This window comes from Streptomyces mashuensis (assembly GCF_014654785.1).
Lineage (GTDB): Bacteria > Actinomycetota > Actinomycetes > Streptomycetales > Streptomycetaceae > Streptomyces > Streptomyces mashuensis.
In genome coordinates this window covers 55,682-167,784 of the sequence record NZ_BNBD01000010.1, presented here as the reverse complement: position 1 = coordinate 167,784, position 112,103 = coordinate 55,682, and the positions used below count along the sequence as shown (strand labels likewise).

Below are 112,103 nucleotides of genomic sequence, written 5' to 3'. Positions count from 1 at the left end.
CGCCGAGGAGGAGGCGGAGGAGGAGGCCGAGGAGGCCCCCGCTGCGGCACCCGCCCCCGCGGCCGAGGGCTGACGGCTCAGCGCACCGCCTTCCCGGCCGGGAACAGCCGGGCCGCCGTGACGCGGTGCCGGTGGACGAGGATGTCGGTGGCGTCCGCGAGGGCGACCTTGCGCGGCGGGTCGGGGTAGGCGGTGCCGAACTCCCGGCTCGGCCGCGCCGTCCCGGCCCAGGAGCGGGCCGGCTCCGGTACGGTGCGCAGGTCCACGACGTAGTCCGGGGCACCGGCGCGCTCGCCGGCCCGGTCCAGGGTGCGCTCGTTGGTGCCGGGTTCCGCCGGCCCGACCGTGCGGGCCTCCACCTTGGTGCCGGCCGCGTCGGTCGTGGCGTTGAACGAGCCGGCGCCGAAGGTCTGGCGGACGCTGACGTACGAGCGGCCGAGCAGGTCGCGCAGGAAGGCGCCCTGCACGCGCGGGTAGCGCGGGTCGGTGCTGCTGTACGAGACGTGCCCGTTGTGCGCGGAGAGCAGGATCTTGGAGCCGGTGGTCCGCTGCCACCAGGCGACGTTGACGGCCATCTGCTCGTCGCGGTGGCGCATGGCGCGGGTGACGCCGGTCTCGTCCTCCAGGTCGAAGGCGTACTCGTCGGCCGTCTGGGAGATCGTCCGGGCGTGCTGCACCGCCCAGGCGCGGGCGTCGCGGTCGCCGTCCTCGGGCAGGGCCTGCAGGAGGCCGAGCGCCTCGCGGGCCCGCGCGGCGAGTTCGCGGCGCTCGGCGGGCGGCCGGTGCAGGAGGGCGGTCATCCGGTCCGCGGCGCCGGTGCCGGGGGCGGGGCGCAGCCCGCGGTAGAGAGCGGTGACGCGGGGCAGCAGGCCGGGGTGGTGGGCGCGCAGGTAGCCGGTCACGCCGTCGAAGGACTGGGGGCCGGCGTTGCCGATGTCGTCGCCCATGAAGCGCAGGGCGCGGGTGTGGTGGGTGTTCCAGTTGCGCATCCACTGGACGAGGTCCAGGTACTCCTGGGTGTTCCAGAAGGCGTAGTCGCGCTGGAACTCCTCGGCCATGATCTGCTCCGGGTCGCCCTCGCCCCGCGTCACGTAGGCGTCGAGGCGCAGGCCGGTGGTCCAGGGGACCTCCAGGGCGAAGGTGGAGAAGCCCTTCTCCTCCACGAGGTGGCGCAGCAGGCGGTGCTTGCCGGTGAAGAACTCGTGGGAGCTGTGGGTGGCCTCGCCGACGCCGACGACGGTGGCGTCGCCCACCATCGCGCCCAGCGGCCGCAGGTCGTCGAGGTCGCCCGCGGGGTCGGCGGTGCGCAGGGGGTGGGCGGCGCCGGCGAGGGCGGTGACGGGGTCGTCGCCGGTGCCGGGGTGCGGGGCGACGGCGGCGAGCGCTCCGGTGCACAGCAGGAGGACGAGGGAGAGGACGGTGCGGCGGGTGCGGGGTCGGTGGGGGCGCCGGGTGTCTGCCATGCCCTCAGCCTCGCGGTACCGACCGGAGCGTGACCATCCGTTCTGGTGGAGTCCTGGGGGTGGGGCAAACCCCCCGGCCGGCGTCAGTCGTGGGGCACGACGGCCACGGGGCAGGGCGCGTGGTGGATGCACGCCTGTGCCACCGCGCCGAGCCGTGGTACGAGGGCGGGCCGGTGCCGCCGGCGCCCGACGACCACCAGGGCGGCGTCCTCGGCGGCGTGCACCACGGCCTTGGCCGGGCTCTCCGGGCGGACGACGTGGGCGACGTCGACCCCGGGGTGGAGCTGCCGCCGGCGGCGCAGCAGCTCGGTCAGTTCGCGGTCGGCGTCGTCGGCGATCTCCCGGGCGATGTCGGGGTCGACGCCCCAGGGCGCGTACGCCTGGACGGGCAGGGGGCTGCCGTGCACGAGGCGCAGCGGCACGCCGCGTGCGGCGGCCGTGGCGAAGGCGAAGTCGAGGAGTCCGGGGCAGGGGCGGTCGAGGCTGATGCCGGCCACGACGCAGCCCCCGCCCGTGCGATCGTCGCTCGGGGTGTCGCTCCGTACGAGCACCACGGGGCACTCGCCCCGGCCGGCGACGTGCAGGCCGGTGTCGCCGAGGAAGAAGCTCTGCAGCCGGTCGAGGCCGCGGGAGCCGAGGACCAGGGCCGTGGACCGGCCGGCGGCGGCGAGCAGGGCGTCCGCGGGTTCCTCCGCCACCAGGTCCCCGGTGACCTCCAGGCCGGGGAAGCGGTCGAGGACCTCGGTGCGGGCGGCGTCCAGGATGCGACGGGCCCAGTGGTCGCGGTCCTTCTCGGGCGGTGTGCCGGCCGGCGCGGGCACGTGGAGGACCCAGGCGTGCAGCAGGCGCAGGCCCAGGCCGCGGCGCCGGGCCTCGGCCGCGGCCCAGTGCGCGGCGGCCAGGCTCGCGGGCGAGCCGTCGAGTCCGGCGGTGAGCGGCGCCGCCGGGGGATCCATGGTCACGGTCTGTCACCGCCTCCGGTGCGGGTCCTTCCCTTCCAGTGTCGGCCCCCGCGCGGGCGTTGCCGGGCACCGGCCGGCGGCGCAGGGTGGAGGCGGGGCCCGGACGGCCGGGGTACGGGCGGAGGTGGACGCGATGGCGGTGGAGCAGTCCGTGGTCACCGAGGCGTGGGCGGTGGAGCGTCCCGCGCCGGCCGCGCGGGGGCCGCTGCGCCGGGTGCGGCGGGCGGTGGGGCCGCCGGGGCCGGACGGCCTGCTGCTGGAGGTGGGGGCCTGCGGGGTGTGCCGTACGGACCTGCACCTGGCGGAGGGCGACCTGCCGCCGCGGGCGCCCGGCCGGGTGCCGGGCCACGAGATCGTCGGCCGGGTGCTGGCGGTGGGCGCGGCGGTGCGGGGGTTCGCCCCGGGCGACCGGGCGGGCGTCGCGTGGCTGGCGTGGACCTGCGGCACGTGCCGGTACTGCCGGGCCGGGCGCGAGAACCTGTGCCCGGCCGCGCGCTGGACCGGCTGGGACGTGGACGGCGGCTACGCGCGGCACGTGGTGGCCGACGCCCGGTACGCCTACCGGCTGCCGGAGGGGCCGCCGGACGAGGAGCTGGCGCCGCTGCTGTGCGCGGGGCTGATCGGCTACCGGGCGCTGGAGCGCGCGGAGCTGCCGCCGGGCGGCCGGCTCGGCGTCTACGGCTACGGGGCCTCCGCGCACCTCACGGCGCAGCTGGCGCTGGCGCGGGGCGCGACGGTGCACGTGCTGACGCGGTCGGCGGCGGCCCGGCGGCTGGCGCTCGAGCTGGGCGCGGCGTCGGCGCGGGACGCCGCGGAGGGCCCGCCGGAGCCGCTGGACGCGGCGATCCTGTTCGCCCCGGCGGGCGACCTGGTGCCGGTGGCCCTGGCGGCGCTGGACCGGGGCGGCACGCTGGCGGTGGCGGGCATCCACCTGACGGACGTCCCGCCGCTGGACTACGACCGCCACCTGTTCCGGGAGCGGACGCTGCGCAGTGTCACGGCCAACACCCGGGCCGACGGCCGGGCGTACCTGGCGGAGGTGGCCCGGCACCCGCCCGTGGTGCATGTGCGGCGCTACCCCTTCGAGGCGGCGGACGCCGCCCTGGCGGACCTGGCCGCCGGGCGGGTGACGGGCGTGGCGGTGCTGCTGGCCGGCCCGGGGTCCGGTCAGGTGCCGGGCTTGCGGCCGTAGACGTAGACGTTGTCGCCGTTCTTCAGCATCGACCAGTACGCCTTGGCGTCGCCGCGGCGCATGTTGACGCAGCCGTGGGAGCCGGGCGGCGACCAGACGCTGCCGTCGATGGAGTGGAACGCCTGCCCGCCGTCGAAGAACTGGCTGTAGGGCATGCGGACCTTGTAGAGCGTCGACCAGTGGTCGATGCTGCGCCAGTAGATCTTCTTGAGGCCGGTGCGGGTCTCGTAGCCGTCGCGGCCCGAGCGTATGGGCACGGGCCCGAGCTTCAGGCTCTTGCCGTCCTGGATCCAGCTCAGCTGCCGGGTGAGGTCGACGCAGGCTATGCGGCCCTTGTTGACGGGGCACGCGCCGGAGGCGTTGGGGTTGCTGCCGGCCTCGCGCTGGCGGGTCATCAGTTCCATCACGCCCCACGTCACCGAGCCGGCGTAGCCGGCGGCGGGGGTGATGCCGTGGGTGAGCTGGAAGTCGCGGATGGCCCGGCAGTCGGCGGGCGACTGCTTGCCGTCGGCCGTTCTGCCGAGGAAGCGTTCGACGTTCTTCTGCTGGGGGCCGGTGCCGGCGGTGCACGCCGCCGTGGCCGCCTGCGCGGTGCCCGCGCCCAGCGCCACGGTGAGCGGCACGGCCAGGGCGGCGGCGCCGAGCACGGCGCCGGTGCGGCGCCCGATCGTCCGTGAACTTGTCATGAACGATATGACCAACGAGGGGGCCGTCCGGTTGCGCTCCGGTGACGGCCGGACACACCGTCACCGAGCCGTCCGAAAGCCGTGGGACCTGCGGCTACCCGTGTTGCTGAATTGGCGTCAGTCCTGGCGTGGCCACTAGGATTCAGCGGTTTCGACAACGAGGAAGGGCGCCGTACATGGGCACCAAGTTCATTGAGGTGGACGCATCCCGCAAGGGTGAGCCGGGCGTGGAGGAGGGCGTCAAGACGATCGAGGTCGGCGGTCAGACGATCACGGCGCCGATCTACGTCCAGCGCATCGACTTCGATGACCTCGACCCCGAGGTGACCGAGGGTCTGACCACGGTGAAGTTCGCGGTCACAGTGACGGAGGAGATCGAGGAGCTGACGGGCGAGGTGGACGAGGATGGTTCGCCCCGCACCGAGCTGAAGGAGGTCCAGGTGCCCAAGTGGCTGGAGGTGGACCTGGGCAAGGAGTCCCTGGAGCAGTACGAGAAGGTCATGGCGCCCTTCTTCGCCGCTGCCCGGGAGACCGAGGCCCCGGTCGTGCCCGCGCCGCGCAAGCGCCGGAAGAAGTAGCTCCACCCGGCCGGGCCCCGGCCCGGCCGTCTCCCGTCATCAGGTCCCGTCACCAGGTCCGGCGGCTCCGGTGACCAGGTCTCACCACCAGGTGAGGGCCGACAGCAGGCCGATGCCGGCCACCGTCCAGGCGACGTAGTCGCCGACGTGGCCGGAGTGCAGGCGGCGCAGGGGGCCCGTCCAGCCGCCGGACGGCAGCAGGCGGCGCACCGCCGGCACGGCCAGGGCCACGGCGAGGGCCGCCGAGAGCAGGCCGAGGGCCACGCCCGGTCCCGTCCACCACTCCCCCTCGGCCGCCGGGGTGCTGTGGTGGGCGTCCAGCACGGCCGCCAGGTAGCCGGCGTGGTCGCCGAAGGCCGCCGCGGCCGTGGCCGTTCCTTCGGCCAGGCCCGGGATCGTGCCCACCGCGAGCGCGCCGGCCAGCAGCAGCACGGCGACGGTGATCATCGGTGCGGGCAGCCACCGCAGGAGGCCGCCGGTCTCGGGCTTCTCCTCGTCGCCCGCCGTCTCCTGCCGGCCGGGGCGCTCCTCCGGTACGGGACCGGCGCCGAGGAAGACGCCTGCCGCCACCCGCAGCACCGCGCCGCCGGTGACCGCCGAGACGGGCACGAACAGCAGCGGCAGCCAGTCCGCCTGCTCCTCCACCAGGGCCTTGCCCAGGGCCGTGCCGAACGGGGGCAGCCCGGCCAGGGCCAGCCCGCCGAGGGCGAACAGCAGCCCGAGGCGCCACGCGCCCCGTCCCCTGCCGTGCAGCTGGTGTTCGTCGACGCTGCCGTACCGGTCGAGCAGGATGCCGGTGACGGCGAACAGCGCCGCCTTGGTGCCGGCGTGGCCCAGCACGTACAGGCAGACCCCGGCCGTGGCGCCGTCGCTCATCAGGGCGAGGCCGGTGAGGAAGAGGCCGGTGTGGGCGACGGTGGAGAAGGCGAGCAGCCGTTTGAGGTGCCGTTGCTGCCAGCACATCACGGCCCCGGTCAGCGCGCTCGCCACGCCCAGGACGAGGAGGGTGCGGCGGAAGTGGGCGGCGGGGATGCCGCCGGGGCCGGCGAAGACGGTGGTGTGGACGCGGGCGACGCCGTAGACGCCCAGCTCGACCATGACGCCGGACAGCAGCATGGACACCGGCGTGGGCGCGACCGTGTGCGCGTCGGGCAGCCAGAAGTGGAAGGGCACGGCGGCGGCCTTGACCAGCAGCCCGGTGACCAGGAGCACGAAGGCGCCGGTGACCAGGGCGTCGGGGCCGCCGGCGGCGTCGAGCCGGCGGCCGGTCTGGGCCATGCCGAGTTCGCCGGTGCGCGCGTACAGCAGGCCGATGCCCAGCAGGGAGGCGTAGCCGCCGAGGGAGTTGAGGAAGCCGAAGGTGAGCGCGCCCTGCACCGGGCGGGGTTCCTCGACGCGGTAGCCGGTGAGGGCGTAGCCGACGGCGCCCATCAGCTCGAAGAAGACGAACGCGTCGAAGAGGTCGCCGGTGAGCGCGAAGCCGCACATGCCGGCCTGGAAGAGCAGGACGAGGGCGGGGAACGCTCCGGCGTGGCCGCGCGGCGGCTCCTCGAAGTAGCGCCAGGAGTAGGCGAGGACGGCGACGACCAGCAGGGAGGTCAGCGCGGCCAGGCCCAGGCCGACGCGGTCGCCGACCAGCACGATGCCGACGCCGGCGCCGTGGTGCGGCCGCCAGTCGCCGGCCCAGGTCACGGCGGTGCCGTGGGTGAGGACGAGGGCGCCCACGGCGAGCGCGGCCGAGCCGGCGGCGCAGGCGCAGCCCGCGGTCTCGGCGACGGCCCGGCGCACGTGCCGGCCCAGGGCCACCAGCAGGGCGGCGCCCAGCAGCGGCACGGCCACGATCAGCGGGAGCAGCCGTACCACGCCGTCAGCCCTTCAGTTCGGAGAGTTCGTCGGGGTCGACGGTGCCGTGCCCCTTGTCGACCTGGACGACCAGGGCGAGGAGCAGGGCGGTGACCGTGGCGCCGACGACGATGTCGGTCAGGGCGAGGGCCTGGACGACGGGGTCGACGACGGGGACGGAGGTGGGGACGTCGGAGAAGACGGGGGCGGTGGCGCCGCGGCGGTAGCCGACGGCCAGCAGCAGGACGTAGGTGGAGGACTGGGTGACGGACAGGCAGCCGACGGCGTGCACGAGGTTGCGGCTGGTGGCCATGCCGTAGACGCCGGCGAGGAAGAGCCAGGCGGCGGTGGCGTACGGCAGGGCGGCGAGCGGGCCCGTCACCGGTGGGCCTTCCGGTTGTCGGTGATCTCGATGGCCTGGTCGAGGAAGTGGGCGAGCAGCACGACGACGGCGGAGGCGACCTCCAGGCCCACGGCGGCGTTGAGCAGGGGGACGGTGCCGCCGGAGGCCATGGTGTTGAAGGTGCCGTGCGGCAGGACGTTGGCGAGGTAGGCGGAGCCGGCGAGCAGGCCGGCCCCGCCGAGGAGGACGTAGGCGGCCTCGCCGCTGCCGTCGACGAGCTCGAACAGGCCGAGGGGGCGGATGCGTTCGAGCGCGCGGTAGTCGGCGCCGACGTAGAGGAGGTGCAGGGCGGTGGCGATGACCACGCCGCCCTGGAAGCCCCCGCCGGGGCTGAGCTGGCCGTGGGCGACGATGTAGAGGCCGATGAGGAGGGTGACGGGGAGCAGGCCGGCGCCGTAGCGGCGCAGGGCGGCGGGGACGCGCTCGGGGCGGGGGCGGACGCGGTGCTCGTCGCGGGTCTGCCGGAGCAGGACGACGGTGCCGAGGACGGAGCCGAAGAGGATGCTCTCCTCGCCCAGGGTGTCCAGGGCGCGCTGGTCGAAGTTGACGGACGAGATGGTGTTGGCGGTCTGCTGCCGGAGGGAGGCGGCGACGGCGCGGGCGCCGTAGGGGTGCTGGTCGCCGCCGAAGCGCGGCAGGCCGGTGCCGGCGGCCACCATCAGGGCGGCGGTGCCGGCCAGCCCGGCGGCCAGCGCCCAGCGGCGCACCCGGCCGGTCATCCGTCCCGCTTCCGCCGGCGCCGGACCTTGCGCACCGTCAGCAGGATCATCAGCGGGGTCACGGCGGCGCCGACGCCGAGCTGGGACAGGCCGACGTCGGGGGCCTGGAGCACGGTGAAGAGCAGGGCGAGGCCGAGGCCGAGGAGGGAGAGGACGACGGCCTGGCGGGCGGGGTCGCGGGTGAGGACGGCGGCGCCGGCGGCGGCCGCGACGAACAGCAGGGTGAGGGTGACGAGGGCCGTGTCAGCCATGGCGCAGCGCCCGGGTGGTGACGGTGGCGCCGAGGCCCAGCAGCACGCCGATGACGAGCAGCTTGGCCATGGCCCGGCCGGGCCCGGTGGCCACGCACAGCGGCAGGACGGTCGCCGGGGTGGCGACGAGGGTCACCGGGGTGAGCAGCCGGGCGCCGGGCGGGCCCCCCTCGGGTTCGTCGTGGAGCTCCTCGGCGAGCAGGCGGACGAAGACGAGGGTGCCGGCCGGGCCGAGCACGCAGGTCACCAGCGCCAGGTCGACGTAGGAGGGGCGGCCGTAGCCCTGGGCGAGCAGCAGGAAGTCCAGGCAGAGGAGGAGGGTGGCCATGTTCTGGGCGGCCACGCGCCGCCCGGCCGTGCCGCGGGAGCCGGCCCACAGGCAGGGGCCGAGGCCGCCGGCGGTGAGGACGGCGGCGGCCACCAGCCAGCCGTTCACCGGCCGGCCACTGCCCGGCGGGCGCCATGGGCGGCGCAGGCGGCGGGCACCGCGCAGGCGGCGCCCACGGTCAGGTCGAGGGGTTCGGGGGTGGAGATGAACACCGTCCACAGCAGGGTGAGCCCGGCCCACCACGCGAGGACCTCCGCGGCCGTGGCCGCCGTGCCGCGCAGCACCTCGTGCACCTTCGCCTCCAGTCGCCCGTGAGAGCCCGGAACGCCCCGAGTATCGGTGATGTCCGCCGGGCGGAGGAAGAGGCGGAGGGCGCGTGTCGGCCGGCGGGCGGGGCGGAGCCGGGGACGAAAGGGGAGGTTTCAGCGCGGGGGCGGGGGGTTACCCGTCGTGTCTGAGCACGGCAGACCGGGCGGACCCTCCGAGCGACAGGTGAGAAGACGGCATGAGTGAGAAGGTTTCCGACCACCTCCTGGCGCGGCTGCGCGAATGGGGCGTGGAGCGGGTCTTCGGCTATCCGGGTGACGGCATCAACGGGCTGCTGGCCGCCTGGGAGCGGGCCGGTGACCAGCCCCGGTTCATCCAGGCCCGGCACGAGGAGATGGCGGCGTTCGAGGCCGTGGGCTACGCCAAGTTCAGCGGCCGGCTGGGGGTGTGCGCGGCGACCTCCGGGCCCGGCGCGATCCACCTGCTCAACGGCCTGTACGACGCGAAGCTGGACCACGTGCCGGTGCTGGCGATCGTGGGCCAGACGGCGCGGTCGGCGATGGGCGGCTCGTACCAGCAGGAAGTGGACCTGCACACCCTCTTCAAGGACGTCGCCTCGGCGTTCGTGGAGACGGTGACCGTGCCGGAGCAGCTGCCGAACGTGCTGGACCGGGCGGTGCGCACCGCGTACGCGCGGCGGGCCCCCACCGCCGTCATCGTCCACGCCGACGTGCAGGAGCTCGACTGGTCGCCGCCGCCGCACGCGTTCAAGATGGTGCCGTCCAGCATCGACCGCAGCGGCTGGCAGGCGGTGCCCTCGGAGGACTCCCTGGAGCGCGCCGCGGAGATCCTCAACGCGGGACAGAAGGTCGCGCTGCTGGTGGGCCAGGGCGCCCGCGGGGCGCGGCAGGAGGTCGAGCAGGTCGCCGAGGTGCTGGGCGCCGGGGTGGCCAAGGCGCTGCTGGGCGTGGACGTGCTCAGCGACGAGCTGCCGTACGTCACGGGCGCGATCGGGCTGCTGGGCACCCGCCCGTCGTACGAGCTGATGCGCGACTGCGACACCCTGCTGACGATCGGCTCGAACTTCCCGTACTCGCAGTTCCTGCCGGAGTTCGGGCAGGCCCGGGCCGTGCAGATCGAGATCGACCCGCACTTCGCGGGCCTGCGCTACCCCTACGAGGTCAACCTCATCGGTGATGCGCGGGCCACGCTGCTGCGGCTGATGCCGATGCTGAAGCGGAAGGACAAGCGGGGCTGGCAGAGCCAGGTGGTCTCCAACGTGGAGCGGTGGAAGGAGGTCATGGCGCGCCGCGCGGCGGTGTCGGCGGACCCCGTCAACCCCGAGCACGTGGCGCACGCCCTGTCCCCGCTGCTGCCCGACAACGCCATCCTCACCTCCGACTCGGGGTCGGTGGCCAACTGGTACGCCCGGCACATCGCCATGCGCGGCACGATGCGCGGCTCGCTGTCGGGCACGCTGGCCACGATGGGCTGCGGCGTGCCGTACGCGATCGGGGCGAAGTTCGCCCACCCCGAGCGGCCGGTGGTGGCGCTGGTGGGCGACGGGGCCATGCAGATGAACGGGCTGGCCGAGCTCATCACGATCGCCAAGTACCGGCACCAGTGGGAGGACCCGCGGCTGGTGGTGGGCGTGTGGAACAACCACGACCTGAACCAGGTGACGTGGGAGATGCGGGCGATGAGCGGCTCGCCGCAGTTCCTGCCCTCGCAGCAGCTGCCGGACGTGGACTACGCGGGCTTCGCCCGGTCGCTGGGCCTGCACGGGGTGCGGGTGGAGAAGCCGGACGAGGTCGCGGACGCGTGGCGGGAGGCGCTGGCGGCGAAGGGCCCGGCGGTGGTGGAGTTCGTCACCGACCCGGCCGTGCCGCCGATCCCGCCGCACGCCGACTGGAGCCAGATCGAGGCGACCGCCGCGTCCATCGTCAAGGGCGACACCGACCGGGCCGCCATGGTGCGGCAGGGCATCAAGGCCAAGATCCAGGAGTTCCTGCCGGGCCGCGGCAGGAAGCCGGGGTCCGGCGGCGACGCGGCGGGGAGGCACGGGCGGTGATGCGGGCGCGGGCGCGGGGGCGGCGCGGGCGCCGGGCGGCGGCCCGCGCGGCGTACGACGTCCGGTACGGCCGGCTCCAGCGGTCGCTGTCGCTGCTGACGGCCGCCGGGTCGGCGGTGACGGCCGCCGAGATCTTCCTGGAGCACGACCGGGCCGGGTTCGGCAACCGGGTGATGTGGTGGCCGGTGCTGCTCGGCCCGGTCGGCACGGCAGCCGGCGTGGCGGGGTGGCGCAGCGAGCGGTCGGCCCGGACGTGGCTGCCGCTGGCGTCGGCGGCCATCGTGGCCAACGGGCTCCAGGGCACGTACCTGCACGTGCGCGGCATCGCGCAGAAGCCGGGCGGCTGGCGCATGGCGCGCTACAACGTCGAGCTGGGGCCGCCGCTGTTCGCGCCGCTGCTGATGAGCATGGTCGGCGGCATGGGCCTGCTGGCCAGCGTGCTGCGGCGGGAGCGGTGAGGGAACCGGTGACGGGGACGGTGGGGTCATGGGGCGGATGAGGGCGTGGCCCGGGAAGGGCGCAGGCGCGGTGGGCCGGGCGGGCACCTGGGACCCGGTGACGGCCGGTGTGGTGCTGGCCCGGCTGGGGCCGCGGCACGAACCCGCGCTGCGCTTCTTCACCCCGCGCGAGGAGGCCGTGGCCGAGGCGCTGCTGGACCACGTCCTGGCCCGCTCCCCCGACGACCCGCCGGTGCCCGTGCTCACCGTCATCGACGACCGGCTGGCCACCGGCGAGTACGACGGCTGGCACTTCGCGGACCTGCCGCAGGACGCCGAGGCGTGGCGGCGGTCGCTGGCCGGCCTGGACGAGGACGCGCGGCTGCGGCACGACGGGCGGGGCTTCCCCGAGTCGGGGTACGGCGAACGGGACCGGCTGCTGCGGCACGTGCTCCAGCTGGGGTCCGGTGACTGGTACGGCATGCCGGCCGGGCACGTGTGGAAGCTGTGGACCCGCTACGCCTGCGAGGCGTACTACGCCCATCCGCACGCCTGGGACGAGATCGGTTTCGGCGGGCCCGCCTACCCGCGCGGCTACCTGCGGCTGGGGCGGGGGCTGCGCGAGCCGTGGGAGGAGCCGAGGTGAGCGGGCGGGCCGCGGCGCGGACCCTGTGGGAGTCGGCCCGCCCGCAGGGCGACGTACGCCGCCGCAACGCCTCGGCGTGGCTGCCGCACGTGACCGAGCTCAAGCGGGACATGCGGCGCTTCGCCGACTCCGACGAGGTCGACATGGTGGTGGTGGGCTGCGGTGCCGGCGGCGCCACCTTCACGCAGCGGCTGGCGCACGCCGGGTGGAAGGTGGTGTGCCTGGAGGCCGGCCCGTTCTGGGACCCGCAGAAGGACTGGGTCAGCGACGAGTGGGGCTCGCACCACCTGTACTGGAACGAGCCGCGCGTCGTGGGCGGCTCGCACCCGGTGCCCATGGGGTCGAACAACTCGGGCCGCGGGGTGGGCGGTTCGATGGTGCACTTCGCGGGCTTCGCGCCGCGCCTGCACCCGTCCGACTTCCGCGTGCGCTCGGGGGACGGCGTGGCGGCCGACTGGCCCCTGTCCTACGCGCAGCTGCGGCCGTACTACCAGCGGCTGGAGCGGGAGCTGCCGGTGGCCGGCCAGTACTGGCCGTGGGGCGACCCGCACCCGTACCCGCACCCGCCGCACCCGGTGAGCGGCAACGGCGAGGTGATGCTGGACGGCTGCGCGAAGCTGGGCATCGAGGCGCGGGTGGGCCCGGTGGCCATCGCCAACGGCCGTTTCGGCAACCGCCCGCACTGCATCTACCGGGGGTTCTGTCTCCAGGGCTGCAAGGTGGACGCCAAGGCGTCGCCGCTGATCACGCACGTGCCGGACGCGATCGCGCACGGCGCCGAGATCCGGGCCGACGCGATGGTCACCCGGATCGAGACGGACCGCGAGGGCCGCCGCGTCACCGGCGTGCGGTATGTGCGCGGGGGCCGGGAGTACGTGCAGCGGGCCGCGGCGGTGGCGGTGGCGGGCTACTCCATCGAGACGCCCCGGCTGCTGCTCAACTCCACGAGCCGCCGCTTCCCCGACGGGCTGTGCAACGACCACGACCTGGTGGGCCGGTACGTGATGGTGCAGGGCGCCCCGCAGACCGCCGGCCGGTTCGCGGAGGAGATCCGCATGTACAAGGCGCCGCCCCCGGAGGTGAGCACCGAGGAGTTCTACGAGACCGACCCCGCGAAGCCGTACGTGCGGGGCTTCTCGGTGCAGACCGTCTCCCCGCTGCCCATCATGTGGGCGGAGCACGTGGCCGAACAGGGCCACTGGGGCCCGGACCTGCGCAAGCGGATGACCGACTACACCCACTGGGCCACCCTCGGTGCCCTGTGCGAGTTCCTGCCGCAGGCGGAGAACCGGGTGACGCTCGCGGAGGAGACCGACCGGCACGGGCTGCCCGTGGCGCGCTTCGACCACAGCCAGTGCGCCAACGACGGACAGCTGATGGAGGCGTCGCGGAAGGTGATGGAGGAGATCCTGCGCGCCGCCGGGGCGACCGAGCTGATGACGGTGGAGCGGTACGCGCACCTGGTCGGCGGCTGCCGCATGGGCCGTACGGCCGAGGAGGGCGTGGTCGACGCGGACCTGCGGTCCTTCGCCGTCCCCAACCTGTTCATCACGGACGGCAGTGTGCTGCCGACCCAGGGCAGCGCCAACCCGGCGCTCACCATCATGGCGCTGGCCGACCGGGCCGCGTGCCGGCTGGCCGGGAAGGAGCCGCGATGAGCAGCGCCGACGGCACCGTCGAGGCCCTCGATGCGCGGGCCTACACCTTTCCCACCGACGCGCCCGAGGCCGACGGCACGCTGGCCTGGGACGCGACGACGCTGGTGCTGGCCGAGGCCCGCGCCGCCGGCCGGGCGGGGCTGGGCTGGACGTACGCGCCGGCCGACGCCGCCCACGTCGTCACCGGCCTGCTGCGCGACCAGGTCACCGGGCGCCCCGCCCTGGACATCGCCGGCGCGCACGAGGCGATGGTGCGCGCGGTGCGCAACGCGGGCCGGCAGGGCCTGGTGGCGTGCGCGCTGTCGGCGGTGGACCTCGCGCTGTGGGACCTCAAGGCCCGGCTGCTGGAGCTGCCGCTGGTGCGGCTGATCGGCGCGGTGACCGACGAGGTGCCGGTGTACGGCTCGGGCGGCTTCACCACGTACCACGACACGCATATGACGGCGCAGCTCAACGGGTGGGTGCACGGGCACGGCATCCCCCGCGTCAAGATCAAGATCGGCGAGTCGTGGGGCCGATCGGTGCCGCGCGACCTGGAACGCGTGCGGCACGCCCGGAAGACGGTGGGCCCGGACGCCGAGCTGTACGTGGACGCCAACGGCGCCTACACCCGCAAGCAGGCGGTGCGCGTGGCGCAGGCGCTGGCGGAGCTGGGCGTGGGCTGGTTCGAGGAGCCGGTCTCCTCGGACGACCTCCAGGGGCTGGCGCTGGTGCGGGACCTGAGCGCGTGCGACGTGGCGGCGGGCGAGTACGGCTACGACCTGGCGTACTTCGCCCGCATGGCGCCGGCGGTGGACTGCCTCCAGGCGGACGCCACGCGCTGCGGCGGGCTGACGGGGTGGCTGCGGGCGGCGGCGGTGGCGCAGGCGCACGGTCTGGAGGTGTCCGGGCACTGCGCGCCGCACGCGCACGCGCACGCCGCCGCGTGCGTGCCCAATCTGCGGCACCTGGAGTGGTTCCACGACCACGTGCGCATCGAGAGGACGTGGTTCACCGGCGGCCTGGACCCCACGGGCGGCAGCGTGCGGCCGGGCGCCGACGGGGCGCCGGGGCACGGCATGGCGTTCCGGACGGAGGAGGCGGCGGCGTACCGCGTCGTGTGAGTCGTGTGACGAGCCGCCGTACGAGCCGTGTGACGAGACGAGGAGCTTTCGACGACATGAGCGTGGACGTGCAGGACGCCACCACCCGGTACCTGATGTACGGGGTGCTGCCGGGCTGGTTCGTGCCGGGCCTCGCCGACTGGGCGATGCACCGGCGCACCCGGATCGAGGAGACCGCGGGCACGCGGGAGTCGCTCATCCACTGCCTGATGATGACGGAGGTGGGCGTCCCCATCGCCCTGACGCTGGTGTGCGAGGTCAATCCGCTGCTGCTGGCCGTGCAGCTGGGCTCGACGGCCGCGCACGAGGCGACGGCGCTGTGGGACGTGCGGACGGCGGTGCGCAGCGGCCGCGAGGTCAAGCCGGTCGAGCAGCACATCCACAGCTTCCTGGAGACGCTGCCGTTCGCCGCCCTGGCGTCGCTGATGTGCCTGCACCCGAAGCAGGTGCGGTCGCTGCTGCGCGGTGGCCGGGGCGACCGCACGGCCTGGCGGCTGGTGCCGCGGCGGCACCCGCTGCCGCGCTCGTACCTGGCGGGCATCGCCGTGGGGGTGGCGGCCTTCGTGGCGCTGCCCTACGCGGAGGAGCTGCTGCGGTGCGTCCGCGTGTCGTGGGGCCGCCGGCGCGGCCGTGGTGCGGCCCCTGATTCCGCCCCCTCCGAACCCCTCTGAAGAAAGGTTTCAGCTGTGACTTCCCCGAAGAACTCCCCGAAGACTCCCCCGCTGAAGGTCGCGTTCCTCGTGGCGCCGGAGGGCGTCGAGCAGGTCGAACTCACCGAACCCTGGCAGGCGGTGAAGGACGCCTGCGGCACGCCGCACCTGGTGTCCACCCGGCCGGGCCACGTCCAGGCGTTCCACCACCTGGACAAGGGCGACACGTTCCCCGTGGACGCGGTGGTCGCCGACGTGCGCGCCGAGGAGTACGACGCGCTGGTGCTGCCGGGCGGCGTGGCCAACCCCGACTTCCTGCGCATGGACGAGCGGGCCGTGGGCTTCGTCCGGGACTTCTTCGTGGCGGGCCGGCCGGTGGCCGCGATCTGTCACGCGCCGTGGACGCTGGTGGAGGCCGACGTGGTGCGCGGCCGCACCCTGACGTCCTGGCCCAGCCTGCGCACCGACGTGCAGAACGCGGGCGGGCACTGGGTGGACGAGCAGGTCAAGGTGTGCACGGCCGGCCCCAACACCCTGGTGACGAGCCGCAAGCCGGACGACCTGAAGGCCTTCTGCGCGGCGTTCACCGAGGAGTTCGGCCGGGCGGCCGCCGGCGACGGGAGCTGACCGGCTGTTCCGCCGGCCGGCAGGCCGTGCCCTTCCCCCGCCCGGACCGGTTGAGCAGGGCGGCGGCCCCTTTTCCGCATGTCAGCTTTCCGTACCGGCTATCCGTACGGGCCGCCGTGGGGAGGAGGGTTCGTGGGAGGAGACGGGGTGGGGACGCGCCCGCAGATGACGCGGGCGGAGTGGCTCGCGTCCCGGCCGCGGATCGTGGTGGCGGCGTCGTCGCTGGTGCACGACGCGGACCACCGCATCCTGCTGCTGCACGCGTCGTGGAAGGACGAGTGGCAGCTGCCCGGCGGCACGCACGACGACGGCGAGGACCTGTGGCACACCGCCGTGCGCGAGACGTACGAGGAGACGGGCCTGGCCATGCCGCCACGGCCCCGGCTGCTGACGGTCGACTGGACGACGGACCCCGACGGGGTCGCGGAGTGCTGGGCGCTGTTCCAGGGGCCGCTCGTCGGCCGTGAACCGCCGGTGGCGCTGTCGCACGAGCACGACCGGTGGAGGATGCTCACGCTCGACGAATGGGCGCCCCTGCTGCCGGAGCACCAGGTGCGCGTCCTGGCGGTCGCCCTCGACATGCTGCGCCACGGCGGCTGCACGTACCTGCGCGAGGGCGAACCCGTCGGCTGAGGGCCGCCCATGCGTGTGGCCCTGCCCCGTCCCGGGCCGTTTCGGCGCCGGTCGCGGCGCCGGCCGTGATAGTCGTCGCCCAAGGGCGCGGCACGGGCTCGACCCGGTGACGCGCCGCCGGGTGCGGCGTGAGGGAGACGGTGTGGCCGGGGCACCGGGCGTGTCCGTTCCGTTCGACAACGGGTTCCTCGCGTACGGCGCGGCGCACCCGGGGACGCAGATGGCCATCGGCGTGGCGGCCCTGTGCGCCGGTGACGTCCCGAGCCGTGCGGAGCTGGGCCTCCTGCTGGAGGCGGCGGCCTCCGCCTGCCCGGAGCTGGCCGGGCCGGGCGGCGGCGCCGTCTTCCGGCCCGGGCGGCACCTCTTCGAGTCCCGGGCCCCGGAGGGCTCGGGCACCGCGGGGCTGTACGCCGCGCTGGACGCGGTCGCCAACGAGCCGCTGCCGGGCGTGATGTGGGGCGTGTGGCTCGTCCACGGGCACGCGCCCGGCGAGTTCGCCGTCGTCCTGCGCGGTCACCACGCGCACTTCGACGGCCTGCTCATCGCCCAGCTGTGCGAGCTCGTGGTGGGAGCGCGCCCGGCCGCCGTACGCCCCGCCCCGACGGCCCCGCCACGGCCGCGCCCCGGGGCCGTCGTACGGGACGTCGCCGCCGTGCTGCGCGGCCTGCGGGACACCGCCCGGCCGGTGGCCGCCGCGGGCACGACGGAGGGCCGGGTGCGCCAGGTGTGCGCGGCCACCGGCCTGGAGGGGATGCGCCGCGTCGCCGCCGTCCACGGGGGCACCGTCAACGACGTGCACCTGGCGGCCCTGGCCGGTGCGCTGGCCGCCTGGGAGACCGGCCCACGGTGGCACGGCGACCCGCGCCCCGTCCGCGCCAAGGTGCCGCTCGGCCTGCGCCGGCCCGGCACGGCGGAGCGGCTGGGCACCCGTATCAGCGCCGGCTGGCTCACCCTGCCCTGCGACACGGCCGACCCGGTGGAGCGGCTGCGCCGCGTCGCCGCCGACAGCGGGCGGCTGCGGGCCCGCCTCACCGATCCCGGCACGGGGGCGCTGATGCGGGCGCTGTCACCACGGATGCGGCGCCTGGTGCTGGACGCCGACAACCACCCGCGCCGCACCAGCCTGGTGGCCACCCACGTCCCCGGCCCCGCCCGCCCGCTGTCCGTGGCGGGCCGGGACGTCACGGGCATCGTCCCGCTGATGTTCCTGGCCTCCGGCCAGCGCCTGTCGGTGTGCCTGGCCACGTACGCCGGCACCGCGTACTTCTCGGTGACGGCGGACACCGGCGTCACCGGCCTGGACCGGCTGCCCGGCTGCTGGCTGGCGGAGATCGGCCGGCTCGCCACGGTGTCCGGCCGCCCCGGCCGGACACCGCGTCAGGGCTGACGGCCCAGCCGCGCCAGGAGCCGCTCCCAGGCGTCCGCGCCGGGGGGCGGCTTCCGGGGCTCGGCGAACAGGCCCGTGCCGGACAGGTCGGCGGCGTACGGCTCCATCTCGCGGGCCGTGAAGGCGATGAGGGACTGCGGCGGGCGGTCGTCGGCGCCGATGGCGCGGGCGAGGTCCCAGGAGTGGACCACCAGGTCGGCGATCATCTGCGAGCAGTAGGCGCGGGCGGGCGTGGGGCCGTACGAGAGCTCCACCGTGCGGTCCAGCGCGCCGGGCGCGGCGAACGCGTCGCGGGCGGCCGCGGCGGCCTTGTCCCAGGCCGCCTTGGGCCGGCTGCCGAGCCGGTCGCCGTCGAAGGCGTCGCCCACCTCGTCGATCGACCGTCCCTCCAGCAGCGGCGGCACCCACATCTGCTCGACGACGAGGTGGTTGACCAGCTCCCGCACGTTCCAGTCGGTGCACGGCGTGGGCTGCTGCCACTGCCGGGCGCCGACGGCGTGCACGCGCTCGCCGAACAGGTCCAGTGCCTCCGCGTGGCGTTCGAGGACGTTGCCGTCAGCGGCCATGCGGTCTCCCGTGATGGTCCATGCGGCCGCGGATCACGGCGGCCGCGGCGGCCACGGCCGCCCCGGCGGCCACGCCCGCGCGGTGCCGGGACAGCCACGGCTGGGTGCCGTGGGCGTGGGCCTGGTAGCCGAACTCGCCGTGCGCGCCGAAGTCGCGGCCGCCGTCGCCGTCGACGGCGTGCCACAGGTTGACCGGCGGGAGGTCCCGCTCGCGCTCGGGGCGCTGCTGCGCGTCGAAGCCGGTGCGGGCCAGGTAGCGGTCGAGCAGGCCCGGCACGACGGCATTGGCCAGGAGCGTGGCGACCGTGCTGCCGCCGACCCAGTACTCGCGGCGGCGCGGGTGGGCGGCGGCGTGCACGATGGCCCGCGCCGCGACCTCGGGCTCGTACACGGGGGCCACCGGCCGGGGGCGGCGCGGCAGCCGGTTGAGGACCCAGTCGAACTGGGGGGTGTTGACGGCGGGCAGCTGCACCATCGTGGTGCGCACCTTGCTGCGCAGGTGCAGCAGCTCGCAGCGCAGCGACTCGTTCATGCCCTGGATGGCGTGCTTGGCGCCGCAGTAGGCCGACTGGAGGGGGATGCCGCGGTACGCCAGCGCCGAGCCGACCTGCACGATCGTGCCGTGGTCGCGCGGCAGCATGCGGGTCAGGGCGGCCCGGGTGCCGTAGGCGTAGCCCAGATAGGTGACCTCGGTGACGCGCCGGAACTCCTCGGGCTCGATCTCGACGAAGGGCGCGAAGACGCCGCTGAAGGCGTTGTTGATCCAGACGTCGACGGGGCCGAGGATCTCCTCGATCCGGTCGGCGGCCGCGGTGACGGCGTGCGGGTCGGCCATGTCCACGGACAGCGGCAGCGCCCGGCCGCCGCGGCTCTCGACCTCCTCCGCGGCCGCCTCCAGCCCGGCCTCGCCGCGGGCGAGCAGCGCCACGCACGCGCCGCGCGCCGCGAAGGCGCGGGCGGTGGCGCGTCCGACGCCGCCGCTGGCTCCGGTGACGACCACCACGGAGGGTTCGTTCCTGTTCATCACCGCCGCCGGGTACCCGTCCCGGCCCCCGGCAAACCTCCGCGCAGCCCCACCGCCAGCAGCAGGAACCACACGCCCACCAGGGTGAGGTGGGCGCGCTGCGGTACGCCGTGCCAGCCGGGGTGGCCCAGCAGGGCGCCCACCGTCGCCAGGGCGGTGGCCAGCGCGCTGCCCAGCACCCACGGCCCCCACCGGCGCACCGGCCCCGGCGGGCGGGCCGCCGCGTCGAGGCCCACGGTGAGCAGGAGCATCGACGCGAAGAGGGCCAGGTGGACGAAGGCGCTGGTGGTGGTGTGCCAGGGGTTGACGGCCTCGCAGGGGTGCTCGACCGAGGGGGCGCAGCGCATGGGCACGACGACGTCGGCCACGGAGGACACGCCGAACCCGACGAGCGACCACCAGCCGGCTCTGGCCCAGCGGTTGGCGGGCCGGCGCAGGGCGAGCAGCGCGCCGGCCACCACCAGGGCCGCGGCCAGCACCTCCACGGCGCCGAAGAGGACATGGAAGGGCTGGTCGGCGGCGTAGAGCTCGCTGACGTAGGAGTGCCGGGGGTCCAGGCCGGTGGGCAGGAAGAGGGCGAGCAGCCAGTCGTTGTAGACCACCGCGGCGGCGGTCAGCAGGGCCACCGCCCACCGCGTCGCGGTGCGGCCCGGCGCGCCGGGAGCCGTCGGGCCGTGCCGCCGGGAACGGACGGTGGCGGGGCCGGCCGACGGGCGGGCGGGCGCGGCGGGGATGTCACGCATCGGCCGTGCCCTGATGGCGGCCGGCCTGCTGCGGCGCGTAGGCCGGGCTGGGCGGGGACGGCGGGGTGGTGGGCGGCGTGGTGGGGCTGGGGCTGGGGTTCGGCTTGGTGGGGGTGGTCGGCGCGGGCGTCGGGGTCGTGCCGGAGGGGGCGCTGGGCGCGCTGTGGCCGGGAGCGGGGGTGGCGGGCGGCTTGGTGGTGGGCAGCGGGTTGCTGGGTGTGGCCACGGGGCGGTCCTTCTCGCCGTGGGTGCCCACCGGCCGTTCGAACCAGTCGCCGCTCTGGAAGTCGTAGAGGACGAAGGCGTCCAGCTCGGAGTCGGCCTGGGTGACCACGACGACGTCGGCGTCGCGGTACGCCGGCCAGGTGTCGCCCTTCTTCTTGGGGCTCTCCTTGGCCGCGGTCGAGGCCTCGCTCAGCGGGTTGCCGCCGGCGCAGCGCACCCGCGGCAGGCCGGTGCGGTCGGCGAGCACGACGGTGCCGGCCTGGAGGACGGCCTGGAAGCCGGTGATGTCGCCGTTGCGGTAGCCGTGGTCGGTGACGTGGGTGTCGGCGCGCAGCTGAACGGGGGTCAGGCCGCGCAGGAAGCCGTCGAGCTCGCCGGGCTGGGTCTTCAGGGCCCGGGCGAAGGCGTCCCGTTTCTCCTGGCTGCCGGTCAGGTGACTCATGAGGCCGTCGAGGTCGCAGCCCGCCTGGTGGAGGACGCCGCCGTAGATGCCGCGGGTCGAGCCCGTGACCGTGCGGCTGCCGGCCGGCACGGCGGGGGTGACCGTGGTGTCGGCGGTGGAGGCGGAGGGGGTGAAGGGGTCCTGGCCGGGCGCGGTCGCGGACTGGAGGTAGATCTCGCCGTAGCCGCCTCCGGCCATGCGGAGGAAGACGACGGCGAGGGCCGCGGCCACGACGACCGCGGCGGCGACGAGGGCGGTGCGCGACCGCCACCAGGGGCGCCGGGCGGGCGGCCCACCCCCCTCGTCGCCCGTGGGCGGCGCGGGCGGGGGCGGTGGAGGCGGCGGCGGGGGCGGCTCGGTGGGGCCGGAGGGGCGCGGGGGCTGCGGGCCGGCCTGGTCGCCGGTGACCGTGGGCTGGTCCCCTCCGCGGGGTTCGGGGGGCGGCTCGGGGCCGCGCCCGGAGAGCGGGCCGGACGGAGGGCCGGTGGGACGGTTACCTGACGGCGGCTCGGACGACACGGCCCTTCTCCTGGATCGACGGGTATTTCCTGTTACCGCCCCTGCGCCCCATTCTGTGCAGCGCACCCACGAGGCTCGCAAGCGGGCGTACGGGTCATCCGCACGCCCTCTGCCTGGTTCCGCGGGTTCCCGCGCCGGTGGCGCTCACTCCCCGCCGTTCCCTCACTGTTCCGCCACCGTTCCCCCACCGGCCCTCACGAACGGGTGACGGCGCGGCACCCGGTCTACCGTGGTCGCGTGAACCGGCCCCCACCGCCCCGACCGGCACCGGCGCCCGCGCCCCCCGCCCGGGGCGCGGCCGGTGAGCTGCGCGCCTGGGCGGACGCGCTGGTCGCCGTGGCGGCCGGCTGCGTCGCCATGTTCGCCGTCGCGGCGGCCGGCCTGTGGGCGGCCGGGGCCCGCGCGCTGCCGGCCGGCGCGTTCCCCGCGGTGCTGGCGGCCACCCTGGTGGCGGCCGTGGGCGGCACCCTCGAACTCTCCGGGGACGTGGGGTTCCTCGGCGGTTCGGCGGCGACGCTGGAGGTCGTGCCGCTGTCGGTCACCGTGGCCGGCGCGCTGGCCACGGGCGTCGTCTTCCTGCTGCCGCTGCGTCACCGCGCCGTGGCCGGCGGCGGGGAGCTGCTGGCCCGGGCCGCCCGGACGGCGGTGGTGTGGCTGGTGGCGCTGGCGTTCATCGCGGGCGCCGCCCGGTTCTCCTTCCGGGTGCGGGTGGGGCAGGACTTCCTCGACGAGCTGGGCGCCGCCCTGGACATCACCCCGACGGTCGGCTTCCACGCGCCCCTCGGGTCGGCCCTGGGCCACGGGGCACTGTGGCTGCTGGGCGTTCTGGTCGTGGCCGTCGCCGTCTCCCGCGGCACCCCGCTCCCCCGGCGGCTGCTGCGGCTCCAGGGCGCGCTCCGGCCGCCGGCCTTCGCCATGGTCGTGGTGCTGCTGGGGTACGTGGTGCTGGGGCTGGTCATCGGGCTGGTGACGGCGTTCACGCACGACGACCCGTCCCGGACGGCGGCGATCCTGCTGCTGGGCCTGCCCAACCTGGCGTGGATGGCCTTCGGCGTGGGGCTGGGCGGTGCCTGGGAGGGCCGGGTGCCCGGCGACATCGGGCTGCCGGTGCCGCACGCCCTGGCGGCGGTGCTGCGGGGCAACGGCCGCGGTACATCGACGGTGGACCTGGCGGCGCTGTCGGAGCAGGACGGCAGGGCCTGGGTGCTGGCCGCGGTCGCGGGCCTGGCGCTGCTGACGGCCGGGCTGCTGACCGCGTTCCGCTCACCGGCCGGCACCCCGGCCTGGCGCGTGGCGGTGCGCCTGGGCGTGGTGGCGGCCCTGACGCTGCTCGTCGTCGGGCTCGCCACCGAGGTCTCGGCGCGCTACGGGCTGGCGGTGCTAGGCCTGGGCGATCTGACGGACTTCGGCGGCGAGGTGCGGCTGTGGGCCCACCTGGGCCGGCTGGTGGGCCTCGGCCTGCTGTGGGGCCTGGTGGCGGGCTTCACCGGCGGGCTGTGCGCCAAGGCGGCCGCGGGCCGCAGACTCGGCAGGGCGGAGGCCGCGGACGGGCAGGGGCCGGGCGCGGGCGGGTGGTGAGCGTCCGTACGCCGTCAGCTCTGCCAGCCGCCGGTCCGCCGCGTCGGGTCCCGTTCCGGGAAGGCCGGCGCAGCCCACGCCGGCGGCGCCGGGGGCGGGCCGTACGGGGTCCCGGTGCCGGCCGGGCCACCGGAAGGCGGCCGGGGCGCACCGGTGGGGGTGTCGCCGGTCGGGGTGGCGGCACGGCGCAGGGCCGACACGAACTCCAGGCAGCTGTCGAAGCGCTCCTCGGGGCTCTTCGCCAGGGCCCGGGAGAACACCTCGTCGACGGCCTCGGGCAGCTCCGGCACCTGTTCCGACAGCTTCGGCGGCGGGGCGGCCATGTGGGCGAAGAGCACCGCCCTGTCGTCGTCGCGCCGGAACGGTGGCGACCCCGTCAGCATCTCGTGCACCACACAGGCCAGGCTGTAGACGTCGCACCGCCCGTCCACCGGCTGGCCGGAGATCTGTTCCGGCGCCATGTAGTCCGCGGTGCCGATGATCTGGCCGACGCGGGTGTAGCCGGTCAGCGACAGGGACTTCTTCGTGAGACCGAAGTCGGTGAGGTAGACGTGCTCGGGGTGGTCGGGGTCCGTGCCCTTGGCCACCAGGACGTTGCCGGGTTTGACGTCGCGGTGCACCAGGTCGCGTGCGTGCGCGGCGTCCAGGGCGGAGGCCAGCTGCCGTGCGATGCGCACGGTGGTGGCGGGCGACAGCCGGCCGTTGCGGTCGATGAGGGCCCGCAGGTCCTCGCCGGGTACGTAGCACATGGCGATGTAGAGCACGCCCTCGGCCTCGCCGGCGTCGAAGATCGGCACGATGTGGGGGTGGTCGATGGCGGCGGCCACCCGGGACTCGTGCGTGAAGCGGTTGCGGAAGGTCTCGTTGCGGGCCAGCTCGGCCCCCATCAGCTTGAGCGCGACGGTGCGCCCCAGGCGCAGGTCGGTGGCGCGGTAGACCACGGCCATGCCGCCGCGCCCCAGCTCCTTCTCCACCCGGTAGCCGGCGATGGTACGGCCGATGATGCCGTCGGGGCCGCCCAGCCGGTCGTCCGGGTGTGCGGGGTGGTCGCCGGGCGCCGTCACTGCTGGTCACCCGGCCAGGACGGCGGGCCGCCGCGGTCGTCGAGCCGCGTGGCCTCGCGGGGCGTGGAGCGGGGGCCGGGACCGGGGTCCGGCTCCGCTGCGGGCCGGCCGGCGGCCAGGGCCGTGAGGGACGTGCCGTCGGTGTAGCACCAGTGGTCGCGTTCCGCGTCGTACGCCCAGACGGACTCGCCGTCGGCCACCACGCCGATCCGCAGGCCCCGGGTGGTGGCCCGGAACGTCTCGCCGTCCAGCCGGCCCGCCGCCACGTCCTCGACGGCCTGCCGGTACCGCCGCAGCGCCTCCTCGGCGTGCGCCAGCAGGCGCCGGGTGTCGGCGGCGCGGACCGGCGGCGAGCCCGCCCCGGGCGGGTCCCGCGGCAGGGCCACCAGCAGCCGGGCGTCGACCCAGGCCGACCAGCCGTTGGAGCACAGCACCCGGCCCAGGTCGCCCTTCAGTTCCTCGAGCCGGACCGGCAGCAGCGGGTCGAGCGGCGCGCTCGGCCGCATGGCGTCCGGGGCGTCCCAGGTGGCCAGGCCCCCGCCGGGCACGACATGCGTGGGCCGGAAGCCGCCGGGGCCCGCGCCGGCGCCGGGAGGGGACGTTCCGGGCTGCACGGCGTTCATTTCCGCATCACCGCCGGCTCGCGGCGGCGCAGGGCGCGGGCCGTGAGCAGGCCCAGGACCACGGACAGCACGACCATCATCGCGGCGTCGAGCAGCCAGATGCCGGTGGTGTGCCGGAACAGCGGGTCGGCGGTCAGGTCGCCGGGCACGATGTGGTGCAGGTCGACGGTGGCGGCCATCGCCGCCAGCGCCCAGCGCGAGGGGACCAGCCAGGACAGCTGTTCCAGCCCGGTCACGCCGTGCAGCTGCAACTGGGCGCCGCAGAAGACGACCTGGACGATGGCGAGGAACACCAGCAGCGGCATGGTGACCTCCTCCTTGCGTACCAGCGACGACACGAGCAGGCCGAGCATCATGGCGGTGAACCCGAGCAGCGCCACCGCCAGGGTGATCTCCGCGAGCGGCGGCAGCAGCACGCCTTGGCCGCCCGGCGCCCCCAGATCGACGCCGGCCAGGGCCACCAGCGTCAGCACCACCGCCTGCGCGATCGTGATCACGCCCAGGACCAGGATCTTCGACATGACGTAGGCGGACCGGGACAGGCCCACCACGCGCTCCCTCCGGTAGATGACGCGTTCCTTGACCAGCTCCCGTACGGCGTTGGCCGCGCCCGTCAGGAAGCCGCCCACGCACAGGACCAGCAGCGCCGGCATCGCCGAGGAGTCGGTGAACCGGCCGTGGGCGAGTGCCCGGGTCATCGCGCCCATGACGAACGGCAGCGCGATCATGATGGCGAGGAAGGTCCGGTCGGAGGTGAGCGCGGCCACGTAGCGCCGGGTCAGCGTCCACAGCTGTGCGCCCCAGCTCTGCGCCGTGGCCGGCTTCTCCGGGGCCGGCGGCGGCCGCCCGGCGGGCCGGGCGGCGGCGCGCTCGGCGACGCCCGAGACGTACGCCCGGTGCTGCGGGGAGGCCCGGAACTCCGCCGCCCAGTCGCGCGCCCGGTCGTTCTCGAACGCCTCGAACGCCTCCGGCCAGGCGGAGAAGCCGAAGTAGCGCAGCGCTTCGGCGGGCGGCCCGTAGTAGGCGGTGCGCCCGCCGGGGGCGAGGACCAGCAGTCGGTCGCACACGTCGAGGCTGAGCACGCTGTGCGTGACGACAATGACGGTGCGGCCGTCGTCGGCCAGGGTGCGCAGCATCGTCATCACCGAGCGGTCCATGCCCGGGTCCAGGCCCGAGGTGGGCTCGTCGAGGAAGAGCAGCGACGGCTTGGTGAGCAGCTCCAGGGCGACGCTGACGCGTTTGCGCTGGCCGCCGGAGAGGCTGTGGATGGGCTGGCCGGCGCGCTGATCCAGGCCGAGTTCGCCGATGACCTCCTCGACCCGGGCCTGCCGTTCGGCGCGGGCGGTGTCGCCGGGGAAGCGCAGCTCGGCGGCGTAGCGCAGGGCGCGGCGCACGGTGAGCTGGGTGTGCAGGATGTCGTCCTGCGGCACCAGCCCGATGCGGGCGCGCAGCTCGGCGTAGTCGTGGTACAGGTCGCGCCCGTCGTACAGGACGGCGCCGTCGTCGGCGGGCCGGAGCCCGGTGAGGGCGCCCAGCAGCGTGGTCTTGCCGGCGCCGCTGGGGCCGACGACGGCCAGCAGGGACCGGGCGCCGACGGGGAAGGAGACGTCCTCCAGCAGGGTTTTGCGGCCCTTGTCGACGCGGACGGACAGGCCCTGTGCGTCGAGGGAGACCTCGCCGGTGTCGACGTACTCCTGGAGCTGGTCGCCGACGAGGCAGAAGGCGCTGTGGCCGATGCCCACGATGTCGCCGGGCCGCAGCGGCTCGGCGGTGATGCGGCGGCCGTTGAGGTAGGTGCCGTTGTGGCTGCCGAGGTCGGCGATCTCGTAGTCGCCCTCGGGCAGGGCGCGCAGTTCGGCGTGGTGCCGGGAGACCACCAGGTCGTCGACGACGAGGTCGTTGTCCTCGCTGCGGCCCACGCGCACGGTGCGGGTGGGCAGCGGGCGGACGGTGGTGGGCCGGCGGAAGGTGCCGGTGGCGGAGGGGTGCGACACGCCGGAGGGCGCGCCGGCGGGGGCCGCGGCCGGCTCGGGTGCCGTTCCGGTGACGACGGCGGCGGGGCCGTCGGCAGGGTTGCCGAAGCGGATGACGCTGCCGGGGTGCACGTCGAGGGTGCCGATCCTGCGGCCGTCCTCGTAGGTGCCGTTGGTGCTGCCGCTGTCCTCGAGGGTCCAGTGGTCGCCCACGGGGCGCAGCACGGCGTGGTGCCAGGAGACGCGTGCGTCCCGCAGCACTATGTCGCTGTCCGGGTCGCGCCCCACCTGGTAGGTCCGGCTCGGACTCATCACCTGCGAGCCGCCCTCGGCTTCGATGACGAGTTCCGGGGCGGAGGGAGCGGAGGGCACGACCGACCGCTCTCCCATGTCTCTATGCTACGGCCGACGGCCTGGGCCCGCCTTCCGGCGGCGGGCGGGAGGGAGCGCACGTGAACGAGGGGGACGGCGGGCGCGGGGGGACGCCGGCGCGGCTGCCGGTGTTCGTGTACGGGACGCTCCGGCCGGGGCGGTGCAACCACGACCGGTTCCTGGGCGGCCGCACGGTGGCGGAGGTGCCGGCCCGTATGCGGGACGTGGTGCTGTACGAGGGCCCGGGCTATCCGTACGCGGTGGCGCGGCCCGGCGGTGAGGTGCGGGGCGAACTGGTGACGGTGGACCCGGAGCGGTACGAGGAGGTGCTGGCCGCCCTGGACGTGCTGGAGGGGTGCCGTCCCGGCGACCCGGGCCGGAGCCTGTACGACCGGGTGGTGCGGGAGGCCCTCGTGGAGGACGGCGGCGCGGTGCGGGCGTGGGTGTACCTGGCGGCGGAACGGGTGGCCCGGCGGTTGCGGCTGTCGGGGACGCTCGTGCGGGGCGGCGAGTGGCCGGGGCGGTGACGCGCGGGTCACCGCCCCGGGGGAGTCACTTGGCGCGGATGGCGAACGGCAGCTGCCGGGAGGCGAACGCCTGGTCGCCGTTGCCCACGGTGATGCCGGCGTCGGCGCTGGTCACGTCCTGCGGGGCGGTGCGGGCGACGGACACCTTCAGCCGGTAGACGGCCGTGGCGCCCGGCTTGAGCGGCGACGCGGCGGCGGCCTTCAGGGTGGCGCTCATGCCGGGGTCGCAGCCGCCGGCGAGGAGCGGCACCTTCGTCCAGCCCTTGCCGGCACGGTACTGCTGGAGCGTCAGGTCCTTGGGCGCGAGGGCGTGCTTGCTGCCGGCGCCGTAGGCGAAGTACGAGGCGGTGAGCGCCGGGTAGGCGCGGTTGGTGGTGTTCCGCACGGTCACGGTGAATTCGTGGGCGGGACCGCCGCGCCGCAGGGTGGTGCCGCCCGGCCAGCCGCCGACGGTGGTGGCCGGGCGGGTGGCGGTGGTGGTGCGGGCGGGGGCGCGGTAGGTGTGGCCGCGGCCGTCGGTGACGGAGGCGGTGACGGTCAGCGTGCCGGGCCGGTCGAGGTCCTGGAGGCGCAGCGGCACGGTGTGCGGGGCGCGCGGGCCGGCGCCGGTGGCGGTCAGCGGGAAGGTGAAGACGCCGTGGGTGGGGCTGCTGCCGCCGCCGGGGCGGGTGGCCAGGTCGGTCCAGCGGTGGCTGCGGGCGTCGTAGCGCTGGACGACGAGCGAGTCGGTGCTGAAGCCGCGGCTGGTCACGTCCAGGCGGACGGTGCCCTTGGAGACGGGGGTGCGGAGGGTGACGGCGGCGTCGGACCACAGGCCGATGGGGAGCTGGGAGGTCACGCCGAAGGAGATCCGCTGCGCCGCGGTGCCTCCCGCGCGGACGGCGGGGGCGGCCTCGGCGGCGGGCGCGGTGGCCGTGGCGGGGGCGGCGGCACCGTCGCAGCCCTGCCGGGCGGCGGTCGCGGTGCCGGTGCCGGCGGCCTGGCCGGTGCCCGCCGCGGCGACGACGAGCGCGAGGCCGGCGGCCAGCACGGCCGCGGTTCTGCGGGCCGCCCCGGCGACGGGTGAGGGCCGCCGTGCGGCGCCCTGGGCCGCCAGGTCGTGGGTCAGATCGAGCGTCATGTACCGCCCCCGGGTGGTGGGTTGCTGCCGTGGTCGCGTACATCTTCCCGTACGCGCGTACGCCTTCGGCACGGGAGAGTGCCTTCCAGGGCTGATGGTTCCCCCGGGGAAGGGATTTCCCACCCTGATCACGGTGATCCCGGTGACCGGGTGGTGCGGCGGTTCAGTGGCCGCGCAGCTGTTCCATCTCGCGCCGGTCGCGCTTCGTGGGCCGGCCGGTGCCCCGGTCGCGGACGCCGACGGGCGCGACGGCCTCGCGCGGGGGCGGCGGCGGGCTGTTGTCGACGTACGCCTCGGCGGCGGCCGGGGCGCCGACGCGCTTGCGGACCAGCTGCTTGACGATCACGACGCGCTCGCGGCCGGCGTGCCGCAGCCGCACCTCGTCGCCGGGGCGGACGGGCTGGGAGGGCTTGGCGCGCTCGCCGTTGAGCCGGACGTGCCCGCCGCGGCAGGCGGTGGCGGCCAGGGACCGGGTCTTGGTCAGCCGGACCGACCAGATCCAGCTGTCGATCCGGACCGTCCCCTCGTCTGTGCTCATGGTTCGCACTCTACGACAGGGATGCCGGGGATTTCACGGGCGTTTCCCGGGGTGCCGGGTGCCGTGCGTTGACTTCTCCGGCCGGCCGTGGGACTGATGACGTGTCCACATCAGAATACGGGGGCCGGGAACTGCCGGGAACGAAGGGAGCACGGCGATGAACTCTCCCTCACCTCTCCGCGGGCGCGGGCGCGGGCGGCGCCGGACGGCGGCGGGCGCGGCACTGGTCGCCGCCCTGGCGGGCGCCGGCGTGGGTCTCGGCGCCCCGCCGGCCGCCGCGGACACCGCGGACCCGGTGTCCGTGGCGTATGTGTGCACGGGGCCGGGCGCGCCCGACGGGCCGCAGCCGCTCCAGGTGACGGTGACCGCGCCGGCCAGCGTGCCGCGCGGCGGCAGCGCCGAGCTGTCGCTGGAGGTCACCGCATCCCTGACCGTCCCGATCCCGGTGCCGGCGAACAGTGTGACCGGCGAGATGGCGCTGGTGCTCGGCGGCGCGGGCAGCGGCAGCGTCACGGCGACCGGCTTCACCAACCCGCAGGCGATCCCGACCGGTTCCACGGTCACCCTGACCGGCGGCACCGCCTCGGCGCGCCTGGACACCGCCGGCAGCACCACCTTCACCCCGGGCGACGCGGCCGTGCACGTCTTCGGCGTGACCGTCAACTGCACCGTCTCGGGGACGGCACCGGCCGCGGCGACGATCGAGGTCACGGACGGGCGGTGACGCCTCCCCGGGTGCTTTCCCCGGGCGCTTTCCCCGGCGTTTTCTCCGCCGCCGGCCCGGCCGTTCAGGCCCCGCGCACCAGGCGGGAGGTCACCGTCGCGCCCGGGCTGCTGTCGGTGAGCGCCGCCGTCAGCGCGTCGCCGGCGGCGGCGAGGGCGTCGTCGTCCATCGGGCCCAGCGCGTCGAGGACGAAGAAGGCGCGGGTGGTGGCCGTGGTCAGGCGGGTGCGGGTGCACTGGCGCCAGTTCCAGCGGCGGCAGGTCACCCCGGCGTCGTCGCGCCAGACCACCTCGCCCGGCGGGCAGTGCTCGACGACGGCCTCGCCGCCCGCCGTGGTCTCGAAGGGCTCCTCGCCGGTCGCCCGGACGAGGCGGGCGGGGCCGCGGTAGTGGTCCAGGTCCTCGCCACCGACCGGCACCACGTGGGCGACCGAGACCGCGTTGTAGAGGTCGGTGAGCCGGTCGACCCGGGGCAGCCCGGCCCCGGCGCGCCGCAGCAGCGCCTCGGCGCTGGGCCGGGTCCGCTGGGGCTTGGCGCCGAAGGCGCGGAACGCCTCGCGCCAGGCGGCCAGGTGCGGGTGGTCCTCGGGCGCCCCGCCGGCGAGCCGGGCGCGGGCGGTCTCCTCGGCCGCGGCCAGCAGCTTCTCGCTCGTCGCGTCGCTGGGGCCGGGGTGCAGGCCCTCCGCCACGACGACCAGGGCACGGTAGTCGGGGCGCAGCGCCCCCACCGCCGGGTCGACGGTGACGGCGTCCAGCCAGGACGACAGGTCGGTGGTGTCCGCGGTCACGGCGAGCTCCTCGGGGTCGAGTGTCATGCACCGGATGGTGCCGCAGACTGTACCAAGACCCGAAGTCGCGGCCCTCCGCCGGCCATGGCCGGCCTCACCCCCGGCGGAAGCGGTCCCGGTACGCCGCCGGGGACACCCCGGTCTCGCGCACGAAGGCGCGGCGCATCGTCTCGACGGTGCCGAAGCCGCACTGCGCGGCGATGCCGTCGACGCCGTCGGCCGAGCTCTCCAGCAGGGCGCGGGCCACGGCGACGCGCGCCCGTTCCACGTAGGCGCCGGGGCTGATGCCCACCTGCTGGCTGAACAGGCGGCTGAAGTGGCGCCTGCTCATGCCCAGGCGCCCGGCCAGGGCGGGCACCGACAGGTCGCCGGAGGGGTCGGCGTCGATGTCCTCCACCAGGGCGCGCAGGGCGGTGTTGCGCGGGGAGTCGGGGCGGGTGAAGGTGCTGAACTGCGACTGGCCGCCGGGCCGCTGCATGAAGACCACCAGGAACTTGGCCACGGCGCGGGCCACTTCGGGCCCCAGGTCGTCCTCCAGGAGCGCCAGCGTGAGGTCGATGCCGGCGGTGACACCGGCGGAGGTCACCACCTCGCCGTCGCGGACGAAGATGGCGTCGGGCTCGACGGAGACGGCCGGGTAGCCGTTGGCCAGCTCGGCGCAGTGGGCCCAGTGCGTGGTGGCCCGGCGGCCGTCCAGCAGGCCGGCCTCGGCCAGGACGAACGCGCCGGTGCACACCGAGCCGGTGCGCCGGGCGCCGGTGGCCAGCCGCCGGACGTGCCGGAGGAGGTCGCGGTCGCCGGCCGCGGCCGCGTACCCCCAGCCCCCGGCCACCATCAGCGTGTCCGGGGGCTTGCGGACCCGGGCGAGGTCGGCGGAGACCCCCAGGTGCGCGTCGGCGGAGGTGGCCACGGACCGGCCGCCGACCGAGGCCAGGCGCACCCGGTAGCCGGCGTCCGCCTCGGCGGCCGCCCGGTCGAAGACGTCCAAGGGCCCCGCGACATCCAGCAGTTGCACTCCGTCGTACACGACGATCAGCACGTCGCGCGTCACCTTGCCGCTCACAGTGGCCATCATCGGGCGGGCCCACGGCACCGCACCGGGAAAGGGCACTGCTATCACCTTTATGGAGTAATGTCCTTTTTTCGGGGCATAAGACAGTTTATGCCGCGCCGGTCGGGTTGAGGCCCGGACGGACAGCGGCACTCTAGGCTGATGCACCATCATGAAGCCAGACGCAGGCCGCGGGGCTCCCCCGCGCCCGTTCTCCCGCCTCCCCCGGGCCGCGCGCCTGCTGGTGCTCGCCGCCTACGTCCTGCTGACCGCCGCCGTCGCCCTGGACATCGCGACCGACCCCCGGCTCACCTTCTCCCCCGTCCTGGGCACCGCACCGGTGCTGGCCAGCATCGGCGCGCGGCGCGCGCGGGTGCCGCTGCTCACGGGCCTCGCCGCGCTCGGCGTCGTGGCCCTGCTCTCCTTCGCCGACCCGGGCGTGGAACCCGCCGTCCACCTGACCTCGGGCACCACCGTCCTCGCCATCACGTGCGTCAGCACCGCCAGCGTCGTCCTCGTGGCCACCCGGGAACGCGAGCTGCTGCAGTCCCGGTCCGTCGCCGAGGCCGCCCAGAGCACGCTGCTGCGGCCGCCGCAGGAGCGCACCGACGGGCTGCGCGTGGCCGTCCGCTACCAGGCGGCCGCCGCCGAGGCCCGGGTCGGCGGTGACCTCTACGAGGTCCTCACCACGCCGTACGGGGTGCGGCTGATCGTCGGCGACGTACGGGGCAAGGGGCTCGCGGCCATCGAGACCGCCGCCGACGTCCTGGGCACCTTCCGCGAGGCCGCGCAGGTCGAGCCCGACCTCACCGTCGTGGCCCGCCGCCTGGACGCGTCGGTGCTGCGCCGCCGGGCCGGCGAGGAGTTCGTCACCGCCGTCCTCGTCGGGGTGCCGGCGCAGGGCCCGGCCGAGCTGGTCGACTGCGGCCACCTGCCGCCGCTGCTGTGGCGGGCCGGCCACGTCACCGAGGTCACCACGCCCGAGTCCGACCCGCCGCTGGCCCTGCGCGAGCTGGCGCCCGGCCCGTACCACCGCGGCGAGTTCGTCTTCGAGCCCGGCACGACCCTGCTGCTGTACACGGACGGGGTCACCGAGGCCCGCGACCGCGCCGGCCGCTTCTACCCCCTGCCCGAACGCCTCGCCGGCATGCCGCAGTCGGCGCCGGGGCCGCTGCTCGACCGCCTCGTCGCCGATCTGCGCGAGCACACGGGGGACGGGCTGTCCGACGACGCGGCGCTGCTCGCCGTCCGCCGGGAGCGGTGAGGCCGCCGCGTCCGCTCCCAGTGCCGGTGCCGGTCAGGCCGGGCAGTGCACGCGCTGCGCCGGCTGCCGGCCCTCCACCAGGAACGCCTCCACGGCCGCGTCGGTGCACGGCGAGCCGCCGGCGTACGCGGTGTGCCCGGTGCCGGCGCGCTCGACGAGCGAGGCCGTGCCCAGCGTGCGCCGCACCCGCTCGGCGTTGGCCAGCGGGGTGGCCGGGTCGGTCGTCCAGGACACCAGCAGCATCGCCAGCGCCTGCGGCGCGCCGAGCGGCTCCGCGCGGCCCGTCGGGCCGAACGGCCAGGCGGCGCACCGGAACAGACCCGCGCCCACGGTCGCCCCGAACAGCGGCGAGGCGCGGTCGAACTCCTGGATGAGCGGCAGCAGCGCGCCGGGGCCCCGCGGGCCCGGCCGGTCGAGGCACTCGACGGCGTTGCGGGCCATCGTCGGGTCGACGGCCGGCTCCCCCGCGCCGGGGGCGCCCCCGCCCAGCCGGCTGGTGCGCTCGACGGCGAGCTCGATGAGACCGCCGGGCCGTCCGCGCATCGCCTCCAGCAGGGCCTGGCTCAGATCGGGCCAGCGGGCCGCCTGGTAGAGGGGTTCGCGGACCCCCTGCACGGCCAGGCCGGTCGTCAGCCGGCTGCCCTCCGGGCCGGGCAGGGGGTGGGCGTCCAGGCCCCGCACGAAGTCGGTGGTCCTGCGCGTGATCTCCGCCTCGCTGCGGCCCAGGGGGCAGCCGGCGGCCGCGCACGCCCGCGCGAAGCTGGCGAAGCTCGCGCCCAGCGACACCAGGTCGGCGCGGGCCGTGGTGACCTGGTCCGCGCCCGGGTCGACGACCCCGTCCAGGACGAACCGCCCGACCCGGCCGGGGAAGAGGTGCGCATAGTGCTGGCCTATGTACGTGCCGTACGAGTAGCCCAGATAGGTCAGCCGGGACTCGCCGAGGGCAGCGCGCAGCAGGTCGAGGTCGCGCGCGACCGTGACGGAGTCCATGTGGGCCAGCAGCGGGCCGGCGGCCCGGCGGCACTCCTCGCCCTGCGCAGCGGCGGCCCGGTACTCGGCGTCCGCCTGCTCGGGCGTGCGCGGTATCAGGTCGCCGCCGGTGCCCTCGGGGCAGCGGATGGGGGCGGAGCGGCCGGTGCCGCGGGGGTCGAAGCCCACCAGGTCGTAGCGGTCCAGTACGGGCCCGGTCGGCTCGAACACCCCGCCGGCCACCATGGCGGCACCGGCCTCGCCGGGCCCGCCCGGGTTGAACACCAGCGACCCCAGCCGCCGCGCGGGATCGGCGGCCTGCACCCTGGCCAGCCGGATCCGCACGGTGCCCTTGTCCGGGGCGCCGTAGTCGACGGGCACCGTCAGCCAGGCGCACTGGGCGTCCGGCCGCAGCGTCGCCCCCTCCGCCCCGGCGTCCGGCGCGGCACAGGCCCCCCACCCGAGCCGCTGCCCGGCCCCCGCGGAGGCCCCGGCCGCCGGCCGGGCGGCCCGCCCGCCGCCGGTGCACCCGGCAGCCGCGAGGCCCAGTACGAGCAGGACCACAGCGACGACTCGCGGCCGGTCACGCATCGCCTCACCGCCTCCCGGTGTCCGGGCCCCAGGTTCACCCGCCGGGGGGACGGAGGCAGCCGGGATACGGCCATCGGGGTTACAGGGGAGGCGGTGGACCCGGCGGATCGCCGGCGCCCGGCGGCCGCACGGCGCGGCGCCGGGCCGGGGCGCCCGACGCCGGCGGGCGCGCGGCCCCGCACGGGCGGGGGCGGCCCGGCGGGCGCCCACCCCCGCGCCCGTACAGCAGGCCCCGCCCCCGGGCGCGGTGGCGCCGGGCCGCCCGGTGGGCCCGGCCGGCCGTACGGCGGTCAGGCCGGGCCCGGCACGCCCGCGCCCGCCGCCCGCAGCAGCGCCGCCTCCTGCTCCGGGGAGAGTCCGACCCGGGGGCGGTCGTCGCGGCGGGGGGCCGGGCCGTCCAGGGTGCGGAGCCAGGCCCAGGTGTCCGCCACGGTCTCCTCGACCGGGCGGCAGCGGAGGCCCTCCGCGTGGGCCTTCTCCACCTGGCGGCCGAAGAGGTTGTCGTGCAGCTCGCCCGGCGGGAGCCACACCGGCAGGTCCGTCCACGGCTCGACGGCGGCCGCACGGACGTCCTCCGGGGTGACCCAGTGCAGGCGCGCGCCACCGCCCGTGACCCGCGCGCACGCCTCCAGGAACTGCTCCGTCGTCGTGTGCCCCGGGCGGCTCGTGACGTTGAACGGGCCGCCCAGGCCGCGGGCCGCGGCGTCCAGGGTCCAGGCCGCCAGGTCTCGGACGTCGATGAACTGGAGCGGCAGGTCGCGCGGGCCGGGCGCGGGCACCGTGCCGCCGCGGGCCATCCGCTCCAGCCAGTACGGCAGGCGCCCTATGTTCTCCCAGGGCCCCAGGATCAGCCCGGCCCGCACCAGCAGCCCGCGGTCGCCGAAGGCGTCGGTGACGGCCAGTTCGCCGCCGCGCTTGTCCTCCGCGTACGCCACCGCGCCCGCGTCCGGCGAACCCTCCACCACGGGCGCCTCCTCGCCCGCTCCCGCGGGGACGGGGTGGCGGTAGACGGAGCCGGAGGAGACGTACGCGTACGTACCGGCGCGGCCGGCCAGCAGCCGGGCCGTGTCCCGGACGGCCGTCGGCTCCGCGGACCAGGTGTCCACGACCACGTCCCACTCCCCCTGGGCCAGCGCGGCGAGGCCGCCCTCCGCCCGGCGGTCGCCGTGCAGCACCGCCACACCGGGCGGCGCCTCGTGCCGCCCCCGGTGGAAGACGGTCACATCCCATCCCCGCCGTACCGCATCGTCCGTAAGGGCCCGTCCGACAAACTCCGTACCACCAAGCATCAGCAGTCTCATACCAATTGACCTTGCCGTACGCCCGTCCAGGGCGGAACCCCGGCATGCTCTCGGCGAAATCGCCCAGGGTGAACCCGTTCCGCGCGCATCCCCCGGCGGGCCGGTGGGCAGGGTCACTCCGGTGGAAGGGGGTGGCTCGTGGAGCCCACGGGACACGTGGTGGTCGTCGGGGCCGGCGTCGCCGGCACGGGCGTCGTCGTCCAGCTGGTGGCGGCCCTGGCGGCGCGCCGTGACCGCACGGCGGACCGCGCGGTCAATGCGGTGACCGTGGTGGACCCGCACCCGCCCGGCTGGGGGCTCGCGTTCGGCGACCCCGACCCGCTGCTGCTGTGCAACAGCGCCGCCGACGCCAACTCCCTCCTGGCCGGCGACCCCCTGGACTTCGTCCGCCACCTGCGCGGCCTGGGCCGACCCGTCGGGCCTCTCGACTGCGTGCCCCGCTCGTGGCTGGCCGCGTACTGCCGCGACCACTACGACCGGGCACGGGAGACGGCCGCCCGGCACGGCGTCACCGTCACGCACGTGCCGGCCGGCGTCCGGACGGTCACCACCGCGCCCGGCGACGGGACGCGGCGGCGCGTCCTGCTGGACGACGGCCGGGAACTGACCGCCGACGCGGTCGTGGTGTGCACCGGCGTGCGGGAGCCCAAGGTCCCCGACGGCTTCGCCGGGCTCACCGGCCACCCCCGGTATCTCGACGCCCCCTATCCGGCCGCCCGGCTGCGCGAGCGGCTGCGGCCCGGGAGCCGGGTGCTGGTCCTGGGGACGCGGCAGTCGGCCGTCGACGCGGCGCTGCTGCTGTGCCGCGAGGGCCACCGGCCCACCCTCACCTCGCGGTCCGGGGTGCTGCCGGCCGTACGGGGCTCGCTGTGCGCGCCGCCGCGCCCGTTCCCGCCGCTGGACCGGCTGGCCCGGCTCGACCCGGAGGACCCGCTGCTGGCCGAGCGGGTGCTGCGCTGCGTGGTGGAGGCCGTACGGCTGACCGGCCCGCTGCCGCTGCGCCGGCAGTCCTCGCGGGCCGCCGGCCCGGTGGAGCGGCTGCGCGAGGAGACCGCCCTCGTCGAGGCGGGCGCCTGCACGTGGCAGCAGGTGGTGGCGGCCGGCATGGAGGCGGTCATCGAACTGGGCGCCCGGCTGCCGGCCGACCGCTGCCGGGCGCTGATGGACCGCTTCGACTGGGCCGTCAGCCGGTACGTCACCGCCATGACGGTCGTCAACGCCCGCCGGCTGCTGGACCACCTGGACGCCGGCGTGCTGCGGCTGGCCCCCCACTACCCCGCGGCGGTCACGGCGGACCCGGACGGCTGGCAGATCCACTGGCCGGGGGCCGCCGCCCCGGAACCGTACGACCACGTCGTGGCGGCCGCCGGCTTCCACCTGCCGCTGCTGCACCGGTCGGCCGACGGCACCGCGCTGCACGTCACCGGCGCACCGCCGGGATCGGCGCCGGTGGACCGGCTGGAGGCCGACCTGCGGGTGCGGCCCGCCGCGGGCGGGCCACCGGACCCGGTGTGGGTGGTGGGCGTCGGCACCCACGTGCGGATCCCGTTCGCGAACCACCTGCGCAACGTGGTCCGGCAGGCCCGCGACGTGGCCGTGGACGTCACGGAGGCCATGGCCGGGTCGGTGGCGGTGGAGGGCGCCGGGCGCTCGTGACGCGGTACGGCGGCCGGGCGCGCCTTCCCCGGCGGGGCGGCCGGGCGGCGGACAATACGGTCGCCGCCCGTCCGCGACCGGACGCCGAGGAGTCAGATGGACAGCTGGACCGCCGAGGACATGCCGGACCTGCACGGCCGCCTGGCCGTCGTCACCGGCGCCACCGGCGGCATCGGCCGCGTCACCGCCCGCGAACTGGCCCGCGCCGGCGCCGAGGTCGTGGTGACGGGCCGCGACCCGGGCCGGGCGCGGCGCGCCGCCGAGGAGGTGGCCGGCGAGGTGCCGGGGGCCCGGGTGCGGCCGGACCTGCTGGACCTGGCCGACCTGGCCGGCATGACGGGGTTCGCGCACCGCATGGAGCACGGCGACCGGCCGCTCGACGTGCTGGTCAACAACGCGGGGGTGATGGCGGTCCCCGAGCGCCGCACCACCAAGGACGGCTTCGAGTACACCATGGGCGTCAACCACCTGGGGCACTACGCGCTCACCGGCCGGCTGCTGCCGCTGCTCCTGCGCGCCCCCGACCCGCGGGTGGTGACCGTCAGCGCGGCCATCGCCCGCAGTCCCATGGCGGAGCTGTCCGACCTGCAGAGCGCGCGCTCGTACCATCCGATGGCGGCGTACGCGAAGTCGAAGCTGGCCAACGTGCTGTTCGCGCTGGAGCTCCAGCGCCGCGCCGACGCCGCCGGCGCCACGCTGACCAGCGTGGCCGTCCACCCCGGCGGCAGCGCCACCGGTCTCCAGCGGTACGCGCCGCGACCGTTGCGGTTCCTGGCCCGGGTCGCGCTGGAGCCGCTGGTCGGGCACGACGTGGCCGAGGCGGCGCTGCCGTCGCTGTACGCGGCGACGGCCGCCGGCGTGCAGCCGGGCGGCTTCTACGGGCCGACGGGCCGCTTCGAGCAGCGCGGCGGCCCGGGCCCGGTGGAGCTGCCCGCGCAGACCGCCGACCCGGACCTGGGGCTGCGGCTGTGGGAGGCGTCGGAGGCGCTCACCCACGTGGCCTACCGGTGGCCCCGGCGCTGACCCCGGCCGGCGGGGGGATCACCCGTTCGGGCGAGCTCGTCATGGTTCGTGCCGGATCGCGCGCGGCGCCCCGTAGCGTGCGGCCTGCGGGAGCCGATGGCCGTAGGGGACGACAGGGAGCCGGGATGCCGTCACGTCGTGGGTTCGCCGGCTGGTGCGCCGGTGGCGCCCTGGGGGCGCTGGGCGCCTCGGTGTTCGGCGCCGGGGGCGCACGGGCGCGGGCCGGTGCCACGGCGCGGACGCACTTCCGGGCCGTCGTCGTGGGGTCCGGGTTCGGCGGCGCGGTCGCGGCCCTGCGGCTGGGCGAGGCCGGCGTGGACACGCTCGTGCTCGAACGGGGACAGGAGTGGCCGGTCAGCCCCCACCGGGCGGTCTTCGGCTCGCAGGAACGGGTCGACGGGCGCATGTTCTGGTTCCGCTCCATGGCGCGGTGGCCCGGGGTCCTGCCCGTGCCCGTTCGGCCGCAGCCGGGGCTGGCCGAGGTGGCGGAGGAGCGGCACCTCGACATCCTGTGCGCCGCGGCCGTGGGCGGCGGCTCCCTCGTGTACACCGGTGCGACGGTGCCCCCGGACCGGTCCGCGTTCGCCTCGCTCTTTCCCCCGGCCCTGCGCTACGAGGAGTTCGCCGCCCGCTGGTTCCCGCGCGCGGTGGCCGGGCTGGGTGCGACCTCCATGCCGCCGGACGTCTACGCCTCGCCGCCGTTCACGCATTCCCGGGTGTGGGACCGGCACCTGCGGCGTGCCGGCCACTCCCCCGCCCCGGCCCTGTCCACGTTCGACTGGGACGTGCTGCGGGCCGAACTGCGGGGCGCCGTGCGGCCCTCGGCGATCGCCGGGGAGACGGACTTCGGCTGTTCCGACGGGGCGAAGAAGGACCTCACCCGCACGTACCTGCCGCGGGCGCTGCGGACCGGGCACGTCCAGCTGCGGCCGCTGCACGAGGTGCGCGGCATCCGGCGCCGGCGGGGCGGCGGCTTCGTCCTGGAGGTGCGCCGGCTGAACCCCTCGGGCGCCACGGCCGGCACCGACGCGTACACGTGCGACCTGCTGTTCGTCTGCGCGGGCACCCTGAACACGAACCGGCTGCTCGTGGCCGCGCGGGAGCGCGGCGACCTCCCCGGTCTGCCGGCCGCCGTGGGCACCGGCTTCGGCACCAACGGGGATCAGGTCGGCATCCGCACCACCCTCACCGACCGCGCCGGGCCCTCGCAGGGCGCACCGTGCGCCTCCCAGCACTTCTTCCCCCGCGCGTACCTCCAGCCGGCCCGCGCGGAGAGCTGGCAGTGGCTCGGGGCCCACGGCGTGCCGCTGCTGGTGACGTTCCTGATGACCGTCGACCACGACCACCGCGGCACCTTCGTGTACGACCGGGGCAGCGGCTCGGTGCGGCTGGCCGGGTGGAGCCCGGCGCACCAGGATCCCTCGGCGCGCACGCTCCAGCAGCACCAGGCCGACGTGATGTCCGCCAACCCGGGCCTGGTCACGGTGGGCCTGCGCTACCCGGGCCCGTTCACCGCCCATCCCCTGGGCGGGTGCGTCGTGGGGCGGTGCACCGACCTGGAGGGCCGGGTCGTGGGCGAACCCGGCCTGTACGTCCTCGACGGCTCCCTGCTGCCCGGCAACAACGGTGCGGCCAACCCTTCCCTGATGATCACGGCGCTCGCCGAGCGGGCCATGGCGGGCATCGTCGCGGCGGGCGGCTGACGCACCCAGGGCCGCCGGGTGGCGGGAACGCTCCCTTGCCGGGTCCGGAGTGCCGCGCTCCAATGGCCGCATGACGACGGCCCGGGAGAGGCACCAGGCAGGCACCGCCCTCGACCACCCCCGTTCCGCCACCGGCCTCGAGCAGCTCCGGCACGCCCTGCGCGGGCGCCCGCCCCGGCGGGTCCCCCCGCTGCCGGGTGAGCCGCGCTGGTGCAGCGGGTTCGTGGCCCGCGACGTGCGGGGGCCGCGTGTCTCGCTGCGGGAGTTCGGCTACGCCGGGCACGAGCTGAACCGGTCCCACGGCGTGGTCGACGACACGGCGCTGGCCGGGCCGGTGCGGATCCTCACCCCGCAGGGGCTGGACCACCTCGCCGAGGTGTGCGACCGGCTGGAGCCCGCCGCCGGCACCAGCCGCTTCATCACCACCCGGCGGGTGCGCGGCGCCGACCGGGCGTCGGCGTTCCTGTACAACATGGTCCGCGACCGGGCGTTCCTGCTGGCCTGCTCGCGCCTGGCCGGCGTGCCGCTCGTCCCGCACCCGCTGCGGCTGCCCACCGTGCAGATCAACTACTTCGAGCCGAGTGACGGCCACGACCTCGTGAAGTGGCACACCGACGGCATGGACCACGTCCTCACGCTGCAACTCACGGGCGAGGAGGACTACGACGGGGGCCGCTTCACCTACTTCCGCGGCCGGGCCGACGCCTTCGCCTCCGTACGGGCCGGGGACCCGCGGCTGGTGGAGGCCCCGTGCGGCGAGCGCGGCGCGGCGCTGTTCCTGCACGGCAGCCGGGTCTTCCACGCCGTCACGCCCGTCACGCGGGGCCGCCGGGTGACGCTGGTGGTCTCCTTCCTCTGCCCGTACTTGGCGCGGCGGGACTCGAACACCTTCTGGCACCTGGCGGCCGACGACGGCATCGCGGCCACGCTGCCCCACTGGCTGCGGCTGAAGTGGCCGGTCCGGGACCCGGCCGTGGACTTCGGCCTGCGGGCGGCGAGCCCGGTGATCACCTGGGAGGACCTCTGGGACGCTCCCTAAGGCATGCCGCGGGTGCGGGAGGCGGGGGCGTGGCGGAGGTAGGCGAGGACGGCGCTGACGCGGCGGTGGAGCTGGGTCTCCTCGGCCAGGCCGAGTTTGGCGAAGGTGGAGTTGACGTGTTTCTCGATGGTCGACTCCGACAGGACGAGGGCCTTGGCGATGGCCCGGTTGGTCTTGCCCTCGGCCATGTGCCGCAGCACGTCCAGCTCCCGGCGGGTCAGGCAGGCCAGCGGGGCGTCGGCGGCGCGGGTGTGGCTGCCCATGAGGACCTCGACGATGCGGGGGTCGACCACCGAGCGGCCGGAGGCCACCTCGCGCAGGGCGCGCAGCAGTTCGTCGAGTTCGCCGATGCGTTCCTTGAGGAGGTAGGCCAGGCCGTCGGTGCCGCGCCGGAAGAGTTCGAAGGCGTAGTTCTCGTCGGCGTGCTGGGAGAGCATGACGACGCCGATGCGGGGGTGGGCGGCGCGGATGGCGTGGGCGGCGGCGATGCCCTCGGTGTGGTGGGTGGGGGGCATGCGGATGTCGGCGATGACGGCCTCGGGCCGCAGCGCGTCGACGGCGCGCAGGAGTTCCGTGCCGTCGCCGACGGCGGCGACGACGCCGACGGCGCCGGTGTCCTCCAGCAGCCGGCGGGTGCCCTCCCGCACCAGGTAGTGGTCCTCGGCGATGACGACGCGCATGGGTGCTTCAGTCATGGCTCTCCTCCCGTACCCGCTCGGCCAGCCGCGAGCGGATGGTGGTGCCGGCGCCGGATCCGCTGGTGATGAGCAGGTCGCCGCCCACCGCCTCGATCCGGTCGCGCATGCCGGTCAGCCCCAGGCCCCGGGTGGTGCCGGTGGGGAAGCCGACGCCGTCGTCGCGGACCTCCACCACCAGCCAGCCGTCGGAGCGGGACATCCGGATGGTGACGTGGGTGGCGTCCGCGTGCTTGAGGACGTTGGTGAGCGCCTCGGAGACCAGGTAGAACGCGGACTCCTCGATGTCCAGGGCGAAGCGCACCCGGTCCAGGGAGGGGTCGACGCGCACGGTCACGGGGATGGGCATCCGCCGGGCCCGGGAGGTGACGGCGGCCACCAGGCCCTGGTCGCTGAGGACGGGCGAGTGGATGCCGTGGGCGACCTCGCGCAGTTCGTCGATGACGCGGTAGGCGTCGTCCTGCACCTCGGTGAGGACGGCGTCGATGTCGCCGCCGCGGCCGAGCCGGTTGCGGGCCAGCCGCAGCTTGGCGACGAGGGCGACCAGGTCCTGCTGGATGCCGTCGTGCAGGCGCCGCTCGATGCGGCGCCGCTCGGTGTCCTGGGCGTGCACGATCCGGGCCCGGGAGGCGTCCAGTTCGCCGGCCTGGCGCTGCACCTCGTCGACGCGGGTGGACAGTTCGGCGGCCAGCCGGACGTTGTGCACGGCGAGGGCGGCCTGCCGGGCGAGGGTCTCGACGACGTCGTGGTCCTCGGGCGTGAAGCGGCCCTCGGTCTTGGGGCCGTACTCGATGAGGCCCAGTACGTCGTTGCCGTAGCGGAGGGGGAAGCCGCGGGCGCCGCCGGCCGCGGCGGCGCAGCCGTCGGGCTCCTCGCCGGCGGTGCCGGTGTGCACGGGCAGGTCGTCGCCGGCGCCGAGGCGGACCCGGGCCCAGCGCAGGCCGAGCCCGACCTGGAGGCCGGCGGCCAGCTGGGGGGCCAGCCGGCTGAGGTCGTAGGCGTGTTCGAGAGCGCTGCCGAACTGGACGAGGAGCTCGAAGCTGGTCAGGCGGCGGCCGAAGACGCGGCGTTCGGCGAGCTGGTTGAGGCGGGCCCGCAGCGGCTGGAACAGGGCGGTGGCGGTGACCGCGATGAGCACCGACAGGCCGATGGGGAAGTACTGGCCGGCGGTGAGGCCCAGCGTCATCGCCATGCCCAGGTACCAGCCGCTGATGATGAGCCACAGCGTGCCGTAGACCACCGAGCGGCGGATGACGATGTCGACGCCCAGCAGCCGGTAGCGGAAGGCGGCGTAGACGACGGAGAGGGAGATCAGGACGTAGGGCAGGGCGCCCAGCAGGGAGCCGACGAGGTAGAGCACGCCGGTCTCGCCGTGCCAGCTGCGGAACAGGCGGGAGGCGGCCCGGCCCAGGAAGAGGGCGGCGGCGCCGGTGGCCACCGGCAGCAGCGCGGCCAGGTCGCGCCGGCCCGCGGCGCGCCCGCGCAGGCAGCGCATGACGAGGAGGGTGGCGCCGATGCCGGGCAGCCACGCCTCGGGGTAGTAGAAGACGGCGTACTCCACGCCGTGCGTGGGCACCCCGGCCGCGGGCAGGGCCACGGGCAGCGCGAGCAGCGCCCACAGCGAGCGCAGCACGAGGAGTTCGCCGCGGAACCGCGGCCGGCCGTCGGGCAGCAGCGCGAGCAGGTGGACGACGAGGATGCTGACCGTCAGGTTGTCCCACTCGGCGGGCAGCACGGCCAGCGCGGCGGTGGGCGAGGGCAGGCCGTTCTCGGGGGCGCGCAGGTCCCAGCCGTACCAGGTGGTGAGGAGGGCCGAGGTGTAGCGGATGCCGATGCTCGCCGACAGGGCGGTGCCGATCAGCAGCAGGCGGCGGGCCACGGGGTGGGTGGGGGCGTGCCACCAGGCGAACAGCCCGGCGCAGTAGCAGGGCAGGACCGCGCCGAGGATCCAGGGCAGGGTGACGGTGTTGTTCCGCAGCAGGAACGCACCCGTGGTCGCCGCCCACAGCAGGCACAGTCCGCCGGCCACCGCGGCGGCCCCGAGCGCGCGGCCGTTACCGCGCACGCCTGTCCTTCACGCGCGTCATTATCGGGGCGGTGCGGACGGCAGTCCAGATGATGTCCCGCTAACGGGGTGGAGGAAAACCACCAGTGCGGTCGGGGGATTGCCGGGTACGCGCCCCCGCGGTGCCCCGGCACACTTCGGTGTATCTCGCAATTGCAGCCGGGAAAGGGAGCCATGAGCGTGTCGTCCGGTCCGGAGGTGGTGGTCTGGGACACCACGTATGCGTGCCCGCTGCGTTGCTCGCACTGCTATTCGGAATCGGGCCGGCGGCCGTCGCGGCAATTGAGCCCGGAGGACATGCTCAGGGTGGCGGACGCACTGATCTCGCTGGGTCCGCGGGTGGTCGCGCTGTCGGGCGGCGAACCCCTGCTCGTCAAGGGGCTCTTCGAGGTGGCCGGGCGGCTTTCCCGGGCCGGTGTGAAGACGGCCGTCTACACCAGCGGCTGGGTCATGGAGCCGTGGATGGCCGACGGGCTTGCCCAGGTGTTCGACGAGGTCATCGTCAGTCTGGACGGGGCGACGGCGCAGGTCCACGACCGGATCCGGGGCCGGCGCGGCTCGTTCGACCGGGCCCTGAGCGCGCTGACGATGCTCAGCGGCGTGGCCCGCGAGCGACGGCGGCAGGGTCTGCGGCCGCTGTGGTTCGGCATCGACTGCGTCGTGGTGCGCAGCAATCTGCCGCAACTGGAGGAATTCTGCACGGCCATCGCGCCGCGCTTCCCGGAATTGCGGACCATCACCTTCAACGCGGCCGTTCCCGAAGGGCTGGCCAGCCGCCCGGAATTCTGCCGTTTCGAACTGCTCGACGACGACCAGGTGGCGTGGCTGACGAGCCCGGCGATGGTGGCCCGGCTGCGAGAACTGGCCCCGGAGGGCGTACGGGTGCACACCACCGACAATCAGAACCTCGTCATGCGGCCGGACCGTTTCGCCCGGGGCGTCGACTCGCTCGTGATGCAGATCGAACCGGACGGCGACGTACGGGCCCTGCCCGTTTACGAGGGGACGGTGGGCAATATTCTCCAGGAATCCCCGCTGGACCTGTGGCACCGCGGGGTGTCGCGGCTGAGCGACCCGTTCGTGGTGGAGACGCTCTCGGCCGTGCGCACGATGCAGGACTGGGCGGAGGCCGTGCGGCGCCTCGACTACCGCTTCGGCTCGGCCGAGGTGCGGTCGCGCATCGACCGCCGGTCGGTGCGCACCAACCCCCCGGAGTTCACCGCCCCCGTCGGCTGAGCCCCGGAGGACGCACGTGCTGACGCTCCAGGACTACGACCGCTTCTGCCTCGCCGACCCCGTCTTCTACGACCTGCCCGAGCGCTACCCCGACGAGCACGACCGGCTGGCCGCGGCCCGCCGCCCCGCGCCGCCCGGCTGGGAACGCACCGTCTCCGGCTGGTGCGTCACGCTGCGGCCGCACGGCACACCGCTGCCGGGCCAGGGCTGGCAGATCCACGTCTCGGTCGTCCTCGACGCCCTGGAACACGCGGTCGACGTGGTGTGGGAGGACTGTGTCGCGCACGGCCTGCCCTTCTCCTTCGCCCGGTCCCGGGCCACCGCGCGCGAACTGGCCGGCGACCGCGCCGACCGGTTCTCCTCCGGCCGCCTCCTCACCGTGCACCCGGCCGGCGAGGACGGTCTCGCCGCCGCCCTCGGCCGGCTCGCCGCCCGGCTCGGCCCGCTCCCCGGCCCGTACGTGCCCGGGGCGCTGCGGCACGGCGCCGGGCCGCTGCACGTCCGCTACGGCACGACCGGCGGGCAGCCGCTGCGGCGGCCCGACGGCACGCTCGTGCCCGAGCCACGGCGCGCGGTGTTCGCCCCGCCCGAGTGGGTGCCGCTGCCGCCGGTGCTCCGGCCGGACCTGGAGACCCTGCGGGCCCGCCCCGTGGGGGACTTCCCCTACCGGGTGCGGAGCGCGCTGCGCCAGGGCAACGGCAGCGGCACGTACCTGGCCGTCGACCGGCGGTCCGGCGACCGGGTGGTGCTGCGCGGCGCCGGACCGCACGCGGGGCCCGACCGGCGCGGCGAGGACGCGCCCACCCGGCTGCGGCGCGAGCACGCGGCGCTGGAGCGGCTGGCCGGCCTGGACTGCGTACCGCGCCCCCTCGGGCTGCACCAGCGCGCCGACCACCTCTTCGCGGCCCGCACGTACATCGAGGGCACGCCCCTGCTGCGGGCCGCCTCGGCGGCCTTCCCGCTCACCTCGGCCCGCCGCGCCGCCCACGAGGCCGGGCCCTACACGGCCTGGGCGCTCGGCGTCGCCGACCGCGTGGGGCGGGCGCTGGACGGCCTCCTGGGCCGGGGCCTGCGCCTGACGGAACTGCACCCGCGCAGCGTGCTGCTGTGCCCCGGCGGCCGGATCGCCCTGGTCGGCGCCGGCCACCTCACCGACGCCTCCGACGACCGGCCCGGCGCGGCGGACGACCCGGGCTTCGGGGCGCCCGGCGGGCTGCGCGGCGCCGCCGCCCACCGGCACCTGCTGGACCGGCTCCGGCTGTGGCTGTTCCTGCCCCTCCCCCTTCCCCGCCGCGGCCCGGCGGCGCTGCGCACCCTCGCCTCGGCCGTCGAGGAGCACTACCCGGTGCCGCGGGGCTTCGCCACCGGGCTGCTGACCGGCATGACGGCCGGCGGGCACGCCCCGGACCCGGCGGAGGAACGCGTCACCGCGCTGCTGACCGCCGAACGGCCGGACTGGCCCGCGCTGCGCGACTCGCTCGTCGCCGGGCTGCACGCCTGCGCCACGCCCGGCCGCGACGACCGGCTCTTCCCCGGCACGCCCACCGGCCCGGCCGCCCTCGGCGGCCACTCCCTCGGCCACGGCGCCGCCGGCGTGCTGTACGCCCTGCACCGCGCGGGGGCCGCCGTACCCGCCGCGTACCCGGCCTGGCTCGTGGCCGCCGCCCGCCGCGACCCGTGGCCGCGCCCCGGCCTGTACGACGGGCTGCACGGCGTGGCGCTCACCCTGGAGACGCTGGGGCTGCGGGACGCAGCCCTCGACGTGCTGGACCGGGCGCGGTCCGTGGAGGGCCTGGTGACCGGCGCCGGCCTGGCCGGCGGCAGCGCTGGCATCGCCCTGGTGCTGCTGTACCTGGCCACCGCCACGGGCGATGCCGCCCTGCGCGACCGGGCGTTGCGCCTCGCGGCCCGCAGCGTCGCGGCGGTCGAGCAGGGGCCGTGGCCGGCCCGGCCGGGCGGGCCTGCGCCCCACGGCCTGCTGCACGGCCCGGCGGGCGTGGCCGTGCTGTGCCTGCGCCTGTACGAGGAGACCGGCGAGGAGCACCACCTCGACGCGGCGGCCCGCGCGCTCCGCCCCGACCTGGCGCGGCTGCACACGCTGCCCGACGGCACCGTCACCCTCGCCGGCGACGGCAACCTCCCCTACCTCCAGGGCGGTAGCACGGGCCTGGCCTTCGCGCTGCGCGACTACCTGCGGCACCGGCCGGACCGCGGGCTGGCCGCCGTCCTCGACGGGCTGCGCCGCACCTGCGACGCGGTCTACGTGCACAACGCCGGCCTGTTCCGGGGCCGTTCCGGCTGCCTCGCCGTGCTGGCGGCGCTGGGCGGGACCGCCGGCGACCCGGCCGTACGGCGGCAGGTCCGCCGCCTGGCCTGGCACGCCCGCTGCTACCGGGGGCACCTGGCGTTCCCCGGCTTCCGCGGGCTGCGCCTGTCGGCGGACCTGGCGACCGGTGCGGCCGGCGTGCTGCTGGCCCTGGCGGCGGCGTTCGGCGCCCCCGGCCCGGTGCTGCCGTTCCTGGGTCCCCCGGCCGCCGCCGGGCCGTACGCCGCGCAGGGAGAAGGAGGTGAACGACGTGTCGGAGAACCTGGACGTCCTGGAGATCCTGGAACTCCAGGACCTGGAGGAGGAGACGCCCACCCAGTGGCCGTGTAGCAACAGCTACCAGAGCACCTTCGGACAGGTCTGAGCCTCCCCGGGACGGCCGGCCGCCGGCGCCGGCGGCCGGCCCGCAGCCATGACACACCGTGCAAGGGGCACGCCACACAAGGGAGGACGTCGTGCTCGCCCAGGGCCACCTCGCCGCGGACCCCCTCTTCGCCGACGCGCCCGAGCGCGTCGACGACGCCGCCGACCGCTTCGCCCCGGCCGGCCGGGCCGCGCCGCCGGGCTGGCGGCGCGCCGAGCACGGCGGCTGGGTGGCGCTGCGTCCCGACGGCACGCCACTGCCCGCCCAGGGCTGGAAGATCCACGCCTCGGCGACCCCCGGCGAGGCCGCCCGCGTCGTGGAGACCGTCTGGGACTACTGCGTCGGCCACGGCATCGGCTTCAAGTTCCTCCGCAGCCACCGGCTGCTCGCCCTGGCCAACAGCAAGCGCGCGCCCCGGCCGGCCGGCGGCAAGCTCGTCACCCTCTACCCGGCCGGCGAGGAGTGCCTGGAGCGGGCGCTGCACGACCTGTCGCACATGCTGCGCGGGGTCCGCGGCCCGTACATCCTCAGCGACCTGCGCTGGGACGACGGCCCCCTGCACGTCCGGTACGGCGCCTTCGTCCCGCGGTACTGCTTCGGTCCCGACGGCGGCTACGTGCCCGCCGTGCTGGGGCCGGACGGCCGGGCGGTGCCGGACGCGCGGGGCCCGGTGTTCCGGGTGCCGCCGTGGGCGCACGTACCGCCGTTCGTCGCCGACCGCATCCGCCGGCTGCGCCCGGGGGCCGGCGCCGGCCTGCCGTACCGGGTGGAGAAGGCGCTGCGGTTCTCCAACGGCGGCGGCGTCTACCGGGCCGTCGACCCGCGCACCGGCCGGCGCGTGGTGCTGCGCGAGGCCCGCCCGTACGCGGGGGTCGACGACGGCGGCACCGACGCGGTGGCCCGCCTGCACCGGGAGCACGCGGTGCTGCGCCGGCTCGCCGGCCTGCCGTGCGTCCCGGCCGTCCTGGGCCTCTTCCGGCACTGGGAGCACCACTACCTGGCGGAGGAGTACGTCGCCGGGGAACGGCTGGACGAGGCGGTCGCCCGGCGCCATCCCCTGATGCGGCCGGGCGGCGGCGACGCGCGGGCGGCCGCCACGTACGCCCGCTGGGCGCTGGGCGTGCTGGAGGCGGTGGAACGGGCGCTGGCCGCGGTGCACGCGCGCGGCGTGGTCTTCGGCGACCTGCACCCGGGCAATGTGCTGCTGCGGCCGGAGGGCGGCGTGTGCCTGGTGGACTTCGAGGCGGCGGCCGGCACGGACGAGGAGCACCGGCCGGCCCTGGGCGCCGCCGGGTTCGTCGCGCCGTGGGCACGGCGGGGCCGGGCCGTGGACGCGTACGCGCTCGACTGCCTGCGGCTGGCGGTGTTCTGCCCGCTGACGCAGCTGATGCGGTTCGACGCGCGCAAGCACGAACAGCTGACCGCCCTGGCCCGGCAGCACTTCCCGCTGCCGGACGGCTTCACGGCCCGGCTGCGGACGGGCCTCGCCCCGCCGCCGGGCCACGTCCCCGCCCCGCCCCGCGTCGCGTTCGCCCCCGTTCCGGGGGCGCCGGCCGGCGGCTGGGGACCGGTGCTGGACTCGCTGCGGGCGGCGGTGCTGCGCAGCGCCACACCGGAACGCACGGACCGGCTCTTCCCGGGCGACGTACGGCAGTTCGACGGCCAGGCGACGGCGGTGGCCTTCGGCGCGGCGGGCGTCCTGCACGCCCTGCACGTCACCGGTACGGGCGGGGAGCCGGTCCCGGAGGCGTGCACGACGTGGCTGGTGCGGGCCGTGGAGCGCACCCGCTGGCCGCGGCCGGGGCTGTACGACGGGCTGGCCGGCGTGGCGTGCGTGCTGCACGAGCTGGGGCGCGCCGACGCCGCCGCGGAGGTGCTGGAGCGGCTGGCCGGCTTCGACCTGCGCGGCTGCGGCGCCGGACTGGCGGGCGGGCTGGCCGGCATCGGCCTGGCCCTCGACCGGTTCGGCGACGTGGAGGGGGCCGGGCGGCTCGCCGCCGTGCTGGCGGAGCACGGTGACGGGCCGGCAGGCGTGGGGCTGGCGCACGGCTGGTCGGGCCCGGCCCTGCTGTTCACCCGGCTGTACGAACGGACGGGCGAGGAACGCTGGCTGCGGTGCGCCCGTGCGGCGCTGGCCCGGGAGGCGGCGCACTGCGCGGTGGACGCCGCCGGTCACGTCGCCGTACGGCAGGGGGCCGGCCGCCGTTACGGGCTGGCGGGCGGCAGCGCGGGCGTGGGCCTGGCCCTGCGCGCGTACCTGCGTCACCGTGACGACGAGGAGCTGGCGGGGCTGCTGGCCGGCATCCGGGGCGGTCTCGGTGTGCCGCTGCTGCCGTCGTCGGGGTTGTTCGAGGGGCACGCCGGGTTGCTGTACGCGTCGACGCAGCTGGAGGAGCCGGGCGCCGGCGAGGCGGCCCGGCGTGCGCAGTTGCGGGCGCTCGCGGTGCACGCGGTGGGCTTCGGGGGCGAGCTGGCCTTCCCGATGGAGGGGATGGTGCGGCTGTCGATGGACCTGGCCACGGGGACGGCGGGGGTGCTGCTGGCGGTGCACGGCGCGGTCCGGGCGGGGGCGGAGGAGCCCGCCTCGCTTCCGCTGTTGGCGGGGGCCGGGGCCGTCAGTGGCTGCCCGTCACCTTGAAGCCGCGCGGGACGAGGCACACCACGAGCACGGTGACGGTGACGACGATGCCGACGGACACGTAGGCGGTGGTGGTCAGCGCGTGGTCGAAGGCGGCCCGCGCGGCCCGCAGCACCTGGCGGCCCCGGTCGCCGCCGGCCGCCTCGGCCGCCTCGGCGGCCCCGCCGACCGACTCGCGGGCGAGGGCGGCGTCGGCCGCGCCGAGCGGCAGCGCGCCGGTCATGCGGGAGGCGTAGACGGCGGCGTGGATGCTGCCGAGCAGGGCCACGCCGAGGCCGACGCCGAGTTCGTAGGCCGTCTCGGACACCGCGCCGGCCTGGCCGGCGCGGTGCTGCGGCACGGAGGAGACGAGGACGGAGGCCGAGGCGGTGATGGCCAGGCCGTCGCCGAGGCCGAGCCCGGCGAGCACGACGGCGACCACGGGGTAGGTGGTGGGCTCGGGGGCGAGGGCCAGCAGCAGGAAGCCGGCCGCCAGTGCGCCCAGGCCCGTGGCCAGGACGGTCCGCACGCCCATGTGGTGCATCAGCCAGGGCGAGGCGAGCGACCCGGCGAGCATGGCGAGCGCGGACGGCAGGGTGCGCAGGCCGGCCTCGGACGGCGAGTAGCCGTGCACGTACTGGAGCCACAGCGAGATGAGGAACAGCGCGGCGCCGATGGCGAGCATCGCCAGCAGGGTGGCGAGCGCGGCGGCGACGAACGGCCCGTTGCGGAACAGACGGACGTCCAGCAGCGGGTCGTGCAGGCGCAGCTGACGGCGGGCGAACAGGGCCAGCAGGACGATGCCGGCGAGGAGGATGACCACGTCGGCCGCTTCGGGGCCGCCCTTGGCGAGGTGCTTGATGCCCCAGGCCAGGGCGATGACGCCGGCCACGGACAGGAGGGCGCCGGGCCAGTCGAGCGGGCCGGTGCCGGGGGCGCGGTACTCGGGCAGCAGCCGGACGCCGGCGGCGACCGTGGCGACGACGACGGGCACGTTCACCCAGAAGGCGGCCTGCCAGGAGTACCGCTCCACGAGCGCGCCGCCGACGAGCGGCCCCACGCAGGCGCCGGCGCCCGCCACGGCGGCCCAGACGCCGATGGCCCGGGCCCGTTCGCGGGGGTCGGTGAAGATGGTGCGGATCAGCGAGAGGGTGGACGGCATCACCAGGGCGCCGCCGAGGCCCAGCAGCACCCGGCCGCCGATGAGCTGCACGGAGGTGTGTGCGGTGGCCGCGAGGACGGAGGCGACGCCGAACAGCACGAAGCCGGAGAGGAAGAGCAGCTTGCGGCCCCACCGGTCGCTGACCGCGCCGCTGGTGACCAGGAGTCCGCCGAGGACGAGGCCGTAGATGTCGATGATCCACAGCTGTTCCAGCGCGTCGGGCCGGAGGTCCTCGATGAGGGAGGGCAGGGCGACGTTGAGGATGGTGGCGTCCATGGCGACCAGCAGCAGGCTGGCGCAGAGCACGGCGAGCATCGTCCACCGGCCCCGCAGGGGCACCGGTGGCGGCGCGGCCGGCGTCGCCTCGCTCATGCCGGTCACGATAGGCGGGCCGTGGGGCTAGCGCAGGCGGGGCAGGGCGTCCCTGGCCGCGTGGCTGAGGACCTTGAGGTCCTCGGCGAACCGCTCGCGGTGCTCCTCCGGCAGCGGTTCGAGGAAGTACCGCCGGATGTTGTCCACGTGCAGGCGGGCGGCCCGGACGACGGTCCGTTCGCCCTCCTCGGTCAGCCGGACCAGCCGGCCGCGGCGGTCCCCCGGGTCGGCGTCCCGGACCACGAGCCCGGCCGCCTCCATGCGGTCGACCAGACGGGTGACGCCACCGGTGCTGAGCACCCGTTCCTGCGCGATGGCCCGCATCGGCAGCCCGCGGTCGCCGGCGCGGCCGAGGATGAGCAGCACCTCGAACATCAGGTGGCTGATGCCGCACTCCTCCTCGATGGCGCGGCCCAGGATGTACTCCAGCCGGTTGGCGGCGCCCTGCAACCGCCCGAACGCCAGCACGAGGCTGTCGTTCGCCGCCTGCTCCGCCGTCGCGATGCCCGGCTCCCCGGTCTCCTGCGCCACGTGACCCCTCTCGCCCTCGCGCCCCCGTACGAGCCTACGCGGTCGGGGCCCTGGCAGAATCGGGGGATGTCCACCTCACCCGTCACCCCTGCCTCGCCCTGCCCCTGCGGACGGGACGCGTCCTACGGCGAGTGCTGCGGCGCCCTGCACGCGGGCCGCGCCACCGCGCCCACGGCCGAACGGCTGATGCGTTCCCGCTACAGCGCCTTCGTGGTGGGCGACACGGCCTACCTGATGCGCACCTGGCACTCCTCGACGCGCCCGCCGGCCCTGGAGCTGGACCCGGCGGTCCGCTGGACGGGCCTCGAGGTCCTCGCGACGTCGGGCGGCACGGCCTTCCACACCGAGGGCACCGTGGAGTTCCGCGCCCACTGCGTGGCGGGCGGCCGTCCCGACGCCCAGCACGAGCTGAGCCGCTTCGTCCGCGAGGACGGGGCGTGGGTGTACGTCGACGCGGCGGAGTGAGCCGCGGGCCGGCCCACCGGCCGGCCCATCCGCCGGCTCACCAGCCGGCGATCACCGCGCGTCCTTGAGGGACCGCCAGGTCGAGCAGGCCGGGGAAGCGCGCGTCGAGGTCCTCGCGCCGCAGCCGGTTCATCCGCCGCGTCCCCTCGTCCCGCTGGCGGATCACCCCGGCTTCCCGGAGCGTCCTGAAGTGCCCGCTCTGCGTGGACTTGCTGACGGGCAGGGAGAACGTCGCGCACGCCAGTTCGCCCTCGGGCCCGGCGTCGGCGAGCCGGGCCACGATCGCCAGCCGGACGGGGTCGCCGAGGGCGGCGAGCACGGCGGTGAAGCGCAGCTCCGCCCGGTCGGGGTGGACGAGTTCGGTCGCGGTACGACTGGCCATGGGAGCAGCATACCCAACATGTTCGGCACATCCGAACATCTGCTATGTTCGCAATCTCCGAACATGAAGCGCCGCGAAAGGGGACCCCCATGCCTCTCACCCGCCGGGCCACCGCGCCCGCCGGCCGGTCACCACTGCGCCGCACCGCACCCGCACGCCCGGGGCGCGCACGCTTCCGGGGCGCGGCCTACGCCCTGCTCGTCCTGCTGACCGGGACGAACCTGCCCACGCCGCTGTACCGGGGGTACCAGGCGGCCTTCGGCATCTCACCGCTGGTCGTGACGCTCGTCTTCGCCGTGTACGTGGCCGCGCTCGTCCCGTCCCTGCTGCTCGCCGGGTCGCTGTCGGACGCGGTGGGCCGCCGGGCCGTGCTGTTGCCGGCGGTGGTCCTCGCCGCGGCGGGGGCACTGGTCTTCGCCTTCGCGTCGGGCCCGGGGTGGCTGTTCGCCGCGCGAGCACTGCAAGGGCTCGCGCTGGGCGCGGCGTCCGGGCCGCTGACCGCCGCCCTGGCGGAACTCGAGCCCACGGGCGACCGCCGCCGGGCGGCCCTGGTGGCGACCGTGACGTCCGTGGGCGGCCTGGGCCTGGGCCCCGTCGCGGGCGGTGCGCTCGCCCAGTACGCGCCGGCGCCCCGCGTCCTGCCGTTCGCCCTGGAGATCCTGCTGCTGGTGCCCGCGGCCGCGGCGGTGCTGGCGCTGCCTGCGGCGGAGTCCCGGAGCCCGTGGCGGCCCCGGCGGCCGGGCATCCCCCGGGACCTGCGGCCGGTGTTCGCCACGAGCGGCACGGCCGCGTTCCTCGCGTTCGCCGTGACCGGCCTGTCGCTGGCGCTGGCCCCGGCCTACGTGGCCACTCTGTCGGGCAGCGGCAACCTGCTGCTGGGCGGCGCGGTGGTGGCGCTGATGCTGGCCTGTTCCGCGGTGGCGCAGCTCGCCGGTTACGGCCGGGCGGCCCGGAGGCTCCAGCTGACGGGTCTTCCGCTGCTGGCCGCCGGGCTGGTCCTGCTCGCCCTCGCGGGGAGCCTGGCGTCGCTCACGCTGCTGCTCCTGGCGATCGCGACGGTGGGCACCGGACAGGGCCTGGCCTTCCTGGGCGGGCTGACCGCGGTGAGCCAGGCGGCGCCCGCGGACCGGCACGCCGACGTGCTGTCGACCTTCTACGTCATCGTCTATCTGGGCGTGGGCCTGCCCGTGACCGGGGTGGGGTTCCTGGCCACCATCTCGGGGCTGCTGACGGCCGTGCAGGTCTTCGCCTGGGTCATCGCCGCCCTGTGCCTGGTGGTACTGCTGGTGCTGACCAGGCGCGGAACGCGGACCCCGCCCGGCCGGTCGCGGTAGCGACGCGGCGGGCGGGGCATGTGGTGCGGGCGGCCGTGGGCTAGCGCACGCGGCCGTACCAGACGCTGTTCGTCCAGATCTTCTCCAGCCGGACGGTGGTGCCCGGCTTGGGGGCGTGCCAGATCTTGTTGTTACCCGCGTAGATCCCCACGTGGTAGACGTTGCTGCCGGAGTGGAAGAACACCAGGTCGCCGGTCTGGCGGGAGCCGCCGGAGATGTGGCGGGTGGAGTTGTACTGGCTCTGCGCCGTGCGCGGGAGGGTCTTGCCGACGCGCTTGAACGAGTACTGGGTCAGGCCCGAGCAGTCGAAGCGGTTGGGGCCGGCGGCGCCCCACTGGTAGGGCGAGCCCTGCTTGGCGGCGGCGACCTTGAGCGCCTGCTCGCCGGCGGTGGCGGCCTGGGCGTCGGCGGCGAGGCCCGGGACGAGCACGGAGGCGGCCAGGGTGGCCGCGGTGAGGGCCGACGCGGTGGCGGCCCGGGAAGCGAGCGCGGGTATTCGAGGCAATGCGGACATGCCTAAGCCCTTCGGCATCCGCCTGCGAAAGATGACCTGTCGGGTTCGGGCTGCGAAGTTGCCCGGCCACGGTGTGGCTTCACCCCGAGGACCACCGCGTTCGTGGTCCGTACTGCTCGGGTCTCCCGCTCCTGCCGATCCATCACACTCGGTCCGCACCCGGGGCGGCGGCAGGACTCGGCGTCCGCCCGGGCGGCCCGTCCGGTTGACGGGATCTTGTGTTCGGGGAGAGATCCTGCACCATCAATCACCCGAATCCGCAGCCGAGATGCCGTTCTGTGAACTTCTTCACTTCCGGGGGGAAGCCGGAACCGGCTCCTTTCCTCAGGGCCTGACCAGCCTTTAAACCCTTGTCATGACGGGGAATCGGAGCATGGAATCGAAGGTTCCGCGGGGCTTCGTCAACAGGGCTGCCGCCAGGCGTCGAGTTCCAGTTTCTTCCGCATCGAGCTGAGCCCGAGCCGCTGCGCGGTGGCGCAGAACTTCTCGGTGGGCAGGTCGTATTCGACATGGAAGACCGCTTTGCCCTTTTTGATGAAGGGCGTCAGCCGCTCGCACTCGCCGTACTGAGCGCACTGCTCGTTCACCGCGAAGTCGAAGTCGTCGACCAGCTGGGGAATCTGTTCCAGGTCGTTCTTCAGTCCGATCGACAAACCGCGTTCATGGGCCAATGACGCCAGCATCCGGTTGAAGGCGAGCTGGTCCCCCGCCGTCAGCGGAAATCCGGTGCGGTTCCGGAACCCCTCCGTCAGATCGGGTTCCACCGCGTCGAACCCCTTCTGCCGGCACATGTCGAACCGTGCCGCCATGATCGGGCGCAGCACGTCCAGGCGGCGGATGTCGAGCCACTTCTCGCCGTCCCAGCCCTTGTTCTTCTTCCCGAGCAGTTCCTTGGGGAAGCGGCGCTGATCGGGCCGGAAGTCCTCCCAGGCCCCCGCGTTGACGTAGCAGATGACCTTGCGGCCGCGGGCGTGCAGCCGGGCCACCGTCTCCGCGGAGTTCTCGAAGCCGTCGATGTCGTAGACGGGGGCGTCCACGCCGGTGTCGACGCTGCCGCCGAGCTGCCACTGCCAGCGCGTGCCGGGCCGTGGCTGCCAGCGGGGGCCGGGTGAACCGGTGGCGGACGGCGGGGCGGTGGCGGACGGGGCCGTCGGCTGCTGCGAGGGGTGCTCCTCCGCCTCGTCGTCGCCGTCCTGACCGCCGGCGCAGCCGGTCAGGAGGAGCAGGAGGGCGGCGGTGAGCAGCCCGGCCCGTGGGTGGCGTCGCGTCACCGTGCGGCCTCCGTGGTCGTGGCGGTGCCCAGCGGCGCCGTGCGCCAGGGGTTGGGGCCGCCGCCCGGCACGGCGCAGTGCACGCCGGCGCCCAGGGCGCCGGCGGTGCGGGCCACCTCGCCGGCCCGGTCGGCGGGCACCCCGTGGACCAGGTGGCAGAAGCGCTCCGGCGGGTGGCCCGCGGTCCAGGCGGGGACGGTGAGGCGGCGGTGGTCCTCCCAGGTGCCCTCGAAGGTGACCAGCAGGTCGGCCAGGTCGGCGTAGCCCGGGTCGGGGTGGGTGCCGGGGTTGAGGACGGTGGTGCGGGCGCCGAGCAGGCGGGCCGTCAGGACCAGCCCCCGGTAGCGGGGCAGGAGCGCGGCGCGGGCCGAGACCTGGTCGAGGAAGACCCCGTCCACGCGGTACCAGCGGCGGTGCCGGCGGATGTCGGCGGCCACGGCGCGGGGCGGGCGGCGGCCGTACGCGGTGTCGGCGTAGCCCAGCACCCGTACACCGGCCGCGCGCAGGCGGCGGGCGGCGTCGGTGAAGGCGGGGTCGGGCCGGTCGCCGGGGCCGTCGGCCACGTTGAGCACGACGGCGTGGACGCGGCCTGCGGCCCGGGCCACGGCGGCCCATTCGGCGGGGTGCGCCCCGGGGTGGGCGTACAGCGGCACGAGCAACCGCTGTACGGGCTCCGGCGGCACCGAGGCGGGAGTTCCGGTCACGGTGCGGCCTCCGTCACCGGTGGGGCGGTGGTGGCCCACAGGTCGGCGAGGGACTCCTCCAGGGTGCGGCGCGGCGCCCAGCCGAGCGCCCGGCCGGTGGCGGTGACGTCGGCGCACTGCCAGGGCACGGCGGCCGAGCGCGGGGAGCCGTCGCCGTCCTCCGCGATGTGGTCCGCGGTGGGCCCGGGGCGGCCGGCGGCGCGCAGCAGGGCCCCGGCGACGTCCCGTACCGGGCGGGCGGTGCCGCTGCCGGCGTTGAGGACCGGCGGCAGCGGGCCGGGGGCGGTGACGGCGAGGGCGACGGCCTCGGCGAGGTCGCGGGCGTCGAGGAAGTCGCGGTGCGCGGACAGGTCGCCGGTGCGCACCCGCTCCCCCGGTGCGGCCCGGCGCAGCTCGCGGGCGAGCCGGCCGGGCAGGGAGGCGGCCGGGGCGCCGGGGCCGACGGGGTTGAACACCCGCAGGACGACGGCGTCCAGGCCGGAGCCGGTCACCGCGAGGGTGCCGGCGAGCTTGCTCGCGCCGTACAGGCCGAGGGGCCGGGCGGGGCCGGTCTCGGTGGCGGGCCGCCGTCCGTCGGCGGGGCCGTACTCGGCGGCCGAGCCCAGGTGGACGAGGCGGGCGCCGGGTGCGGCCCGCAGCAGCGCCTCGCACAGGACCGCGGGGCCGCGGGCGTTGAGGGCGGTGAGCTCGACGGGGCCGCCGGCGACGGCGCCGGCACAGTTGACGACGGCGTCGGGGGCGGCGGCGCGCAGCGCGGCGGCGAGGCCGGGCACGTCGGCGCCGGCCAGGTCGGCGTGGACATCGACGGGGCCGCCGGCGGGTGACCGGCCGCCGGCGAGCACCCGCACGCCCGGGAGGGCGCGCAGGCGGTCGGCGGTGTGCCGGCCCAGGAAGCCGGTGGCCCCCAGGACGAGGACGCGCATGGGTACCGGTCACGCTCCCTTGATGAGGAGGTCGCGGTGGACGGGGAACTCGGCGTTGGCCCGGTCGTAGTCGTCGGGGCGCCCGATGTCGAGCCAGTACCCCTCGAACTCGTAGGCGTTGGGCGGGGTGCCGGCGTCCAGCAGGTCGAGGACGAGCTCGTCGAAGCCGAGCGGGAGGCCGGGCGTGTAGCGGTCGAGGGCGGTGCGGGTGACGCCGTAGACGCCCATGGAGACGCGGTAGTCCATGCTGGGCTTCTCGGCGAAGCCGACGACGCGGCCGGAGTCGGTGGTGAGCACGCCGAAGTCGATGTGGACCTTGCGGGCGTAGGTGGCGATGGTCAGCGGGGCGGCGGAGGCGACGTGGGCGCGCAGCACGTCGCCGAAGTCGAGGTCGGTGAGGATGTCGCCGTTCATGACGAGGAAGTGCTCGGGGAGCCGGCCGGTCATGGTGAGCAGCGGGCCCATGGTGCCCAGCGGGCTGTCCTCGGTGGTGTAGTCGACTCTCAGCCCCCATTGGGAGCCGTCGCCGACGTAGGCGCGGATGATGTGGCCGAGGTGGCCGATGGCCAGGGTGCAGGAGGTGAAGCCGGCGCCGGCGAGCTGGCGCATGACGATCTCGAGGATGGCGTGCTGGTCGCCGATGGGCACCAGCGGCTTGGGCAGGGCGGTGGTGTAGGGGCGGAGCCGGACGCCCTTGCCTCCGGCGAGGATGACTGCGTGCATGGCTGCGGGTCCTCTCTGCTGGGTGACGGGGGGCGCGGTCAGACGTTGTAGATGCCGGTCTTGTAGCGGGCGAGGTTCTCCGGGGCGCGGAAGAAGGCGACGGTGCGGCGCAGGCCCTCCTCCAGGGTGTGGGCGGGGGCCCAGCCGGTGGCGGCGCGCAGCCGGGAGGAGTCGCAGACCAGCCGCATGACCTCGGAGTCGGCGGGGCGGACGCGGGCGGGGTCCGGCCGGACCTCGACGTCGGCGTCCATGATCTTGGCGATGAGGCCCACCAGGTCGCCGACGGAGATCTCCTCGCCGGTGCCGGAGTTGAAGGTGCGGCCGAGGACGGCGTCGGCGGGTGCGGTGCCCACGGCGCGGAAGGCGGCCACCGTGTCCGCGACGTAGCTGAAGTCGCGGGTGGGGCGCAGGTCGCCGAGGGTGATGACCTGTTGTCCGGCGGCGATCTGGCCGATGACGGTGGGGATGACGGCGCGCATGGACTGCCGGGGGCCGAAGGTGTTGAAGGGACGGAGGGTGACGACGGGGAGGCCGAAGCTGGCGTGGTAGCTGTCGGCGAGGCGGTCGCCGCCGGCCTTGGAGGCGGCGTAGGGCGACTGGGTGTTGATGGGGTGGTCCTCGGTGATGGGCACGGTCTGCGCGGTGCCGTACGTCTCGCTGGTGGAGGTGTGGACCAGGCGCGGCACACCGAGGTGGCGGACGGCCTCCAGGACGTTGAGGGTGCCGGTGACGTTGGTCTCCACGTAGCTGTGCGGGGCGCGGTAGGAGTACGGGATCGCGATGAGCGCGGCCAGGTGGTACACGGTCTCGGCGCCGGTGACCAGGCCCTGCACGGAGCCGGGGTCGCGGACGTCGCCGAGGACGACCTCGACGTGTTCCATGACCTCCGGCGGCAGGTCCTCCAGCCAGCCGAAGGAGGAGAAGGAGTTGTACTGCACCATCGCGCGGACGCGGTGGCCGTCGGCGACGAGCGCCTCGGTGAGGTGGGAGCCGATGAATCCCTCGGCGCCGGTGACGGCGACGAGCGGGCGGTCGGTCATGCGGGTCTCCTTCTTGGGAGAGGGCGTGGTGGTGCCGTGCGGGGACGGTGGTGCGGCGGTGGCGCTGTTCCGCGGCGGTGCAGGAAGGAGCAGGAAAGAGAAGGTCAGCGGTGCGTGGTGAGCCGTCCGAGCAGGACGGTGGCGGCGGCCAGCAGCGCGGCCGCCGCGCCGGTACAGGTCATGGCCTGGGCGGTGAGGGGTGACGCGGCGCCCAGGAACAGGACGGTGGTCTCGGTGCCGGCCGCGGCGGCGCACAGCAGCGCGGGCAGCCAGGCGACGCCGTACGCCTGGAGCAGCAGACCGGCCCACAGCACGGCGCCCAGGGCGAGCAGCGCCACCAGCCGCGGGGCCAGGGGGCCGGGGCCCGGGGGCCACAGGACACCGGCCGCCAGGGCGAGGGCGGCGAGCAGGACGAGATAGCCGGTGAGGGCGGCGGCGAGCACGCCGGCCGCCCGGAGCAGCAGCCCGCCGGTGGTGACGGAGGCGCCCAGCGCCGCCAGGGAGCGGCTGCGGACGCGGTACAGCAGCCATTCGGCGGCGCCCATGCTGAGGGTGAGCGCGAGGACGGACGCCGCGCAGCCGCCGGTGCCGCGGCCGGTGACGGCGTCGCCGAGGGCCGCGACGGTGGTCAGCCCCGCGCAGCCCAGGCCGAACAGGCCGTACGGCAGGGACGCGGTCAGCGGTGGCAGCGGCCCGGACGGTGGCGGGGTCTCGCGCCGGGTGCGCAGGACCGCGTAGCCGGCGGCGAAGAGCGCGCCGGCCTCCGTGGCGAGCAGCAGGACGGGGCCGGCCGCCGCCGGCAGCGGCACCGCGTGCGCGGCGGCTCCGCCGGCGGCGGTGGGCACGAGGGCGAGCAGCAGCAGCCGTTCGTGACCGAGCACCAGCAGGGCGGTGGCGGCGGCCAGGTAGAGCGCCTGCCCGGCGGCGAAGGCGGCCACGCCGGGCGGAACGGACGGCAGGGCCAGGGCCGCGCCGGTGGCCACGAGCGCGCCGAGCGGGGCGCCCACGGCCAGGCAGCGGGCGGCGGCCCGGCGGCCGCCGGCGGCCAGGCGGACGTAGGCGCGGTGCGCGAGCGCCTGGTTCCACGTCCAGGCCGTCACCGCCGAGGCCACCAGCGCGCCGGTGCCGACGGGCAGCCCGTGGGCGCCGGGCGGGCCGGCGAGGAGCGGCGCGGCGAGGGCGTAGCCCAGGCCGGGCAGGGTGAAGACCAGCGAGCGCAGCGCGAACCGGCCGGGCCGCACCTGCCACGGGTCGGGCACGGGCGGGGGTTCGGGGTGGGCGCGCGGCACCCGGTCGAAGAGCTCGGCGGCCAGCGCGAAGGCGTCGGCGCGCCCGTAGCGTTCGGTGATCTGCTCGCCGGTCAGCCCGTCGGCCTCCAGGACGGCGGCTATCTCGTCGGGGTGGACGGCGGCGGCGCACACGCCGGCCAGCTCCGCGGCGAGTTCGTCCACCGGGTCGGCGGCCCACCGGGGCCCGGTCCGGGGCCGGGCGGGGGCGGCGAGGTCGTGGACCGGACCGGGGTGGTCCGGCACGAGGCGCAGCAGTCCGCTCACCGTACGCCTCCCGCGGCCAGGGCCATGGCGGGCACGGGACGGGACAGCGGGTCGCGCACGGGCAGCGCCGGCCGGGCGAGCTCGTGGTAGATGCCGCGGAACGCGTCGATGGTCCGGCGCAGCGTGAACTGCTCGACGACGCGCAGCCGGGCGGCCTCGCCCATGCGGGCGCGCAGCTCGCCGTCGTGCAGCAGGTCCAGTGCGGCGCGGGCCATGGCCTCGGGGTCCCGGGGCGGGACGACGAGGCCGGTGTCGCCGACGGCCTCGCGGACGCCGCCGACGTCGGTGGACACAGTGGCGCGGCCGCAGGACATGGCCTCGATGAGGGTGAAGGGGAAGCCCTCGCTGATGCTGGAGAGCATGACGACGTTGCCGGCGGCGTAGGCGTCGCGGATGTCCTCGACGCGGCCCTCGAAGGTGACGGCGTCGGCCACGCCGAGCGAGGCGGCGAGGTCCTCGCAGGCGGTGCGGTAGCCCTCGCCGCCGCGCGGGGTGCCGCCGAACAGGCGCAGCCGGGCATCGGGCAGTTCGGCGCGGACCAGGGCGAAGGCGCGGATGAGGGTGTCGAGGCCCTTGATGGGGTCGACGCGGCCGGCCCAGCTGAGGGTGGGCGTGGCGGGCTCGGGCCCGGCGGGCGGGAACGCGGCGGGGTCCACGCCGTTGTAGACCGTGCGGATGCGGTCGGGCGGGGTGCCGCCGTGCTCCTCCCAGCGGCGGTTGTAGCGGTTGCCGGGCGTGACGAGCGCGGCCCGCCGGTAGCCCTCACCGGCGAGCTGCCGGAAGAGGCCGAGCATCAGCGCCTTGACGGGCCAGCGGTACGGCTCGGCGCGGAAGCCGAGGTAGCGCTCGCGGAGGTAGACGCCGTGCTCGGTGAGGAGGAAGGGCGTGCCGTGGCGGTGCCGGGCGACCAGGCCGGGAAGGGTGGCCAGGCCGCCGCTGACCGCGTGGGTGATGCCGTCGGCGGGTGGTGGTGCGGCGAGCGGGCGCAGGGCGTGTTCGAGCAGGTCGGTGGCGGTCAGGGCGTCGTGCAGGGTGGGCCGGGCGGCGGCGGTGGCGAGCCGCGGCCGGTTCCACAGCCGGGCCAGCAGCCGGGCGGCGGGCTCGCCGCGCAGCGCCGGGAAGAGCGTGCCGGCGGTGGCGTGGTCGGCGAGCCGGTAGAGGGCGGGCGGGAAGTGGTGTTCCTGCTCGGGGTCGAGCAGGGCCAGCAGGAAGCATTCCCAGTCGGTGAGGAAGCGGCGCAGGGCCCGGCCGCGCGGGACGCGGCCGGCGGGCGGCGCGCCCCACAGCGGCAGGGTGGTGACGTCCCGGACGTGGCCGGGCAGGGTCCAGGCGGGCGTCTCGCGGCCGGTGCCGGTGACGGCGATGACGCGGAAGTCGACGTCGGGCATGCCCTGGACGAGCTGGTCGCACCAGACGCTGACGCCTCCGTGGCTGTGCGGGTAGGTCCCCTCGGTGAGCAGGGTCACCTGGACGGCAGGGGACACCGGGTGGGCTGACGGCCCGTGCGTTCCGTGCATTGAGGTGTGTTCTCTCCGGAAACGAGGGTGCGGGGCGGGGGCACGGAAGAGGCGGTGCGGGTCAGCGTCGTACGGTGTCGCCGGGCCCGTAGGGCACGCGGCGGCTGACGCCCGGGGGCACCGGCAGGGCCGGGGCGGGTGCCTGCACCCGGGCGGCGCGGCCGGCGCGGTCGCGGGCGGAGGGCGTGGTGCCGGGCAGGAGGAGGGCGACCTCGGTCTCGCCGGCGGCGGGCGCGGCCCAGCCGGAGCGGGCACCGGCGTAGGCGCCGCCGAAGGGCACGGAGGCACTGGTGCCGTGCAGCTGGAGCGTGCCGGTGGGCAGGGTGGCGACGGCCTCCACACCGGCGGGTGCCTGGACGGTGACGCGGTCGCCGATGCGGTGGGCGGTGACCTTGCCGTCCTTCACGGCCGCGGCCCAGGCGGTGCGCCGGTGCAGCTCGGCGCCGATGTCGCGCATGCGCAGGTTCACCAGCGGCGTGCTGTCGGCGAACAGGGCGCGGTAGTCGGCCAGGAGCTTCTCCACCGGCTTGTAGCCGATGCGTTCCTCGGCGAGGTTCGACTGGTGGATGAAGTGCGGCCGCGGGTCGTTGGCCAGGGCGTGACCCAGGGCGATGCGGCTCTCCAGGGGCACGATGTAGTCGGTGTAGCCGGTGTCACGGGCGAGGGGGCCGGGCAGGCAGGTGGTGTTGGCGGAGCTCTCGCACAGGCCGCTGCCGCCGTCGGCCTTGCGGGTGTAGATCCAGTTGTACTCGTCGACCTGCTCGGCGGCCTTGCCGGCGTTGTAGAAGACGTTCATGGGGTAGCGCGGCACGGTCAGCGAGGGGCCGAGCGTGCGCTGGTCGTACTCGCGCGAGGTGTCGCTGCCGAGCCAGGTCACGCCGGTCTGCGTGAGGGCGGGGGCCAGCTCGGGGTTGTCGGTGGGCTGTTGCGGCAGGGTCCGCAGGCCCGAGTGCTCACCGGTGACCAGTTCCTCCTTGTCGGAGGCGAGCCGGTTGCGGGCGGCCCAGGCGCGGTTGTCCTCGATCTGCGCGGTGATCTGTGCGCGGCCGGTCCACCGGACGTTGCCCTGCGCGTCGGTGGCGCACCGCCACGGCACGACGGAGGTGTCCTGGACACATCCCAGGAAGGGGTGGTTGTACGTGTGGTTGATCCACCGGTAGGCGTTCTGGTCGGCCAGGAGCTGCGCGGCGAGCGGGTCGCTGCCGGCGTGGGCGTCCTTGTAGGACTCGCTGCCGCCGCCGTTGAACGCCAGGTCCAGGGTGAGGCCGTGGTCGCGGGACCACTGGCGGGCGTACTGGGCGTCGGCCGGGGTCATCCGGATGGGGTCGTTCTCGGGGCTGCCCGGCGGGCAGTCGACGTCGCCCGGGGTGCAGTTGAGCTGCGAGTCCCAGCGGTCGTCGGAGGCGAACACGTCGTCGACGTGCAGCGCGAAGTAGTTGCGGGCGGCGCCGAGGTGGACGCCCTGGGTGAGCCACTCGACCATGCCGCGCGCGAGCAGGCGGAACTGGGTCTGGTAGTGGTTGTAGACGAAGGTGACGACCAGTTCGCTGCGGCCGTCGTGGGTGTACTGGCCGATCAGCGAGCCGGGCCGGCCGGTGCCGGGCACGGGCGCCTCGACGTACGGGGTGAACGTGGCGCCGTCCGCCTGCCGGTCCAGCGGGGTGGCGAGGTGTCCGTAGCTCTCGCCGACGTTCCTGTCGTTGTTCTCGAACGGGACGTTCTTCCGCAGGTAGCCGAAGGGGCCGGTGGCGCCGGCGGCCGTGACCTGCGCCGCGGTGCCGTCCAGGGTGCCGGACCAGCCGGTGTTCAGGCCCACGGCGGGACGGGCGTAGGTGTAGGCGTCCAGCTGCCGTATGCCGAAACGTTTCTCGTAGTCGGCGAGCGCGGCCATCTCCGGGGAGCCGGTGCCGAACGGGTTGTCGTTGGGCAGCACCACGCCCTGGTACCGGGCCCGGGCCCGGCCGTCGACGGTGTCGCTCAGGAACGCCTGGTCGACGCGCGGGCGCGCGCTGTCCCCGAGGTCGACCCGGGTGTAGGGCGTGCCGGCGGTCTCCAGCTCCGTGCGGACGGCCTCCACGGCCGGCCCGCCGTCGTCCACGACGAGGACGCGCAGGTCGACGCGGGGGGCGGCCTCCGCGGCGCCCGCCACCGCGGCCGGCAGCGCCAGCGTCATCAGGACGGCCGCGACGAGGGTCGCGACCGTGCGTCTTCCGTGCCCCATGCCTTCTCCCCCCAGGACGGCCCACGCGTGGGGTGCGCGGCGTCCGCAAGACAATGCGCGGTGCCCGGTCATGGCACGCACGCACGATGAGTGAAACCCCGGGCCGGCCCCCGGCGGCCGGACTCCCCACCCGGCCGCGCACCGCTCCCCCTGCCCGCCCGGGACGCCGATGCCCCGGTGCCGGGCCGCGCGGCCGGAGCCGGGGCCGCGCGTTCGACGCGGCGCCGGGCACACGGGTGCCCCGGCTCCGGGACGCATCGCTGCGCCCCGACCGCTCAGCCATATAGTGCGGCATGGTTGAACGCGGCGCGGGGCGCACCGGAGAGGTTGCCGGAGGGTGTTGGCCATGGCATGGCCGAAAGTCATAGGCCTGCTTCCGGGTACCGGCGGCGGACCGCAGCCGCACCCCCTCCCGCCGCCCCTGGGGTGACCTGTGGCAACTCCCGTCCCCGCCCTGCCGGGACGGCTCCCGCGGCCGCTGCGCGGACGGGTGAACGGGCCGATGGGTTGCTCCGAGATCGGCCTGATGCAGGCCGTCCGTTATGCCTCCTGTATCAGCCGATGCCGCCCGTACCCGGTGTATCGCGTTACGGCCGGGCAGCCGCACCGGGTGACGCTCAGACCACGGCCAGGACGATCTTCCCCGTCAGGTGGCCGTGCTCGCTGGCCCGGTGGGCCTCGGCCGCCTCGCTCAGCGGGTAGACCCGGTGGATGGGCAGCTGGAGGCTGCCGGCCTCGTGCAGGGCCAGGGCCGCCTCCAGGGCGGGCACCGGGCGCGGCGGCACCTCGCCGGAGCTGAACCGGGCCTTGTGCAGCCGGGCGCCCTCGGGGTCGGCGATGCTCACCACGCGGTCCGCACCGCCGGTCACTTCCACCGAGACCCAGACGGCGTCGCCCTTGCCGACCGCGTCCAGGGCGGCGTCCACCCCGTCGGGCGCCACCGCCCGCACCCGTTCGGCCAGCCCCTCGCCGTACGTCACCGGCACCGCGCCCAGGCCCCGCAGGTACTCGTGGTTGAAGGTGCTCGCCGTGCCGATGACCCGGGCGCCCCGGGCCCGCGCGAACTGCACCGCGAGCGTCCCCACGCCCCCGGCCGCACCGTGCACGAGCAGGGTCTCGCCCTCGCGCAGGGCGAGCAGGTCCATCACCCGCCAGGCGGTCTCGGCCGCCACGGGCAGGGCCGCCGCCTCCTCCCAGGGCAGGGACAGCGGTTTGACCACCAGCTGGTCGGCGCGGGCCAGCGCGTGCTCGGCGTACGCGCCCGTGACCGTGCGGCCCAGCACGGCGTCGCCCGCCGCGATGCCGGCGACGCCCTCCCCCACGGCCTCCACGACGCCCGACGCCTCGACGCCCGGCACGTGCGGCAGTCCGACCGGCACGACACCGGCCATGGCGCCGCTGCGGATCTTGTGGTCGAGCGGGTTGACCCCCGCGCAGCGGACGGCGACGCGGACCTCCCCGGGGCCGGGCACGGGGAGGTCGGCATCGGTGAGGCGGAGCACCTCGGCGGGGCCGAAGGCGTCGAACACGATGGCCTTGGTGGTGGTCATGCACTCACGATGATCCACCGGCCGTGATTTCCCGGACTTTCCCGGCCGGGCCCGCCGAGTTCACCCGGATACCAGCTCCCGGACACCCTCCAGCGTCGCCCGCATGCCACCGCGCAGCATGGCCACACGCCCCTCCGCGATCCGCTCGGCCCTCTCCGGGTTCTGCTCGATGGCCACGGTGACGCCGGACCGGGCGGGGCCGATCACGACGGTCTGCCGCAGGAGGGTGCCGCCGTCCTCGGGGACGAGGTCGAACGACCAGGTGGCTATGGGCGCCTCGGGGCTGCTGTCGCCGTAGCGGCCGTCCGGCACGGAGATCGCCCAGGCGAACCGCCGCTCGTGCTCCAGTCCGACCACCTGGGAGTGGGTCTCCCAGGCGCCGACGTGCTCGTTCTCGTTGTGGCCGGCGAAGCGGGCGCCGACCGCCGGTTCCGTGGCGCCGTCGAGCCACTCGACGCGCTTCAGCTCGGGGCTGAAGCGGGTGGGCAGCTCGATGTCGGTCACCAGCTTCCAGACCTCGGCGGGGGAGGCGGCGAGGTGGATCTCCTCGCTGAGGGTCAGTCCTTCTTCGAAACGCACGGTCATGCCCTTCCGGGGTCGGTGTCGTGGGTGGGGTCGGACGGGAAGAAGTCGACGAGCAGCATGTCGCGGACGCCGCGGCGCGCACCGGGGGCCGGGCGGACCGGGGACACGCCGTGCAGCACGCGCCGGTCGTCCAGGACGATGGTCTCCAGCGGCGCGGTGAGCGTCGCCCGGTGCACCAGCCGTTCGTCCAGGTCGTACAGGCGGGACTCGGCGCCGTGGACGCCGTCGCGGCGGAGCAGCACCTGGGCCACGTACCAGTGGCCGTCGCGGTGCACGCCCTCCGGGGCCGGGTGGCCCTCGGCGTCCGGGGTGGCGACCACGCGTATCTGGTGGACGCCGCAGGTGTCGATGCCGGCGCGGGGGCCGGGCAGGTGGTCCAGGAGGGTGCGGACGACGGTGCGCAGCGCGGGCCCGGCCGCCACGGTCTCCGCCAGCGGGGCGAAGACGCGGTGGACGCCGCCGTGCACCTTGTTCACCGACCGGTCCTGGAAGAACGGGGCGTGCGGCAGGGGTTCGAGGGCGGTGGGGCCGGTGCCGCCGGCACCGAGGAGGCGGAAGCGGCCGTAGCGGCGGAAGCGGTACGGCGCCGCGGTGCCCAGGTGGCTGTCGGCCGGCAGGTCGTCCCAGGAGTCGGTGAAGGCCCGCACCGCGGCGCCGGGCAGCTCCGCGAGGGCCGCGGTGAGCAGCTCCGGGTCGTGGTGGGTGAAAGGCGGTGCGGTCGTGCGTCGTTCCATGGCCCCCGTGCTCCCCCGTCGTGCCCGTACTGGTGACGCCCCTGGCCGAGCGGGCTCCGCCCTTACCGTACTCGCCGGTTCGCGCACGTCCAGCACCGGTGCCGGCGGGCAGTTGATCAACGGGGAGGCGTGGGGGAACGCGCCGGCCCCCGGCGCCCGTTCGGGGGCGCCGGGGGCCGGCGGGGGGTGACGTTGGCTCAGCCCGTGGGCGTGGTGGCGCTCCCGGCCGCCGGGGCGGCGGGGGCGGTCACGGCCCGGGGGGCCAGGAGCCGTTCGGCCAGTTCGCCGAAGACCAGGGCGTACCCGGTCCACAGCACGCACTCGATGGTCAGGGAGTCGAGGCGGAACTGCCAGAGCAGCGTCGCCGGGAAGCCCTCGGGCACGTTCTCGCCGGACGGGAGGAAGGCGAAGGCCAGCCCGACGGCGACCGCCAGGGCGGCGCCGGCCGCCACGGTGGCGTACCAGTTGCCCAGGCGGGGGGCCAGGCGGCGGCCCAGGATGACGGCCGCGACGCAGAGCAGCACGCTCAGCGCGACCATCAGGAAGAACAGGGCGGTGCGCTGGCCGATGGTGTCGGGGTCGCCCACGGCGGGCGGGTTGGCGGGGTACTTGAGGAAGGGGACGAGGAAGACGGCGACGAAGCCGCCGAGGCCCGTGAGGGCCGCGGTGGCCCGCGGGCCGAACCGGCCGACGCGGCCCAGGGCCACGCAGTAGGCCAGCGCGGCGATGCCGCCGAGGGCGACGCCGTAGACGAGGACGCCGGTGGCGAGGCCGCCGGTGGCCTGCATCGTGCGGCTGACGAGCTCCTCACCGCCGTGCTCGTGGCTGTGGGCCTCCTCGAAGGCGATGGCGGCGTCGACGTGGCGCTCGCCCATCAGATAGGCGGTGATCAGCGCCAGCACGCCGGCGGCGAGGCCGGCGAGCATGCCGCGGACGAGGAGGGCCCGCACGGACGCGGCGGGGGGAGGGCTGTGCGGTGCGGCGTTCACAGGACGTGCTGCTCCCGGCATCAGTGGCAGGGGAAGCCGAGCAGGTGACGTCCGTCGTGGACCCACTCGTGGACGGCCTCGCCGGAGATGAGGGAGGTGGCCCCCTGCTCCGCGCCGACGAAGTAGAGCAGGACCAGCATCAGGATGCCGGTGAAGACCGCCCACGGGGCGATCGCCTTGAGAGAGATGGGGGCGACCTCCGGCAGGGCGGGGTTGCTGGTCGCGGGTGCGGCCGACTGGGCCATGGCAGTACCTCCTGGGGAACACGCGTCCCGGTCGTTGGTGCTCGACGGCGGTGCCGGGTCTGACTCACCGGCCGCCGCCCGCGGATCGCTCCGTGGGCAGTGCCGGCTCACAGTGGCGCGACCGTGCCGGATTCGCACCGGCTTCCGATTGCACCGTCGTCATGTCCACGTGAAGGTACCGCCTGGGGGATCACTGCGCCACGGGCGTGCGGATGCGTGCACCCCGCGTACGCCCCGGGCCAACGCCCGTGGTCGGATGGGCCCGTGGCGCGGGGCGCCCCCGGCCGGGGAGGACGGAGGAGCATGACGGTACGTGTGATGTTGATCTCGCCGGCGGGCGGGGAGGCGCTGCGGGAGGCGCGGTTCGACGACGACGCGCCGCTGGACGCGGCGGGCGCCGCCCGGGCGCGGGCCGCGGCCGGGTCCGTGCCCGGGGCCGGACGGGTCGTCACCGCGCCGTCCGTGCGCTGCCGGGAGACGGCCGCCGCGCTCGGCCTGTCCGCCGCCGGGCCGGAGCCGGCGCTGCGGGACCTCGATGCGGGCCGCTGGCGCGGCCGGGCGCTGGCCGACGTCGCCGCGCACGAGGCGGAGGGGCTGGCCGCCTGGCTGGCGGACCCGGACGCCGCGCCGCACGGCGGCGAGAGCGTGACGGAACTGACCGGCCGCGTCGGTGCGTGGCTCGACGGCCTGACGGTGGGCGACGGCGGCCGCGTGCTGGCGGTGGCGGACCCGGCGGTGGTCCGCGCGGCGGTGGTGCACGCGCTGCGGCTCCCGCCGGCCGCGTTCTGGCGCCTGGACGTCGCCCCGCTCACCCTGACGGAGCTCAGCGGCCGCGCCGGCCGCTGGAACCTGCGCTGCGGCGTGCCGCTGGGCGCGGCCTGACGCGACGGCGGGGTACGCTCCACGGCATCCGATCTTGGCCGGAATTCACCCTTCCGGGCCTTCACACGGCCTTTACCCGCCGTGGGGAACGGTCCCGGCCACCGGTACGTCCCAGCCAGTGTGGTCCGGACGCCCACGGCGCACCGCGGGTGCCGGCCCCGAAGGGGGACGTACGCCATGGGCGGCAGTGACGGGGGAAACGGCAGGTACGGCGGCGCGGGCGGGGACGACGGGGCCGGCGGGTACGGCGGGGACGCCACGGGCCCGCGCCCCCTGGTGGCCGGGCGGTACCGGCTCCTGCGCCGGCTGGGGCACGGCGGCATGGGCGTGGTGTGGCTGGCCCTGGACGAGGTGCTGGACCGGGAGGTGGCGGCCAAGGAGGTCCGGGCGCCGGAGACCATGGCCGAGGACGACGTCCGGGTGCTGTACGCACGGCTGAAGCAGGAGGCACGGGCGGCGGCGAGAATCAGCCACCCCAGTGTCATCACCGTGCACGACGTGGTGGAACAGCAGGGGCGCCCGTGGATCGTGATGGAGCTGGTGCGCGGCGAGTCGCTCGCCGACGTGCTGGCCCGCGAAGGGGTGCTGGAGCCCAAGGAGGCCGCCAGGATCGGCGGGATGATCCTGGGCGGGCTGCGCGCGGCCCACGCGTCGGGCGTGCTCCACCGCGACGTGAAGCCGGCGAACGTGCTGCTGGAGGCGGGCGGCCGGGTCGTGCTCACCGACTTCGGCATCGCGCTGGTGGAGGGCGCGGGCACGCTCACGCGCACCGGCGACCTGATCGGCTCGCCCGACTATCTGGCCCCGGAGCGGGCGACCGGCCGGCGTCCGGGCATCCCCTCCGACCTGTGGTCGCTGGGCGCGCTGCTGTACGTGGCCGTGGAGGGCGTCTCGCCGTTCCGCCGAGAGAACCCGCTGAGCACCTTGCGGGCCGTGGTCGACGAGGACCCGCCGCCGCCCCGGCGGGCCGGGCCGCTGACGCCCGTGCTGGAGGGGCTGCTGCGCAAGGACCCGGAGGCCCGCATGGGCTCGGCGGAGGCCGAGCGCCTGCTGGACGCGGTGGCGAGCGGCCGCCTCACCCAGGCGCCCACGCCGACGTACGTCCCCACGGCCCCGGCGGGTCCGCTGCCGGGGCCCCTGCCCGGCCCGCTGCCGCCTCCGCCCGGGCCCGGCGCGGGCCCGGGGTCCGCCGGCGCGGTCTTCGGTGCCGTGGGCACCACCGGTGGGCAGAGCACCTCCGGGTCGTGGGGTGAGCCGGTGCGCCAGGCCGGGCCCGGGGCGGCCCACGGTCCGGGGCCGGGGTCGGGCGGTACCGGCGGCACGGGGTCCGGCTCCGGGTCCGGATCCGGCGCCGGGTACGGGCCGGTGCCGGGTCCGGTGCTGCCGGTCCGGCCCGGCACGGACGGGCGGCGGGCGGCCCTGTGGTGGGTGCTGGCCGCCGTCCTGACGCTGGCTCTGATCGCCGGCGGCACCGCGGCGATCGTCGCGCTGCGCGGCGGCGACGGGAGCGCGGGCACGGGTGGCGGCGCCACGCCGACGGCCGGCCCGACGCCGGACACGAGCGCGACCGGCGACGCCACGGACGCACCGACGACGGAACCCACGCCCGAGCCGACGGGCGGCCCGGCCACGGGCTCCACGTCGGGCCCCGGGTACGCCACGACAGCGCCCAGCCCCGCCGGCACGTGCCAGGGCGGCTGGGTGACCTCCTGCTGAGGAACGGCGCGACGACGTGACAGGACGTGACAGACGGAACGGCCCACGGGGGTGTGCGCTGTGCAACGGACACGACGGATCGTCGCGCTGGCGGCCGTACCCGCGCTGATTCTCGGCGCGGCACTGACGGGGTGTTCGTCATCCGGCTCATCGGGCTCGCAGGGCACGCCCGTCGCCCTCGAGGCCGCGGGCGTGGTGGCCGACAGCCCGTTCCTCAAGGCACCGGACGCGGACCTGAAGGACGTGACCGGTGTGGCGACGACGAACGGAACCACGGCCGGGGACGCGCGCGGCGCGTTCGGCGGCACGCGGCAGGCGACCCAGTGCGACAAGGCGAAGCTCGTCCGGGAGCTGACGGCGGACCGCGTCAAGGCCATGGCCTGGGCCGAGGCGCGCGGCATCCCCTTCGACCAGGTGTCCACCCACATCAACGGGCTCACCTCGGTGATCCTGCTGCACGACACGCTGGTGAAGAACCACAACTACCAGGGCGGCGGGAAGACCGTCGCCTACCACTCGGTGCTCCAGGCCGGCATCGCCGTCCTCGTCGACGCGTACGGGCAGCCGGCGGTCAAGTGCAACTGCGGCAACCCGCTGGGCACCCCGGACGACATCGACCGCGCGCAGGCGTCGTACCGGGGCTCGCGCTGGTCCGGGTTCGCGGTGGTGCAGGTCACCGTGGTGGTGCCGCGGCCGGAGAAGGAGGGGCCGATGAAGAAGATCCCCCTCGTGGACCCGTACCGGACGGACAAGGGCTTCGACCGCGGTGTCGGCAGCACCGGGTCCGACGACTCGCCGGCGTACCCGGTGCCGCCGCAGGCACCGCGGCCGTCCGCGTCGCCCGGCTCGCCGTCGGGCGGGCCGTCCGGCTCGGCGTCCGGCCCGGCGTCCGGGTCCGGCTCGCCGCCGGGACCGGGTGACGGGTCGTCGTCGGGTACGCCGACGGGGCCGTCGTCGGGCGGGTCCGCCGGGGCGTCCGGGGGGCCGTCGGGCGGGCCCTCGGCGGGGTCCCCGTCCGGGCCGGGCACCGGCGGGGCCTCCCGGCCGCCGTCCCGGAAGCCGCCGGCCCCGTCCACGGGCGGCGGGGGCACGGGCGGGAGTGGCACGGGCGGGGGCGGCACCGTGTCGCGGGCGCCCTCGGCGGCCCCGCACACGGCGGCGCCCGCGTCGCCCAAGTCCCCTTGGGCGCCGCCGCACACGCAGCCGCCGCACTCGGGTGGTGCCGCCGTGCCGCCCACGCACGCGGTCTCCGCGCACCCGCCGGCGGCGTCGGCGCCGCCGGCGCACCGGTCCGCAGCGCCACCGGCGGCCTCCGGCGCGGCCTGACCGGTATCCGGACCGGCTCAGGACAGCAGCGTGGACCACGCCCTGGCGAAGTGGGCGTCGGTGATCTCGTAGGTGGGCGCGGCGTGCAGCCCCAGGGCGCGCCGCGCCGGGTCGGGGTGCGGGTTGCGGCAGATCCACTCGGCGAGGTCGCGCAGCTCCAGCATGGCGGGCACGGAGTCGCGCAGCACCACCGGTTCGCCGGTGTAGGCGGTCTCCAGGGTGCACAGCAGCCGCGCGTAGGTCTCGTCGAAGCGGTCGGCGGCCTCCCGCACCTCACTGTCCGGCGGGTAGTCGGCGAGGGTGCCGGCGGGGTCGATGGGGTGGGCGTCCTCCCAGCTGACGTCGAGGGGTGGTCCGTTGGGCCCGGTGGCGGGTGTGTCGTAGGGGCCGTAGCGGCGCTGCTGGAGGATCTCGTTGAAGCGGAAGTAGTGGCCCGGCCGGCGGTGCTCGCCGAAGACGCGGTCGTCGGAGTCGTAGACGGCGTGGTCGGCGCCCTCGCCCTGTTCGGTGATGACGCGCAGGGCGGTGAGGGCGGAGTCGAGGCCGGTCACGGGGAAGACCTCGCCGCCGGAGTTGTAGAAGTCGGAGGGGCCGACCTGGCGGGCCGGGTCGCCGGTGAACAGGGCGTGCTCGCCGAGCCGGTCGGTGAGCTCGGCGAGGCCGGTGGCGATGGTGCGGTAGAACTGGCCGACCGAGGTCCAGCCGGTGTCGGACGCGACGGAGGGGTGGCCCGGGGGGCGGGCGATGCCGGCGGGCCGCTCGACGAGGAGGAAGGTCCGCAGGGCGTCGGGCCCGAAGTGGCGCAGGGCGACGGTGATGTGGTCGCGGCTGTACGGGAGCCGGGCGGGGTAGGGCGTGACGAAGCGGGAGTGGGCGACCTTGGGTTCGCCGCCGACGGCGTTGAGGACGTTGGCGACGAGCGTCATGTGGAGCATCTCCTCCACGACGACGCCGCGGATCACCTGGAACGCGGTGCGGTTGGTGCCGGGCCGCAGCGTGTACATGGCGGTGAGGTAGGGCGGGATGGTCAGGTGTTCCAGGGTGAGCGCGGCCTGGAGGAAGCGGTGGAGGTCGGCGCGGTCGCGGGGGACGCGGAAGGGCGGTTCGGCGGGGCGGGCCGGGGTGGGTGCGGTGGTCACGGCCGGCCTCCCGGGCGGCGGGACGCGGCGGGCGCCTTGTCGACGGGGTGGGGCCGCAGCGTGACCGGCCGGTGCAGGTCCATCAGGTCGCGGTGGATCTGCTCGCAGCTGCGCAGGGTGAGGGCGGCCATGGTGAGGGAGGGGTTGGAGGTGCCGACGGAGGGCATGCTGCCGCAGCCGACGGCGTAGAGGTTGGGGTGGTCCCAGCACCGCTGCCAGGGGTCGACGACGGAGGTGCCCGGCGAGTCGCCCATCACGTGGGTGCCGGCGCCGTGCCCGGCGCCCTGGAAGACGAGGTCGGCGCCGTCGAAGCGGAAGTGGCCGGGGGCCAGGGGGCCGGGGGCGTAGGCGGTGTGGTCCTCGGCGCCCAGCAGGCGGAACAGCTCGCGGGAGACGTTCCGGGCGGCGGCCAGGCCGCGCTTGACGTGGTCGGAGAGGTCGTAGGTGAGGACGGGGCGGGGGATGCCGAGGCGGTCGCGGTGCCGGGGGTCGAGGGTGACGCGGTTGCGGCTCTCGGCGTCCTGCTCCACGGCGAACTGCAGGCTGAACTGGCGCTCCAGACGGCCGGTCAGCGCCTGGCGCAGGGCCGGGCCGAACAGGGGGCCGGGGCGGGGCGCGGTGGTGTCGGCGGGGATGCCGAGGAGCTCGGCGACGTCGCCGGCGGGCGAGCCGGCGGGCCAGGCCCACCCCCAGTTGGCGATCTCGACGCGGAAGGGCGCCCGCACGGAGCGGGCCGGGCCGGTGCGGAAGCCTTCCAGGCCGGAGGTGGAGCCGGGGCCGCGGAAGGGGCCGGTGGGCCGGTCCAGCAGGGCCCAGGTGAGGAGCGTGGGGTGGTCCATGAGGTTGCGGCCCACCTGGTCGCTGCTGCCGGCGAGCCGGGAGTGGAGCAGCAGTTTGGCGTTCTCGACGGCGTGCGCGGCCAGGACGACGACGTCGGCCTCGGCGGTGTGGGTGGTGTGGACCGGGCCGGCGGGGTCCTCGTACCGCTGGTACTCGACGCCGGTGACGCGTCCGTCGCCGGTCACGAGGACGCGGCTGACGACGGCGCGGGCGACGAGGGTGACGTGCGGGCCCCAGACGGCCTGGGTCTTCAGCGGCGTGTACTTGGCCTGGGCGGGGCAGATGGGGACGCAGGAGGCGTTGCCGACGCAGCGCTCGCCGTAGGCGTTCGGCCCGACGGCGCCGGCGGGGCGGTAGCCGTGGCCGTCGTCGTACCGCGGGTCGGGGGTGCTGTTGCGGGCGTGCGGGGTGGTGACGACGCGCAGCGGGACGGCGGGGGCGCCGGGCTCCTCGCGCAGGGCGGTGCCGTCGAGGCGGCCGGCGAGGAGGTGGTCGAGGTGGCTGCGCGGGACGGCCTCCATGGGGTACGTGTAGCCCTCCGGGAAGGGCAGTCCGACGGCCTCGCGCTGCTCCTCGGCGTCGGCGGCCACGCCGAGCTGCTGTTCGGCGGCGCGGTAGTGGGGTTCGAGGTCGTCGTAGCCGAGGGGCCAGTCGCGGCCGTAGCCGTAGGTGGTGCGGACGGCGAAGTCGTCGGGGTGCATGCGCGGGGTCAGGCCCATCCAGTGCAGGCCGGTGCCGCCGTTGGCGCGGAGGTAGTCGCTGGAGTACGGCAGGGGGCCGCGCTGGAGGAGGTAGCCGTGGGCGCGGTAGCCGCCGGTGGGCAGGCCCTCCAGGTCGGCGACGCCGGGCGAGGGTGCCGCGGCGTTCGGCCGGTAGGGGGCGTTGGGCACCTTGTAGAGCGCGGCGTGGAAGGTGTCGACGGCCTCCTGGTGGCCCTCCCACGTGCTGAGGGTGTCGGTGCCCGCCTCCAGGACGAGGACGCGCCAGCCCTGGTCGCCGAGGTGCCGGGCGATCAGTGAGCCGGCCATTCCGGCGCCGACCACGATGACGTCGTGCCGCCGTTCCCGGGGCGGGGGTACGGCGCTCACGGCCGGGCCCCGCTGGGTGCCGGGCGGGGGTGGGGTGCCGGTGGGGGCGCGGCCCAGGTGCCGAAGCCGGGTGGCCGGGCGCCCGGGGCGTGGCCGCCCAGGGCCCGCCAGACGAGCCCCTCGCTCCAGGCCTGCGGCGAGACGACGAAGGCGGTGTTGGCGGTCTCGCGGCCGAGGGCGGTGTGGGTGGCGCGGGCCAGCCGGGGCCAGACGCCGAGGTACCACAGGTGGGTGATGGCGCGGGCGATGTCCAGGGAGACGGGGTCGGTGATCCGTCCGGGGTCGTCGCCGGCGGCGGCCAGGTCGCCCAGGAAGCGTCCCACGGCGGCCCGGCCGACTTGTTCGATCGTGGTGTCGTGGTACAGCCGGACCATGCCGGTGGAGCGCAGCGTGAACTCGTCGAAGCCGGTGAGGTGGACGGAGACGGCGACGAAGCCGGCGCATTCGGCCGGTGGCGTGGTGGGGCGAGGTGTCATTCCGGATCCCCCCGTCGGTGTGACACGGTCGCTCTTCGATTTTTCTCTGCTTTGCCCGCTTTTTCCACCCGTCCGCCGGTGGTGGCCCGCTATCCGCCCACGAGGTCGCCGGGGTCGGTGTTGGCGCCGCAGACCACGACGGCCACGGTCTCGCCCTCGGCGGGTGTGTAGGAGCCGGTGCCGGGGGCGAGGGCCGCGAGGGCGGTGGCGGCGGCGTGCTCGACGGCGAGCCGGCGGTCGTCCCAGAGGGCCTGGCGGGCGCGGACGATGTCCGCGTCGGGGACGAGCACGGACGTGACCGAGGGGTCCTGGGCGGCGGTCAGGGCCAGGGGCGTGACGCGGCGCGCGCCGAGCGCGTCGGCGGCGACGGAGTCGACCGTCACGTCGACCACCCGGCCCGCCTTGAGCGCCTCGTGCAGGGCGCGGCAGTTCTCCGGCTCGACGGCGACGGTGCGCAGCCCGTGGTGGGCGGCCGCGGCGGCGACGCCCGCGAAGAGGCCGCCGCCGCCCACGGCGACGACGACGGTGTCCAGGCCGGGCACCCGGTCGCGGATCTCGTCGACGAGGGTGCCGGCGCCGGCGGCGATCAGCGGGTGGTCGTAGGCGTGGCTGGCGAGGGCGCCGGTGGTGCGGGCGAACTCCTCGCAGGCGGCCAGTGCCTGGGCGTACTCGGTGCCGACCAGGCGGACGTCGGCGCCGTAGCCGCGGAGCCGGGCGACCTTGACGTGCGGTGCGTTCTCCGGGAGGAAGACGGTGGCCCGCACGCCGAGGCGGCGGGCGGCCCAGGCGCAGGCCAGCCCGGCGTTCCCGCCGGAGGCGATGGTGACCCCGGCCTCGGGGAGCGTGCCGGACTCGCGGTGCGCGGCGAGGAAGTTGTGGGCGCCGCGGGCCTTGAAGGAGCCGGTGTGCTGCATCTGCTCCAGGGCGAGCCACAGCCCGGGGCGGTCCGGGGCGACGGTGACGGGCCGGACGTGTCCCGCCACGCGGCCGGCGGCCCGTACGACGTCGTCGTAGGTGAGGTGGTGCACGTGCGGCTCCTTGGAGTTCGGGGGTTCCCCGAGGCAACGAGCCGGGCCGGCGGCGGGTTCCCGCTACGGCGGAGGGGCCGCCCGCATCGGGGTGAGCTGCTCGATGTCGTAGCGGCGGCGCAGCTCCGCGATGGCCTCGTGGTCGACCTGGGGGCCGGAGGAGAGGATCTCGAAGAGCTCCTCGAAGTACCGCTCGTGGTCGGGTGGCGGTGACGCCTGGAAGAACATGCGGGCGGGGCCGGAGGTGGGGTTGGCGAAGGCGTGCGGGCAGCCCGCCGGCACGAGGATGACCGTGCCGGGGGTGGCCCGTACGCACCGTTGGCCGGAGGCCGATTCCCATTCCCGCCAGCTGTCCTTGGTGCGGACCAGTGGTTCGAAGGCCATCACGTCGAGTTCGCCTTCCAGCACGTAGAACAGCTCTTCGCTGCGGCCGTGCACGTGGGCGCCCACGTCGAAGCCCGGCGGGACGACGACCTCGAAGCTGGAGGCGGCGCGGGAGTGTTCGCCGGTGACCTTGAAGGTGACCTGCTGGGCGGGGGTGACCAGGGTGCGGCCCGCGCCGGGCGGCACGACCAGGCCGTCGGGGGCGGCGACGAGGGACATGGAAGGGCCTCCGTTCGGGCCGGGACGGCGGTGCAGCAGGGGGTTCGGGCGCCGGTTCACCAGGTGACGGGCAGGTTCTCCGGGCCGCGGATGAGGGCCTGGCGCTGCCAGCGGATCTTCTCCGCGGGTTCGGCCAGGCGCAGCCGCGGGAACCGCCGGAGCAGAGTGCCGAGCATCACCTCGGACTCCAGCCGGGCCAGCATGGACCCCAGGCAGAAGTGCGGGCCGTGGCCGAAGGACAGGTGCGGGTTGTTCCGGCGGTCGAAGTCGAGCTCGTCGGGGCGGTCGAAGACCTCGGGGTCGCGGTTGGCCGTCAGGTAGGAGGAGTGCACCACGTCGCCGGCGCGGATCGGCACGCCCGCCACCTCGACGTCCTCGGTGGCCACGCGCGGCAGGCCGACGGCGTTGCGGTGCGGGATGTAGCGCAGCAGCTCCTCGATGGCCTGCGGCAGCAGGTCCGGTTCGGCGCGCAGCCGGGCCATGTGCTCGGGGTGGGTGAGCAGCGCGTAGACCATGTTGGCGCTGTTGTTGCGGACCGCGTGGGCGGCGCTGGCCTGGATGAGCAGCGCGATGGCCACGGCCTCCTCGGTGCTGAGCTCCCCCTCCCCCACCGCGGCGGCCAGGTCGCCGGCGAGGTCCTCGCGCGGCTCGGCCCGCCGCTCGTCGAGCAGGTGGGTGAAGTAGGCGGCCATCTCGTTCTTGGCGGTCTCGCTGGCCTCGCGGCCGGGCGCGGCCGACAGCACGATGTTCGTCCACTGCGCCATGCGGGGGCGGTCGGCCGGGGGCACGCCCATGAGGTCGCTGATGACGGCCAGGGGCAGCGGGCCGTGCAGGTGTTCCATCAGGTCGGCGGGCGGGCCCTCCTGCTCCATCTCGTCCAGCAGTTCGTCGGCGGCCTGCTGGGCGCCGGGCCGCAGCTGGTCCAGGCTGCGCGCGGTGAAGGCCCGCGCCACGGCCTTGCGCAGCCGGGTGTGCTCGGGCGGGTCGGCGAAGCCCACCGCCTCGTCGAGGGGGATGAAGTGCGGGGCGAGCCGGGTGATGGGACGGCCGAGCACCGCCTGCCGGCTGAACCGGGGGTCGGACGTGACGAACTTGACGTCCTCGTAGCGGGTCACGAACCACGCGTGGCCCTCGCCGTTGGGCAGCTTGACGCGGGAGACCGGCTCGTCCCGCAGCCGTTCGGCCATGAACGGGTCGAAGTCCAGGCCCCGCAGGTCCTCGACGGCCCAGAAGCGCACGGGGAAACGTTCCGCGAGGGGATCGGTCGTCGTCATCGGCTGTCCACCCGCCCTGTCTCCGTTCGCGCCCGTCGTCCGGTCCGTCCTCCCGTCAGGCTTCCCCGCCCGAAGGGAACGCAAGGGAACACACCGGGAATATCACCCATACGAGGCAGGTGGCCCCCGGGGCCGCCCCGGACACCAGGACACCTCGCCACTCGTTCGCCTGACGCCCGGGGCGTGGCTCCGCACCGCCCGCCCGGCCCTGCCGCACCCTGTGCCGCGTGGAGAACCGGACCACGAGACCGCCGGGGGTGGGGCGATGAGACGGTTGTGGACAGTGGTACTCGCTTGGACGGTGATGTGGGCGGTGACTCCGGCCGCGGCGGCCCCCGGAGCACCGCGGGCGGCCTCGTCACCCATCGTGGCCGCCGACCAGGCCACGCGGTCGGTGTACGTGCTGGACCCGGCGCGGGCACGGTGGAGCTCCGGCGGCGGCGACCCGGGCGTGCTGTGGTCGTTCAGCGCCGACGCGGTCCGGTCGCTGGCCGACCTGGAGCCCGGCACCACGTGGACCAACCCCAGCGAGGTCAAGCTCCGCCGGCTCGGCGGGAAGCAGTACCTGCTGACCACCGCCTCCGGCGGGCTGGCCGCCGTGGTCGGCTATCCCGACCGCACGGTGTACTGGGCGGCCGACACGGGCACCGGCAACGCCCACAGCATCGAGCTGCTGCCCGACGGCAACGTGGCCGTGGCCGCCAGCACCGGCGGCTTCGTCCGCCTCTACGCCGCCTCCACCGGCAACCGCGCCACGCGGCACGTACAGGTGCCCCTCGACGGGGCGCACGGCGTGCACTACGACCCGCGCACCCGGCTGCTGTGGGCCCTGGGCGCCCAGGAGCTGCTGGGGCTGCGGGTGGGCGGCGCGCCGGACGGCCCGGACCTGGAGGTGGCGGAGCGGGTGGCGCTGCCCTCGCGGAACGGCCACGACCTGGCGCCGGTGTTCGCCGCGCCGGGCCGGTTCTGGGTGACCACCGCCTCGGCGGTGTACCAGTACGCCACCGGGCAGCGGGCGTTCGTGCCGTACGCCCTGCGGTCACGGGTGAACGCGCCCGGCGTCAAGAGCATCGGCGACGACCCGCGCACCGGCCAGGTGCTCGTGGCCCGGCCCGAGCCCGGTCACGCGTGCGCCTGGTGCACCACGACCCTGTTGCTGTACCAGCCGGACGGGCGGCGGACGCTGCTGCGCGGCGGGATGTACAAGGCGCGCTGGTTCACCGCCGCCCGCGGCGGCTGACCCGGCCGGCCGACCGGGCGGCGGGGGCGCCGCTGCGGCCGATCGCCCCCGGCACCACCGCGCTGCCGGTACGGGCCCGCTCAGCCCGGCACGCCGGGCGGGGCCTCCTGGAGCCGGGCCCGGACGGCGGCGGCGGCCTCGGCGCCCTGCGGCACGCGCTCCCAGAGGGCGAGCAGCGACGGCGCCAGGACGCGGGCCCGCTCCCCGGCGTGCTGCCAGCAGTAGTGGGCGCGCTTGAGGGCGGCCAGCGCCTCCCCGTCGGCGGGGCCGCCCCGCTCCAGGTGCTGGGCCGCGGCGGACATCCACAGCTCGGCGGCGCGCGGGTGGTCGCCGGCCAGCCGCGCGAGGTCGGCGCGCACCTCGACCCACAGCACCGCCTCGGGGCTCTGCGGCCCGTGGTGGCGCAGCGCGTGCTGCTCCCAGGCCGCGGCCATGGCGGCGGCCTCGTTGTGCCGGCCGGCGTGGGCGGCGGCAAGGACGCTCGGCAACGGGTCGCCCTCGCCGGGCGGCGGGCCGGCCGGGGGGCCGGGCTGTGCGGGGACGGTCACGGCCGGGACGACGGGCTCCGGCGCGGGGGCCCGTACCGCGGCGGGGTTGGCGAGCACCGCGCCCGCGCCGCCCCGGCACAGCACCGCGGTGCCTTCGGGCAGCGCTGCCTGGCCGAGCGCCGCCTGGTGCAGGTACCCGGGGTCGAGGGCGGCTCCGGCGGCCGGGTGCCCCAGGGCCAGGGCGGAGAGGAAGGCACGGGTGTACGGGCCCGCCTCCGGGGACGGTCTCTCCGCGCTGGGCGTCACCACGCCGACCGCCGGCAGCCCGCCGTCCAGGGCGCCGCCGTGCACGGCGGCCGCCGCGTACGGCAGGGTGCGGGCGTCCGCCTCCACGTCGACGACCAGCAGGGTCGGGCCGGCGTGCGTGCCCAGGGCGCGGGTGAGCCACTCCCAGGGCAGGCCCGTGTAGCGGACGGTGGCGGGGGTGCTGTCCCGCAGCGCGAGGTGGAGCTGGTCGCCGCGCCGGGCGGGCACCATCAGATGGCCCGTCACCCACACCAGCAGCGGCCCGGGGACACGGGCCGCGTCCTGGAGGTAGGCCAGCACGCTCTGCGGCCCGGCCATCGCGGGCAGCTGGACCACGTCGACGGCGCCGGCGGCCAGCATGCCGCGGGGACCGGCTCCGGCCACGGCGTGGGCCGTGGGATTGGGCAGGGCACCACGCCGCCGGTCGGGGGTGCCGTCCAGCAACAGGACACAACCATGAGTCGCGCGGTCCAACGCGTTCATCCTTCCGGCCGAGGGGCGGTACCCGTCCGATCACTCTAGGCGCCCGGGGAACAACGCGGGCCGCCTACCGTGTCGTTCCCGGGCGCCGTGGCCGCCGCCCGCTCCCGCGCCCGCCCCGCGGGGCCGGTGCCTCAGCCCACGGCCCGGTGCGAGGCCGGGCTCTCGTCCAGCGCCGTGCGGTTGACGCTCCGGCAGTACGGAACCTCACCGGTCGTGTCGACAAATCGAGCTGTTACCCAGGAGGGGCGGTCGCGCAGCAGGTACCAGAAGGCGTTGCCGCCGACTTCCTGGGCGCGCACCTTGCAGCGCAGCCCGGCCTGCCCGTGGTACTTCAGGACGGCCCGCACCGGGGAGTCGGTGCTGGGGAACGTGCGCTCGTTGATGCCCGAGGGGGCGGTGACGGTGCCGTAGGGCCGCACCAGCGGGACGGGGGCCTCCTCGCCGTCGGCGGCCTGGGCGGGGACGGCGGTGAGCAGGGTCCCGCCGAGCGCGGCAGCGGCGATCACACCGGCCGCGATCCTCATGCCACGGGCCATGAGTGAACTGAACATGGGAACTCCCTCGATGCGAAGTTGATCACGCATCGTCCGAAGTTCCACGCGAAATGTCGCCATAAACACAAATGTGCAATCAGGTACCCCGCTTGGCCCGGCTCGGCTGGACGCGCTTGGGTTCGCCCTTCATCTTGGGGTGCTCCGGCGGGTACGGCAGGTCCCCCAGCCCGTGCTCCCGCTCGTCCCGGTCGGCCAGGTCCAGGGCCGCGCGCAGGTCGCAGGGGTGCTCGTCCATGCCGGCGTGCACGTCGCCGTCGCGGGCGAACCGGCCGGGCATCGTGGTGATGTCGAAGTCCTCGGGGACGGCCTCGGCCAGCTCCTCCCAGCGCAGCGGCGCGGAGACCGGCGCGTCGGGCCGGGGGCGCACCGAGTAGGCGCTGGCGATGGTGCGGTCCCGCGCGGTCTGGTTGTAGTCGACAAAGATCTTTTCGCCGCGCTCCTCCTTCCACCAGGCGGTGGTGATGCGGTCCGGGTCGCGCCGCTCCAGTTCGCGGGCGACGGCGATGGCGGCCCGGCGCACCTGCACGAAGGTCCACGCGGGCCTGATGGGCACGAAGACGTGCAGGCCGCGCCCGCCCGACGTCTTGGGCCAGCCCGTGAGGCCCAGCCCGTCGAGCACCTCGCGCAGGAGCTGCGCGGCGTGCACCGCGTCGGCGTAGTCGGTGCCGGGCTGCGGGTCGAGGTCGATGCGCAGCTCGTCGGGGTGGTCGGTGTCGCCGCGCCGTACGGGCCAGGGGTGGAAGGTGAGGCAGCCGAGGTTGGCGGCCCACAGCACGGCCGCGACCTCGGTGGGACAGATCTCGTCGGCGTACCGTCCGGAGGGGAAGGCGATCCGGCCGGTGGGGATCCAGTCGGGGAGGTTCTTCGGCGCCCGTTTCTGGAAGAACGACTCGCCCTCCACGCCGTCGGGATAGCGCTCCAGCGTGGTGGGCCGGTCCTTCAGGGCGCGCAGCACGCCGTCGCCGACGCTGAGGTAGTAGCGAGCCAGGTCGTGCTTGGTGTAGCCGCGCCGGGGGAAGTAGACCTTGTCCGGGTTGGACAGCCGTACCGTGCGTTCGCCCACGGTGAGCTCGATGGTCTCTGCCATGCGCCTCACGCTAGGCGGGGCCGCCGCACGGCGCCCGTCGGCGGGCGGTCCCCGGCCGGGGACCGCACAATCCAGGTCATGGACCTTCCCGTGATGCCTCCGGTGGAGCCGATGCTGGCCAGGTCGGCGCCGGCGATCCCGCCGGGGATGCAGTACGAGGCCAAGTGGGACGGCTTCCGTGCCGTCGTGTTCCGGGACGGCGACGAGATCGAGCTGGGCAGCCGCACCGGCAAGACCCTCACCCGCTACTTCCCCGAGCTGACCGGCGCCCTGCTGGAGCAGCTGCCGCCGCGGTGCGTGCTGGACGGGGAGATCGTGGTGGCGCGTGGCGGCCGGCTGGACTTCGACGCGCTGCTGGAGCGCATCCACCCCGCGGCGTCCCGGGTGCGGCACCTCGCGGAGGTCACCCCGGCGAGCCTGATCGCCTTCGACCTGCTGGCCCTGGGCGACGTCTCCCTGCTGGACACGCCGCAGCGGGAGCGGCGCACCGCGCTGGAGGAGGCGCTGCGGGAGGCCGCTCCCCCGTTGTTCGTCGCGCCCGTCACCCACGACCTGGACGTGGCACAGGGGTGGTTCGAGCAGTTCGAGGGCGCGGGCCTGGACGGGGTGGTGGCCAAGCCGCCGGACCTGCCGTACCGGCCCGGGGAGCGCGTCATGGTCAAGGTCAAGCACGAGCGGACGGCGGACTGCGTGGTGGCGGGCCTGCGGGCGCACAAGTCGGGCCCGGTGGTGGGCTCGTTGCTGCTGGGCCTGTACGACGACGCGGGCCGGCTCCAGCACGTGGGCGTGTGCGCCTCCTTCCCGATGCGCCGCCGCCGGGAGCTGATGGAGGAGCTGGAGCCGCTGCGCATGACCGACGTGGCGGGCCACCCGTGGGAGGACTGGGCCGACGCCGAGGCGCAGGCCGCCGGCCGGCTGCCGGGCGGGCCCAGCCGCTGGACGGGCAAGAAGGACCTGTCGTGGGTGGCGCTGCGGCCGGAGCGGGTGTGCGAGGTGGCGTACGACCACATGCAGGCCGGCCGCTTCCGGCACACCGCGCAGTTCCGCCGGTGGCGCCCGGACCGGGAGCCGGAGAGCTGCACGTACGCCCAGCTGGTGGAGCCGGTCTCGTACGACCTGGCGGAGGTGCTGGGCGGCGGCTGAGCCGTCCGGAGCAACGGCGCCGCGGGCGGCCGGGCCAATCACGGCCCGGCCGCTCGTCGTATTTCACTCTGGTACGACCGCCCGCGGTACGACGACCCGCTCCGGCCGGAAGAGGTGACGTTCATGCTCCAGCGTTCCCGGGGTCCCGCCCGCCGCTCCCGCGTCGCGCGCCTCACCACCGGTGCCCGTCGCGGTGCCGTGGTGCTGGCCTGCGCGGGCGTCGCCCTGTTGCCGCGGCCCGCGCTGCCGGCGCCCGGACCGCCGGCGGGGGCCGGCGCCGGTGACGACGGCTGGGTGTCGCCGTTCTGGGCCGAGCCCCTCGGGCGGCCGGCCCGCCAGGCGCGGGTGTGGGAGGAGCGGGGGCGCGAGGACGACGCGGAGGCGCTGCGGCGCCTCGCCGGGCGCCCGACGGCCGTGTGGATGCCGGGCGACGGCGACGACCCGCGGGAGCGGGTCGCGCGGGTGGTCGAGGACGCCGAGCGGGCCGGGCGCATCCCGGTGCTGGTCGCCTACAACGTCCCGCACCGCGACTGCGGCCAGTACTCGTCGGGCGGCGCGCGGGACGCGACCGCCTACCGGGCGTGGCTGGCACGGGCGGCGGAGGGCATCGGCGTGCACCGGGCGTGGGTGGTGCTCGAACCGGACGCCGTGGCGCACTGGGTGTCGGGCTGTCTGCCGGCGGAGGCCGCGCGGGAACGGCCGGCGCTGCTGGCCGAGGCGGTGCGGACGTTCAAGGCGCGGCCGGGCGTGTCGGTGTACCTGGACGCGGGCAACCCCGGCTGGATCGCGGACCAGGGCGCGCTGGCGGAGGCGCTGCGCAGGGCCGGTGTCGCGGAGGCCGACGGCTTCGCGCTGAACGTCTCCAACTTCCACACCACGGCCGGCACGCTCGCCTACGGCGACCGGCTCTCGGACCGGCTGGGCGGCGCGCACTACGTGATCGACACGAGCCGCAACGGCAACGGTCCGTACGTGCCGCCGTCGCGCGACCCGGGGAAGCCTCCCGGCGACGAGGCGTGGTGCAACCCGCCGGGCCGGGCGCTGGGTACGCCGCCGACCACCGCGACGGGGGACCCGCGGGTGGACGCCTTCCTGTGGGTCAAGCGGCCGGGCGAGTCGGACGGCGCCTGCCGGGGGGCGCCGCCGGCCGGGCAGTGGTGGGGGGAGTACGCGCTGGGGCTGGCCACGGCGGCCCCGCCGGCCGGGGAGTCCGCCGCGCGGCCGCCGGCGGAGTCCACGGCGGTCCCGGCGCCGCAGCCCGCACCGGGCGCCGCCCCCGTACCGGCCCCGACCGGGACGCCCCGGCTCTGACCGGGGCCGGCGGCGGGGGCCGTCAGCGGACGTGCACCCAGGCGGCGCGGGAGGGGGTGCCGGCCCGGTCGGTGAGGAAGAGCATGTACCAGCCGGCCGGGACGAGGGCGGGGTTGTCGGGGATGCGGACGGTCACCGCGCCGGCGTGGTCACCGAGTTCGAGGGCGACGGAGCGCTGTTCGACGTCGGTGGCGTGGGTGACCGCGCTGGGCCGCATCAGCCGGGCGGCCGCCACTTCGCGCCGGTCGGTGCCGGAGAGCGTGAGCACGTCGCCGTGGGCGGCGGTGAGCGGGCCGGTGCGCAGCGCGGGCCGGTGGGGCCGGTACAGGTAGGGCGGGGTGTAGACCTCGATGCGCTGCTCGAAGGTGCCCATGCGGGTGTCGTCCGGGTCGGCGAAGAGGGGGTTGGAGCCGAAGACGGCGATCCGGCCGTCGGGCAGCAGCAGGGCCTCGGCGTGGTAGTCGCGGCCGACGGTGGGGTCGGCGGCGGTGGTGAAGGCGCGGCGGGCGGGGTCGTAGAACTGGGCGCGCAGGATGTCGGAGCCGTGTTTGCCGCGGTAGTCGCGGGAACCGCCGGTGGTGAAGACCCGGTCGTCGGGGGTGAGCACGGCGTTGAGGTAGCGGGTGCCCTGCGGCAGCGGCGGCCCGGGGGTGTAGCGGGGGGCGGGGCCGCCCAGGTCGGCGATGGCGGTGCGGCCGGTGGAGCGGTGGGACTCCCCCACTCCGCCGCCGCCGAGGATCATCACCCGGCCGTCCTGGGCGGGGGGCAGCAGGACGGAGGCGGAGGTCTCGGTCATCTCGGAGTCGGTCAGGCCGGGCACGGGGGTGAAGGTGTTGTGGTCGACGTCCCACAGGCCGGGGACGCGGCCGCGGTCGGCGGGCCCGTAGCCGGCGTTGGAGCCGGAGTAGAAGAGCCGGCCGCCGGCGGTGAGGAACAGCGCGGGGTACGTGGGGAAGTAGCGGTCGGGGCCGCGGGTCCAGGTGCGGGAGCGCGGGTCGTAGATCTCGTTCTTGCCCGGGATGATCTCGCCCATGTCGTCGAGGCCGGAGACAGCGAGCACCCGGCCGTCCTTGAGGGTGACGAGCGTGGGGTACCAGCGGGCCTCGGCCATGGGGTCGACGGGGACGTACCGCTCGGCCACGGGGTCGAACTCGTAGGCGTCGCGCAGGCCCTGGAAGTCCTTCTTGTCCAGGCCGAGCTTGGCGGCCAGGCCGTACACGTCGCGGGCGCCGTCGCCGGTCAGGCCCTCGACGCGGTACTGGTCGGCGGTGTGGGTGATGCCGTCCTCGCCCTCCTCGACGGCCTCGACGTACACGCGGGCCTGCGAGGCGGTGACGACGACGCGCGGGTGGTCGTCGTCCTCGGTGACGGTCTTGGTCGCGCGGGGCAGGAGGACGGGGAACTGGGCGCGGTAGCGCTTGCCGGTGGAGCCGGTGAAGACGGTGCCGGCGGGCAGGGTGCGGGGGGCGTCGGGGTTCTCGTTCTTCACCAGCATGGCGCCGCCGGCCCGTCTGACGTCGCCGGTCAGCTTCTCGTAGCGGGCGGTGCCGCCGGCCACCAGCAGCCGGCCGTCGGGGAGCTGGGCGTGGCCGGCGCAGAACATGTCGCGGGGGGTGGGGACGTTCTTGAAGGTGTTGCGCACGGGGTCCCACAGCACGCTGCGGAAGGTACCGGCGCGGAACTGCTTCTCGTCGTTGCCCGAGCCGGCGATCAGCAGCACCTTGCCGGTGCGCAGCAGGGCGGCGTGGATGGCGTTGACGCGGAACCGCGCGGGTGCCTCCACCACGTCCCAGTGGCCGTAGCGAGCCTTGTAGGCGGGCTGTTCGACGGTGTAGTCGTGCCAGGCGCGCCGGGCGAAGCCGGTGGCGGCCGGGCCGTTGGTGGCGATCAGGGCCAGGGCGGCACCGGTGCCGATGACCCGTCGGCGCCGCCTGCCGTCCCGCAGGAACTCGACGAGCCGGGCCGGTACGTGTGTCACGCGTCGTCACCTCTCGTCGCGAGTTCGGGCGGTGCCGGTACGGGGGTGGTGACGGCGTGCCGCCGCCGGCCGGCGGGGAGGGAGGTGCCGGGCGGGGGCCCGCGGTGCTGCGGCTGTTCCTTGCGGGCCGCCCGTTCCTCCCGCCACCGGCCGCCGCGCCAGACGGCGTAGGGCGCGAGGGCGGTGCACAGGGCCAGCACGGCCCACAGGCGCATGGCGGCGTTGGCGTGGTCCAGGGGCCAGGAGGCCAGGAGGACCGTCAGGAGGACGGCGGCCCACACCAGGTGGGTGCGGAAGGTCGCCGTCCGGTCGGGGCTGGCCGAGTCGCCCTTGGGGGTGACCACGAAGCGGGGGCGGCGGCGCAGCAGGGCCTGGCCCAGGGACCGCGCGTACAGGGGTGCGGCGAGGGCGGACATCACCATGCCGGCGGCGCCGGAGGAGCCCTCGGGTTCGTGCGGGCTGACGTTGTGGCGGCGGTTCCAGACGTAGAGCCCGATCTGGAGGGCGGCGGCGTCGCTGTAGAGCATCAGCCACACCTCCGGTTCCACGGTGATCCCCGAGGCGCCCAGGCAGAGGAAGAGGGTGCAGGTCAGGGCGCCGAGCGTCCAGTTGAGGGCGGCCATCGGGTAGTAGGCGACCATGAAGAGGTAGTTGAGGAGCCGGCCCGGGGGCAGCGCCCACATGACCCGCCAGAACTGGCGCAGCAGCGTGTCGTAGGTGCCGCGGGACCAGCGCAGTTGCTGGGAGAAGAAGTCGGTCCAGGTGGAGGGGCCCTCGCCGACGGCGAGTACGTCGGGGGTGTACACGGACTTCCAGCGCCGGCCGGTGGCGGGGTTGCGGCGGCGGTGGATCTCCAGGCCGGTGGCCATGTCCTCGGTGATGGAGTCGTAGAGCCCGCCGATCTGCCGGAGTACGGAGATCCGGACGCAGTTGCTGGTGCCGACGAACATGGGTGAGCCGTAGGCGTTGCCGGCGCGCTGGATCAGGGCGTGGAAGAGGAACTGCTGGCTCTCGGCGGCCTTGGTGACGGCGGTGGCGTAGTTGCCGTAGACCTGGGGCCCGACGACGAAGGCCACGTCGGGGTCGCGGAAGTAGCCCATCATGCGTTCGAGGAAGTTGGGCAGCGGCACGTGATCGGTGTCGACGCAGGCCATGACGGCGTACGCGTCGCCGTGCGCGTCCAGCCAGGCGTTGTAGTTGCCGTGCTTGGTGCGGGCGCGGAAGGTGCCGGAGGGCTGGTTCCAGCGGGCGATGCCGTGCCGGGTGAAGTGCCGTACGCCGAGTTCCTCGCAGAGTTGCCGGGCGTCGCGGTCGTCGCCCTCGTCGAGCAGCCACACGTCCAGCGGCCCGTCGTGCCGGACGCGCACGGCGCCTTCCAGGGTGGCGCGGACCATGGAGAGCGGTTCCTTGCCGGGGACGTAGGTGGTGAGGAAGGCGACGCGGGTGCCGGGCTGGGCCCGGACCGGCACGGGGTCGCGGGCCACCCAGGTGGCGTGCGCGTTGGAGGCGACGTTGACGACGCGGAACAGCTCGATCAGGCCGATGGAGACGAGCATCACGGCGTCGGCGCAGTGCTCCCAGCCGCTGACCCAGGGCCGGTCGAGCCAGTGTCCGGGCGAGACGAGCCACAGCAGCAGGCCGAGGGAGAGGAGGGGGGCGGCGGCCACGAGCAGCATGACGCCCACGCCGCCGCCGGGGCCGTCGAGCAGCCGGCGGTACGTCACGCGGTAGGGGCCGTCGGGTGGTTCGGTGAGCTCGCCGGCGAGCCGGCTGAAGCGCGGGTAGTCGTAGCGGGGGCCGCCTCCTCCGGCCGGCTCCGCGTCCGGGCACGCTCCGGCCGCCGTGGGCCGGGCCTCACTCGCCGAAATCGCCACCAGACACCCCCAGTCAGGGAGAGAGCAGAGAAAACCTAACAAATAGGACCTACGATCATGTGACAAACGCACCGAAGATGCCCCCTCGTCACTCACACGGCGCAGGACTGGCCACGCCGGGCGAAGTGCGGAATTCTTCCCTTCACCAGATGTGCGCCGAGCCGGACGATCCACCGCAGGGGGCCGCCGTGAGTGCGTTTGCCGAGGCGATGCGGGAGCGGGTGCGCGCGGCGCGCGCGACCCTGGCCGAGGCCCGGGCCGCCGGGGACGCGTACGCCGCGGCCGTCGCCGAGGACGAACTGGACGACGCCCTGCGGCTGGCCCGCGCCCACGGGGTCACCACGGACGCACCCGAGGGGCCGGAAGGGCCGGGGGCGGCACCGTAGGGGCACCGGCCCCGCGTCGCAGCCGATACCGGCAGCGTCACGAGGACAGGTGATAACGGAATGGCCAAGAGCTGCCCCTCCGTTGTATCGGGGAAAGCCAGCAAGGCATGGACCGTTGGCACATGACCCGAGGCCCGCACCCGGCCGGAGCTGCGCTTCGTATGACGAGCACACCGGGGCATATGCCGGACGCCTGCGCCCGCCCAGGTCAACCCGCAGGTCAGCCCTTCCGGCGATCGTCCCGAACCCCGGCCGCGCCCGGGGCGCCGCTGCTACTGTCCCGCGTCATGGAGCAGCTCTTCTCCCATGACGAACTCATGCGTATCGAGGCCGCGGCCCACGAGGCCGGTCTCACCTCCCGCGACTGGGTGCGGGGCGTGGTGCTGCAGCGGCTGAAGGGGGTGTGGCGCCCCGACCTGGAGGACGCCATCTGGCCGGTCACCGTGCACCGGCGCTCCGGCGGCACCCTCCAGGAACTCCACCACCTGGGCTGCTGGGTGCCCAAGGGCGACGAGGAGACCCTGACCACCGCCGAGGCCCGCGACCTGGTCGCCTCGCACGAGGTCCGGCCCTGCGACGCCTGCCAGCCCGAGAGGTTCCTCGTCACCACCGACTGACGGCCGACTACCCTGTCCCTCTCAAGATCATCGAGGTGGGCGGGGGACGTTCGGCATGCGGTGGGCGACGCGCATCACGGGGTGGGCCACGCTGCTCGTGGGCTACGCGACGGTGCTGCTGGGGATCTTCCCACTGCGGGAACTGCCGCCGAAGACCGAGCTGACCCGGCTGCTGGCCGCCACCGCCGGCTGTGCCGCGCTGTGGGTGCTGGCCTCCCTGCCCGCGCGGGCCCGCCGCAGGGCGGTGCCCCGCCGCAGGGCGCGGCGCCGGCGGTCCGTACCTCGCCAGGGGCCCCGGACCTCCCGGGTGCTGTGCTGGGTACTGGGCTTCGGCATCGCGCTCTCCAGCGCCGCGGCACTGTGCCAGGGCGTGGGCCCGGACGGCGAGGAGGGCGAGTGGCTGGCCCGCGCCCACCGGGCCGGCGGCGCGGTCTACGAGCTGCGCATCGCCCGGATCGTCGGGGAGCCCCACCCCACGGGCACGGAGATCAACGACGCGGCGGAGTACGCCTCCACGCTGGAGGTGACGGTCCCCTTCACCACCGGCGTCCGCCGGGTCACGGTCGACGAGGTGCACACCGCCGGGCCGCCCGAGGCGGGCCGCACCGTGGAGCTCATGTACGTGCCGGACCAGCCGGAGCTGGGGGTGCGTCAGGCCCAGGGCAACGACATCGGCTCGTTCGCCGGCCGCATCATCGCGCTGCCCACCATCTGGATCCTCACGCTGGCGGCCGGGACGGCCACCGCCGTGGCCCTGCGGCTGCGGGAGCCGGGCGTCCGCGCGGCCCGCCGCTTCGAGCCGTGGGTGCACCTGCCCGCCGCGGCCCTGCTGCTGGCCGGCGCGGGACTGGTCGTACCGCTGCTGCGCGGCTTCCCCGGGACGGGGACCGGCTGGTGCCTGGCGGCCGGCGCGGCCACCACGCCATGGCTGGCCATGGCGTGGGTGGCCAGGACCTGCCGGCTCAGGAGCGGCGGCGGCGCAGGGCGCGCCGGATGAGGTACACCGCGAGCACGATCATCGCCACCACGAAGAGCACGACGAGGATCAGCACGACCAGCAGGGCGATGCCCAGCTTCCCGAAGAAGCCCTTCTTCTTCTTTTTCTTCTTGTCCTTGGCCAGGGTGGTCTTCTTGTGGTGCCCCTGCTCGAAGGCGGCCAGGGTCACGTGACCGCTGCCGGCCTCCTGCGCCGTACCGGTCGTGGTGGTGCCGGCCGTGCCGGTGCCGGTCCCGGAGGCCGCGACGGACACCGTCCGCCCGGCGGTCTGCGGCCCGGCCGTCGCCGCGGTGGCCGGCGTGGCCAGCAGGGCCGCGCCCAGGACCACGGCCAGGACGGCGGAGACCCGGCGCGCCAGGCGCCCCCTGCCCCGTCCCTCGTGCTGCTGCTCGCTCTTCATGCGCGCCCCCTGAGTGTGGTGCTGTGATGTGTGCCGCCCCGCGGACGCGGGGCGGTCCATTATCGGCACACCGCCGCGCGGGCCGGGCAGGGCGCGTACCCGGGCGCGACGGGCGCGCTCACACCGCGGGGGCCTCGGGCCCGAACCGGCTGCCGGCCGCCGTCTGCACCTCGGCCTCCTCGGCCGGGTCGGCGGCGAGCCGGCGCAGCTGCTCCACGACGCGGTCGTCGGCCGTGGCGGCGTGCCGGGCGGCGAGCTCGCGCGTGGACTCCTCGCAGTCCCACAGGCACTCCACGGCGAAGCCGGCCGGGAACGACGGGTCGGTGGCGGCCAGGGCCCGCGCGGCGCGGCCGCGCAGGTGGGAGGAGGCGGTCTCGCGGTAGACGTGGCGCAGGACGGGCGCGGAGCAGGCGATCGCCAGCCGGCCCGCGCCGTCGACGAGGTCGCCCAGGACGGCGGCGTCGCAGCCCTCGGCACGCACGGTGCGGCGCAGGGCGGCCAGGACCAGCGCCGCGTCGTACGTGGCGCCGCGGCAGGCGAGCATCCCGGCCGCGGCCGCGCCCAGGGGGTCCTCGCGGTGGATCCAGGCCCGCGCGCGCTCCAGGGCGGCGGGGCTGCGCATGCGCTCGAAGGCCGTGACGGCGGCCTCGGCGACCACCGGGTCGGGGTCGGCGGCGGCCGTCTCGACGAGGTCGAGGGCCTGCGGGTCGTGGTGCTCGGCGAGGTAGCGCAGGGCCGTGGCGCGGGCGGCGCCCTCGCCGAAGGCGGCGGCCTCGATGATCTCGCCGCGGTCCTCGGGCCCGGCGACGGCGGTCAGGCAGCGGGTGGCGGGGACGTGGCGGAGCTGGACCGGGTGCAGGGACAGGCCCTCCTGGGCCCAGTCGAGCACCTCGCGCACGCTCCAGCCGGGCCGGGGGCCGGACGGGCGGAGCTGGCGCTGCCAGCGGTCGAAGGAGCCCTGCTCCCGGGCGGCACGGACGCGGGCGGCGGTGGCCGGCGAGCGTCCCTCGTCGGCCCACAGCCGCCAGGGGCGGGGCTCGAAGGCGTCGCGCACGGCGGCGGCCAGCGCACCGTCACCCTCGGGGGTGACGGGGAAGCGGGCCAGGACGTGGGGGCCGAGGGCCAGCAGGCCGGCGTCGTCGTCCCGCAGGGCCAGCTCGTCCAGGGCCCAGGCCCAGTTGGCGCCGGTGGCGGCGTAGCGGCGGAGCAGGGCGAGGGCGTCGTCGCGGCCGTAGGAGGCCAGGTGGCCGAGGACGGCCAGGGCCAGCCCGGTGCGCTCCTCGCCGGTGTCCAGGTGGTCGTCCGCGGCGAAGAGGTGCTGTCCGATCGCGTCGAGGCCGCCGTCGAGGTCCAGGTAGAGGCGTGCGTAGTAGAGCGAGCGGTTCTCGACCTGCCAGTCCCGCCGGGGGTCGCGGAGCACGCAGTGGTCCAGCGCCGCGAGCGCCTCGGCGCGCGGCGCCGCGAGGGCATGCAGGGTCCCGTCGCCACGGCCTCGCTGAAGGAGGCCGAGCAGGGTGCCACTGGGCGCTATGTCTGGATCGAGCATGGGGTCAGCATCCGGTGCGGGGAGTCGGCTGGCAACGGGATTTCCGTCGTCCGCCATTCTTGCCGGTGTCCGCCCGTGCCATGCACGGTGAACAGTGGGAACTCGGGTCCCGGGCGCCCGCAGCCTACCCGGAACTGGTCATTCCGGGGAGGGGGCGACACCTTTCGCGGCTAATCCACTGGCATATGCCTGGTGCATGGACGTCCCGGGTCTTGCCAAATTCCCCACGGGCGCCGGTTCCCTGTGCCACAGTCGTGACTGCAGTCCTCCCGGCCGTAACCGGCGGACACACCGGACCCGGCCGCGCCCCCCTTCTCCGGAGTACGTGATGCCGTCGCCACTGTCCGCTGACCGCCCCGCCACAGAGCAGCCCGAGCCCGCCGTGGTCGACGCGCTGATCTCCCAGACGCGGCGGCTCCGGGGCGGCGTGGACGCCGTACGGCGCGAGGCGGCGGCGGACGCCGAGCGCACGGACGACCCGGAGCTGCGGTGGCAGCGGGCCCTGTGCGACCTGGCCACCCGGCACCTGGACACCCTCGGCACCCACCTGGGCCAGCTCCGCGAGGGGCTCCCCGGCGCGGACCCGCAGGGGGACGCCTCCGGCCCGGCACCCACCACCGCCACGGCACCGGCGGGCACGACGCCCGGCGGGCCCGGCGCGGGACGCGCCGGCAGCGCCGAGTGGAACCTCCTCACCGACGAGGTGACCTGGTCCGAGGAGCTCTTCGAGCTCTTCGGACGGCGGCCGCAGGACGGCGCCCTCACCCTCGACGAGCTGCCCTCGCACGTGGTGGAGGAGGACCGCGAGCTGCTGACGTCCCTGGTCACGGGCTGCCTGGTGGACGGCAGACCCATCGACGGCCAGTTCCGCGTCCTCCGCGGCGACGGCGAGCGGCGCACCCTGCACATGCTGGGCGAGCCGGTGCTCGACGCCGACGGCTGCACGGCCTCCATGTGGGCCGTGCTGCGCGACGTCAGCGACCTCCGCCGCGGGCGGGAGGAGGTGCGCGAGACCAGGGACTCGGCCCACCTCAGCCGGCAGCGGGAGCGGACCGAGCAGCGGCTCGCCGCCGAGCTGCGGGAGGCCGTGCTGCCGCCGTGGCCCGGCCCGCTGCGCACGGCCCCCGGCCCGGACGGCCCGGACCGCTCCCCCGCCGGCGGCACGGGCCTCGACATCGCCGCCCGCTGTCTCCCCGCCGCCGACGGCGGCCGGGCCGGCGGCCACTGGTTCGACGCCATGGAGCTGCCCGGCGGGCCCACCCTGCTCACCGTGGGCGGCCTCACCGGCCACGGCGTCACCGCGACCTCCGCCGTCGCCATGCTGATCGGCGCGGTCCGCGGCATGGCCGTGACCGGTGCCGAACCCGGCCCCCTGATGGGCTGGCTCGACCATCTGCTGGGCACCTCGGCACAGCCCGCCCTCGGCAGCGCCCTCTGCTGCCGCTACGACCCCGCCACGGGCGCCCTGCTGTGGTCCCGCGCCGGGCATCCGGCGCCCCTGCTCTTCCGGGACGGCACCGGACGGCAGCTGCGTGCCCCGGAGGGCATGCCGCTCGGCGCGGTCACCGGCACGGTGCCCCCGACGGCGGCGGGCACCGCGTACGAACAGGCCGAGGAGCGGCTGCACCCCGGTGACGTGCTCGTCCTGCACACCGAGGGGCTCGCCGGCCCGGCCGGCGGACCGGCCCTGCTGCGCCTGGCCCCGCGGTTCTCCGCGGCGCCGGACGCCCAGGACTGCCTGCGGGCGGTCCTGGAGGAGTACGGCGGCGCCGAACGCGAGCACGACGCCTGTGTGCTGATCGCCCGTATCGCTCCTACCGGCTGACGCCCGGCCGGGCCCGCGCCCGGCTCACCTCCGGCTCACACGGTCCTGACCGCCCTCTTCTTGCCGGCCGGGGCCTTGGCGAGCGCCTGGCCGATCTCCTCGCGGACGTCCTTCATCCGCCCGTAGCCCGAGTACTGCCCGGTGAGCCGGTACATCTCGCGCAGCCGGTCCCAGGTGCGGTGCGAGGAGATCTCCCCGATGGAATTGAGGGCGAGCCGGGCGAAGGTGTCGGCCTGCTCGGGGTCGTTGCCGATGAAGCAGGCGGAGGCCATCGAGATGTAGTCGAAGTTCATCGACCGCTGCCGGTTGGTGCCCTGCCGCAGGGCGATCGCCTGCTTGGCGTGGCGCTGGGCGATGGGGGCCGCCGACGGGTCGTGCTCGGCGAGGGTGCGGTACGCCAGGGCCTGCATGCCGTGCAGGTCGGCCTCGTCGAACATCTGCATCCAGTCCGGCGGGGGCACGTCGTCCCGGTCGGAGACGAACAGGTCCTCGGCCTCGCCGAGGGTGCGCCGCATGGCCTGCCCCTTGCCCATCGCCGCCAGGGCCCACGCCTCGATGGTGCAGAACATGGCGCGGGTGCGCGGCAGCGCCTCCTCCCCGGAGCCCGACTTGGCCAGCCGCATCAGGTGCAGGGCGTCGTCGGGGCGGTCGAGGTGGACCATCTGGCGGGCCGCCCGGGAGAGGGCCTCGCCCGCCCGGGGCCGGTCGCCGCCCTCGCGGGCCGCGTGCGCGGCGATGAGGAAGTACTTCTGGGCGGTCGGCTCCAGGCCCACGTCGTGCGACATCCAGCCGGCCAGGCAGGCCAGGTTGGCGGCCACCCCCCACAGCCTGCGCTGGAGGTGGTCGGGGTGGTGGTAGGAGAGCATCCCGCCCACCTCGTTGAGCTGGCCGACCACCGCCTTGCGCTGCAGCCCTCCGCCACGGGAGGCGTCCCAGATCCGGAACACCTCCACCGAGCGCTCCAGCGCGTCGATCTCCTGGGAGCCCACGGGCGCCGCCTCGTAGCGGTCCAGGCCCGCGGGCTCGGCGTGCGCGCCGAGGGCGCGCAGGGGGTTGTCGACGTGCGGGGCGTCGGAGGCGAGCACCGGGTCGGAGTGCAGCCAGTCGTGCATCGCACCGCTGATGGCAGATCCTGCGGTGAGCGCGACGCCCGCGCCCACCAAGCCGCGTCGGTTGAGCATGAGGTCCATTCCCGTGAATTCGGTGAGGACCGCGGCGGTGCGCTCGGGTGGCCAGGGCAGCCCGTCCTGGGACTGCCCCTTGCCGGCGCGCCCTCGCCTGCCGAACCCGAGGTCCTCGATGGTCACGACACGGCCGAGTCGCTCGGTGAAGAGGGCTGCCAGCACCCGCGGCACGGGATCGCGCGGGGACTCCCCCGTGTCGATCCAGCGCCGCACCCGCGAGGTGTCGGTCGCCAGCTGCGGATGTCCCATGACCGCCGCCTGCCGGTTCACGAGCCTCGCCAGCTCGCCCTTGGACCAGCCGGCCAGTGCGAACAGGTCTGCGAGACGGGTGTTGGGTTCCCTCGTCACGTCAAGCCCCCAGGTTCCTCGGCTGACTTGAAGGTACTCGGGGGTCATGGGCCAAGCGAGTATTCGCCAGGGTTCGCCAGGGTCCGCCACGTGGTCTGCCACCCGTGGTCGGGTGTGATGTAGGAACGCGCAACCCCGGTCACCCGGAAGCCCGGCAGCATTCCCCAGGGTGCCCACGGCCCCGGGGACGGGGGAGCGCTGCAATTCGCCGACACGAAGGGATCTGTACCGCCCATGTATGCAGCATCGACCTCCGTGTCCGCTCCGTCCCGGTCGCTCCGCCCCCCGCAGAGCGGAGGCGGCCCGTACCTCGACCCCTCCCACGCGGTGGGGGCCGCGCTCGGGGCCGGGCGGACGCGGAGGGGCCCGGGGCTCGGCGCGCAACCGCTCAGCGGGAGAATCGACTTGTCCGGCCCCCAGGGGGCGCAGCTGCGCACGGTGATCTCCTCCGTCCACCGCATCTGCCCCGAGTTCAACCCCGTCCAGGTGCTGCGGCGCGGCGGCCGCTCGGTCCTGCTGGTGGGCACGACCGGGCGCACCACGGCCGTGGCCAAGTGTTTACTGGACCACTCCCCCGCCTGGGCCGAGCGGTTCCGCCATGAAATAGCCACATACCGTGCGTTCGTCCGGCACCGGCCCCCGGTGCGGGTCCCGCGACTGATCGCCGCGGACCCGGACAACTGCACGCTCGTGATCGAGCGGATGCCGGGCCGCCCGGCGTCCGTGCAGCGCCACCCGGTGGATTCCCTTCCCCGCGCGGACGTCAGGGCGGCGCTCGCCGCGATCTGCCGGGTGAACCTCTGGCGACCCCCTGCCGGGATGTTCGACATGCCGCTGGACTACGGGAAGCGCATCGCCCGCTACCACGAGCTGGGTCTGCTGACCGACCGCGACATGGGCGACCTGCAGAAGCTGCTGCACGGCCTGGCGCACGTGCAGGGCCAGTTCTGCCACGGCGACGCCCTGCTGTCGAACGTCCTGCTGTCGCCGGCCGGGCCGGTGCTGCTCGACTGGGACCAGGCCGGCTGGTATCTCCCGGGGTACGACCTGGCGACGCTGTGGGCCGTCCTGGGCGACGCCCCCGTGGCGCGCCGCCAGATCAGCCAGCACGCCCAGGCCGCCGGCCCGGCCTCGCGCGACGCCTTCCTGGTGAACCTGATGCTGGTCCTCACCCGGGAGATCCGGACGTACGAGACGGCCCTCCAGCGGGCGATGGAGGACCCCGCGCCGGCGGGTGCGGGCGACTGCGGCGAGGAGCAGCGACTTCTGCTGCGCCGGCTGCACGACGACTGCGCCATGGCCCGCAGGGCCGTACGGGCCGCCGTCGGGACGCGCTAGGACGAGGCCGGCACGGGCCGGGACGAGGGCCGGCACGCCGTACCGCCGACATACCGGCGTGTCGGCCTCCTCCGTCCGGGCGACGGCCACGAGTGGCTGCGCGGCAGCGGCATGACGACGCCCGCGCCGGGAATCCTCCCGGCGCGGGCGTTGACGTGCGCGTCCCCCACGCCCAGTCTGATGACGGCCGGGCCGGTCGGTTTGACGGGTCATCCGCCCGGCGGATCACTCTTGGTAAGTTCGGATACCCGGCCGGTGAGCGTCCGCCCCTCCCGGCCCCATGGCACGGCCCGTTCCTTCCCGAGGAGGCCGCATTGCAAGGACCCCACGAGTCACCCGGCAACGCCTCGCACAGCACCCCGCGAAGAACGAGGGGGCGTGCCCTGCGGGCGGCCGGCGCGGTGGCGTCGGCCGCCCTGCTGCTCCAGCTGGTGCCGTCGGCGCCGGCCGCGCGGGCCCAGGAGCCGGGCCCCGGGGCGCGCACCGGCGGGTTGCAGCGCGCGTTCACCGATGCTGCGGCCGGCCGGCACGTCCCGGCCGGCGTGCTGCTGGCCGTGTCGTATCTGGAGTCGCGCTGGGACAGCCATCCGGGCGCGCCCAGCGTGACCGGCGGCTACGGGCCGATGCACCTGACCGACGCGGCCACCGCCCTGGCCTCCGCGCCGCACCACAGCGACCCCGGCGAGGACGCCCGCGGGGATCTGGCCCGGCCGCGCCCCACCGGGCGGTCCGCGGTGGTCCCGGAGACCCCGGCGCCCGGTGCGCTGCCGCCGCGGCTGCGGACCTTGCCGCGTGCGGCGCGGCTCACGGGGCTGCCGGAGCGGGCGCTGCGCGAGGACGCCGCCGCCAACCTCCACGGCGGTGCGGCCCTGCTGGCGGCGGAGCAGAAACGGCTCGGCCTGCCCCTGAGTTCCGACCCGGCCGACTGGTACGGCGCAGTGGCCGCGTACTCCGGCGCGACGGACGCCGCGACGGCGACGGCCTTCGCCGACGACGTCTACTCGGTGCTCCGGTCCGGCGTGTCGCGCACCACCGACACGGGCGAGCGGGTGACGCTGCCCGCGAGCCCGGGGGTGGCGCCGCACAAGGACCAGGCGGACCGGCTGCGCCTGCCCCGGGCACGGGCGGCGGGCGTGGAGTGCCCGGCCACCGTGGCCTGCGAGTCGATCCCGGCGCCGTACGAGCGGCTGGAGGGGAAGGACTACGGCAACCACGACGTCGCCGACCGGCCGGCCTCGCAGAAGGTCGACTACATCGTCGTCCACGACACGGAAGGCTCGTGGGAGACGACGATCAAGCTGATCAAGGATCCGGCGTACGTCTCCTGGAACTACACGATCCGCTCCGGTGACGGGCACGTCGCCCAGCACGTGCGTACGAAGGACGTGGCCTGGCACGCGGGCAACTGGTTCGTCAACTCCAAGTCGGTGGGCATCGAGCACGAGGGTTTCCTGGCCCAGCCCGACGCCTGGTACACGGAGGCGATGTACCGCGCGTCGGCGCGGCTGGTGCGGTATCTGGCGCAGAAGCTGGACGTGCCGCTGGACCGGCAGCACATCCTGGGCCACGACAACGTCCCCGGCACGACGCCGGGCTCGATCCCCGGGATGCACACCGACCCCGGCCCGTACTGGGACTGGGCGCACTACTTCGAGCTGCTGGGCCGGCCCTTCCACCTGACCGGCAGCCCGTACCGCAGCGATGTGGTCACCATCGCGCCGGAGTACGCGCGGCACCGCCCGCCGTACACCGGGTGCACGCGGCCCGGGCAGCCCTGTGCCCCGCACGGTTCGGGGGCGGTGCGGCTGTACACGGCGCCGAGCGAGAACGCCGCGCTGGTCAAGGACGTGGGGCTGCGCCCGGACGGCAGTCCGTCGACCACGGACGTCAACGACACGGGGGCGCGGGCCAGTACGGGCCAGCAGTTCGCGGTGGCGGACCGGCAGGGCGTCTGGACGGCGATCTGGTACCTGGGGCAGAAGGCGTGGTTCCGCAACCCGTGGTGGCAGCCGACGGCGGTCGGCGCGCGGGGGCGGCTGCTGACGCCGCGGCCGGGGCTGAAGGAGATCCCGGTGTACGGCCGGGCGTATCCGGAGAAGGAGGCGTACCCGCCGGGCGTTCCGGTGCAGGTGGTGACGCCGCTGCCGTACGCGCTGCCGGCCGGGCAGAGTTACGTGGTGGGGCAGAGCGCGCCCAGCGAGTACCTGTGGGCCACGACGTTCGAGCCGGCGGGTCACCGGGTGGTCAAGGGGCGCGATCAGTACTACGAGATCCAGTTCGGGCACCGGATCGCGTACGTCCGGGCCGCTGACGTGCGGGTGCGCGCGTCGGACCGGTAGCCGGCGGCGGGAGCCGTACGGGTGAGGGCCCGGCCGCCGGGGGCGTGCCGGGCTCAGCCCGCCTGGAACATCTCCGCGGGCAGCGGCTTGAGCAGCTGGTACAGGTCGTCGGTGATGGGCCGGTCCCAGGCGGCGATGGTGACGAGCACGCCGTCGCTGCGGTCGAACTGGGTGCAGGCGATGCGGCCCTCGGAGAACTTCAGCCGCCGCACGATGAGCAGGTTGTCCTCGTGCATGACCGGCACGTCCTCGCTCTCCAGGAGCTCGACGGGCTCGTCGTTGCCGAGCGCGGCGAGGAGCTGGGCCACCTCGAAGGGCACCTGGCCCTCGCCGAGGTCGCGGGCCGGGGAGCCCTCGGGCAGATTGCCGATGATCATGGCCGTGCCGCGGCCGCCGAACAGGTCGTAGCGGAGGAACACGCCCTGGCAGCTGCCGTCGGGCGCGGGCAGCAGCCCGGCGCCGAGATCGCCGGGCCAGTCCCCGGGGTCCATGGCGAGGACGTCGAAGTCCGGCCCGGAGGGGGTGGCGCTGCGGCGGCGGAGGAAGGACATGCCCACATCGTACGTGCCCGGCCCGGCGCCGTGCGCCGGGGGAACCCGTGCGGGGCCGGTCGGGGCGCGCGGGTGACGCGGGCGGGACGGCCCGGCCGGGGCGGGTGGGCTAGGTGAGGTCGAATTCGCCCTCGCGGGCGCTGAGCACGAAGGCCCGCCACTCCCCCGGTGAGAAGATCACGGCGGGTACGCCGGGGTCCCGCTTGTCGCGCAGGGCGATGTAGCCGTCGACGAAGGCTATCTGGACGTTGCCGGGCCTGCGGCGGCTGCTGGACTGCCAGGTGGCGCAGTCGAGGTCGAGGTCCGGCCGGGCGTCGCCCACCAGGTGTTCCGTCGTGCTCTCGGTCACGTCGCGCTCCTCCCGGCTGGTCGTCGCCGCCCACCCTAGCGATCCGTACGGGTGTCGCACAGGCCGCGTGCCCGGGCTCTTCGTGCGGGGTGTGCGGGGTGTGCGGGGTGTGCGGGGTGTGCGGGGTCAGGTGGCGGGGGGTTCGGCGCCCACGAGCCACATGGCGAAGAACTGGGAGCCGCCGCCGTAGGCGTGGCCCAGGGCGCGCCGCGCGCCGGGCACCTGGTGGTCCCCGGCGAGGCCGCGGACCTGGAGGGCCGCCTCGGCGAAGCGCAGCATGCCGGAGGCGCCGATGGGGTTGGTGGACAGGACGCCGCCGGAGGGGTTGACGGGCAGGTCGCCGTCGAGGGCGGTGGCGCCGGAGGCGGTGAGCCGCCAGCCCTGCCCCTCCTCGGCGAAGCCGAGGTTCTCCAGCCACATCGGTTCGTACCAGCTGAACGGGACGTACAGCTCGGCGACGTCGATGTCGTGGCGCGGGTCGGTGACGCCGGCCTGCCGGTAGACGTCGGTGGCGCAGTCGCGGCCGGCGCGGGGGGAGACGAAGTATTTGCCGGGGAAGAGGGTGGGTTCGCTGCGCATGGCGCCGCCGTGCAGCCAGGCGGGCGGGCGGGGGGCGCGGGCGGCGCCGGCCCGGTCGGTGAGGACCATGGCGCAGGCGCCGTCGGAGGAGGGGCAGGTCTCGGAGTAGCGGATGGGGTCCCAGAGCATGGGCGAGGAGCGCACCTTCTCCAGGGTGAGGTCGTGTTCGTGGAGGTGGGCGAAGGGGTTGAGCAGGGCGTTGCGGCGGTCCTTGTGGGCGACGAGGGCGCCGGTGTCTGCGGGGGCGCCGCTGCGCCGGATGTAGGCGCGGACGTGCGGGGCGAAGAAGCCGCCGGCGCCGGCGAGGAGGGGCGGCTGGAAGGGGACGGGGAGGGACAGGGCCCACATGGCGTTGGACTCGGACTGTTTCTCGTAGGCGACGGTGAGGACGGTGCGGTGGACGCGGGCGGCGACGAGGCTCGCGGCGACGAGGGCGGTGGAGCCGCCGACGGAGCCGGCGGTGTGGACGCGCAGCACGGGTTTGCCGGTGGCGCCGAGGGCGTCGGCGAGGCAGAGCTCGGGCGTCATGACGCCCTCGAAGAAGTCGGGGGCCTTGCCGAGGACGACGGCTTCGACGTCGGGCCAGTCCAGGCCGGCGTCGTCGAGGGCGCGGCGGGCGGCCTCGCGGACCAGTCCGGGCAGGGAGACGTCGCGGCGGGCGGCGGCGTGCCGGGTCTGCCCGATGCCGGTGACGGCGACGGGTTCCTTGGTCACGGCCGGTCTCCTTCCAGCACGGCGACGAGGTTGTGCTGCAGGCAGGGGCCGGAGGTGGCGTGGGCGAGGGCGCGGTGGGCCTCGCCGCGGTGGATGCGGGCGGCGGCCTCGCCGATGCGGATGAGGCCGGTGGCCATGAGGGGGTTGGCGGCGAGGGCGCCGCCGGAGGGGTTGACGGTGACGTCGTCGCCCAGGTCCAGGGCCGTGCGCAGGACGACCTCCTGGGCGGTGAAGGGGGCGTGGAGTTCGGCGAGGTCGACGGGGGCGTCGAAGGCGCCCGCGTTCTCGGCGGCGAGACGGGTGGACGGCGATGCGGTGAGGTCGCGCAGGCCGGGGGCGTGGGGTTCGATGCGGTGGTCGATGCCGCGGATCCAGGCGGGGTGGTCGCAGAGGCGGCGGGCGGTGTCGCCGGTGGCGAGGACGACGGCGGCGGCGCCGTCGCCGACGGGCGGGCAGTCGCCGGTGCGCAGGGGCTGGACGACGTAGTCGCCCTGGGGGCGGGGGCCGCGGAGCTGGGCGTGGGGGTTGGAGGCGGCGGCGGTGCGGTTGCGGTGGGCGACGGCGGCGAGGTCCTTCTCGTCGGTGCGGCCCGCGTCGATGAGGGCCTGGGCCTGGAGGGCGGCGAGGGCGACGGCGTCGGGCCACAGGGGGGCGAGGGTGTAGGGGTCGAGGGTGCGGCTGAGGACGTCGCGGACGGTGCCGGCGGAGGACATGCCGTGGGCGTGGACGAGGGCGGTGTCGGCCTCGCCGGTGAGGAGCCGTACCCAGGCTTCGTAGAGGGCCCAGGCGCCGTCCATCTCGACGTGGGACTCGGGGACGGGGGGCCAGGCGCCGACGGCGTCGAGGGTGAGGGTGAAGGAGAAGGCACGGCCGGCGAGGTAGTCGCTGGAGCCGGAGCAGACGAAGCCAAGGTCGCCGGTGCGCAGTCCGGTGGCGTCGAGGACGGCGCGGAGGGCGGGCAGGAGCATTTCGGCCTCGGAGACGTCGCCGGTGCGGGGCCGGCAGGGGGTCTGGGCGAAGGCGACGACGGCGATGTCCGCCGGGGGGCGGGTCACAGGTGCTCCTCGTACGCGGTGTAGGGGGCGTCGGGTTCGCCGGTGGGCCGGTAGTGGGCGGGGTGGCGGGTGCCGGGGGTCCAGACGGCCTCGACGCGCAGGCCCATGCGGACCTGGTCGTGTGGGATGCCGTCGATGCGGCCGTGGAGGGGGAGGTCGGCGCCGTCGAGGAGGATGTGGGCGTAGACGTAGGGCACGTCGATGGCGAGGTCCTTGGCCTTGATGTTGACGATGCAGAAGGTGGTGACGGTGCCGCGGGGGCCGACGGGGACGACGTCGGTGGTGGCGACGCCGCAGGTGGGGCAGGCGCCGCGGGGCGGGACGAGGACCTTGGCGCAGGCGGGGCAGCGTTCGCCGGTGAGTTCGTGCCGGGCGAGGGCGGTGAGGTGGCGGCTCTGGGCGCGGCCGGGGGTGTGGGTGTAGTCGAGGCGGGCGGGGGCGGTGAGGGTGGTGACGGGGTCGGGGAAGGTGCCCGGGTGCGGGGCGGCGGGCCGGGGCGGGGCCGCGGGTGCGGGGTCGGGGATGAAGCAGGCGATGTCCGTGATGGCGCCGGTGCGTTCCGCGGCCCAGCGGATGCGGACGCGCTGCCCGGTGCGGACGGCGTGGGGGCCGGGGGCGTCGAGGGCGTGGAGGAGGGCGGTGTCGGCGCCGTCGAGGCGGACGAGCACCCAGGCGAAGGGGTGGGCGAGGGGCTGTCCGGGGCGGGGTGCGGGGTTCCAGGCCCAGGTGGTGACGGTGCCGGTGGGGGCCACTTCCACGAATGCGCCGGTTTCGCCGAGGCCGGCGCCGGTGGCGGGGTCGTACTCGGTGGGGGGTACGAGGACGCGTCCGGCGGGGGTGCGGATGCCGAGGACGACGCGTTCGCGCAGGCCGGTGAGGAAGGTGCCGAGGACGGGGCCGAGGGAGCGGGTGAAGGGGAAGGAGAGCGTGAGGGGTGCGGTGAGGCTGCCGGGGGCGGGGTCGGCCTGCACGGTGTCTCCTCGGCTGGTGGTCAGGCGCGGCGGTAGACGGGCGGGCGTTTCTCGGTGAAGGCGCGGGTGCCCTCCGCGGCGTCGGCGGTGTCGAAGACGGGCCGTCCGATGGCGAGTTCGCGGCGCAGGGCCTCGTCCTCGGGGAGGTCGGCCGTCGCGTACACGCTGGCCTTGACGGCTTCGACAGCCAGCGGGGCGTTGGCGTTGATGAGGGCGGCGGTCTCCAGGGCGGCGCCGAGGGCGGTGCCGTCGGGGACGACGCGGCCGACGAGGCCGATGCGTCCGGCCTCCTCGGCGGTGTAGGGGCGGCCGGTGAGCAGCATTTCCATGGCGTGGGTGCGGGGGATCTGGCGGGGCAGGCGGACGGTGGAGCCGCCGAGGGGGAAGAGGCCGCGCCGTACTTCGTAGAGGCCGAAGGTGGCGCTGCGCCCGGCGATGCGGATGTCGGTGCCCTGGAGGATCTCGGTGCCGCCGGCGACGCAGGGGCCCTCGACGGCGGCGATGACGGGCTTGCGGGGCCGGTGGTGGCGGAGCATGGCCTTCCAGTGCAGGTCGGGGTCGGCTTTGAAGCGGGCGCGCCAGGGCCCTTCGGCGGGGCCGCCGGCGGCCAGGGCCTTGAGGTCCATGCCGGAGCAGAAGGCGCCGCCGGCGCCGGTGAGCACGACGGAGCGGACGGTGTCGTCCGCGTCGGCGGCGAGCCAGGCGTCGTACAGGGCGACGAGCATGGGCGGGGAGAGGGCGTTGCGGGCCTCGGGCCGGTTGAGGGTGAGGACGAGCGTGGCGTCCGTGCGTTCCACGGTCAGGTGTGCGGTGCCGCTCATGGCCGGCCTCCCGTCGTCGGGGGTCATGGTGGCGGAGGCGGCGGTCCGCTTCAATAGTTTTCTGACTCGTCGTCAGATAATTTCGGGGGATGGACTTCAACCTCGCCGATCTCTTCGAGTCGGTCGTGGACGCCGTGCCCGGCCGCGAGGCGGTGGCCGGCCTCGACGTCCCCGGCAGCGGGGCGGAGCACCGGCTCACGTACGCCGGGCTGGACGCCGCCGCCAACCGGCTCGCCCACCACCTGCGGGACGCGGGGGTCCGTCCGGGCGAGCACGTCGGGCTCCACCTGCGCAACGGGGTGGAGTACCTCCAGACGGTCCTGGCCTGCCTGAAGATCCGCGCCGTACCGGTCAACGTCAACTACCGCTACGTGGAGGACGAGCTGGCCTACCTGTACCGGGACGCCGAACTCGTGGCCCTGGTCTTCGGCGGGGAGTTCACCGCCGCGTTGGCCGCCGCCCTCCCCCGCTCGGGCGGCCGGCTGCGCCACCTCGTACGGGCCGGGGCGCCGGCGCCCGGGGCGCCCGAACCGGCCGTCGCGCCGGTGGACCTGGCCGAAGCCGAGGCGTCCGGGGCTCCGGAGCGCGACTTCGCGCCGCGGTCGGGCGACGACCGGTTCGTCATCTATACCGGCGGAACCACGGGGATGCCCAAGGGCGTGGTGTGGCGCCAGGAGGACCTGTTCTTCTCCGGGCTCTCCGGGGGCGCACCGCGGGGCGAGCCGGTCCGGCGGCCGGAGGAGCTGGCCCGCCGGGTCGCCGCCGCGCCCGGCGCGGACGTGGTGTTCTTCCCCACCGCGCCGCTGATGCACGGCACGTCCACGCTGACCGCGTTCACCGCGTTCTGCCTGGGGCGGCGGACGGTGCTGCACCGCGCGTACGACCCGGCGGAGGTGCTGCGCACGATCGAGCGCGAGCACGTCACCAATGTCTCGCTGGTGGGCGACGCCATGCTGCGGCCCCTGCTGGACGCGCTGGCGGGGTCATGCCGCGGCACCGACTGCTCCTCGCTGACGTCGGTGAGCAGTTCGGGCGCCCTGCTGTCGGCGGCGGTGCGGGAACGGTTCGCCGAGCTGCTGCCCGGCGTGCGGCTGGTGAACAACTTCGGCTCCTCGGAGTCGGGGTTCAACGGCACCGCCGCCGACGGCACGGCGGGCACGGACGGCGGGCTGCGGCTGGCGGTCAACGCCCGGACGGCCGTGGTGGATCCGGCGACCCACCGGCCGGTGCCGCCCGGGGTGCCCGGCCGGCTGGCGCAGCGCGGCCGGGTGCCGCTGGGCTACCACAACGACCCGCGAGCGACGGCCGAGACGTTCTTCACCGCCGGCGGCGAGCGGTGGGTACTGCTGGGCGACATGGCCACGGTGGACGAGCACGGCGTGGTGACCGTGCTCGGGCGGGGCTCGCAGTGCATCAACACCGGGGGCGAGAAGGTCTTCCCCGAGGAGGTCGAACAGGTCCTCAAGGCTCACCCGGCGGTCTACGACGTACTGGTGGCGGGCGTCCCGGACCCCCTGTGGGGGCAGCGGGTGGCGGCGGTGGTGCAGCCGCGCGACGGGACGGCGGCGCCGACGCTGGCCGAGCTCCAGGCCCACTGCCGGCCACGCCTGGCGGGCTACAAGCTGCCGCGCACCCTCGTGGTGACGGGGCAGGTGCGGCGCTCACCGAGCGGCAAGCCGGACTACCGGTGGGCACGGGCGGTGGCGGAGGCGGCGACGGCCGACGGCGGCTAGCGCCGGGGCTGCGGGTGCCCCTCTTGACGCCGGGCCGCGTGGGCTGGTTGGTTGGCCCGAACGGCTCTACCGAATGATCGGTCGGGCGGTCCGGCGGCGGGAGGCGGTGACGGCGATGGCGGTCGACGGTGCGGTAGGTGCGGTGACGGACGCCGCGGAGGGGATGACCGGCGAAGAGCTGGCGGCCCTCCAGCTGCGGCGGCTACGGGCCACTCTCCGCCGCGCCTACGAGCACGTGCCCTTCCACCGGCGCGCCTTCGACGCCGCCGGGGTGCACCCGGACGACTGCCGCACCCTCGCCGACCTCGCCCGCTTCCCCTTCACCACCAAGGCGGACCTGCGCGAGCAGTACCCCTACGGCATGTTCGCCGTGGAACCCTCGCAGCTGCGGCGGCTGCACGCCTCCAGCGGCACCACCGGCACGCCGACCGTCGTCGGCTACACCGCGCACGACCTCGACGTCTGGGCCTCCCTCGTGGCCCGCTCGATCCGGGCCGCGGGCGGCCGGCCGGGCGACGTCGTCCACGTGGCGTACGGGTACGGGCTGTTCACCGGCGGCCTCGGCGCCCACTACGGGGCCGAGCGGCTCGGCTGCACGGTGATCCCGGCGTCCGGCGGCATGACGTCCCGCCAGGTGCGCCTGATCCAGGACCTGCGGCCGCGCATCATCATGGTGACCCCCTCGTACATGCTCACGCTGCTCGACGAGTTCGAGCGGCAGGGCGTCGACCCGCGCAGCACCTCCCTGCGGGTGGGCATCTTCGGCGCCGAGCCGTGGACGGAGGGGATGCGGCGGGAGATCGAGGAGCGCTGCGGCATCGACGCCGTCGACATCTACGGCCTCTCGGAGGTCATGGGGCCGGGCGTGGCGCAGGAGTCCGTGCGGACCAAGGACGGCCCCCACGTGTGGGAGGACCACTTCTACCCCGAGGTCGTCGACCCGGTGACGGGCGAGGTGCTGCCCGACGGCTCCCCCGGCGAGCTGGTGTTCACCTCGCTCACGAAGGAGGCCCTGCCGGTCGTGCGCTACCGCACCCGTGACCTCACCCGCCTCCTGCCGGGCACCGCGGCCCACCCGTTCCGGCGCATCGCGCGGATCACGGGCCGCTGCGACGACATGCTGGTCGTGCGCGGCGTCAACCTCTTCCCCACCCAGGTCGAGGAGATCGTGCTGCGCACGCCCGCTGTGGCACCGCACTTCCAGCTGCGCCTGGCCCGCGAGGGCCGGCTGGACCGGCTGACCGTGCGCGTCGAGGCGCGGCCCGGGGCCACGCCCGAGCAGCGCGCGGCCGCGGCCGCCGCCATCGCGCGGCAGGTCAAGGAGGGCATCGGGGTGTCGGCGGCGGTCGAGATCACCGAACCGGAGGCGCTGGAGCGGTCCGTGGGCAAGATCCGCCGCGTGGTCGACGAGCGGCCGCGCTGACCGCCTGTCAGGGCTGCACGGTGACCGGCTTCTCGGTGCGCAGGTCGCTGACGAAGCCGCCCTTGGCCACGCGCATCCAGTAGGAGTGCGTGCGGACGTCGGCGGGTATGCCGGAGTCCCGCTCCAGCCTGCGGTCGGCCGAGGTGGCTCCGGGCTGGACGTCCCGCTGGTACGTGTGGGGGACCCAGATGCCGATCTCGCTGCTGTAGAGGGGCTTGCGCTCCATCAGCATGACCTGGTCCGGGCTGCCCTGCGCGGGCTTCCAGGCGACCCGGACGGTGGCTGCGTCGAGGCGGTCGACGGAGGTCACCACCGGCGCCACGGGGATCACCGAGGAGGGGGCGGGCCGGAGGTCGCTGCTGCGGATCGTCCGGGGCACGGAGGAGTCGTAACCGTCCGGGTTGTCCAGCTTCCCGGTGACGCGCAGGGTGGTGGGGGCCTGGCCCTGGCCGCCCGTGCACGCGTCGACCTGGGTGACCTTGCGCCACTCGCCGGCGAGCCGCACGAAGTCCTCCTTCTGGACGGGCAGCTCACGGGCGACGCCCCCGGTGACCGCGCTCACGGAGTAGACGTAGCGGGAGTCGTCGGAGCGGACCACCTGGTAGCTGCACCGGTCCACGGCCGCGGCCCGTGCGTCGACCGCCGGCCGCGGCGACGCGCCGCCGGCGGGTCCCGCCGGGGCCGCAGCGGCGGTGCCCGCTCCCGGGGCGAGGGCCACGAGGCCGAGCGCGCAGGTGACGATCGCAGTGGTGATACGCGGGGGCATGCGTCCTCCGGTGACGTCCAGCGGTCCTTGAGTGATCGGCGGTGCCGACCGGGAGCGGACGCTACCGTCAATCGACGGTCAACGAGGAGTCAAAGACAGGCAAAGGACGGGGTTTCCGCCATTTTCTGGCCGACAGGCGACGGCGTCACGGCCGCGGCCCCTGGACCGCCCACCGCCGCACGGCGAACCCGTCGCCCTCTGCCGGAGTTCGACGGCTCACGGCCGCCGGCGCTCAGCACGACCACGCCCTGTCACACCGGGCGGTCGTGACCCTCCCAGTACGGGTCGCGCAGCCGGCGCTTGTAGAGCTTGCCGTTGGGGTCGCGCGGCAGTTCGGCGACGAAGTCGACGGACCGGGGCCGTTTGTAGCCGGCCAGGTGGCGGGCGCAGTGACCGAGGACGGCGGCGGCCAGCGCCGGGCCGGGCTCGTGCCCGGGGGCCGGTTCCACCACGGCCTTGACCTCCTCGCCCCAGTCGTCGTCCGGCACGCCGAAGACGGCGGCGTCGGCGACGCCGGGGTGCGCCAGCAGCACCGACTCGACCTCGGCGGGGTAGACGTTGACGCCGCCGGAGATGATCAGGTCGATCTTGCGGTCGCGCAGGTAGAGGTAGCCGTCCTCGTCGAGGTAGCCGAGGTCGCCGACGGTGAAGAAGTCGCCGTGGCGGGCGCGTTCGGTCTTGGCGGTGTCGTTGTGGTAGACGAATCCGCCGGTGCTCATGCGCAGGTGGACGGTGCCGGTGACGCCGGGCGGCAGCGGTTTGCCGTCGTCGTCGAGGACGGTCACCTCGCTGATGGGCCAGGGCCGGCCCACCGTGCCCGGCCGGGCCAGCCACTCCCGGGCGGTGGCGAAGGTGCCGCCGCCCTCGCTGGCCGCGTAGTACTCCTCCACGCACGGCCCCCACCACTCGATCATCGCGCGCTTCACGTGCTCGGGGCAGGGCGCGGCGCCGTGCAGCGCGTGCCGCAGCGACGAGACGTCGTAGGCGCGACGGACCTCCGGGGGCAGGGCCAGCAGGCGCCGGAACTGGGTGGGCACCATGTGGGTAGTGGTGCAGCGGTGGGTGGCGACGAGCCGCAGCATCTCCTCCGGCGTCCACTTGTCCATCACCACCAGGCGGTGGCCCAGGTGCAGGGACGCGGCGGCGAACTGCAGGACGGCGGTGTGGTAGAGCGGGGAGCACACGAGGTGGACGTTGTCGCCGAAGGGCTCGATGCCGAAGAAGCCGAGGAAGCCGCCCAGGTGGGTGGCCTCGGGCGGCCGGCCGGTCAGCGGGCGGCGGACGCCGCGGGGCCGGCCGGTGGTGCCGGAGGTGTAGTTCATGACCCAGCCCAGGGTCCGGTCCGCCGGCGGGGTGTCCGGTTGTCCGTCGAGGAGCGCCTCGTACGGGCGGAAGCCGGGCACGTCCCCGACGGCGTAGCAGCCGGAGGCGGGCAGGCACGCCTGGTCGGCGGCGTCGCGCGCGGTGCCGGCCCAGCGCTCGTGGGCGATGAGCAGGCGGGCGCCGGAGTCGGCCAGGATCCAGGCGATCTCGGGGGCGAGGAGGTGGTGGTTGACGGGCACGAGGTACAGGCCGGCCTGGGTGGCGGCGAGGTGGGCGGTGAGGAAGGCGGCGCCGTTGGGGAGGACGGTGGCGAAGGCGTCGCCCTCGGTCAGGCCGGCGGCGCGCAGCCCGTGGACGAGGCGATTGGCGGCGGCGTGCAGCCGGCCCGCGGTCCACTGCTCGCCGTCCGGCGCGACGAGGACGACGCGCTCGGGGCGGGCGGCGGCCTGGGCCCAGAAACCGTGGGGTGCGTCGGGCGTCCCGGACATGGCGGACTCCTTTCAGGTGGTGCCGCCGGCGATGCGGCCGAGGCGGGCCACGGCACGTTCGAAGTCGCGGG

General features: G+C 75.6%; 103 protein-coding genes and 2 riboswitches (2 of these 105 running past the window's edge). Of the genes, 39 read left to right on the top strand and 64 right to left on the bottom strand.

Annotation, left to right across the window (positions count from 1 at the left end; translation table 11 throughout):
- On the top strand, positions 1-73 hold the 3' end of the coding sequence (locus IE305_RS22960) for a 50S ribosomal protein L25/general stress protein Ctc (RefSeq protein ID WP_190131577.1). Its footprint begins 551 nt before the window's first position; only the last 73 of its 624 coding nucleotides appear in the window; the start codon falls outside the window, past its left edge; it ends in the stop codon at positions 71-73.
- Between the two features lie 4 nt (positions 74-77).
- Here IE305_RS22960 and IE305_RS22955 read toward each other — a convergent pair whose 3' ends face one another.
- A complete protein-coding gene (locus IE305_RS22955; RefSeq protein WP_190131576.1) occupies positions 78-1,463 on the bottom strand; it encodes an erythromycin esterase family protein in 1,386 nt (461 codons plus the stop codon).
- 83 nt (positions 1,464-1,546) lie between these two features.
- A complete protein-coding gene (locus tag IE305_RS22950) occupies positions 1,547-2,419 on the bottom strand; it encodes a universal stress protein (RefSeq protein WP_190131667.1) in 873 nt (290 codons plus the stop codon).
- A 139-nt stretch (positions 2,420-2,558) separates the two neighbouring features.
- On the opposite strand from IE305_RS22950, the gene IE305_RS22945 reads away from it, so the two are divergent.
- Positions 2,559-3,617: a zinc-dependent alcohol dehydrogenase family protein gene (locus IE305_RS22945; RefSeq protein WP_190131575.1), complete on the top strand. Its 1,059-nt coding sequence runs from the start codon at positions 2,559-2,561 to the stop codon at positions 3,615-3,617.
- On the opposite strand, the gene IE305_RS22940 is transcribed toward IE305_RS22945, so the two are convergent.
- On the bottom strand, positions 3,593-4,303 hold the full coding sequence (locus IE305_RS22940; protein ID WP_373311721.1) for a L,D-transpeptidase family protein: 711 nt from the start codon (positions 4,301-4,303) through the stop codon (positions 3,593-3,595). The genes IE305_RS22945 and IE305_RS22940 overlap by 25 nt on opposite strands.
- Positions 4,304-4,479: 176 nt before the next feature.
- Between IE305_RS22940 and IE305_RS22935 the strand changes: the two genes are divergently transcribed.
- Positions 4,480-4,881, top strand: a complete 402-nt coding sequence (locus tag IE305_RS22935) for a hypothetical protein (RefSeq protein ID WP_190131574.1) — start codon at positions 4,480-4,482, stop codon at positions 4,879-4,881.
- Between the two features lie 81 nt (positions 4,882-4,962).
- Here IE305_RS22935 and IE305_RS22930 read toward each other — a convergent pair whose 3' ends face one another.
- The 6 genes from IE305_RS22930 to IE305_RS22905 are packed head-to-tail and all read right to left on the bottom strand — an operon-like array spanning position 4,963 to position 8,717.
- Positions 4,963-6,744, bottom strand: a complete 1,782-nt coding sequence (locus IE305_RS22930; protein ID WP_190131573.1) for a complex I subunit 5 family protein — start codon at positions 6,742-6,744, stop codon at positions 4,963-4,965.
- A gap of 4 nt (positions 6,745-6,748) precedes the next feature.
- Positions 6,749-7,105 carry a sodium:proton antiporter gene (locus IE305_RS22925; RefSeq protein WP_268255947.1) on the bottom strand — a complete coding sequence of 119 codons (357 nt, stop codon included), beginning with the start codon at positions 7,103-7,105 and terminating at the stop codon, positions 6,749-6,751.
- Positions 7,102-7,845: an MnhB domain-containing protein gene (locus IE305_RS22920; protein ID WP_190131572.1), complete on the bottom strand. Its 744-nt coding sequence runs from the start codon at positions 7,843-7,845 to the stop codon at positions 7,102-7,104. The genes IE305_RS22925 and IE305_RS22920 overlap by 4 nt, the downstream gene beginning before the upstream one ends.
- Positions 7,842-8,096, bottom strand: coding sequence for a hydrogenase subunit MbhD domain-containing protein (locus IE305_RS22915; RefSeq protein WP_190131571.1), 255 nt, complete (start codon positions 8,094-8,096; stop codon positions 7,842-7,844). The genes IE305_RS22920 and IE305_RS22915 overlap by 4 nt, the downstream gene beginning before the upstream one ends.
- A complete protein-coding gene (locus tag IE305_RS22910) occupies positions 8,089-8,532 on the bottom strand; it encodes an MrpF/PhaF family protein (protein ID WP_190131570.1) in 444 nt (147 codons plus the stop codon). Before IE305_RS22910 ends, IE305_RS22915 begins: the two co-directional genes overlap by 8 nt.
- Positions 8,529-8,717 (bottom strand): hypothetical protein, encoded by a 189-nt coding sequence (locus IE305_RS22905; RefSeq protein ID WP_229891383.1) that lies wholly within the window; start codon positions 8,715-8,717, stop codon positions 8,529-8,531. The genes IE305_RS22910 and IE305_RS22905 overlap by 4 nt, the downstream gene beginning before the upstream one ends.
- A 212-nt stretch (positions 8,718-8,929) precedes the next feature.
- On the opposite strand from IE305_RS22905, the gene IE305_RS22900 reads away from it, so the two are divergent.
- From IE305_RS22900 to IE305_RS22860, 9 genes are all read left to right on the top strand, one after another.
- The gene (locus IE305_RS22900; RefSeq protein WP_190131569.1) at positions 8,930-10,762 is read left to right on the top strand and encodes a thiamine pyrophosphate-requiring protein; all 1,833 of its coding nucleotides are present in this window, start codon (positions 8,930-8,932) and stop codon (positions 10,760-10,762) included.
- Complete coding sequence (locus IE305_RS22895) at positions 10,762-11,220, top strand: hypothetical protein (protein WP_190131663.1); 459 nt, start codon at positions 10,762-10,764, stop codon at positions 11,218-11,220. The genes IE305_RS22900 and IE305_RS22895 overlap by 1 nt, the downstream gene beginning before the upstream one ends.
- 28 nt (positions 11,221-11,248) lie before the next feature.
- Positions 11,249-11,845 carry a gluconate 2-dehydrogenase subunit 3 family protein gene (locus tag IE305_RS22890; protein WP_190131568.1) on the top strand — a complete coding sequence of 199 codons (597 nt, stop codon included), beginning with the start codon at positions 11,249-11,251 and terminating at the stop codon, positions 11,843-11,845.
- Positions 11,842-13,503, top strand: a complete 1,662-nt coding sequence (locus IE305_RS22885; RefSeq protein WP_229891381.1) for a GMC family oxidoreductase — start codon at positions 11,842-11,844, stop codon at positions 13,501-13,503. The genes IE305_RS22890 and IE305_RS22885 overlap by 4 nt, the downstream gene beginning before the upstream one ends.
- Positions 13,500-14,606, top strand: a complete 1,107-nt coding sequence (locus IE305_RS22880) for an enolase C-terminal domain-like protein (protein ID WP_190131567.1) — start codon at positions 13,500-13,502, stop codon at positions 14,604-14,606. The genes IE305_RS22885 and IE305_RS22880 overlap by 4 nt, the downstream gene beginning before the upstream one ends.
- A gap of 56 nt (positions 14,607-14,662) precedes the next feature.
- A complete protein-coding gene (locus tag IE305_RS22875) occupies positions 14,663-15,277 on the top strand; it encodes a diguanylate cyclase (RefSeq protein WP_190131566.1) in 615 nt (204 codons plus the stop codon).
- A 51-nt stretch (positions 15,278-15,328) separates the two neighbouring features.
- On the top strand, positions 15,329-15,883 hold the full coding sequence (locus tag IE305_RS22870) for a type 1 glutamine amidotransferase domain-containing protein (protein ID WP_190131661.1): 555 nt from the start codon (positions 15,329-15,331) through the stop codon (positions 15,881-15,883).
- Positions 15,884-16,030: 147 nt separating this feature from the next.
- Complete coding sequence (locus IE305_RS22865; protein ID WP_190131565.1) at positions 16,031-16,516, top strand: NUDIX domain-containing protein; 486 nt, start codon at positions 16,031-16,033, stop codon at positions 16,514-16,516.
- A 142-nt stretch (positions 16,517-16,658) separates the two neighbouring features.
- Complete coding sequence (locus tag IE305_RS22860; RefSeq protein WP_190131564.1) at positions 16,659-17,903, top strand: WS/DGAT domain-containing protein; 1,245 nt, start codon at positions 16,659-16,661, stop codon at positions 17,901-17,903.
- Here the strand turns inward: IE305_RS22860 and IE305_RS22855 are convergent.
- The 4 genes from IE305_RS22855 to IE305_RS22840 are packed head-to-tail and all read right to left on the bottom strand — an operon-like array spanning position 17,894 to position 21,422.
- Complete coding sequence (locus tag IE305_RS22855) at positions 17,894-18,469, bottom strand: TIGR03086 family metal-binding protein (RefSeq protein WP_190131563.1); 576 nt, start codon at positions 18,467-18,469, stop codon at positions 17,894-17,896. The genes IE305_RS22860 and IE305_RS22855 overlap by 10 nt on opposite strands.
- Complete coding sequence (locus IE305_RS22850) at positions 18,459-19,493, bottom strand: SDR family oxidoreductase (protein ID WP_190131562.1); 1,035 nt, start codon at positions 19,491-19,493, stop codon at positions 18,459-18,461. Before IE305_RS22850 ends, IE305_RS22855 begins: the two co-directional genes overlap by 11 nt.
- Positions 19,493-20,236 carry a DUF998 domain-containing protein gene (locus tag IE305_RS22845; protein ID WP_190131561.1) on the bottom strand — a complete coding sequence of 248 codons (744 nt, stop codon included), beginning with the start codon at positions 20,234-20,236 and terminating at the stop codon, positions 19,493-19,495. The genes IE305_RS22850 and IE305_RS22845 overlap by 1 nt, the downstream gene beginning before the upstream one ends.
- Positions 20,229-21,422 (bottom strand): DUF6777 domain-containing protein, encoded by a 1,194-nt coding sequence (locus IE305_RS22840; protein ID WP_190131560.1) that lies wholly within the window; start codon positions 21,420-21,422, stop codon positions 20,229-20,231. The genes IE305_RS22845 and IE305_RS22840 overlap by 8 nt, the downstream gene beginning before the upstream one ends.
- Before the next feature lie 237 nt (positions 21,423-21,659).
- On the opposite strand from IE305_RS22840, the gene IE305_RS22835 reads away from it, so the two are divergent.
- Positions 21,660-23,000 (top strand): streptophobe family protein, encoded by a 1,341-nt coding sequence (locus tag IE305_RS22835; protein WP_229891379.1) that lies wholly within the window; start codon positions 21,660-21,662, stop codon positions 22,998-23,000.
- A gap of 14 nt (positions 23,001-23,014) precedes the next feature.
- On the opposite strand, the gene IE305_RS22830 is transcribed toward IE305_RS22835, so the two are convergent.
- From IE305_RS22830 to IE305_RS22820, 3 genes are read right to left on the bottom strand one after another with little or no spacing between them, the layout of a single operon-like run.
- Positions 23,015-24,064 carry a serine/threonine-protein kinase gene (locus tag IE305_RS22830; protein WP_229891377.1) on the bottom strand — a complete coding sequence of 350 codons (1,050 nt, stop codon included), beginning with the start codon at positions 24,062-24,064 and terminating at the stop codon, positions 23,015-23,017.
- Positions 24,061-24,687, bottom strand: a complete 627-nt coding sequence (locus IE305_RS22825) for a hypothetical protein (protein WP_190131559.1) — start codon at positions 24,685-24,687, stop codon at positions 24,061-24,063. The genes IE305_RS22830 and IE305_RS22825 overlap by 4 nt, the downstream gene beginning before the upstream one ends.
- Positions 24,684-27,050, bottom strand: a complete 2,367-nt coding sequence (locus IE305_RS22820) for an FHA domain-containing protein (protein WP_190131558.1) — start codon at positions 27,048-27,050, stop codon at positions 24,684-24,686. Before IE305_RS22820 ends, IE305_RS22825 begins: the two co-directional genes overlap by 4 nt.
- 62 nt (positions 27,051-27,112) lie before the next feature.
- On the opposite strand from IE305_RS22820, the gene IE305_RS22815 reads away from it, so the two are divergent.
- Entirely contained in the window at positions 27,113-27,559 is a 447-nt protein-coding gene (locus IE305_RS22815) for a gamma-glutamylcyclotransferase family protein (RefSeq protein ID WP_229891375.1), read from the top strand.
- Between the two features lie 25 nt (positions 27,560-27,584).
- Here the strand turns inward: IE305_RS22815 and IE305_RS22810 are convergent, their stop codons facing one another.
- Positions 27,585-28,679, bottom strand: a complete 1,095-nt coding sequence (locus IE305_RS22810; protein WP_229891373.1) for a hypothetical protein — start codon at positions 28,677-28,679, stop codon at positions 27,585-27,587.
- A 163-nt stretch (positions 28,680-28,842) separates the two neighbouring features.
- Positions 28,843-29,217 carry an RNA-binding S4 domain-containing protein gene (locus tag IE305_RS22805; protein ID WP_190131557.1) on the bottom strand — a complete coding sequence of 125 codons (375 nt, stop codon included), beginning with the start codon at positions 29,215-29,217 and terminating at the stop codon, positions 28,843-28,845.
- A 157-nt stretch (positions 29,218-29,374) separates the two neighbouring features.
- On the opposite strand from IE305_RS22805, the gene IE305_RS22800 reads away from it, so the two are divergent.
- Positions 29,375-29,941 (top strand): hypothetical protein, encoded by a 567-nt coding sequence (locus IE305_RS22800; protein ID WP_190131556.1) that lies wholly within the window; start codon positions 29,375-29,377, stop codon positions 29,939-29,941.
- A gap of 64 nt (positions 29,942-30,005) precedes the next feature.
- Here IE305_RS22800 and IE305_RS22795 read toward each other — a convergent pair whose 3' ends face one another.
- Complete coding sequence (locus tag IE305_RS22795; RefSeq protein ID WP_190131555.1) at positions 30,006-30,755, bottom strand: B3/B4 domain-containing protein; 750 nt, start codon at positions 30,753-30,755, stop codon at positions 30,006-30,008.
- A 67-nt stretch (positions 30,756-30,822) separates the two neighbouring features.
- Complete coding sequence (locus IE305_RS22790) at positions 30,823-31,800, bottom strand: GlxA family transcriptional regulator (RefSeq protein WP_190131656.1); 978 nt, start codon at positions 31,798-31,800, stop codon at positions 30,823-30,825.
- Positions 31,801-31,951: 151 nt separating this feature from the next.
- Here IE305_RS22790 and IE305_RS22785 point away from each other — a divergent pair, with 151 nt between their 5' ends.
- Positions 31,952-33,043: a PP2C family protein-serine/threonine phosphatase gene (locus tag IE305_RS22785; RefSeq protein ID WP_190131554.1), complete on the top strand. Its 1,092-nt coding sequence runs from the start codon at positions 31,952-31,954 to the stop codon at positions 33,041-33,043.
- Between the two features lie 33 nt (positions 33,044-33,076).
- Here the strand turns inward: IE305_RS22785 and IE305_RS22780 are convergent, their stop codons facing one another.
- Entirely contained in the window at positions 33,077-34,603 is a 1,527-nt protein-coding gene (locus IE305_RS22780; protein WP_190131553.1) for an alpha/beta hydrolase, read from the bottom strand.
- A gap of 290 nt (positions 34,604-34,893) precedes the next feature.
- Positions 34,894-35,904: an NAD-dependent epimerase/dehydratase family protein gene (locus IE305_RS22775; protein ID WP_190131552.1), complete on the bottom strand. Its 1,011-nt coding sequence runs from the start codon at positions 35,902-35,904 to the stop codon at positions 34,894-34,896.
- 138 nt (positions 35,905-36,042) lie between these two features.
- Between IE305_RS22775 and IE305_RS22770 the strand changes: the two genes are divergently transcribed.
- The 4 genes from IE305_RS22770 (at position 36,043) to IE305_RS22755 (ending at position 41,325) form a co-directional block, all read left to right on the top strand.
- Complete coding sequence (locus IE305_RS22770) at positions 36,043-37,560, top strand: FAD/NAD(P)-binding protein (protein WP_190131551.1); 1,518 nt, start codon at positions 36,043-36,045, stop codon at positions 37,558-37,560.
- Positions 37,561-37,656: 96 nt separating this feature from the next.
- Positions 37,657-38,583, top strand: coding sequence for an oxidoreductase (locus IE305_RS22765; protein ID WP_190131550.1), 927 nt, complete (start codon positions 37,657-37,659; stop codon positions 38,581-38,583).
- Between the two features lie 125 nt (positions 38,584-38,708).
- The gene (locus IE305_RS22760; RefSeq protein WP_190131549.1) at positions 38,709-40,286 is read left to right on the top strand and encodes a GMC oxidoreductase; all 1,578 of its coding nucleotides are present in this window, start codon (positions 38,709-38,711) and stop codon (positions 40,284-40,286) included.
- 70 nt (positions 40,287-40,356) lie between these two features.
- On the top strand, positions 40,357-41,325 hold the full coding sequence (locus IE305_RS22755; RefSeq protein WP_190131548.1) for a 2OG-Fe(II) oxygenase: 969 nt from the start codon (positions 40,357-40,359) through the stop codon (positions 41,323-41,325).
- Here IE305_RS22755 and IE305_RS22750 read toward each other — a convergent pair.
- Positions 41,322-42,020, bottom strand: coding sequence for a response regulator (locus tag IE305_RS22750; RefSeq protein ID WP_190131547.1), 699 nt, complete (start codon positions 42,018-42,020; stop codon positions 41,322-41,324). The two genes, IE305_RS22755 and IE305_RS22750, sit on opposite strands and share 4 nt — an antisense overlap.
- Entirely contained in the window at positions 42,013-44,085 is a 2,073-nt protein-coding gene (locus tag IE305_RS22745) for a sensor histidine kinase (protein WP_190131546.1), read from the bottom strand. Before IE305_RS22745 ends, IE305_RS22750 begins: the two co-directional genes overlap by 8 nt.
- Positions 44,086-44,259: 174 nt before the next feature.
- Between IE305_RS22745 and IE305_RS22740 the strand changes: the two genes are divergently transcribed.
- From IE305_RS22740 to lanKC (IE305_RS22730), 3 genes are all read left to right on the top strand, one after another.
- A complete protein-coding gene (locus IE305_RS22740; protein WP_190131545.1) occupies positions 44,260-45,321 on the top strand; it encodes a radical SAM protein in 1,062 nt (353 codons plus the stop codon).
- 16 nt (positions 45,322-45,337) lie between these two features.
- Positions 45,338-47,977, top strand: coding sequence for a class III lanthionine synthetase LanKC (gene lanKC, locus IE305_RS22735; RefSeq protein ID WP_190131544.1), 2,640 nt, complete (start codon positions 45,338-45,340; stop codon positions 47,975-47,977).
- A gap of 125 nt (positions 47,978-48,102) precedes the next feature.
- On the top strand, positions 48,103-50,649 hold the full coding sequence (lanKC, locus tag IE305_RS22730) for a class III lanthionine synthetase LanKC (RefSeq protein ID WP_190131543.1): 2,547 nt from the start codon (positions 48,103-48,105) through the stop codon (positions 50,647-50,649).
- On the opposite strand, the gene IE305_RS22725 is transcribed toward lanKC (IE305_RS22730), so the two are convergent.
- Positions 50,627-52,162 carry an MFS transporter gene (locus IE305_RS22725; RefSeq protein ID WP_229891371.1) on the bottom strand — a complete coding sequence of 512 codons (1,536 nt, stop codon included), beginning with the start codon at positions 52,160-52,162 and terminating at the stop codon, positions 50,627-50,629. The genes lanKC (IE305_RS22730) and IE305_RS22725 overlap by 23 nt on opposite strands.
- Before the next feature lie 27 nt (positions 52,163-52,189).
- Positions 52,190-52,693: a MarR family winged helix-turn-helix transcriptional regulator gene (locus IE305_RS22720; protein WP_190131542.1), complete on the bottom strand. Its 504-nt coding sequence runs from the start codon at positions 52,691-52,693 to the stop codon at positions 52,190-52,192.
- A 66-nt stretch (positions 52,694-52,759) separates the two neighbouring features.
- On the opposite strand from IE305_RS22720, the gene IE305_RS22715 reads away from it, so the two are divergent.
- The gene (locus IE305_RS22715) at positions 52,760-53,158 is read left to right on the top strand and encodes a YchJ family protein (RefSeq protein WP_190131541.1); all 399 of its coding nucleotides are present in this window, start codon (positions 52,760-52,762) and stop codon (positions 53,156-53,158) included.
- Between the two features lie 37 nt (positions 53,159-53,195).
- Here IE305_RS22715 and IE305_RS22710 read toward each other — a convergent pair whose 3' ends face one another.
- Positions 53,196-53,540 carry an ArsR/SmtB family transcription factor gene (locus IE305_RS22710; RefSeq protein ID WP_190131540.1) on the bottom strand — a complete coding sequence of 115 codons (345 nt, stop codon included), beginning with the start codon at positions 53,538-53,540 and terminating at the stop codon, positions 53,196-53,198.
- An 89-nt stretch (positions 53,541-53,629) separates the two neighbouring features.
- On the opposite strand from IE305_RS22710, the gene IE305_RS22705 reads away from it, so the two are divergent.
- Positions 53,630-54,874 carry an MFS transporter gene (locus tag IE305_RS22705; protein ID WP_190131539.1) on the top strand — a complete coding sequence of 415 codons (1,245 nt, stop codon included), beginning with the start codon at positions 53,630-53,632 and terminating at the stop codon, positions 54,872-54,874.
- A gap of 40 nt (positions 54,875-54,914) precedes the next feature.
- Here IE305_RS22705 and IE305_RS22700 read toward each other — a convergent pair whose 3' ends face one another.
- The 14 genes from IE305_RS22700 to IE305_RS22635 all read right to left on the bottom strand — a co-directional run bounded on the left by IE305_RS22700 (position 54,915) and on the right by IE305_RS22635 (position 69,443).
- Complete coding sequence (locus IE305_RS22700; protein ID WP_190131538.1) at positions 54,915-55,388, bottom strand: C40 family peptidase; 474 nt, start codon at positions 55,386-55,388, stop codon at positions 54,915-54,917.
- Between the two features lie 3 nt (positions 55,389-55,391).
- Positions 55,392-55,552: riboswitch (cyclic di-AMP (ydaO/yuaA leader) on the bottom strand.
- A 237-nt stretch (positions 55,553-55,789) separates the two neighbouring features.
- Positions 55,790-56,659, bottom strand: a complete 870-nt coding sequence (locus IE305_RS22695; protein ID WP_190131537.1) for an endo alpha-1,4 polygalactosaminidase — start codon at positions 56,657-56,659, stop codon at positions 55,790-55,792.
- Positions 56,656-57,363, bottom strand: coding sequence for a spherulation-specific family 4 protein (locus IE305_RS22690; RefSeq protein WP_229891369.1), 708 nt, complete (start codon positions 57,361-57,363; stop codon positions 56,656-56,658). The genes IE305_RS22695 and IE305_RS22690 overlap by 4 nt, the downstream gene beginning before the upstream one ends.
- Positions 57,360-58,286 carry an NAD-dependent epimerase/dehydratase family protein gene (locus IE305_RS22685; RefSeq protein ID WP_190131536.1) on the bottom strand — a complete coding sequence of 309 codons (927 nt, stop codon included), beginning with the start codon at positions 58,284-58,286 and terminating at the stop codon, positions 57,360-57,362. The genes IE305_RS22690 and IE305_RS22685 overlap by 4 nt, the downstream gene beginning before the upstream one ends.
- 9 nt (positions 58,287-58,295) lie before the next feature.
- Positions 58,296-59,009, bottom strand: a complete 714-nt coding sequence (locus IE305_RS22680; protein ID WP_190131535.1) for a sugar phosphate nucleotidyltransferase — start codon at positions 59,007-59,009, stop codon at positions 58,296-58,298.
- A gap of 38 nt (positions 59,010-59,047) precedes the next feature.
- Positions 59,048-60,049 carry a GDP-mannose 4,6-dehydratase gene (locus IE305_RS22675; protein ID WP_190131534.1) on the bottom strand — a complete coding sequence of 334 codons (1,002 nt, stop codon included), beginning with the start codon at positions 60,047-60,049 and terminating at the stop codon, positions 59,048-59,050.
- A 104-nt stretch (positions 60,050-60,153) separates the two neighbouring features.
- Positions 60,154-61,602 carry a hypothetical protein gene (locus tag IE305_RS22670; protein WP_190131533.1) on the bottom strand — a complete coding sequence of 483 codons (1,449 nt, stop codon included), beginning with the start codon at positions 61,600-61,602 and terminating at the stop codon, positions 60,154-60,156.
- The gene (gene pelF / locus IE305_RS22665) at positions 61,599-63,119 is read right to left on the bottom strand and encodes a GT4 family glycosyltransferase PelF (RefSeq protein ID WP_190131532.1); all 1,521 of its coding nucleotides are present in this window, start codon (positions 63,117-63,119) and stop codon (positions 61,599-61,601) included. The genes IE305_RS22670 and pelF overlap by 4 nt, the downstream gene beginning before the upstream one ends.
- Before the next feature lie 61 nt (positions 63,120-63,180).
- Positions 63,181-65,340 (bottom strand): hypothetical protein, encoded by a 2,160-nt coding sequence (locus IE305_RS22660; RefSeq protein WP_190131531.1) that lies wholly within the window; start codon positions 65,338-65,340, stop codon positions 63,181-63,183.
- Between the two features lie 617 nt (positions 65,341-65,957).
- Entirely contained in the window at positions 65,958-66,890 is a 933-nt protein-coding gene (locus IE305_RS22655; RefSeq protein WP_190131530.1) for an NADP-dependent oxidoreductase, read from the bottom strand.
- A 60-nt stretch (positions 66,891-66,950) separates the two neighbouring features.
- Positions 66,951-67,475, bottom strand: coding sequence for an SRPBCC family protein (locus IE305_RS22650; RefSeq protein WP_190131529.1), 525 nt, complete (start codon positions 67,473-67,475; stop codon positions 66,951-66,953).
- The gene (locus tag IE305_RS22645; protein WP_190131528.1) at positions 67,472-68,209 is read right to left on the bottom strand and encodes a 2OG-Fe dioxygenase family protein; all 738 of its coding nucleotides are present in this window, start codon (positions 68,207-68,209) and stop codon (positions 67,472-67,474) included. Before IE305_RS22645 ends, IE305_RS22650 begins: the two co-directional genes overlap by 4 nt.
- A 197-nt stretch (positions 68,210-68,406) precedes the next feature.
- On the bottom strand, positions 68,407-69,198 hold the full coding sequence (locus tag IE305_RS22640) for a CbtA family protein (RefSeq protein WP_268255946.1): 792 nt from the start codon (positions 69,196-69,198) through the stop codon (positions 68,407-68,409).
- A 20-nt stretch (positions 69,199-69,218) separates the two neighbouring features.
- Positions 69,219-69,443 carry a CbtB domain-containing protein gene (locus tag IE305_RS22635; protein WP_190131526.1) on the bottom strand — a complete coding sequence of 75 codons (225 nt, stop codon included), beginning with the start codon at positions 69,441-69,443 and terminating at the stop codon, positions 69,219-69,221.
- Positions 69,444-69,476: 33 nt separating this feature from the next.
- Positions 69,477-69,640: riboswitch (cobalamin riboswitch) on the bottom strand.
- Between the two features lie 106 nt (positions 69,641-69,746).
- Between IE305_RS22635 and IE305_RS22630 the strand changes: the two genes are divergently transcribed.
- From IE305_RS22630 to IE305_RS22620, 3 genes are all read left to right on the top strand, one after another.
- Positions 69,747-70,325 (top strand): histidine phosphatase family protein, encoded by a 579-nt coding sequence (locus IE305_RS22630; RefSeq protein ID WP_190131525.1) that lies wholly within the window; start codon positions 69,747-69,749, stop codon positions 70,323-70,325.
- Positions 70,326-70,502: 177 nt separating this feature from the next.
- On the top strand, positions 70,503-72,041 hold the full coding sequence (locus tag IE305_RS22625) for a serine/threonine-protein kinase (protein WP_190131524.1): 1,539 nt from the start codon (positions 70,503-70,505) through the stop codon (positions 72,039-72,041).
- Between the two features lie 60 nt (positions 72,042-72,101).
- Positions 72,102-73,367: a DUF6777 domain-containing protein gene (locus IE305_RS22620; RefSeq protein WP_190131523.1), complete on the top strand. Its 1,266-nt coding sequence runs from the start codon at positions 72,102-72,104 to the stop codon at positions 73,365-73,367.
- A 17-nt stretch (positions 73,368-73,384) separates the two neighbouring features.
- Here IE305_RS22620 and IE305_RS22615 read toward each other — a convergent pair whose 3' ends face one another.
- The 6 genes from IE305_RS22615 to IE305_RS22590 form a co-directional block, all read right to left on the bottom strand.
- Positions 73,385-74,506, bottom strand: coding sequence for a ferritin-like domain-containing protein (locus IE305_RS22615; RefSeq protein ID WP_190131522.1), 1,122 nt, complete (start codon positions 74,504-74,506; stop codon positions 73,385-73,387).
- Positions 74,503-76,434 (bottom strand): GMC family oxidoreductase, encoded by a 1,932-nt coding sequence (locus IE305_RS22610; RefSeq protein ID WP_229891366.1) that lies wholly within the window; start codon positions 76,432-76,434, stop codon positions 74,503-74,505. Before IE305_RS22610 ends, IE305_RS22615 begins: the two co-directional genes overlap by 4 nt.
- Positions 76,431-76,910, bottom strand: coding sequence for a hypothetical protein (locus IE305_RS22605; protein WP_190131521.1), 480 nt, complete (start codon positions 76,908-76,910; stop codon positions 76,431-76,433). Before IE305_RS22605 ends, IE305_RS22610 begins: the two co-directional genes overlap by 4 nt.
- A gap of 89 nt (positions 76,911-76,999) precedes the next feature.
- Positions 77,000-77,938: a serine/threonine dehydratase gene (locus tag IE305_RS22600; protein WP_190131520.1), complete on the bottom strand. Its 939-nt coding sequence runs from the start codon at positions 77,936-77,938 to the stop codon at positions 77,000-77,002.
- A gap of 63 nt (positions 77,939-78,001) precedes the next feature.
- Entirely contained in the window at positions 78,002-78,541 is a 540-nt protein-coding gene (locus IE305_RS22595; protein WP_190131519.1) for a cupin domain-containing protein, read from the bottom strand.
- Between the two features lie 56 nt (positions 78,542-78,597).
- Positions 78,598-79,815: a cytochrome P450 gene (locus tag IE305_RS22590; RefSeq protein WP_190131518.1), complete on the bottom strand. Its 1,218-nt coding sequence runs from the start codon at positions 79,813-79,815 to the stop codon at positions 78,598-78,600.
- 367 nt (positions 79,816-80,182) lie between these two features.
- Here IE305_RS22590 and IE305_RS22585 point away from each other — a divergent pair, with 367 nt between their 5' ends.
- Positions 80,183-81,055 (top strand): DUF6528 family protein, encoded by an 873-nt coding sequence (locus tag IE305_RS22585; RefSeq protein ID WP_190131517.1) that lies wholly within the window; start codon positions 80,183-80,185, stop codon positions 81,053-81,055.
- 80 nt (positions 81,056-81,135) lie between these two features.
- On the opposite strand, the gene IE305_RS22580 is transcribed toward IE305_RS22585, so the two are convergent.
- The 3 genes from IE305_RS22580 to ligD all read right to left on the bottom strand — a co-directional run bounded on the left by IE305_RS22580 (position 81,136) and on the right by ligD (position 83,973).
- The gene (locus IE305_RS22580; RefSeq protein WP_190131516.1) at positions 81,136-82,323 is read right to left on the bottom strand and encodes a hypothetical protein; all 1,188 of its coding nucleotides are present in this window, start codon (positions 82,321-82,323) and stop codon (positions 81,136-81,138) included.
- A gap of 140 nt (positions 82,324-82,463) precedes the next feature.
- On the bottom strand, positions 82,464-82,883 hold the full coding sequence (locus tag IE305_RS22575; protein ID WP_190131515.1) for an SH3 domain-containing protein: 420 nt from the start codon (positions 82,881-82,883) through the stop codon (positions 82,464-82,466).
- Between the two features lie 79 nt (positions 82,884-82,962).
- Positions 82,963-83,973: a non-homologous end-joining DNA ligase gene (gene ligD, locus IE305_RS22570; protein WP_190131514.1), complete on the bottom strand. Its 1,011-nt coding sequence runs from the start codon at positions 83,971-83,973 to the stop codon at positions 82,963-82,965.
- A 78-nt stretch (positions 83,974-84,051) separates the two neighbouring features.
- Here ligD and IE305_RS22565 point away from each other — a divergent pair, with 78 nt between their 5' ends.
- Both IE305_RS22565 and IE305_RS22560 read left to right on the top strand, forming a co-directional pair.
- Positions 84,052-85,116: an ATP-dependent DNA ligase gene (locus tag IE305_RS22565; protein WP_190131513.1), complete on the top strand. Its 1,065-nt coding sequence runs from the start codon at positions 84,052-84,054 to the stop codon at positions 85,114-85,116.
- A gap of 123 nt (positions 85,117-85,239) precedes the next feature.
- Entirely contained in the window at positions 85,240-86,427 is a 1,188-nt protein-coding gene (locus tag IE305_RS22560) for a glycoside hydrolase family 6 protein (RefSeq protein WP_190131512.1), read from the top strand.
- A 22-nt stretch (positions 86,428-86,449) separates the two neighbouring features.
- Here the strand turns inward: IE305_RS22560 and glxA are convergent, their stop codons facing one another.
- Positions 86,450-88,405: a radical copper oxidase GlxA gene (gene glxA, locus IE305_RS22555; RefSeq protein ID WP_229891364.1), complete on the bottom strand. Its 1,956-nt coding sequence runs from the start codon at positions 88,403-88,405 to the stop codon at positions 86,450-86,452.
- The gene (locus IE305_RS22550; protein ID WP_373311716.1) at positions 88,402-90,279 is read right to left on the bottom strand and encodes a glycosyltransferase family 2 protein; all 1,878 of its coding nucleotides are present in this window, start codon (positions 90,277-90,279) and stop codon (positions 88,402-88,404) included. Before IE305_RS22550 ends, glxA begins: the two co-directional genes overlap by 4 nt.
- Positions 90,280-90,467: 188 nt before the next feature.
- Here IE305_RS22550 and IE305_RS22545 point away from each other — a divergent pair, with 188 nt between their 5' ends.
- The 3 genes from IE305_RS22545 to IE305_RS22535 all read left to right on the top strand — a co-directional run bounded on the left by IE305_RS22545 (position 90,468) and on the right by IE305_RS22535 (position 92,279).
- Positions 90,468-90,665, top strand: a complete 198-nt coding sequence (locus tag IE305_RS22545) for a hypothetical protein (RefSeq protein WP_190131511.1) — start codon at positions 90,468-90,470, stop codon at positions 90,663-90,665.
- Positions 90,666-90,952: 287 nt separating this feature from the next.
- Positions 90,953-91,282 carry a DUF6233 domain-containing protein gene (locus IE305_RS22540; RefSeq protein ID WP_190131510.1) on the top strand — a complete coding sequence of 110 codons (330 nt, stop codon included), beginning with the start codon at positions 90,953-90,955 and terminating at the stop codon, positions 91,280-91,282.
- A 55-nt stretch (positions 91,283-91,337) separates the two neighbouring features.
- Positions 91,338-92,279 (top strand): hypothetical protein, encoded by a 942-nt coding sequence (locus IE305_RS22535; protein WP_190131509.1) that lies wholly within the window; start codon positions 91,338-91,340, stop codon positions 92,277-92,279.
- On the opposite strand, the gene IE305_RS22530 is transcribed toward IE305_RS22535, so the two are convergent.
- Both IE305_RS22530 and IE305_RS22525 read right to left on the bottom strand, forming a co-directional pair.
- Positions 92,245-92,679, bottom strand: coding sequence for a hypothetical protein (locus IE305_RS22530; RefSeq protein WP_190131508.1), 435 nt, complete (start codon positions 92,677-92,679; stop codon positions 92,245-92,247). The genes IE305_RS22535 and IE305_RS22530 overlap by 35 nt on opposite strands.
- Before the next feature lie 118 nt (positions 92,680-92,797).
- Positions 92,798-94,225, bottom strand: a complete 1,428-nt coding sequence (locus IE305_RS22525; RefSeq protein ID WP_190131507.1) for a HEAT repeat domain-containing protein — start codon at positions 94,223-94,225, stop codon at positions 92,798-92,800.
- A gap of 328 nt (positions 94,226-94,553) precedes the next feature.
- Between IE305_RS22525 and IE305_RS22520 the strand changes: the two genes are divergently transcribed.
- Positions 94,554-96,050 carry a PP2C family protein-serine/threonine phosphatase gene (locus IE305_RS22520; protein ID WP_190131506.1) on the top strand — a complete coding sequence of 499 codons (1,497 nt, stop codon included), beginning with the start codon at positions 94,554-94,556 and terminating at the stop codon, positions 96,048-96,050.
- A gap of 35 nt (positions 96,051-96,085) precedes the next feature.
- Here IE305_RS22520 and IE305_RS22515 read toward each other — a convergent pair whose 3' ends face one another.
- The gene (locus tag IE305_RS22515; protein WP_190131505.1) at positions 96,086-97,582 is read right to left on the bottom strand and encodes a DNA-binding protein NsdB; all 1,497 of its coding nucleotides are present in this window, start codon (positions 97,580-97,582) and stop codon (positions 96,086-96,088) included.
- Between the two features lie 234 nt (positions 97,583-97,816).
- Here IE305_RS22515 and IE305_RS22510 point away from each other — a divergent pair, with 234 nt between their 5' ends.
- On the top strand, positions 97,817-98,920 hold the full coding sequence (locus IE305_RS22510; protein WP_190131504.1) for an aminoglycoside phosphotransferase family protein: 1,104 nt from the start codon (positions 97,817-97,819) through the stop codon (positions 98,918-98,920).
- Positions 98,921-99,234: 314 nt separating this feature from the next.
- Positions 99,235-101,259, top strand: coding sequence for an N-acetylmuramoyl-L-alanine amidase (locus tag IE305_RS22505; RefSeq protein ID WP_373311715.1), 2,025 nt, complete (start codon positions 99,235-99,237; stop codon positions 101,257-101,259).
- Between the two features lie 53 nt (positions 101,260-101,312).
- On the opposite strand, the gene IE305_RS22500 is transcribed toward IE305_RS22505, so the two are convergent.
- From IE305_RS22500 to IE305_RS22475, 6 genes are all read right to left on the bottom strand, one after another.
- On the bottom strand, positions 101,313-101,810 hold the full coding sequence (locus tag IE305_RS22500) for a hypothetical protein (protein ID WP_190131503.1): 498 nt from the start codon (positions 101,808-101,810) through the stop codon (positions 101,313-101,315).
- 109 nt (positions 101,811-101,919) lie between these two features.
- Entirely contained in the window at positions 101,920-102,159 is a 240-nt protein-coding gene (locus IE305_RS22495; RefSeq protein ID WP_190131502.1) for a DUF397 domain-containing protein, read from the bottom strand.
- 126 nt (positions 102,160-102,285) lie between these two features.
- On the bottom strand, positions 102,286-103,452 hold the full coding sequence (locus IE305_RS22490) for a thiolase family protein (RefSeq protein WP_190131501.1): 1,167 nt from the start codon (positions 103,450-103,452) through the stop codon (positions 102,286-102,288).
- Complete coding sequence (locus tag IE305_RS22485) at positions 103,449-104,507, bottom strand: thiolase family protein (protein ID WP_190131500.1); 1,059 nt, start codon at positions 104,505-104,507, stop codon at positions 103,449-103,451. The genes IE305_RS22490 and IE305_RS22485 overlap by 4 nt, the downstream gene beginning before the upstream one ends.
- Positions 104,504-105,478, bottom strand: a complete 975-nt coding sequence (locus IE305_RS22480; protein ID WP_190131499.1) for a Zn-ribbon domain-containing OB-fold protein — start codon at positions 105,476-105,478, stop codon at positions 104,504-104,506. The genes IE305_RS22485 and IE305_RS22480 overlap by 4 nt, the downstream gene beginning before the upstream one ends.
- Before the next feature lie 20 nt (positions 105,479-105,498).
- Positions 105,499-106,299 carry a crotonase/enoyl-CoA hydratase family protein gene (locus IE305_RS22475; RefSeq protein ID WP_190131498.1) on the bottom strand — a complete coding sequence of 267 codons (801 nt, stop codon included), beginning with the start codon at positions 106,297-106,299 and terminating at the stop codon, positions 105,499-105,501.
- A gap of 89 nt (positions 106,300-106,388) precedes the next feature.
- Here IE305_RS22475 and IE305_RS22470 point away from each other — a divergent pair, with 89 nt between their 5' ends.
- Entirely contained in the window at positions 106,389-108,032 is a 1,644-nt protein-coding gene (locus IE305_RS22470) for an acyl-CoA synthetase (RefSeq protein ID WP_190131497.1), read from the top strand.
- 115 nt (positions 108,033-108,147) lie between these two features.
- Complete coding sequence (paaK, locus tag IE305_RS22465; protein ID WP_190131496.1) at positions 108,148-109,455, top strand: phenylacetate--CoA ligase PaaK; 1,308 nt, start codon at positions 108,148-108,150, stop codon at positions 109,453-109,455.
- Positions 109,456-109,462: 7 nt separating this feature from the next.
- Here the strand turns inward: paaK and IE305_RS22460 are convergent, their stop codons facing one another.
- From IE305_RS22460 to IE305_RS22450, 3 genes are all read right to left on the bottom strand, one after another.
- Entirely contained in the window at positions 109,463-110,221 is a 759-nt protein-coding gene (locus IE305_RS22460) for a hypothetical protein (protein WP_190131495.1), read from the bottom strand.
- A 251-nt stretch (positions 110,222-110,472) separates the two neighbouring features.
- Positions 110,473-112,032, bottom strand: a complete 1,560-nt coding sequence (locus IE305_RS22455; protein ID WP_190131494.1) for an acyl-CoA synthetase — start codon at positions 112,030-112,032, stop codon at positions 110,473-110,475.
- A gap of 12 nt (positions 112,033-112,044) precedes the next feature.
- Positions 112,045-112,103: the 3' end of an NAD(P)H-dependent flavin oxidoreductase gene (locus IE305_RS22450; RefSeq protein ID WP_190131493.1), read on the bottom strand. 1,057 nt of this gene lie beyond the right edge of the window; the window shows 59 of its 1,116 coding nt (coding positions 1,058-1,116); the start codon falls outside the window, past its right edge; it ends in the stop codon at positions 112,045-112,047.

Excerpts from the sequence above, each read along its gene's own strand:
- IE305_RS22590 (WP_190131518.1), bottom strand. The coding sequence starts at position 79,815 with ATGACGACGACCGATCCCCTCGCGGAACGTTTCCCCGTGCGCTTCTGG.
- IE305_RS22945 (WP_190131575.1), top strand. The coding sequence starts at position 2,559 with ATGGCGGTGGAGCAGTCCGTGGTCACCGAGGCGTGGGCGGTGGAGCGT.
- IE305_RS22510 (WP_190131504.1), top strand. The coding sequence starts at position 97,817 with ATGTATGCAGCATCGACCTCCGTGTCCGCTCCGTCCCGGTCGCTCCGC.
- IE305_RS22760 (WP_190131549.1), top strand. The coding sequence starts at position 38,709 with ATGCCGTCACGTCGTGGGTTCGCCGGCTGGTGCGCCGGTGGCGCCCTG.
- IE305_RS22785 (WP_190131554.1), top strand. The coding sequence starts at position 31,952 with ATGAAGCCAGACGCAGGCCGCGGGGCTCCCCCGCGCCCGTTCTCCCGC.
- IE305_RS22655 (WP_190131530.1), bottom strand. The coding sequence starts at position 66,890 with ATGACCACCACCAAGGCCATCGTGTTCGACGCCTTCGGCCCCGCCGAG.
- IE305_RS22855 (WP_190131563.1), bottom strand. The coding sequence starts at position 18,469 with ATGGCCGCTGACGGCAACGTCCTCGAACGCCACGCGGAGGCACTGGAC.
- IE305_RS22920 (WP_190131572.1), bottom strand. The coding sequence starts at position 7,845 with ATGACCGGCCGGGTGCGCCGCTGGGCGCTGGCCGCCGGGCTGGCCGGC.
- paaK (WP_190131496.1), top strand. The coding sequence starts at position 108,148 with ATGGCGGTCGACGGTGCGGTAGGTGCGGTGACGGACGCCGCGGAGGGG.
- IE305_RS22700 (WP_190131538.1), bottom strand. The coding sequence starts at position 55,388 with ATGTCCGCATTGCCTCGAATACCCGCGCTCGCTTCCCGGGCCGCCACC.
- IE305_RS22790 (WP_190131656.1), bottom strand. The coding sequence starts at position 31,800 with ATGGCCACTGTGAGCGGCAAGGTGACGCGCGACGTGCTGATCGTCGTG.
- IE305_RS22955 (WP_190131576.1), bottom strand. The coding sequence starts at position 1,463 with ATGGCAGACACCCGGCGCCCCCACCGACCCCGCACCCGCCGCACCGTC.
- IE305_RS22645 (WP_190131528.1), bottom strand. The coding sequence starts at position 68,209 with ATGGAACGACGCACGACCGCACCGCCTTTCACCCACCACGACCCGGAG.
- IE305_RS22560 (WP_190131512.1), top strand. The coding sequence starts at position 85,240 with ATGCTCCAGCGTTCCCGGGGTCCCGCCCGCCGCTCCCGCGTCGCGCGC.
- IE305_RS22805 (WP_190131557.1), bottom strand. The coding sequence starts at position 29,217 with ATGAGCACAGACGAGGGGACGGTCCGGATCGACAGCTGGATCTGGTCG.
- IE305_RS22890 (WP_190131568.1), top strand. The coding sequence starts at position 11,249 with ATGGGGCGGATGAGGGCGTGGCCCGGGAAGGGCGCAGGCGCGGTGGGC.
- ligD (WP_190131514.1), bottom strand. The coding sequence starts at position 83,973 with ATGGCAGAGACCATCGAGCTCACCGTGGGCGAACGCACGGTACGGCTG.
- IE305_RS22765 (WP_190131550.1), top strand. The coding sequence starts at position 37,657 with ATGGACAGCTGGACCGCCGAGGACATGCCGGACCTGCACGGCCGCCTG.
- IE305_RS22940 (WP_373311721.1), bottom strand. The coding sequence starts at position 4,303 with ATGACAAGTTCACGGACGATCGGGCGCCGCACCGGCGCCGTGCTCGGC.
- IE305_RS22540 (WP_190131510.1), top strand. The coding sequence starts at position 90,953 with ATGGAGCAGCTCTTCTCCCATGACGAACTCATGCGTATCGAGGCCGCG.
- IE305_RS22800 (WP_190131556.1), top strand. The coding sequence starts at position 29,375 with ATGAACTCTCCCTCACCTCTCCGCGGGCGCGGGCGCGGGCGGCGCCGG.
- IE305_RS22875 (WP_190131566.1), top strand. The coding sequence starts at position 14,663 with ATGAGCGTGGACGTGCAGGACGCCACCACCCGGTACCTGATGTACGGG.
- IE305_RS22850 (WP_190131562.1), bottom strand. The coding sequence starts at position 19,493 with ATGAACAGGAACGAACCCTCCGTGGTGGTCGTCACCGGAGCCAGCGGC.
- IE305_RS22685 (WP_190131536.1), bottom strand. The coding sequence starts at position 58,286 with ATGCGCGTCCTCGTCCTGGGGGCCACCGGCTTCCTGGGCCGGCACACC.
- IE305_RS22795 (WP_190131555.1), bottom strand. The coding sequence starts at position 30,755 with ATGACACTCGACCCCGAGGAGCTCGCCGTGACCGCGGACACCACCGAC.
- IE305_RS22625 (WP_190131524.1), top strand. The coding sequence starts at position 70,503 with ATGGGCGGCAGTGACGGGGGAAACGGCAGGTACGGCGGCGCGGGCGGG.
- IE305_RS22535 (WP_190131509.1), top strand. The coding sequence starts at position 91,338 with ATGCGGTGGGCGACGCGCATCACGGGGTGGGCCACGCTGCTCGTGGGC.
- IE305_RS22740 (WP_190131545.1), top strand. The coding sequence starts at position 44,260 with ATGAGCGTGTCGTCCGGTCCGGAGGTGGTGGTCTGGGACACCACGTAT.
- IE305_RS22725 (WP_229891371.1), bottom strand. The coding sequence starts at position 52,162 with ATGAGCGAGGCGACGCCGGCCGCGCCGCCACCGGTGCCCCTGCGGGGC.
- IE305_RS22915 (WP_190131571.1), bottom strand. The coding sequence starts at position 8,096 with ATGGCTGACACGGCCCTCGTCACCCTCACCCTGCTGTTCGTCGCGGCC.
- pelF (WP_190131532.1), bottom strand. The coding sequence starts at position 63,119 with ATGCACGGAACGCACGGGCCGTCAGCCCACCCGGTGTCCCCTGCCGTC.
- IE305_RS22775 (WP_190131552.1), bottom strand. The coding sequence starts at position 35,904 with ATGAGACTGCTGATGCTTGGTGGTACGGAGTTTGTCGGACGGGCCCTT.
- IE305_RS22595 (WP_190131519.1), bottom strand. The coding sequence starts at position 78,541 with ATGTCCCTCGTCGCCGCCCCCGACGGCCTGGTCGTGCCGCCCGGCGCG.
- IE305_RS22455 (WP_190131494.1), bottom strand. The coding sequence starts at position 112,032 with ATGTCCGGGACGCCCGACGCACCCCACGGTTTCTGGGCCCAGGCCGCC.
- IE305_RS22500 (WP_190131503.1), bottom strand. The coding sequence starts at position 101,810 with ATGTCCTTCCTCCGCCGCCGCAGCGCCACCCCCTCCGGGCCGGACTTC.
- IE305_RS22475 (WP_190131498.1), bottom strand. The coding sequence starts at position 106,299 with ATGAGCGGCACCGCACACCTGACCGTGGAACGCACGGACGCCACGCTC.
- IE305_RS22460 (WP_190131495.1), bottom strand. The coding sequence starts at position 110,221 with ATGCCCCCGCGTATCACCACTGCGATCGTCACCTGCGCGCTCGGCCTC.
- IE305_RS22950 (WP_190131667.1), bottom strand. The coding sequence starts at position 2,419 with ATGGATCCCCCGGCGGCGCCGCTCACCGCCGGACTCGACGGCTCGCCC.
- IE305_RS22525 (WP_190131507.1), bottom strand. The coding sequence starts at position 94,225 with ATGCTCGATCCAGACATAGCGCCCAGTGGCACCCTGCTCGGCCTCCTT.
- IE305_RS22935 (WP_190131574.1), top strand. The coding sequence starts at position 4,480 with ATGGGCACCAAGTTCATTGAGGTGGACGCATCCCGCAAGGGTGAGCCG.
- IE305_RS22635 (WP_190131526.1), bottom strand. The coding sequence starts at position 69,443 with ATGGCCCAGTCGGCCGCACCCGCGACCAGCAACCCCGCCCTGCCGGAG.
- IE305_RS22825 (WP_190131559.1), bottom strand. The coding sequence starts at position 24,687 with ATGAACGCCGTGCAGCCCGGAACGTCCCCTCCCGGCGCCGGCGCGGGC.
- IE305_RS22880 (WP_190131567.1), top strand. The coding sequence starts at position 13,500 with ATGAGCAGCGCCGACGGCACCGTCGAGGCCCTCGATGCGCGGGCCTAC.
- IE305_RS22650 (WP_190131529.1), bottom strand. The coding sequence starts at position 67,475 with ATGACCGTGCGTTTCGAAGAAGGACTGACCCTCAGCGAGGAGATCCAC.
- IE305_RS22820 (WP_190131558.1), bottom strand. The coding sequence starts at position 27,050 with ATGGGAGAGCGGTCGGTCGTGCCCTCCGCTCCCTCCGCCCCGGAACTC.
- IE305_RS22630 (WP_190131525.1), top strand. The coding sequence starts at position 69,747 with ATGACGGTACGTGTGATGTTGATCTCGCCGGCGGGCGGGGAGGCGCTG.
- IE305_RS22680 (WP_190131535.1), bottom strand. The coding sequence starts at position 59,009 with ATGCACGCAGTCATCCTCGCCGGAGGCAAGGGCGTCCGGCTCCGCCCC.
- IE305_RS22810 (WP_229891373.1), bottom strand. The coding sequence starts at position 28,679 with ATGACGCTCGATCTGACCCACGACCTGGCGGCCCAGGGCGCCGCACGG.
- IE305_RS22750 (WP_190131547.1), bottom strand. The coding sequence starts at position 42,020 with ATGACTGAAGCACCCATGCGCGTCGTCATCGCCGAGGACCACTACCTG.
- IE305_RS22895 (WP_190131663.1), top strand. The coding sequence starts at position 10,762 with ATGCGGGCGCGGGCGCGGGGGCGGCGCGGGCGCCGGGCGGCGGCCCGC.
- IE305_RS22675 (WP_190131534.1), bottom strand. The coding sequence starts at position 60,049 with ATGACCGACCGCCCGCTCGTCGCCGTCACCGGCGCCGAGGGATTCATC.
- IE305_RS22660 (WP_190131531.1), bottom strand. The coding sequence starts at position 65,340 with ATGGGGCACGGAAGACGCACGGTCGCGACCCTCGTCGCGGCCGTCCTG.
- IE305_RS22900 (WP_190131569.1), top strand. The coding sequence starts at position 8,930 with ATGAGTGAGAAGGTTTCCGACCACCTCCTGGCGCGGCTGCGCGAATGG.
- IE305_RS22845 (WP_190131561.1), bottom strand. The coding sequence starts at position 20,236 with ATGCGTGACATCCCCGCCGCGCCCGCCCGCCCGTCGGCCGGCCCCGCC.
- IE305_RS22710 (WP_190131540.1), bottom strand. The coding sequence starts at position 53,540 with ATGGCCAGTCGTACCGCGACCGAACTCGTCCACCCCGACCGGGCGGAG.
- IE305_RS22575 (WP_190131515.1), bottom strand. The coding sequence starts at position 82,883 with ATGTTCAGTTCACTCATGGCCCGTGGCATGAGGATCGCGGCCGGTGTG.
- IE305_RS22705 (WP_190131539.1), top strand. The coding sequence starts at position 53,630 with ATGCCTCTCACCCGCCGGGCCACCGCGCCCGCCGGCCGGTCACCACTG.
- IE305_RS22755 (WP_190131548.1), top strand. The coding sequence starts at position 40,357 with ATGACGACGGCCCGGGAGAGGCACCAGGCAGGCACCGCCCTCGACCAC.
- IE305_RS22780 (WP_190131553.1), bottom strand. The coding sequence starts at position 34,603 with ATGCGTGACCGGCCGCGAGTCGTCGCTGTGGTCCTGCTCGTACTGGGC.
- IE305_RS22715 (WP_190131541.1), top strand. The coding sequence starts at position 52,760 with ATGTCCACCTCACCCGTCACCCCTGCCTCGCCCTGCCCCTGCGGACGG.
- IE305_RS22565 (WP_190131513.1), top strand. The coding sequence starts at position 84,052 with ATGGACCTTCCCGTGATGCCTCCGGTGGAGCCGATGCTGGCCAGGTCG.
- IE305_RS22470 (WP_190131497.1), top strand. The coding sequence starts at position 106,389 with ATGGACTTCAACCTCGCCGATCTCTTCGAGTCGGTCGTGGACGCCGTG.
- IE305_RS22530 (WP_190131508.1), bottom strand. The coding sequence starts at position 92,679 with ATGAAGAGCGAGCAGCAGCACGAGGGACGGGGCAGGGGGCGCCTGGCG.
- IE305_RS22605 (WP_190131521.1), bottom strand. The coding sequence starts at position 76,910 with ATGACACCTCGCCCCACCACGCCACCGGCCGAATGCGCCGGCTTCGTC.
- IE305_RS22520 (WP_190131506.1), top strand. The coding sequence starts at position 94,554 with ATGCCGTCGCCACTGTCCGCTGACCGCCCCGCCACAGAGCAGCCCGAG.